The organism is Labrenzia sp. ATLA3 (assembly GCF_057180185.1).
Window position 1 is genome coordinate 167984 of record NZ_JBXUKV010000004.1, and the last position, 113950, is coordinate 281933.

Here is a 113950-nt window from a genome sequence, read left to right on the forward strand (position 1 = left end):
CAGGGCTGGCACCAGCGTCAGATGCCCCGCCGCCAACGATGACACGCCGACCACATGCACATCGTTTTCAACGGCCTGCCTTGCAGCTTCTTCCGGGGTCTGGAACAGCGGTCCGATATCGACGTCGAAACCGAGATCGGCAAATGCGGAGGCAATCACCTTCTGGCCGCGGTCGTGCCCGTCCTGACCCATCTTGGCCACCAGGATACGCGGACGGCGGCCGTCGTTTTCCTCGAAGGCTTCCACCAGCTTCTGGACTTTCTCGATCGTCCCGGACATGGCCCCGGCCTCCCGTTTGTAGACCCCGGCAATCGACTTGATCTCAGCCTTGTGCCGGTCGAACACCTTTTCCATTGCCAGCGAAATCTCGCCCACGGTTGCTTTCGCCCGTGCGGCCTTGACGGACAGATCCAGCAGATTGCCCTCGCCCGAAGCCGCACATTGCGTCAAGGCTTCCAGAGCGGCCTGGGTCTCTGCTTCATTGCGTTCCTCGCGCAGGCGCTTGAGCTTGTCGATCTGGGCAGCACGCACCTGAGCATTGTCGACCTTGAGAACGTCGATCGCCTGCTCGCTGTCCGGTTTGAACTTGTTGACGCCCACCACCGTCTGCGCACCGCTGTCGATCCGCGCCTGGGTCTTGGCGGCGGCCTCCTCAATGCGCAGCTTCGGAATGCCCTTCTCGATGGCTTTCGCCATACCGCCGAGTTCTTCCACTTCGCGGATATGCGCCATGGCCTTCTCGGCAAGGTCGGCCGTCAGTTTCTCGACGTAATAGGACCCGCCCCAGGGATCGATCACCTGCGTCGTGCCGCTTTCCTGCTGCAGGAAGAGCTGGGTGTTGCGGGCGATACGGGCGGAAAAGTCGGTCGGCAAAGCCAGCGCCTCGTCCAGCGCGTTTGTGTGCAGCGACTGGGTGTGGCCTTGTGTGGCCGCCATGGCTTCCACACAGGTGCGGATGACGTTGTTGAAGACATCCTGTGCCGTCAGCGACCAACCCGATGTCTGTGAATGGGTACGGAGCGACAGGGATTTCGGGTTCTTCGGCTGGAAGTTCTCTTCCATCAACGTTGCCCAGATCAGGCGTGCGGCACGCAGCTTGGCAACTTCCATGAAGAAGTTCATTCCGATGGCCCAGAAGAAGGACAACCTTGGTGCGAACTGGTCGATGTCCATGCCGGCAGCGACACCGGCGCGGGCATATTCGATGCCGTCGGCAATCGTATAGGCCAGTTCCAGATCCGCCGTCGCCCCGGCTTCCTGCATGTGGTAGCCGGAAATGGAGATCGAATTGAAACGCGGCATGTTCTGGGACGTATATTTGAAGATGTCCGAGATGATCCGCATGGAGTGCTTGGGCGGATAGATATAGGTGTTGCGGACCATGAACTCCTTGAGAATGTCGTTCTGAATGGTGCCCGACAGATCCTTCTGGTCAACGCCCTGCTCTTCCGCAGCCACGATGTAAAGCGCCAGAACCGGCAGCACGGCGCCGTTCATGGTCATGGAAACGCTCATCTTGTCCAGCGGAATGCCGGAAAAGAGCGTGCGCATGTCATAGATGGAGTCGATTGCGACCCCCGCCATGCCGACATCGCCGGAAACACGCGGATGATCGCTGTCATAACCCCGGTGCGTGGCAAGGTCGAAGGCGACCGACAGGCCCTTTTGACCGGCGGCAAGGTTGCGCCGGTAAAAGGCGTTGGAATCTTCAGCTGTCGAAAACCCGGCATATTGGCGCACGGTCCAGGGCTGCTGAACGTACATGGTCGGGTATGGACCACGCAGGAACGGCGGCAGGCCGGGCCAGGTGTCCAGGTGCTTCAGACCTTCAAGATCCTGCGCGCCGTAGACCGGCGGAACCATGATGTCTTCCGGCGTCTGCCAACTTTCCTGAGTGCCGGCGTCCGCGGCCTTGACGATTTGCCGGAACGGCTTATCGGCGAAATTCGGGATCCTGCTCATGATTGGACCTCCAGATCTGTCAGCTCGAGCCCTTCACGGGTCTCCAGCCGGTCGAATGCATCCTTCAGCAGGGCCAGCAGATCGCACCCGGCGAAGACGAAGGCATCCACACCGGCCTTACGATAGGCATCTTCCCGCTCTCCCGGGCGGCCTGCAAGGTAAAGATAACCGGCACCTGCCGATTTCAGCGCGCGAGCCGCAGCTTCCGCTTCGGCCTCGTAAACATCGTCGGAGGATACCAGGCAGGCAAGCGCGGCGCCGCTTTTGCGGAAATCCGCAACAAGGTCTTCAACCGAGGCATAGACAGCAGGCCCCACGGAGGTCACCCCGCCAGCCGCAAAAGCATTTGCCGTCCAGGTGGCGCGGGCGGAAAACTGCGCAAGGCTGCCCAGAGAGGCCAGAAACACCGCCGGTGCATCCGACACGGCTTTCTCGAACGCATCGGCCCTGGCGCGCAACTGCTCGAAAGGTTCCGCTATCCGCGCCGTATCCAGCTTCGGCAAAGAATAGTCGCGCGGCAGAAGGTCCAGCCGCATTCCCAGCTCATTCAACGGTACGCCCTCAAGTGCAAGCTGGCGGAGAACGGCGAAGCGCTCGCCATCGTCGGGCTCCGGCAGGTCTTTGCGCGGCCCGCTCACACCGGCAATGTTCTCTTCGCTCGACTTCAGAACGGCGACCTTCTTTTCCGCAAGATCCGGAAACTCGCTCACGCCGGTGATCGGGCGTTTTCTGGTCGCAATCTTTTTGGCAACGCTGGTTCTGGCGACCGCGATACGCTCATGCACCAATCCGGTGCGCACCGCCTCGAACAGCCCGCCAGCCGCTTCGATTTCCTGGAAGAGACCCCAGGCAGCCTCGCAAACAGTGTTCGTTCGCTCCTCAATGGCGCCCGAGCCTGCCGCCGGATCAATGACCTTGGCAAGATTGCTTTCTTCCAGAAGGATCGTCTGCGTATTGCGGGCAAGCCTGCGGGCAAATCCGTCGGGAAGTCCGACAGCCTGCGTATGTGGCAGGACGCAGACACTGTCTGCCCCCCCGACACCCGCCGCGAAGGTCGCCACCGTGTTGCGCAGCAGATTGACCCAGGGATCCCGACGCGTCAGCATTCTGTAGGACGTTGACATATGAAGCTGCAGGCCCGCCTGCGGCAGCCCTGCCCCGTCCAGAACAGCCGCCCAGAGCGAACGCATGGCACGCGCCTTGGCAATCGTTCCGATCTGATCGGCTTCCGCGATCAGGCTGAATGAAATTTTGTCAGCCCATTGCTCGGGTGCAAGCCTCGTTCCCTCCAGCAACCGCAAATGCGCTGTCGCAGACGCCAACACCAGGGCAAGCTCCTGTGCGGGCGTTGCGCCTGCCTCATGCCAGATGCGACCGTCGGCCTTCAGGACCCGCGCCGGGCTGCCGTAATCATGAGTGGAGACCACCATGTCGCGGAAATGTCTGTAGGCCATTTCCATGTCGGCCAATGCGATGCCATTGAGTGCAACCCAGCCGTGGGGATCAACACCGGCCGTCAGGCGAACGTTCGCTGGATCGATCTTGCGTTTTTCTAGCAAAGCCAGAAGGGAGGCGAATACCTCGACGTTTTCCCGCCCTGCTTCGAAGCGCACATCAATGAGATCGAGTTCGACCCCTTTCAGCAGGCAATCGAGACCGGAAAGATCTTCGACCCGGATGCCATTCCCGTAGGAAGCAGCTGCCCCCCGGAAAATCAGATCGAGGCCGCTGGCGCCTCCTTCCAGATCTTCCAGAATTTGGGCATTTGCCTCGCTGGGGTCGGGAATATCGACCCGCTGAACCACGGACCAGTCACCGGCAGATGACCTCAGCGCCCGGGCGGGACTGTCCGTGCTGCGCTCATAAAGCGGAGCTATGTCCAGTCCGTCGTCCGTCTTTCCATAGAGCTTCTGTCGGGAACCGCCTTTCAGGGCCTTGTCCACGGCCGCCCACCAGGCCTCCGCGTCGGCAGAATAGAAACTGTCAGGTCCGGTAAAGCTGTTTGTCATGGCACTTACTCCCTGGCCCCGTTTTAGTCCCTGGCCCTGAAGCTTGGCAACTCAGCAGAATGGGTAAGGTTTGGGAGCTCCCCCAGTCACCGCAGGGTGAAGCCAGAACAACCATGAATTGCGAATCCCTGTCAGAATTAATTAGACGTATAAAAAATAAAATTCTCTACGAAATACGCTTTTCAACATACGCTTACGAAGACGTTAAACAGCACGCCAAAAGACTTTCGGGCTTCTTCTAGGCGGCATCTTGTCAATTTTTTGGCGGAATAAGCTAAGTTTGCCATTTTTCCCTATTGGTACGATCATCAATTGTATTGTAGCGTGTATCTGCTGACGCATGGGAATTTCTACCCTCATAACAAATGCGCGGCACCGGGGTCTGACACTTACCTGAATGGGTTTGGCGGTCACGGTTATCACCCATCAGCGGATGATCCGGCACGCGTCCGGACGCCCGCAAAGAAGCGGCCTCACAAGCCGCAAAGGATGTGCACAATGCTTGATCAAACGGAATTGAAGAGCAAGCTGAGAGCAATCTCGGAAGCAAATGCCGCCCATCATGTGCTCGATATCTTGGAATCGAACCTTCGCCGCATGGGGGCCACGCATATTCTGATTACTGGCTTGCCAATGCCGAACCGTCCGATCGACAATCTCGTTCAAAGGTTCCGGTGGCCCGATCAACGCAACGATGGAATTGAAAGCACTTCGCTTTCCGCAAATGACAGCGCTTTGATGCTCGGACTCGGCTCCAACCGGGCGCGCGTCTGGACAATCTCCGCCGGTGACATGGAGCATTCCGACCTTCTGGCATCCGCCGGAGAAGGAAGCCAGGTCCTCGTCATCCCCGTGACGGAACTCTATCCCTTCCAGGCCTTCGTATTCGCGAGCGGCCCGGCTCTCCAGGTCAATAAATACGATCTGTCCAACCTGGAAGCCCTCGCCGCTGCCGCCTTCTCGCGCCTGCGCGAACTCGGTGTGATCTCCGGACAGCGGCCGGGCGCCTTGTCGACCCGGGAACGCAGAGTTCTGGAGCTGACAGCCTACGGCAAGACCGCCGGCGAAATTGCAGACGTGCTCGACATCTCGCAGCGGACCGTCCACGCTCATCTGCAGAATGCCAGCGTCAAGCTGAACGCTTCGAACAAGACCCACACAGTGGTTGAAGCGCTTCGCTACGGCCAGATCAGCGTCTGACGTCGCATTCCGAGCCGACCTCTTTTCGCAGCTAACAACAGGCGCACTTCGGTGCGCCTGTTTTGTTTCAGCGCACAACCCGACAATCAATCCCCTCAGATCAGACCGTGTCCGGTTCGCGCTTCAGGCGGCAGATTCAACTGGCCAAACACCAAATGAAAAAGGCGCGCTCACCGCACGCCTTTATTGTCGCTCTGTAATGATGCTCGCCGACCTCAGTAGGTCATCATCGGCGGCAATTCCTTGGCCTGCTCGACCCATTTAGTGACCTGGCTTTCGCTCGGTACCTGGCGAACAAGCTTTTTCGCCTCATTCACTTCCTGCATCTTCTCCGCAAGATTTGCGGCATTGCGATGCTTCAGTTCCTTCACCGTGTCGACCCCGGCCGCTTCCAGAAGTTCTGAATATTCTTCACCGACACCGCTGATGCGCATCAGATCCGCCATGTTGGCCCATTTCAGTATCCGCTTGCCCTCAATGCCGGTTGCTTCTTCAAGTGCCTTGCGACCCTTCGGGTCCTTCGCACGTTCCAGATAGGCTTCCGTCGTCTTGATGCCTGCTTCGCCAAGCTTTGCAGCATAGGCCGGGCCGATACCTTCGATTTCATCGATGGAATAAGACATGTGCTCAGAACTCCCTAATCAACCGGTGACCGAACCTTGGGACAGTCAAACGATCTGGCTCAGCCCCGGAATTTGTGAAACCACTTCATTCACAACGTCGTCCCCTGCTTTTTCCTTAGCATAGGAAACGAGTTCTTTGACAACACTTTGCACGCCATCCATATCGAGGCCGGCATTGGTCAATTCATTCAGCGCGGCCATGGCGCCCATGCCACCGCCCATCATGCTTCCAAGGCCGCTCAGAAAGCCACCGCCGGATGCGGCTGCAGCCCGTGCCTCGACCAGTTCCTGCGCACCCGGAAGAGCATCGAAGATGAGCTGCATCTTGTCTTCCGGACCTTCCTTGTTCAGAAAGCCCAAGATAATGCCGATGGCGTTCTTGGCGACATCTTCATCAATGTCTGCTGCCGCCATGATCCGCTTGATGAGCTCTTCCATGAAAATCTCCTGATCAAATGACCGGCGCCACGTCATCCGGCGCCTGTTTGGCTTCTCTATACAAGCCCCAAGGTGTCCGCGTCGATGGTCAATTCCCTTTCTGCTCGACTATGCCGCATCCACCTTGCGTGCTTGCCCACCTGCACGTGGCAACAGAATGTTTCAATCTCGTCGCGAAAGGCTCTACGCTGCGGCAAGATAAAGGGATTCGGGGGAAACTCGTGACGGCGAAAGACAGTATTTTCATTGGGTCCAGCACCAGGGACGAAACCCTCACGCTCAAGCTTGCCAACCGCCACGGCTTGATTGCGGGCGCCACCGGTACGGGCAAGACCGTGTCGCTGCAGATCCTTGCCGAAGGCTTTTCAAAGGCCGGTGTTCCCGTCTTCTGCGCTGATATCAAGGGCGACCTGTCAGGTCTCGCGACAGCAGGCGTTTCCAAGGACTTTCTTGAAAAGCGGGCCAGCGATGTCGGCATTGCCGCCGACTATACTTATGAAGCCTTTCCCTCAGTGTTCTGGGACCTACTTGGCGAACAAGGCCACCCGATCCGCACCACAGTCTCCGAAATTGGCCCCCTGCTTCTGGCGCGCCTTCTGGAACTCAACGACACCCAGGAAGGCGTTTTGAACGTTCTGTTCGAATTGGCTGACGATGAGGGCCTTCTGCTGCTGGACCTGAAGGACCTCAGGGCCATGCTCGCCCATGTCGCGGAGCGTGCGTCGGAGCTGTCGAGCATTTACGGCAACGTCTCCAAGGCCTCGGTCGGGGCCATTCAGCGCCGGCTTCTGGTGCTGGAGCGCCAGGGCGGTGAGCACTTTTTCGGTGAACCGGCACTGGACATCCGGGACTTCATGCGCACAGCGCCGGACGGACGGGGCGTTGTCAATATTCTTGCAGCAGACAAACTCATGTCCGCTCCGCGCCTCTACGGTGTGTTTCTGCTCTGGATGCTGTCTGAACTCTTTGAGGAACTGCCGGAAGTCGGCGATCCGGAGAAGCCGAAACTGGTGTTCTTCTTCGATGAAGCCCATCTTCTGTTCTCCGGTGCGCCCAAGGCACTGATCGAAAAGGTGGAACAGGTCGTCCGGTTGATCCGCTCCAAGGGGGTCGGTGTCTATTTCGTCACCCAGAACCCGTTGGACGTGCCGGAGACCGTGCTTTCCCAGCTTGGCAACCGCATCCAGCACGCCCTGCGCGCCTTCACCCCGCGCGACCAGAAGGCCGTGCGGGCAGCGGCCGAAACCTTCCGCCCCAATCCGGACCTCAACACCGAACGGGTGATCACCGAGCTTGGCGTCGGTGAAGCCCTGGTCTCCACCCTGGAAGGCAAAGGCATTCCATCGGTTGTTCAGCGCACCCTGATCCGTCCTCCCTGTTCGCGGCTCGGCCCGGTTACCCAGGCAGAACGGCGCGCGCTGATCCAGTCCAGCCCGGTCTTCGGCACGTACGAGCGCACCCGTGACCGCACGTCGGCTTACGAGGTGCTGATGGGCCGCGCGGAAGAAGCCCAGCAACAGGAGCAGCGGCGCCAGGAAAAGGAAGACAGCTATGCCAAAAAGCATGGCGAGCCCCGCCGCTCCCGCTCCGGCTTCCAGCTCCCTGACTTTGGACGCGACGACAGACCCCGCCAGGAAAGCAGGAAGCGGCGCAGCAATCGCCGTAGCCAGCGTGACACGGCTCTGGAAGCGGGGCTCAAATCCGCTGCCAGAAGCATAGGCTCTTCACTTGGCCGGGCGCTGGTGCGCGGCTTGCTCGGATCCCTGAAACGAGGCAACTAGATCAAGCGATGTCGGCAAATGCGGCGCAGAACCTGGCAACCGAACGCAAAGCGCTTGTCGTCGGCAAATGGGCCAACCTGTTCATGGCCGCTGCCGGCCTCCTGACCGCATGGGCGTCCAGGTCAGATGCCATGCTGGTGGACGGCCTTTATTCGGCGGTCAACTTCATTTCCGCCATTGCGGCGGCACGCATCGGTGCAAGGGTCGGCCTGCCACCGACACGCTCCAGGCCCTGGGGACACGATTTCGACGAGGTGCTCTACGTCACCTTCCGAAGCCTTATCCTGATCGGCGTTCTCGTCTTTGCAGCCTTCGTCTCGATTTCGAAAATCTGGACCTTTTTTTCCGGAGGCGCGGTACCGCAACTGGCGTACGGGCCAATTGCGATATACGCGGTTGTCATCGTCAGCATCTGCCTTGGCCTTGCAGCCAATTTTCACCGTGCCTACAAAATCACCGGTCAGCGCAGCGCTATCCTGAAGACCGAGGCCCGCGCAGCACTCATCGACGGTGCGCTCAGTGTCGGTTCGGGCGCTGCCCTGCTCTCTCTGCCCTATCTGGAAGGCACGATCCTCGGACCTTTTGTTCCCATTGGTGATGCGGTCATCGTTCTGGTCCTGATCCTGGCAATCATCTGGCAGCCGCTGTCAACGTTCCGCACGACACTGGCCGATCTTGCCGGCGTCAGCGCCCCCAGCGGGACTTACGCCAAGGTCGCCCGCGCAGCCCGCAACCTTGCCCGCGAAAAAGGCTATCGACTTCATCGCGCTGCCGTTCTGCAGGCTGGACGCATGCATTGGGTGGTTGTCTATCTCGACCCAAAGAAACCGGTTCTTGCCGAGGAAATAGACCAGTTCAGAGACCTGCTCTCAGCCAGGCTCGAGGATGCGATCGGACCGGCACGGGTGGAAGTTGTCCTCACGGCGAGCGATTACACCAAACAAGGTCATCAATAATGCGGGTTGCCTGATTTCCCCCCGGGGTAACAGGATAGTTACCCCTTCCCGTTATGGCTGTAGTCGAAACAACGGGTAGATAGGCGCCATGCAATACCGAGTAATCCGGCCACAACCGCACCTGAAAGCTGAGCGCTTGCACCAGCGCCCTGTCATGCCACTGTTGCATCTGCTTTTTCTGCTGTCTCTGATCACCGCTGTCTTGAGCGGGGCTTCAGGAGCCTGGGCACAGGCACCCGACCCTGCGGCCGTCGTAACGCAGGAGCAGGCGAGAAAGCTGGATCAGGAACGAGTTGCCCTCGCCCGTGAATATCTGCGTGACAACCCGATCTCGCCTCCAGACACGTCCAGCCCGCGCGCGACCCTGGAAAGCTTCGTCTACATCATGCACGAGGTGAACACGCTCTGGATGTCGGTCCGGGACAGCTATGACGAAAGCAACCGGTTGTTCCTGTCCAGCGACGAAAAGGAAAAACTGGTCCTGGTCCAGGCGCTCCTCTCAAAGGCTGCGCAGACCTTCGATTTGAGCGACATCCCCGTAACGTCGCGGGAAAAGGCCAGCGTCGAAATAGCGTTGCAGCTTCAGGAGATCCTGGACAGGATCCCTCCGCTCCATTTCGAGGATATTCCCGGCTCGCCCGCCGGCGGCTTTTCCAAGAGAGGCGATCAGGGCAGCCTGCCCGATCATTGGACGATCCCTGGCACCAGCATCTCTTTGATGCGTCAGGGCACCGGGGAACAACACGGGCAATACTTGTTTTCGAAAGCCTCCGTCGAGCGTATTCCCGAAGATTATGCAGTCGTTCGGGTGCTGCCCATCAAGGCGGACAAGGGGGAAGACCTCTTTGAGTATTACATCTACACACCAGGCAACCTGGTTGCACCGCTCTGGTACGATGTGATCGAAGCCGGCCCAGCCTTCCTGCATCGGCACTTTGCAGACCAGGCCTATTGGCAATGGCTCGCCCTGATTGGACTGTTCGCCCTTACTGCACTCGTGCTTGGGTATTACGTAAGATGGCGCAGGATGCGCGCGGTCTCGGTGCACGAGGGCACCCGCATCGCCCATGCGATCTTCAATCCAATTCTCGTGATCCTTGCCGCAAGCCTTTTCCGATATCTGTGCGAAGACCAGATCAACATCACAGGCATGCCTCTTGTGGCCATCGGCACGTCGACCACTGCCATCATCTGGTCGGCCACGGCCTGGATGGTCTACCAGATCCTGCAGCTCTTCTACGTCTGGTTTTCCAGCAGCTCCGGTGCTGCGAGAGACGGTCTCGACGTCAGCTTGCTGCGCACGGGTTTCCGGGTTTTCTCCCTTGGCATCGCGCTGATCGTGCTGGGCTACGGCGCAACGCAGATCGGCATTCCGATCTACGGCGTCATCGCGGGTCTCGGCGTCGGCGGCCTTGCAATTGCCCTTGCCGCCCAGCCGACGATTGAAAACCTGATCGGCGGCATCATTCTTTATGCCGACCGGATGGTGCGGGTCGGGGAGTTCTGCCAGTTTGACGATCTGGCCGGCACAGTGGAATCCATCGGCATCCGGTCCACCCGTATCAGGGCGCTGGACCGGACGCTCATTACCGTTGCCAATGCCGACCTCGCCAAACGGAAAATCATAAATTACAGCTACCGCGACCAGTTTCATTTCCGGCACAAGCTCGGCCTGCGCTACGAGACCAGCCAGGAAGCGTTGAAGCGTGTTCTGGCGGGGATCCATGATTACCTCAAGGCCCATGAAAAAGTGGCCGAGGATCCAATGCGCGTGCGTCTTATCGGCTTTGACGACTATGCCGTCACGGTCGACGTCTACGCCTATGTACAGGCATCGGACATGGCCGGCTTCCTCGAAATTCAGGAAGAGTTGCTTTTCGGCATTCGGGAAATCGTCGAGTCCAACGGGTCGGAAATCGCCTATCCGTCTTCGACCGTCTATCTGTCGCAAGACGGGGGCGTTCAGGATGGAGAGGCTGCCGGCAACGGCAGTCCTGTCAGCGACGACGAAAAGCCACAAGCCGCCTGACGCTTCTGCGTCCGGCGTGCCGCTGGCTGGCTTCGACTTCAAGAATAAGCAATTGCGCTAAGCGCGCCGATATGGCCTGTTAGGACCTTCTCACAAGGCCCGAGTCCATCGGGCCTCTGCACCTATTTGTTAAAAATTCAAGGATCCGTCATGAGTTCCATCGACAAGGTCTTGGCGCGCATCGATGCCAATCTCGACAATAGCCTCGACCGTCTGTTCGACCTCCTCAAGATCAAGAGCATTTCAACCGACCCGGCCTTCAAGGCGCCTTGCCGCGAGGCCGCGGAATGGCTGGCGAAAGAACTGAACGACATCGGTTTCGAGGCCTCCGTGCGCGACACGACCGGCCATCCAATGGTTGTTGGCAAGCGCAAGTCCGGCAAGCCGGGTCCACACGTGCTGTTTTATGGCCACTATGACGTTCAGCCGGTGGATCCGCTGAACCTGTGGAAGCGTGACCCGTTTGACCCGGCCATCGAAACCAGGCCGGACGGCAGCAAGGTCATCGTCGCCCGAGGCTCTGCCGACGACAAGGGCCAGTTGATGACCTTCGTGGAAGCTGCACGTGCCTATCTGGAGGAAACCGGCGATCTGCCGCTGGATGTGACGATCCTGTTCGAGGGTGAGGAAGAATCCGGCTCTCCATCGCTTCATCCCTTCCTCGAGGCCAACAAGGACGAACTGACCTGCGATCTCGCCCTCGTGTGCGACACCGGCATGTGGGATGCGGAAACTCCGGCAATCTCCATCATGCTGCGTGGCATGGTCGGGGACGAGGTCATCGTCAAGGCGGCCAGCCGTGATCTGCACTCTGGTTCCTATGGAGGCTCGGCTCAAAACCCGAACCACATCGTCGCCTCGATCATTGCGGGTCTGCACGATGAAAACGGCAAGGTAACCCTGCCCGGCTTCTATGACGGCGTCATCGACATGCCGGAAGAAGTCACCAGGATGTGGGACGAGCTCGGCTTCTCGGTTGAGGAATTCCTCGGCGACGTGGGCCTGAAATATCCGCGCGGTGAAAAGGACCGCATGCCGCTTGAACACCTGTGGACCCGCCCGACCGTTGAAGTGAACGGCATGTGGGGTGGTTACCAGGGAGCCGGGTCCAAAACGGTGATCCCGTCCGAAGCCCACGCTAAGTTCACCTTCCGTCTTGTCGGCGATCAGGATCCGGACAAGATCCAGGAGGCGTTCCGCGCCTACGTACGCTCGAAAATCCCGGCGGATTGTTCAGTGGATTTCATTGCCAAGGACGGCAGCCCGGCCCTGCGGCTCGACTTTGCGATGCCGGCTCTGGAAAAGGGCAAGACAGCCCTCGAGGCCGAGTGGGGCAAAGAGGTTGCCCTTACCGGAATGGGGGGCTCGATCCCGATCGTCGGTGATTTCAAGCGCATGCTGGGTATGGACTCGCTCCTGATCGGCTTTGGTCTGGAAGACGACCAGATCCACTCGCCGAACGAAAAGTACAATCTGACCAGCTTCCACAAGGGCATCCGGTCCTGGGCCCGCGTCCTTGACGAGTTGGCCAAGGACTAACCCTGAAATCGGCACGCGGACGGAAAGGTCCGCGTGCCTCGCGATCACCCCCGATCAAATTGCCCTGATGGCATTCGATTCAGCATCAGCAGCCGGAGAACAGGTATGAAATCCATTTGCGTCTTTTGTGGCTCCAGTTACGGCGCGCTTGAGGCATACGCAGATGTTGCGCGTGACACGGGACGCGTCATCGCCGAACAGGGCTATACGCTTGTCTATGGCGGCGCCAAGGTTGGCCTGATGGGCACCGTCGCCAACGCGGCGCTTGAAGCCGGCGGCAAGGTGATCGGTGTGCTGCCGAGATCCCTGATGGACAAGGAAATCGGCCACGAAGGCTTGAGCGAGCTGCACCTTGTCGATTCAATGCATGAACGCAAGGCAATGATGGCCGACCTCTCCGACGCCTTTATTGCACTGCCTGGCGGCGTTGGCACGCTGGAAGAAATTTTCGAAGTCTGGACCTGGGGTCAGCTCGGCTATCACAAGAAACCCTGTGGCTTCCTGAATGTCGAAGGCTATTACGATCACCTGATCACCTTCCTTGACCACCAGACGCAGCAGGGTTTCACCAAACAGGTGATGCGCGACATGGCACAGCTTGCCAGTTCACCGCTGGAAATGATCCGCCTGTTCGAGAACTATGCGCCACCTTCCGCGCCCAAATGGATCAAACGGGACGAAACCTGACAGGCGAGGAAATGCGCAGGCTTTGCAGCCGCTGCGGCATCTGACGGGACAAGCAGGTAACTGTCCACAGGGGGCATCGCTCTCTTTGCAAACAAGACGTTAGTTGGTAAGTCCCGTATCGCGTCTGCGCACTTCGGCGCAGCCAAATCAGCCTGAGTATTCTTATGCGTCTAACTGCCATCGGTTTTGCCTGCGTTTTCGCTCTTATGGGAGCGGCCTGCGCCCCGACGTCGGATCTGGACGGCACATCCGGACGGCTGGCACGGACCTCCGACATCACCCTGGTGCAGATCACCGAAGATCGTGTCGGCGGAATAACCGGTGAGACCCCATACGGTCAGAAAGCCATCGAGGCCGCCCTGCCCGGCTTCACCACCGAGGGCATCCAGACCGCCAACGAAAACTCAACGGAGTGGGCTCTTGCCGCCTTCAACAGTGACGGGTTTCAGGTGTTGCAGGTGTTCAAGGGCAAGAACGGCAAGGTCCGCACCGTCCACGGCGTGACCCATCATCTTCAGGGCCCGAACGGCGAGCGGATCGGCATGACCTTTTCCGAAATCGGCTCGTCACGGGCCGATTGCCGCGTTGGCAAGAACCTGTGGCGCGGCATGGCCATTTGCCATTCCGACGGCCACCGGAACGTGGAACTGGTCTACGCAATTCCAGGCTACGACGGCCCGTTCGACCGCCTGCCGGCCGAAAACGACCTGTTCGATGCCCAGCTCCAGCGGATCCTCTGGACGCCGAAGAGCTGACGCCGAGGCCAGTTAGACGCCATCCAAGAGGCAAGCTCCAAAATCAACCTCATCCTGAGGAAGCGCGCGAGCGCTGTCTCGAAGGATGGGCGGCACACGCTTGAGCAGGTGGCCTCCCCTTGAGACGGACCTGACGGCCCTCCTCGGTGTCTGGCACGAAAGTGGTGCCCGGGGCGACTGCTTCGACCACATGTGTCAATTCCGCAAAAGCGGGAAACCAGGTCTCCGCAAGGTAAGAATTAAGTTTTTAGAGCAAACTCATCAGGTTACTGGATCCCCGCTTTCGCGGGGATGACAATGGAGAAGGACGCAAAGTCGTGACAGGATCCACGACAACTGCAGCCTTTTACATTTTCAAACCAGGCTCTCAGGATGAGGTTGGCTGTGAAAAATTGACCGGCGATTGTCTGGAACAAAGAATGCAAAAACGACCTCAGCCCTCACACATGTGGCTGTGAGCGCACCATGACTTCGCCCACCTTGCGCCAGACGTTGCGCTGTTTCAGGGTCTTTTCCGCAACATCGGCGAGATCCATCAAGACCGGCATACCGCGATCCTTGAGACCCGGCAGTGATTTGATATCGCCGCCGGTCCATGGCAGGAACGGGTTGCGGCGCATGTGCCAGTGAATTTCCGAGCGGACCGTCGGCTTGTCGGAGGGCGTGCGGCCGTGGAAGGCAAATGTATCGGCCACGATCAGCGTGTTTTCCGGCACGGCCATCTTCTTGGGCTGCGGCAGGCCCAGAGAGGCAAGCTCATCCGCCTTGATGCGGAACGAGCCGCTGGCATGATGGGACCTCAGGTCCTTGGCTGCGCTCAGGGAGCATTCATACTCCCATTCCAGCCGCTCCTTCGTGAGCTTGTGCGAGCCCGGTACAAAGAAGAACGGACCGTCCTCCTCACCCACATCCTGCAGGAACAGCCAGGCCTTCGACGTAGCATGGAACGTGTCAGCGTGGGCGTCGGACTGCGGATCTTTCTTCTTCACCTTCAGCGGTTCAACCAGAACCGTCTGGATGAAGTTGAGTGGTTGCCCGCCCTGTGAGGCGGCGTAGCGGATCATGTTGTTCGCACGCGGGTCACGCACAGCTTCTGCCAGGGCAGCGTTTTTGCGCAGCACCTCCGGCGGCAGAAGGGTCATCCGCGTAACCGCCTGTCCCTGGCGCATCTCCCGCGATTCGAACGGCTGGTTGAACACCTCTTCCTTGAGCTGGCGGAATGTCTCCTCTGGCAGGAAATCCTTGACCAGGAAATAGCCGTTCTCATCGAAGAAAGCCTGCTGCTCCCGATCCACCAGATGCGCCAGCTTCGCGCGTCTATACGCGGCGAGATCAGCGGCGAGCTTCACCCGTTTCTTGTGCAAACCCCAGGTATTCAGCCGTTCGCTGCCTAGCAACGGGTTCTTGCGCGGTGACTTGTCGGTTCCGGCGAGACCCAGAACCCAGAACGGGGCTTTCAGATAGGACAAGGGTGTCATGCAGCACCAAAAATGAATTTCATCGAAGCGGCGTGTATCTAACACGTTTTTACCTGCCCGTTTCAATGTTTCCATGTCTTTCGGCGCGGTTGGAGGGCGTCCAGATGCGTCACGAATGCGTCTTCACCCTTTGGCGGCAGTGACCTTTGCCGAATCCTGCGCTAACACCTTTAGTCATGACGACAACGGCACGAAATATCGACCCCGCAAAGCTGGCGGACGAACTCAAGGCGGGCCGGCGCGCTGCACTGGCCCGCGCCATCACGCTCGTGGAGTCGCGCAAGCGCGAGCACCGGCGCCTTGCCCAGCACCTGATTCAAGAATTGCTGCCTATGACAGGCAAAGCTCTCCGGGTCGGGATTACCGGGGTGCCGGGTGTCGGCAAGTCGACCACCATCGATACGCTTGGGTCCAACCTGACGGCGACAGGGCACAAGGTTGCCGTTCTGGCCGTCGACCCCTCCTCCACCCGCACCGGAGGATCGATCCTCGGCGACAAGACGCGCATGGCGCAGCTTGCGGTGGATACCAATGCCTTTATTCGTCCCTCGCCCTCGGCCGGCACACTTGGTGGGGTCGCCGCAAAGACACGGGAAACCATGCTGTTGTGCGAGGCAGCCGGCTACGACGTGATTCTGGTGGAGACTGTCGGTATTGGCCAATCGGAAACGACCGTTGCCGACATGGTGGACTTTTTCTTGGTACTGATGTTGCCCGGCGCCGGTGACGAGCTTCAGGGCATCAAGAAGGGCGTGCTTGAAATCGCCGATATGATCGCCGTCAACAAGGCCGACGGCGACGGCGCAACTCGTGCCCGGACCGCTGCCTCGGACTACCGCGCCGCCTTGCATATTCTGGCGCCCAAGTCGCCTACATGGACCCCGCCCGTCATCACGGTGTCCGGCCTTGCCAACGAAGGTCTCGATCATCTTTGGGAGCAGATCACCGTGTTCCGCGAGCGCATGCAGGCAAGTGGTGAATGGCATCAAAAGCGCAGCAGCCAACAGGTCGCCTGGATGTGGGACATGCTTCAACAGCGCATGATGGAAGCCCTGACCACGAACACCCGCACGGCCGAGCGTCTCAAATCCCTGGAAGAAGAAGTGCGGGGCGGAAAGACCGCCGTCTCACTCGCTGTCGATGAATTGGCCACCTTGATGGGCTTGGCGAATGACGACGTCTAATCGCAAGACCGTTCTGGTCACCGGCTTTTCGCCATTCCCCGGGGCCCCCATCAATCCGACGGAACGGCTGATGCGGCGGCTGGCGAAGCGCATGGGTGCACATCAATCAGGCGTCGACTTCGTCTTTCATGTTCTGCCGACCACCTGGGCGGGGCGTGAAGAGGTCACCGACCGGCTGCGCAAAACGATTTTGCCGGACGCCATCGTGCATTTCGGCGTCGATGGCACGCGGAGAACCATCAACATAGAAACAAGGGCCGTCAACAAGGCCGTCCGCGTGCGTCCGGATGCCCTGGGCAAAGCACCGGCCAGACCTGAACTCGCGGTCTCGCAAGAACGCTCCCGGATATCGACCCTGCCCGCCGCAGCCTTGCGCGATGCCGCCCTTGCCGCTGGCGCCCCGGCGCGGCTTTCCACCAATGCCGGAACCTATCTTTGCAACGCCACACTGTGGGATTCCATCGGCTCGGGCATCGCCAGCATTTTCGTTCATGTTCCGGCTTTGCCGAAAGGCCCGCGCGACACAAGACCGGCCTATCCCGTCATCGAGGAAGCCGCCGTCCGCATCCTGCGCGAACTGGCAAGACGCCTGCGATAGGTCAACGCGGCTGTACTCTACTGAGCAATTGTCCCCCTTTCCCTAATCCTGAGGAGGGCTGAAAGCCCGTCTCGAAGGATGGGCCGCTTGCTCCGGAATGTGTGGCCCATCCTTCGAGACAGCACTTCGTGCTTCCTCAGGATGAGGTAGTGTTTATGTGCAGGTAGTTCTGTATCCGGGCTTCCCAGTTTCCAGAACCCGAGACTGCCGCCCCTTCAATGCACACGCCCCAGCATTCTCTCGACCGGACGAATGCAGTCCGTCGCCATATCGGCGGAAAGCCCCGCCCGGCCCAGAACCCGCAGGCCGAAATAGGCCGTCAGAATGCCGCGTGCGGTGCCGCGTGCTTCGGTTACTTCCAGCCCATCGTCCTGTAGCGCGCGGTGAAAACCGTTTTCCAGACGCCTGGTCATGGCCTGCAGCTTTGCTTCCGCCTCGGGGCCACCTGCCTTGTCGACCAGGGCATTGCACAAAAAGCAACCGAGCCTGTCTCCCTCTTTCTGGGCGAGATCAGCGACGCGGCCGAAGAGGGCGAGGATACGTTCCCTACCCGTGCCTTCAGCCGGGTCGCCCAGAAACGCAACGGTGTTGCTGATCACCTGATCGTTATACCTGTCGAGCGCCGCCAGATAGACCGACTGCTTGTCCTGGAACGCCTTGTAGAAAGAGCCCTTGGTAATCGCCATGGCACCGAGCAGCTCGGACAGAGAGGCTTCGTCATAGCCAACGTCCCAGAACAGGTCCATGGCCTTTTCCAGTGCCTCATCGGCATCGAATTCCCGAGGTCTTGCCATTTATTCTCCAGTCAAGCCGCTTCACGAAACACTCAAGCACGTGTCACGCGCTTGTGTTTTGTACCATTCGGTTCCTAACTCTATTTAGGAACCACCGGCAAGGTTGGTCAAGTACGGACCATTAGGAACCGATTGGTTCCCTTTTCACCATCGCTTGAGCACATCTGTGCCGGACAAATTCAACCCCTGGGGAGTGATTCCAAATGTTCGCAAATTTCGTTCGTGGCTCCGTCGCAGCCTTCGTGGTCGTCTTTGGCCTCGTTTCCAGCGCGTTCGGCGCCGGTTTCGATGTCAACGCCACCATCACCGGCCTGGCCCTGCGCGGTGTCGATCCGGTCTCCTATTTCGTCAATGGCGCTCCGCAAGACGGTGATATCGCCATCACCGAGGTTCATAACGGTGCCACCTACCGCTTCGCGTCCGAAGAAAACCGCAAGCTCTTCAAGCAGAACCCGGAAAAATATCTGCCGCAATATGGCGGTTTCTGTGCCTTTGGCGCTGCCATGGGTGTGAAGGTCGATGGTGACCCGGACCTGTGGAAGATCGTCGACAACAAGCTTTACCTCAACCTCGCGCCGTCGATCCAGGAACGCTGGAACAAGGACATCCCGGGTTTCGTCAGCAAGGCCGATGAAAACTGGGTTGGTCTGGAAAACGTCGACCCGAACAGCCTCTGACCGGTCTCTTCTGCCCCTGTAGACCGGTTAACTGACCGGCCAGGCCCTGCCGCCTGGCCGGTTTTTTTGTGCGTCCAACGGCCACCGAACGCCGATCCGGCACGGCTCTTGCGTTTTCAGCCAAAGAGACTTGAGACGCATCCCAATCCGGGACGCAAGCGAGCAATTGGCCGGACCGATGACACGTAACCTTTCGAAACTGAACCGCCGCGCGTTTCTAGCCGGGACAGCTTTGTGTCTTTCCGGGACAGTCGCCGCAGCCCAGATGAAGGTGGCCGACCTGCGCGGTTCCATCGATTCACAGGAGTTGGGCCTTCTGCCCAATGCCGCTGACGATCAGAGCGCCCAATTTCAAAATGCCGTCAATCGGGCGGTGGAGCGTGGCCGCGCCCTCTTCCTTCCCGCCGGCACCTATCCGGTTGCCAACCTGCGCCTGCCTTCCGGCACGTTGATTGTTGGCGTTCCCGGCAGAACACGGCTCGTCTATCAGGGCGGTGGCGGCCAATTGATCCGCGCTGAAGGTGTTTCCAACGTCGGCCTGACCGGCATTACCTTCGACGGCGCCAACCGCTCCATCGGCGATTTCACCGAAGGACTGTTGCATTTCATCGGCGTCAGGAACGTCGCGCTGGACAACTGCGAGATCGCCGGATCTTCCAAGATGGGCCTGTTGCTGGACCGTTGCTCGGGCCGCGTCGAAAATTGCCGGATCTCGGGAGCAGCCGAAGCCGGCCTGCGCTCGAACGAAGCCACGGGCCTCGCCATCACCGGCAATTCGGTGACCGACTGTGCAAATGGCGGCATCTGGGTGCACCGCTGGCGGGAGGGCGAAGACGGCACCATCGTCTCCGGCAACCGGGTTGAGCGCATCGGCGCCCGCTACGGCGGCACCGGTCAGTTCGGGAATGGCATCAATGTCTTCCGCGCCCATGGTGTCATGGTGTCCAACAATCGCGTTGCCGACTGCGCCTTCTCTGCAATCCGGTCCAATGCTGGCTCCAACGTCCAGATTATCGGCAATTCCTGCCTTCGCTCTGGCGAAACGGCGATCTATTCCGAATTCGGTTTCCAGGGGGCGATCATTGCCAACAATATCGTGGACGGCGGCACGATCGGCATTTCCATCGCCAACTTCATGGATGGTGGCCGCCTGGCGGTCTGTTCCGGCAATCTGATCCGCAACATCAAGAAGGAAGGCCCCTATCCACCGGAAGTCGCCGGCTTCGGCATCGGTATCGCTGTTGAAGCGGACACGACACTCACCGGCAACGTGGTCGAAGGCGCACCGAAATTCGGCCTGTTGCTCGGCTGGGGCCCCTACATGCGCAACATCGCCGCCTCCCAGAACGTGATCCGGGACTGCGGCACCGGCATTGCGGTGACCGTGGTCGATGGCGCGGGATCCGCCATCATCACCAACAACATCGTCCAGGGCTCCAAAGAGGGCGGCATCAACGGCTTCCGGTGGCTCGAAAAGTCCACCGGCGAGCTGAACAACGTTTCGGAATTCAGCAACCTGACTGTTAATGGCAATCAGGTGGCGGCCTGACCAGTGTGCCCACCCGGCGCAAAACGCGCTCATCCTCCGAGACATCCTGTCGTCGACCTCCCGTCATGACCAAGCCTCAGGTGCAAGCCGTGCGAGTGGCACCGGAACGGCGTGGATGCCATGGTCCAGCCATGGCAAGAGGGTGGAGGTCGATAGCCTGATGCATCCTGACAACCTCATCCAGAGGAGGCCGACAGGGCGTTCCGAAGGACGGACGGCTTGCGCAACACTTCCCGCCCATCCAGAGAAGGCGCTTCCACACATTCCCTGGATCGAACCGAACAGGCCCTCAGCACCACAAAACCTGCGAGCACCTAGTCCAGTGCAAACCGCAGCGACAGGCAGGACAGTCCGCCATCGACCTTGCGGGCTTCGTGGGTCGGCAGCACTACTGTCGAGAAACCGGCGGCCTCGATGGCAGCCAAGGTCTTCGGATATCCTTCCGGCACCATCACCACATCGTTCACGCGGATGACATTGGCTGCGTAGTCTTCGCCTTCCGGCACCACCACAATCTCGCGGTCGCCAAAAAAGCCGCTGTCGGCCATGACCTTGGTTGCCAGAATGACGCCGTCGCCAAGCGTTGAGCAGGCCGTCTTGAAATGCAGCACGCCTTCCGGTGTCTCGCAGACCTCGGCATTGTAGCCCCACTCTCCCAGCAATCCGGCGAAAGCTTCTGCGCCTTCACGGTCGGTGCGGGCGGACAGGCCAATGAGGATGACATCATCCAGCATCAGCACATCACCGCCGTCGACGTGACCGGTTCCCGGCAGTTCGACAACCTTTTTGAACCGGCTTTTCAGTGCGGCACGGATCTCCGCACCTTCCCCTTCACGGCTGGCCGCGCCCGGACGAAGTTGGATGGCCCCTTCCGGCAGGCAAAAAGCGGGATCTTCGACAAAACAGCTGTCCGGGAACTCTTCAAGCGGCGGCAAAACGTCAACAGTAAGCCCTGCCTCCCGCAATGCCGATACATACCGCCCGTGTTCCGACCGAAACGTCGCACCGCTCGGATTGCCCGTGTCCACTGCCCGGATACCGTCAGCCACGCTATCGGCGGGCGTGCGGGTGATCGCGTGGGTGAAACGGAAAGACAGATCGGGACGATGTGCCATGAGACAACTCCTGTGACAGAAACAAGCGGCCAACCAGCCACCCGCATACCAAAATTGCAAGGCGCCGAAACGCCGAAACCTTCTGTCCGCCAGGTCTGTTCACCGGTAATATCCGGTCTGCCACCGGGCAGGCTAGCAGGGCTTGGGTGATATTCTTGGTAGATTTCCTAAATTACCACCTTAAGAAAACAAGGTAATAAATTGGAATCATGGACCTTACCCAGAAAAAACAGAGCTCCAAACCCTGTCTCTACTTCTTGAGAATCGTTTCGAAACCATGCGCTTCAAAAGACGGACTGCAAGCTCGGAAGTATGCAGCAGCCCCGAAACCGGAACACAATCGTCCTTACGGTAGCGCTGCCTTCAGCTCGGTCAGGAACGCCTCGCGCGGTTTGATATGACCGGCCTGGATACCCTGTCGGGTCAGGATCGGCGGATTGACCAGTCTGTCGAGCAGAGCTGCCTCGTCGTCATTGAGCTCCAGCATTGCCTCCAGGACAGTCGCCATCATCACTTCGGACGCCCGGGTTGCGCCGTCGTCGCACTTCAGCGAGACGCCGAAACCAAGCTCGGGAATGGACGCGCAAAAAACGCCTTCAGCGCCGGTCTTTACAAAGACACGGCCCCGGAAAGCTTCCATCACCTGCGTGCAGAAACGGTCCGTTCCGGCGACCATGTAAGGCTCGTTGATGCAGGCATCGAACAGCCGTTCCGCCGCGTCTGCCCGCAGCGGCTCAAGCCCCTCGCCGGTTCCAAAGGCCGCGAAGGCGCGGGCAAAGCTGCGCAACGGCGAAGCGTATGTCGGGATCGAACACCCGTCCGTGCCGCAGACATCTTCCGACAGGGTGTCACCGGTCATCTGTTCCATCACGTTCCGGACTTCGCGCTGCACGGGATGGTCCGCATTCACATAGCCGCGTGTCTCGACACCCATAACCTTGGCAAGACCAAGGAAACCGGCATGTTTTCCCGAACAGTTGTTGTGCAGGCCGCAGGGTGTTTCGTTTGCAAGGATCAGTTTGGCGGCATCTTCCATGCGCTGCGGCCACTGCGGACCGCATTCCAGATGGTCTTCGGCAAGTCCCGCTTTCATCAGCATGACCCGTGCGGAATTGGCATGAACTTCTTCGCCATTGTGCGAGGCGCAGGCAAGCGCCAGTTCCGCGTCGGAATAGTCCAGCGCTTCCGCCGCCCCCGATTCCACCAGAGGCAACCCCTGAAGCGCCTTGATGGCAGAGCGCGGAAACACGCGGGCATCCACATTGCCGATACCGAATACGAGCTTTCCGGCGCTATCGACAATCGCGATGCTGCCCCGATGCAGGCTTTCGATCACGGAGCCGCGGGTAACGTCGACCAGAGCCGGATTGTCCATGAAGTTTCTCATTTCCAAGGTTACACAGTGTCAGGCTAAGCGGATTCGGCACGAGCCGCAGTCAAAAATACAGCGAGGCGGGCAAGCGCCTCGTCAATCACGGTGTCCTGCTTGCAGAAACAGAACCGGATGTAGCCTTCAGGGGCATCTGACCCGTAGAAGGCCGAGACAGGAACAGCCGCGACCCCGGCAGCCGTCACAAGCGTCTCACAGGCTTCCACATCCGTCTGACCAAGGCCAAGTCCTTGAAACCCGCAGGTGAGGAAGTAGGTTGCCTCGCAGGGCAGAACGGAAAAACCAAGGTCCGCGAGACCTGCCGCCATGCGGTCCCGCTTTGCGGCCAGGTCTTGCGACAGGCCTTCGTAATAGCTGTCGTCCTTGCGCAACCCGTAGGCAACGGCCTTCTGCAGATGTGGCGGCGTGGTGAAGGTCAGCCATTGGTGCGCCTTGGCAATCGGATCCATCAACGCGGCCGGCCCCGTGACATAGCCAACCTTCCAGCCAGTCAGCGAAAAGGTCTTGCCCGCAGAACCGATCCTCACCGTGCGCTCGCGCATCCCCTCCAGCGTCATCAACGGCCTGTGGCGGCGCCCGTCAAAGACGAGATGCTCGTAGACTTCGTCACAGATCGCATAGGCGTTGTACTGCCGGCAGAGAGAAGCGACCAGTTCAAGTTCGTCGTCCGAAAACACCTTGGCCGTCGGGTTCATCGGGTTGTTGATGAGAACCGCCTTCGTCTTGTCGGAGAAAGCTGCCCGGAGGGCATCTTCATCCAGGGACCAGTGGGGCGGGGTCACCCTGACGCGCACGGGAATGCCGCCGGCCTGCTTCACCAGCGGCAGGTAGCAATCGTAGAGCGGTTCGATCAGAACGACTTCGTCCCCCGGCGACACCAGCGCGAAAATACAATCCGCCAGCGCTTCGGTGGCTCCTGACGTCACCATGACTTCGGTCTGCGGATCGACCTCCAGACCGTAGAAACGGCGATTGGCCTCCGCAACGGCCTGGCGCAAGTCCGGTATGCCCAGCATGGGCGGATACTGGTTCGGCCCCTGCAGCAGCGCATCGGCCGCAGCCTGCCGGATGTCCGCAGGCCCGTCGACATCGGGAAACCCCTGTCCGAGGTTCACTGCGCCATGCGCCATCGCAAGCCGCGACATCGTCTCGAACACAGTGGTGGCAATGCCGGTGAAGACCGGATTGGTCGGCTTCATGGTTCCTCCCGAGCGTCTTTTTCCCGGTTCTAATCCCAGCCGCGTTTGCCGTCGAGCTTTTTCATTTGATCCGGGTTCCGGGGCAATCCTTGCCTGGATCTGATATGTGTGTCGTCGACACGATCCTCCAGCCTCATCGTCCACATGGTACCCCTCCCGGCGTGGTTGTTGGCTGCGAAATCCGCTTGGCAAGCGACCCTATAGATGAAGACAAAATGACGTGAGGCGGATGTGTCTCCCCGAATGGGCCGACATCCCTGGTTTCTCAGCTCAAGCTGGTCTTGTGCAGAACTTCTTCATCTTGCCCCGGGGCGGTGTCCCCCGCTCCATCGGGTTCCTCACCTGCAATCACTGAAAGCATTCTTCGCAAAACAGCTTCGATCCTTGGCACCAGATCGACATGTCTTTCATGCAGATAGTGATAGAACGCGACCTCCCGCAGAGACGGCCTTAACGGAAAGACACCTTCAAGCTTTTTGTCCCGAATGACCCGACGCCCTGTGCCTTCCCCGGCAATAACGAGATCGACATGGTCGCGCCGAAGCATCTCGAACAATTGTTCAGGAGTTTCGGCAGTCCAGATCTCGGCGAAGCCGTCTGCCAGCTTCGCGGCGAAACGCGCACCGGAGACGTGTCCGATCCGCAAATGTCTGAGTTGCTTGAAGGACTTGCCGCGAAGCTCACGCTTGTTCGCATAGGCAAACGTACGCGCCACAATCACCGGAACATCGACGCGCAAGAGGCTGTTATGGTCGGCTTCGATGGCCCTGACGCGAACCAGCACACCATCGGTCCTGCCGGCAGCCGCATCCATCAACGCCCTTTGCGGGTTGTTAATGACTGTTTCAACGCGGATGCCCAGCTCTGAATACGCCCTGGCGAGGATTTTCTCGGCGGCAGGGGTCAGATTGGGCGCCTCAAAACCGGATAATCTCAGAACCTCCTGAGCCCGGGCGCCGGACATAAAAAGAAAAACACTCAATATGAAGCAGACAATGAGCCGTCGCATCGCGCCTTCCCTAAGCTGCGGCCATGACAAGTTCATACAAATCTGTTGTTCGAGTGCGGCCACGTCCTCAGCAATCCGTTATCTGGTGGAATAACACTATGGGACAATTCGCGGGGTCTGCAACCTGATTGCATTGCGGTGGTAAATTCTAATCAGAATACTGAATATCGGGCCTTTGATTGGTACATCCGTCGGTCTTTTGGAGCTAGCCCTCCCACCTCTCGACAGGCCCACCCACGTGGCCCTTGCCGAGGAAGCAGCAGAAAAACGGCACCACGAACCAAACCGGCAGATATCCGAACGATAAAACGAGAAGTTATTTTCCTGACTTCACGCGTTCGCAAAGCAGATTAAAATTTTTCTGCTGACCTGCAGAATAGAATGGATCGATGTAGGCATTTCACCTGCGGAAAGTATCGAAACCACATCCATTTTCCCCTGCTCTACTGTCTCAAGGCGCCGGACATTTGCCGTTCATGTCACAAGAACGCGGAAAAACGCGTGGCAGATCCTCATTAGTCTACCTTGCTGCATTGCAAAAAATCGATTAAAAGATGGCCACTTGATCTAGGTCAAAAAGCGGAAATCCGGGCAGGGATTGGCGCTGACCTGAAAAACCACACCAAATATCCGGAGCAGCTCGTGTCAGCACGCGCGGAGGCCGTTGCGCCTGAACAACCATTGAAAATGGATGCGTCCCGCATCAAAACCGAACTCCTCGCCGGGTTGACCGTCGCCCTGGCGCTGGTCCCCGAAGCCGTGGCTTTCGCCTTCGTTGCCGGCGTCAATCCGCTGGTAGGGCTCTATGCGGCGTTCTTCGTCGGCCTGATCACCGCCTGTATCGGCGGCCGCCCCGGCATGATCTCGGGCGCAACCGGCGCCCTGGCCGTGGTGATGGTCTCCCTCGTCAGCCTGCACGGCGTGGAGTATCTCTTCGCCACCGTGGTGCTGATGGGATTGATCCAGATCGTCGTGGGGCTGCTGAAGTGGGGCAAGTTCATTCGCATGGTCCCTCACCCGGTCATGCTCGGCTTCGTCAATGGTCTGGCAATCGTGATCTTCCTGGCGCAACTCGGCCAGTTCAAGGTTCCCGATGGAACCGGCGGACTGACCTGGATGACGGGCTCGCAGCTGTATCTGATGCTTGGCCTGATCGTGCTCACCATGGCCGTCATCTGGTTACTGCCCAAGATCACATCGGCCTTTCCCGCACCGCTGGCGGGTATTCTCGTTGTCTCGGCTCTCGTGCTCGGCTTCAATCTCGACACTCGCGCGGTCGGCGATCTTTCCTCGATTTCCGGCGGTCTGCCCGAGTTCCACATTCCCATGGTGCCGCTGACGTTCGAGACACTGCAGATCATCCTGCCCTATGCCGTGATCCTGGCTGCCATCGGCTTGATTGAATCCCTGCTGACGCTGAACCTGGTGGCCGACCTGACCGGCACCAAGGGCGGAGCCTCCAAGGAATGCCTTGCACAGGGCACGGCAAACGTGGTGACCGGCTTCTTCGGCGGCATGGGTGGCTGCGCCATGATCGGCCAATCCATGATCAACGTGAAATCCGGTGCACGCACCCGGATCTCCGGCATTTCCGCAGCTCTTTTCCTGCTGTCCTTCATCGTCATCGCGTCTCCGCTGATCGAACGGATTCCGGTCGCGGCGCTGGTCGGTGTGATGTTCATGGTTGTGATCGGCACCTTCGCCTGGACCAGCCTGAAGATCATGCACAAGATCCCGCCGATCGATGCGATCGTGATGGTGATTGTCACCTGCGTTACCGTCTACTCGGATCTCGCGGTCGCCGTCGTTGTCGGCGTGATCATCTCCGCGCTCGCCTATGCCTGGAATGCGGCCAGCCGCATCCGGGCCCGGACAGGCACCAGCAAGGAAGGCTGGAAGGTCTACCGGCTGAGCGGGCCGCTGTTTTTCGGATCCACCACCGGCTTTACCGATCTGTTTGATCCGCTGAACGACCCTGACGACATTGTTGTCGACTTCATCGACAGCCGCGTGGTCGATCATTCCGGCCTGGAAGCAATCGATGCACTGGCCTCGAAATATCTAGCGGCCGGCAAGCGTCTGCACCTGCGCCATCTGTCGCCGGACTGCAAGAAGCTTCTGGCCAAGGCAGGCGACCTTGTCGAAGTTTCGGTTCTTGAAGACCCGGACTACGAAATCGCGGTGGACTACGGTCACAGGTTCGAGCCGAAGGAAAAAACCACCTGACGCGCCTTTCGACGCATTCACCTTCAAGACCCGCACGGCCTCGGCCTTGCGGGTCTTTTTGCATTCAGGGCAGGTTTATGGCCTTCGATGCGGTTCCCTGATTGCTCCGCGGCGCGTAATTTGAAACAGATACCGGCCTAACGACGAAAAAGCTCACGATCAGGACGTCACGGTGGCAGCACGCAGGAAACTCTTCATCACGCCGACCCTTGCAACCGTCATCGGCAGCTTCGTGCTGATGACTGCGGCTGCCATCCTGTTCATCCAGGCTGTCACCTCATCGCAAGTCGTCAGGAGAATGGGCGGTGAACTGGTGGACATCGGCATGGATGCGGCTCAAACCGCGTTTGTCGAGCAATTGAACGCCATCACCGAAACGGCCGAATTCACCAGGCTGACCTATGAGCGCAAGGAGCTGCCGCTCGACGATCCGGACCTCGTCCTGTCCTATCTTTACGGTGCGCTTGCCCCGATGGACCAGGTGTCCTTTCTCGTGCTGGTCGATGAGAACGGCAAGGGCATTGATGTCGACAGGGGCGATGCGGACGGCAAGCTGCTTGGCGGCGACGTCAACCTGGCGAAGGATATCCCGATCCTCGTTCCCCTGTCGGAACGCGCAAAGACACAGACGGGCGCTTTCTGGAGCGAGCCGTTCTATATGCCGAACCGGGAACACACCTACTATGTCTTCGTGCGCCCGCTCCATGAAGGCAAGACCTACCGCGGCAGCCTGATGATCGGCATGTCACTGGACCGGATGTCGGAAATCACCTGGCATGTTTCCACGGACGACATAACCGTGTTCCTGATGAAGGAGGGATCAGACGAAATTGTCGCCCATCCCGACCTTTACAAGTCCTTTGGCAAGCTGACCAAGGAAACGCCACTGCTCAAGGTCAGCCAGCTCCCCGATGTCTTTCTGGCCGGCTTTGAGGATATGCCCAAAGTGGACAATGCGTCCTTCGACATTTCCGAAGACCTGGATATCTATTCCGGCACCGATTCAGACGGCGCCAAGCGGTTCGTGATCCTGGAGCAGAAGAATGAAAACCTGATGGGGCTTCCGGTCAGGATCGGCATGCATTTTCCAGCCGAGTACCTGGACCAGCCGCTCAAACAACTGCTGGCGGCGCTTATCGTGGGCGGCGCACTGCTTGCCCTGTCCCTGCTCGGCGCCGTTTTGCTGGCAAGACGGATCGCAAGGCCGGTGCAACGCGCTTCGGTCGCAGCCAGAGAAGTGGCAGACCTGAACCTTGAAGCCGTAACACCGCTGCCCGCAAGCATCATCCGGGAGCTCGACGATCTGTCCAAGGGCTTCAATGCCATGGTGGGTGGTTTGAAAGCCTTCAATCGCTACGTTCCTAAAACGCTCGTCCAGAAGCTTCTGCGCGAAGGCAGGGCCGATGCTCCGCCGGAGGAACGCGAGGTCGCGGTGCTGTTCACCGACATTGCCGGTTTTACCTCGGCGTCCGAAGGCATGACAGCAACCGAAACCGCCGCTTTCGTAAACCATCACCTTTCCCTGCTCGGTGCGGAAATTACCCGGGAAGGCGGCACCATCGACAAGTACATCGGCGACAGCGTCATGGCCTTCTGGGGCGCTCCGGAGCGGCTGGAAAATCCGGCAGAGCCTGCTGCTCGCGCCGCCATCGCAATGGCGCGGGCGATTAGGGCGGATAATCAGGCCCGCATCGCGCGCGGCGAAGCACCGGTGCGCATCCGCATCGGTCTTCACATGGGACCGCTTGTCGTCGGCGACATCGGCGCGCCGGAGCGGGTGAACTACACGGTGATCGGCGACACGGTGAATGCCGCCTCCCGTCTGGAAAGTCTCGGCAAGGAGATCGACGAGACTGCCGATGTGGTGATCCTCGTTTCAGAGGAAATCGCCAGATGCCTCGACAGCACGTTTGATCAGGAGGTCATCGGTGCGCACATGGTCAAGGGCAAATCGGAAGCGGTCGACGTTGTTCGATTGCGCAGCTGATTTGCCATTGGCCACGAGCTTCGTAGTCGCCTGTTTGGCCGACACACCCACACTTTGCCTCAAGACGTTATCGGGGTATGGGTAGGGAATTGAAATTCAGTCCGCGGGCCAAACACTTGCCACTCAACAGGCGCCTTCACATCACGCCGACGCTTACGACGGTTATCGGCGGTTTTGTCTTCGTAACAGCAGCGCTTGTTCTGATCGTTCAGGCATCAACATCTGAAAAGGTGGTGCGCAACCTGGGTGGATCGCTGATCAACTCGGGCATGCACTCCCTCGACCAGGCTTTTAGCGCCCAGATCGAAGCCGTAGAGGAAGCCAGTTCCTATACCGTGGATGCCCTGGCCTCCGGCAGCATTCTGATGAGCCGCCCGCAGGAGGTCGCCGACTATATGTTCGGCGCGCTTTCGGCCATGGAACATGTTTCCTTTATCATTGTTGTCGACAGGAACGGCAATTTCATCCAGGTCGACCGGGGCCGCGCCGACGGCATTCTCGTGCCGCAATTTGTGCCCAAAACCGATGAAACCCACGCGCTCGCAGGTCTGGTAGCGTCTTCGAGCACAAAGACCGCACCCTTCTGGTCCGGGCCGTCCTTCTACCCCCAGCGCCAGCACACATACATCGCCCACGTTCAGCCGATCCTCTCCGAAAGCCCTGAAGGCCGCACATACGAGGGTCTGGTTCTCATGGCCATGTCCATGGAGCGCTTGTCCGAAGTCACAAGCGACATTTCCACCGGACTGGTTCAGGTCTTCATGATCAATCCGCAGACTTACGGCGTGATCGCGCATCCGGCGCTGCCGGAAGTTTTCAACCTTCTGTCGCCCACCCATCCTGTCATTGATCTGGAGAACGTCCCGGACTCCTTTCTGAAAACCTTGCGATCGACCGAGCCGGTCGATGCATCGACGTATGGCATTCGCCCCGGGCACGAAATGCGTGCCGGATATGATGTATTTGGCAACAAGAGATTTGTCGTCATTCAGAGCCCGGACCTCGGCCCGACGGGGCTGCCGATTTCGATTGGCGCCCATTTTCCGGCAGAAATTCTGGAGCAGCCGCTTGAACAGTTGAGCGATGCCATCCTGATCGGCATTGCACTGCTTGGCCTGTCTCTGGTCGGTGCCGGTTTCCTGGCCCACCGCATCGGTCAGCCGATCCGCCGGGCAGCTCTCGGCGCACGGGCTGTTGCCGATCTGGAACTGGATGCTGCGGAGCACTTGCCCGGGAGCTTCGTCCGCGAACTGGATGATCTGGCCAACGGCTTCAACTCGATGGTCGGTGGCCTGACCGCTTTCAGTCGCTATGTACCGAAAACACTCGTCCGGAAACTTCTGCGCGAAGGCAGGGCCGATGCTCCGCCGGAAGAACGCGAGGTCGCGGTGTTGTTCACCGACATTGCCGGGTTCACCTCGGCGTCCGAAGGCATGACGGCAACCGAAACCGCTGCCTTCGTGAACCATCACCTTTCCCTGCTCGGTGCGGAAATCACCCGGGAAGGCGGCACCATCGACAAGTACATCGGCGACAGCGTCATGGCCTTCTGGGGCGCTCCGGAGCGTCTGGAAAATCCGGCAGAACCCGCTGCACGTGCCGCCATCGCAATGGCAAAGGCCATAAGGGCAGACAATCAGGCCCGCATCACGCGCGGCGAAGCACCGGTGCGCATCCGCATCGGCCTTCACATGGGACCGCTGGTCGTCGGCGACATCGGCGCGCCTGAGCGGGTGAACTATACGGTGATCGGCGACACGGTGAATGCCGCCTCTCGTCTGGAAAGCCTCGGCAAGGAGATCGATGAGACTGCCGACGTGGTAATCCTCGTTTCAGACGAAATCGCCAGACGCCTCGACAGGACCTTTGAACGCGAGCCGATTGGCTCGCACCAGGTCAAAGGCAGGGTCGAAGCGCTGGAAGTCGTTCGGCTGATTGGCTGACATCTCTGATCTGTCGGGCGTCAACCAATCCACTCCACCGTTGGGTCCGTTACAGGATCTTGTAGAGTGTCGGGTCACGCCTCAGAACGTGGTGGAACACCACCGCCCCAATGTGAAGGGCGAACAAAACCAGCAGGACCCAGGCGCTCCAGGAATGAATAGCCGAGAGCGTTCCGGCAATGTCCGGCGATTTGCCGATCGGGCTCCAGACGGGAATGACGCCGAACCAGCTCAGCGGGAAACCATGCGCATTGGTCGCCAGGAACCCACTCACGGGCATGATGATCAGGAACAGGTAGAGCAGACCGTGCACGGTGGCAGCAGCCATCCGTTCCAGCGCTGGCCCCTCCTCTGCCGGCTTGTGAGCGAGAAGCTTGTTGCCCACACGGACGAGCATCAGCCAGAGCAACAGAAAGCCGAAGCTTTCGTGCAGCAGGTAGAAATCCAGGGACACGTCGCTCTTCACGAACTTGATGACATAGCCCAATGGCCATGTCGCCAGAACCAGAGCAGCAATTATCCAATGCAGGATCCTTGTCGTTCCGGCATGACGGCTCTCCGGTGCAAGCGGATGCGCGAAAGTTTGTGAGGTCGTTTCCGGGGAAGTCGGCACTGTTATTGTCCTTTTTATGATGTCAGCAGCTGGCTGTCGGTCATGGGGTGCCCGGTCCTTTCACGATCGGTCACCCCCGGTCGGAGGTGCGCTAAACGGCTACCGTTATCATCAGTGTTTGAAGCAGTCCGAAGCACAGATACTGACACATCTTACCTGCGGCCTTGTCCAAGCCCCTGTGACGGGAGACACAGCAAAAACAAACCGAACACGTCCGGCGCGACAAAACCGGTAAATCTGCACAATAACAACCTGCAGAGGTCGCATACCCACCGGATATGACGGTTAATCTACAGATTAGAGCGCCTTTTGTCAGTGACAAGCGTTTCCGATGAAACGCTATTTACCCAATATCGACTTCAACTATGTCGCGTTGATCAGAAGATCTCGAAAATCGAAAACGTCCCGAAACCCCGGAACACAGTAAAAAGCCGCCGGAGCTACCCGGCGGCTGATATTGATCAGGAAGTGCGTTTAACGTCACCGCACCAAAACGTTCCGGAACTGCCAGGGATCCTTGGTGTCGATATCTTCCTTGTAGAAGCCGGGCCGCCCTTCTAGCGGTGTCCAGTCCGTGTAATAGCCCTTTACAGGACCAAGATAGGGCGACTGGATTTCAAGGCAGCGCTTGTAGTCCATCTCGTCCGTCTCGACGATCCCGGCCTCCGGGTTTTCCAGCGCCCAGACCATGCCAGCCAGAACAGCCGAGGTCACCTGAAGACCCGTTGCGTTCTGATACGGCGCCAGTTCCCGTGTTTCCTCTACGGACAACTGCGAGCCGTACCAGTAGGCGTTTTTCTTGTGGCCGTAGAGCAGAACGCCGAGTTCATCGATGCCATCCTGCAGTTCACTCTCGTCGAGAACGTGCAGCGTCTCCTGAACCTTGCCCGCAGAGCCGAACAATTCGTGCAGGGAGAGTACCGCAACGTTTGCCGGATGATAGGCATAGTGGCAGGTCGGGCGATAGCTTGTCTTCTTGCCGTCCCGCACAGAGAAATAGTCTGCGATCGAAATCGCCTCATTGTGCGTGACCAGGAAGCCATATTGCGCGCCAGGTGTCGGGCACCATGTCCGGACACGGGTGTTGGCGCCCGGCTGTTCGAGATAGATCGCGGCCTTGCAGCCCTTCTTGTGCTTCTTGGCGTTTGCGGGCTTCCAGGTTTCATGCGTGCCCCAGCCAAGTTCGGCAGGCTGGAAGCCTTCGGACAGGAAACCTTCCACTGACCAGGTGTTCCAGAATTCACCGGAAGGCTTCGGTTCCTTGGCCCGCTGGGTATCGCGTTCGGCAATGTGAATGCCTTTGACACCCACCTTCTTCATCAGCTTCGCCCAGCCTTTCTGACTGGTCGGCTCCTTGAATTTGACGCCGGTATCGGTCGCAATATCGACCAGAGCCTTCTTCACGAACCAGGACACCATGCCCGGGTTGGCCCCGCAACAGGAGACCGCCGTGGTACCACCGGGGTTCTTCTTCTTTTCCCGGCGTACGGTTTCACGCAGCGCGTAGTTGGTCCGGTCGGCTGCCGTGGCGGTGTCGTCGAAGTAGAATCCTGGCCAGGGCTCGACCACCGTGTCGATGTAAAGCACGCCCAACTTGCGGCAGAGCTTCATCAGGTCCAGCGATGAGGTATCGACAGACAGGTTGACCACAAAGCCCTGCCCCTCGCCCTCGGTGAGCAGAGGCGTGAGAACGTCCTTGTAGTTTTCAGGTGTCAGCGACACCTTCTCGAACCTGTAGCCCCGGTCCGTGACAAGCTTGGCATCGGCATCGACCGGGTCGATCACGGTGAACCGGTTTTTGTCGAAGTTGAAATGACGCTCGATCAGCGGCAGCGTTCCCTTGCCGATGGAACCGAGCCCGATCATCACGAGAGGGCCGGTGATGGTGCCGTGAACAGCGCCCTTGCCGGCAACGGTTGCGGCCTTGGAGGCCGGGGCTTTCGAAGTTGTGGACTTCACCGGAGCTGCTTTGGCGGAACCAGACTTACCGGAAGCAGGTTTCACCGCTCGCCTTGCAGGAGCTTTCGCTTCGCTTGCCTTGGCAAGTGCTGCTTTGGCGACCGATGCGGCTGGTTTCTTCGCCGCGGATTTGGCTGGAGCAGTCTTTGAAGGACCGGAAGTCTTGGCCGGCTCTTTTTGGGGAGCCTTGGTGGCAGCCGCCTTTCCCGTCGAAGTCCTCCGGGCTGCAGCTTTGGCTGCGGCCGGTTTGGCCGAGGCGGTTTTAGCGGGTGCGGCTTTCCCAGATGAGGCTGTGGCAGACGCAGCTTTGCCAGACGTCGAATTTGCAGATGTCGATTTGGAGCTTGCAGGCTTCCGGGCCGCAGGTTTGGACGCAGCGGTGCGCGGTGTGGTCTTGCGCCGCGTGGCCGGCTTTGCAGCGGCCTTTGCCGCCGGTTTCTTCGGCGCACCGTCGTTGGTGTCGTCGGTCATATGCGTAACTCCAATCCTATCCGATATGCCGCCCTCACCGTGTCCGGAGGGTCCGGCCCATTGGGGTATCCTTCATACAGAAAAGCGCACTTATTGCGCCATTGTAACGTGTGGCTGGTTTCTGCAGGAAATTCAAGTCTTCCCGAAAAAGCTTAATCAAGGAAAGACAAACGAACTTCTCCGGACCTTCTAGGCAAAAGACAGGCCCCGGCTTGAAAAAACAAGAGACGGCGGCGAAAAAGATCGCCGCCGTCCTCTTCAATGTCCTGACGTTCAGACTGCTTGCGACGCCGGGAAAACCTCGTCCCGCGCCGTTGGCGCCGCCATCGGGTCCAGCACGCCGGCCGCTGACAGAACGCCTTCCAGCCCGGCTATATGCCCCGGAGCGAACTCCAGTCCGAGAAACCGGTGATAGTCCACCGGGCCTGGCAGCGCGACCTTGTCGAGAAGGCCGGCTGCAAATCCGAAGCGCGTGTAATACGGCTGGTCGCCGACCAGGATCACGGATCCATGGCCAAGCATGGCTGTCTGGTTGAGGGCGTGCCGCATGAGGCGGTCCCCGACCTTCAGTCCCCGGCAGCCCGGATCGACGGCAAGGGGTCCAAGCAACAGGCTTTGCGAGCCGTTGCGGTCCGCCACAGACCAGAGCCTTACCGTTCCCACGAGCTTGCCAGATTCGTCGATCGCGGAAAATGCGAAGACCGGAAGCCGGCCTTCACGCAGACGCTCGGAGGTTTTCCTGAAGCGGTCCTCACCGAAGCAAAGGTCAAGCAGACCCTCGCGGGCGCCGGTGTGATCCGGCGCCTCGTCCACAATATCAATCATGGCACTTGCCTCAGATGACGAAGGACGCCAGCGGCGCGAAGCCGTTGAAACCGACCGTGGAATAGGTCGTGGTGTACGCACCACAAGCCTCGATCAGCACCTTGTCGCCAATGGACAGGCTCACCGGCAGTTCATACGGCGTCTTTTCGTATAGAACGTCGACGCTGTCGCAGGTCGGGCCAGCCAGCACGCAAGGTGCAGTGGCGTCACCATCGCGCGGGGTGCGGATCGGATAACGGATTGCCTCGTCCATGGTTTCGGCAAGGCCGTGGAACTTGCCGATATCGAGATAGACCCAGCGCACGTCATCGCTCGCGGATTTGCGCGAAATCAGAACGACTTCCGCTTCGATCATGCCGGCGTTACCCACCATGCCGCGGCCCGGCTCAATGATGGTGGACGGCAGACGGTTGCCGAAATGCTTGCACAGCGCCTGGAAGATCGCTTCGCCGTAGGTCGAAACGCCCGGGACGTCTTTCACGTAACGGGTCGGGAAGCCCCCACCCATGTTGACCATTTTCAGTTCGATGCCGCGGAGCGCCATTTCCTGGAAAACGCCTGCTGCCATGGCGAGAGCGAGATCCCATGCGGTGAGGTTCGCTTGCTGGGAGCCGACGTGGAACGAAACTCCGTGGGCGACAAGGCCGAGCCGGTGCGCATGCTCGAGGACGTCGGGCGCCATTTCGGGGTCGCAGCCGAACTTGCGGGAGAGCGGCCATTCTGCGCCGACGCCGTCGCACAGGACGCGGCAGAAGACTTTGGAGCCAGGGGCAACGCGGCTGATTTTTTCGACTTCTTCGACGCAGTCGACGGCGAAGAGGCGGACGCCATACTGATAGGCACGCGCAATGTCCTTCTCCTTCTTGATGGTGTTGCCGTAGGAAATGCGGTCTGCGGATGCACCGGTTGCCAGCACCATTTCGATTTCGCCGACGGAGGCGCAATCGAAGGAGGAACCAAGGCTTTCCAGGAGCGACAGGATTTCAGGTGCCGGGTTGGCTTTCACCGCGTAGTAAACGGAAGTGTCCGGCAAGGACTTGGCAAATGCTTCGAAATTGTCGCGCACGATGTCGAGGTCGACAACAACGCACGGCCCATCTTCGTCACGTCGGCGGAGGAAATCGCGGATACGGTCGCTCATGAGGGTGCCCCTCTTTCTCAATCTCAGCCGCAGGCGCGCTTCTTCTTGGCGTGCGCGCTGCGTTCACGTCGCAGGGTGCTGCAAAGCGCACCGGGCCTCCCCCGGGATGGAACCGGAGGCCGGGTTGACTGCAGCGACGGTTGGGCAATGCGACTGACAAAACAGTACAAAGCCGTCCCGCGTCGGGAAATGCCGTTGATTGGATCGGGAAAACCGAACCGCACGTCGGGCAATGATGTAACAAGTGCCTCTTTAGTGACCCCGGAGGTTGGAAACCCCGGCAGAGACCAAAAAAGCCCTCTTACGTCGTTGCTTTAAGCCGTCCGGATCTCAGCTGCCCCGCCCCTTGGCGGATTGTCTGGCAGCAGCCCCTTAAGAGATGTCTGGAACGACACCCCATGAACGACCACGGGCACGTGCGAATTTGGGCAAGGCGTATATGCGCGCGTTCGCCCCTCGATGCAATAGGAAATTTTGGGTTGCAGCCAATTTTTTTCACGAGAAAGCCGTCAGGCCACTTTTCGTCCGAAAGCCTTGCCCTGCTTTAACTATTTCGCAAAAAATGTGACAGTTCCGGCTGACGTTTCATCGTGTTTTGCTCATCCGTACAACCACCCCGCCGCATTGACACGTGAAGCACGAAAAGTCAGACAAACTGTCCATCACCCACCAGATCCACCCAGCCTGTCGGGAAAGGCACTTGCATGAAGATCGGGAAGCTCGACCACGTCAATCTGCGTACCACGCGGCTCGACGAGCTGATTGCCTGGTATGGCGACGTTCTGGGGATGAAACCTGGCCCGCGCCCGGACTTCGCTTTTCCTGGAGCCTGGCTTTACGCCGGAGAAGCAGCGGCCATTCATCTGGTCGGCATAGAAGGGCCGGTAGCCACCGGATCCGAGACCAAGCTGAAACTGGAACATTTCGCGTTCACCGCTTCAGGCCTTGAAGCGTTCGAAGCCAGGTTGACCGAACGCGGCGAACATTACCGCCGTTCTGTTCAGCCCGGCACGGGAACGGTTGCCATCAATGTCTGGGACCCTGACGGCAACCATATCCATGTCGACTTCGCCCCAGAGAACTGAGGTTTCAGCCGCCCCTAAAACGACTCGAAACGGATTTGCTCCTGCGGGACACCCGCGCGCTCCAGCCCCTCCTCCAGCTCCGCCAGAAAGGCCGCGGGTCCACAAAGGAGGTATTGCGTATCCGCGCTGCCTGAAAGCGCCACCAGACTGGCTGCCGATATCCGGCCAGCGTGATCGAAATCATGCCCGGGACTGTCCGACGGCAGCGGCCGGGTATAGTGGGTGACGATCTGAATGTTCGCCTTGCCCTTGACCAGCGCCCGCACTTCCTCGCGGAAGGCATGATGATCACCATCGCGAGCGCTATGCACGAACCACACCGGCCTGTCCTCCTCCTCACCCACCAGCTGATGCAACATGCTCAACACGGGCGTGATCCCGATACCTGCGCTCACCAGCACTAGCGGGCTTTTCGTGTCAGGCAGGGCAAAATCACCGGAGGGCCTTCCAGCATCCAGAAAACCGCCAACCTGAAAGACATCGTGCAGGATGCGCGAGACCAGCCCTTGCGGCTCGCGCTTCACGGATATCCGGTAGCGACCGTCAGACGGATCGCCGGAGAGTGAATAGCTCCGTTGTACCTTGCCGAGACCAGCTGGCAAATGAAGCTCCAGTGGCAAATGTTGCCCCGCCCGAAACGGCGCCAACGCCCCTCCGTCGCGCGCCTCGAACACGAGTGATGTCACATCGGCGCTTTCCCTGTGCCTGGACGCCAGCCGCAAGGAACGGATCGCGTCAGCGTCTTTCTGCCAGCGCAGATGAAGCGCGGACGTCAACTCGACAATGCTCTCGATTTCGAACGAGACCAGTTGACGTGCGCCCGGAACCTTTGCCGCTTCCGCCTTGTCCCAGATTATCGTCGCCCGGCCCGTCATCTGCAGCAAGCTGCCGGTGCTGAAATCCAGAAACAGCAGACCGGTGCGCGGATCGCCAAGGATGTTGCCCAGTGTGTTGTAGAACTGGTTGCCCGCGTAATCCGGAAACCGCAGGGTACGATCGTCAAGCACCTCGACGAAACCACGCTCGCCGCCGCGATGGCTGACGTCCATGCCATACGCCGGATCGTCCCCCTCGCCCCGGTATCCGGTTGCGATGAAGAACGTATCGGCCGACCTGACCCATTGCTGTTGCGAGGGGCTCAGGACGGCGCTGCGAACGACCTGGGCCGTGGTTTGCTCCGTACTCCAGCGGACATCTCGCGCCCGGATATATTGCGGGCAGTTGCCAAAGGACTGGCCAACCGAGAACCCGAACCCTTCTGTCCCCGCACGCGAGACTTTTCCGTTCACCCTGTTACGCCGCCGGGTCGTAAGTTCGATGCCGATAAACCCCACATCGGCTCCTTCGGAAAAGGCGCCTTCCAGCGCGTCGCCCTCGACCGGCAGCGCAGACACCGTCAACGAGCGCGCGTCGGGCGAGCGCACGAACCCCGGCCAACCTTCCAGGACTGTCGCCCAGGGGCGGCCATCGGCATCTCTTGCCGATGCGACCATGAACATCTGCGCCTCAAAAAAGGCCCGGTGCTGATCGGGCATGGCCTCGCGGATAGCACCGCGCGCCCAGAGTTCGACATCCCGCTCGCCAAGGCGTTCCTGCACACGGCGCTCGCCGTCATGAAACGGAGAAGGGAAGACCGGCCTGTTGGCGGTGTCATCGATCTCGGCCATCGTTAAATCCTCTCGGTGCATCCAGGATCGTCAGATGCAGGCCCTTGCTAGCAAGGACCCGCAATGCGGGAAAACGTCAGGCGGCAAGGCCTGCCTTGCTCGACGGCATGGCCACAAAACCCGGCAAGGCCTCGATGCGCTTCAACAGTCCGCGAATGCGCGGATAGGGTTCCAGCGAGACGTTGCCTTCCGGTGCATGGGCCGTGTAGCTGTAGATGGCGATGTCGGCGATCGTCGGACGGTCTCCAACGAGCCATTCGCGACCATCGAGATGGGCTTCCAGATTATCAAAAGCCACCTTGGCAACAGACTTCGCGCGTTCCGGATCGAGCGGCGCTCCGAAGACGGCAATCAAACGTGCCGCGCCCGGGCCGCTGGCAAGTTCACCGGCGGCAAAGGCCAGGAAGCGATGCACTTCCGCTTCCAGATACGGATCTGTCGGCAGCCAGTCCGGCGCATATTTGCGAGCCAAGTAGACGAGGATCGCGTTGGAGTCCGCGAGAACGGTCGTACCATCTTCAATGACCGGAACGAGGCCGACCGGATTGAGCTTCAGGAACGGGTCGCGTTTGTGCTCACCGTTGACCAGGTCGACCTCGACCAGCTCGTAGTTGATGCCGGTGAGGCTGGAAAAGAGTTCCACCCGGTGGCAGTGACCGGAGAGCGGAAAACGGTGGATCTTGATTGCGTTGGACATCGCCAGCTTCCTCTTGCCTTTAAGGATCTTTCCGCGGCCGAAGCCTCTTGGTTCGGTCCGCTGCCCGCAATATGTCACTCGCCCTGATTGGAAATAATCTTCGAATTCATTCAATGATTATGTACAATTCAGGGATAATAACCTGACGCACCGGCTCCACCGAGGACAAGAGTGATGGACAAGATCGAAACCATGCGGGCTTTTGTTGCGGTTGCGCAGGAGCACTCCTTCACTGCCGCCGGGCGACGGCTCGGCCTGTCGACCAAGCTTGTCAGCAAATATGTCCAGCACCTCGAAAGCCAGTTGAAGACACAGCTCTTCAACAGAACCACGCGCAGCGTTTCCCTGACCGATGTCGGCACCGCCTATCTGGAGCATTGCCGACCGATCCTGGAGCAACTCGACGATCTGGATTCGCTCGTGCGCGAGCGACAGGGGGCTCTGGCAGGCCAGATCAGACTGACTGCCCCGACAGGCTTCGGCAGCACACGGCTGAGCGAGGCCCTGGTGCCCTTCCTGCGCGAGCATCCCGATGTCGAAGTCGACATGCGCCTGTCAGACCACCGGCTTGCCTTGGTGGAAGAAGGTCTCGACCTGGCGATCCGCATCGGCGCCCTGCGGGACTCCACCCTGATCGCCCGAAAACTTGCCGGCATGCCGCTGGTTCTGTGCGCCTCGCCGGATTATCTCCAGCGTCACGGCAGACCGCAGGACCCAAGTGCCTTGTCGACCCATGTCTGCCTTGTCGACAACAACCAGACGGACCTCAACATCTGGCGGTTCCATTCCGGCGGCAAAGAGCATGTCGTGCGGCTGAACAGCGCCGTGCGCTCGAACTCGCCGGGTGCTCTGGCCCGTATGGCAATGGGCGGTCTCGGCATCACCATCGCGCCGCTTTACGCCATAGAGGACGCCCTGGAAGCCGGACGACTGGAGCGCGTGCTTCCCGATTTTGAGACAGCCACCTTTGGCCTTTACGCGCTCTATCCACCCAACAGGCATCTGACCCGACGCGTGCGCGCGCTGATCGAGCATCTGGCGGCTGAATTCAGCTCCCGCTGGCCGGACTGACCGGCGACGGCCTCACAGGAAAGAACAGTTCGAAGCTGGCGCCATCGTCACCCGGAAGCAGGCTGATCGATGCCCCATGGGCCTTCAGAAGCGCCTGCACGATGCCAAGCCCCATGCCGGTGCCGCCGCTCTCCCGCCGGGTGGTAAAAAACAGATCAAAGATCTGGCCCTGATTTCCCTCGGAAATGCCCTCACCATTGTCATTTACCTGAACCGTGAGGCCTTTCCCGGATTGCTCGGGACGCATCGCGACCCTCGTGGCGCCGTGCCGACGGGAATTGTCGATCAGGTTGTCAAACACGATCCGGGCATTTTCCGACGACATCGGCAGGTCGGCCTCTCTGGTCAGGTCGATTTCCAGCCCCTCGAAACGGCCTTTGAGCGCGGCAAGGACGTCGCTGAGCCGGCAACTCCCGCCAATCTCGACACTGTCGGCCCGCGCAAGATCGCGAAGCCGGTTCAGCAGCTTCGACGCCCGCTCCGTGTCGCGCAGGATGTTGCCGAGAAATTTCTCACGTTCCGCAGGGCTGAGATCCCCGCCCGCATCCTGCAGCAATTCCGCCGCGCCCTGTATAGCGGTCAGCGGCGTCTTCAGTTCATGGGTCACATGATTGGCGAAGGTGGAAATATAATCGTTGCGCTCGAACAGCTTGCGGGACATGCCGAGCATGCTTTCCGACAGCGCATGGATCTCGCGGTTGCCGTGAATGGCCAGCGGCTTCAACGCCTCCCGTTCGCCATTACCGATGGCGAGCGAGCGGCGGGTGAGCGCCCTGATCGGCCCGGTAATCGCGCGGGCAAAAATGAAGCCGACAACGAAGGTCGCGGCCAGCACGAAGACCACCATCCAGAAGATGGCCTCCCGTTTCAGGAACATTTCCTTGAGGATATTGCTGGGTGTCCGGGAAGCGTAAACGACGCCTGCGATCCTGTCGTTCACGATAATCGGCATCGCGACAAAAACGCGAACGCTGGTTCCCCGGCTGATGGAGTAGATCGGCTGCGGATTATCGACGATGCGTTCGCGCAGGGCACTGGCATAGCGCCCGGTGAGCGCCTTTTTGACCTCCTCCACATGCGCGAGCGACAGGCCGAGATCCTCACGCCCGGCAATGATCACCCCATTGAAATCAAGCACCCGGAACCCGGCCAGAGTTTTTTTCTGGGTGTCCTGCAGGATGCGTTCCACCGCTTGTCCGGCCCACAGATAAGCCGGATGCGGTGGTTCGGCAGCTGGGCGTGGCGCACCTCTCCCGGGCAGAACCTTTGTGCGCGTCAGATCCAGTTCCGGAAGTTGCGGCGCCCAGCTTCCGCCCGGCTGGCGCAAATAGATGCTGCGGCTGCCCGGAACCTCAGCCGCCTTGGCGACTTCGGGCCCAAGCGGCAGGCCGTCCTTCCCGACCTCTTCAAGACGCTGTGCCGTTGCCGCTGCAATTGCGGCGGACTGGCCAATCAGCTCCGCTTCCGTGGTCTCGATAAGCTGATTTTCATAGACGCGGAAAAAGGCGATCCCGGCAAGCGGCACCAGCAGCATGATGCTGAGAACTCCCGCCACCACAAGGGAGAGCGGCGGCCGCCATTTGTCACGGAAAGTGCGGGACAGGATCATCCGCTGGTTCCTGTCTCCACCCGGCAGGGCCCGAGCCGGAAGCCGACACCATGAACGGTCTCGATGGCATCGCCGCAGCCGGCAGCGCCGAGCTTGGCGCGGATGTTGCGGATGTGGCTGTCGATGGTTCTGTCCGAAACGTGGATATTGTCTCGGTAGGCGCTCTGCAGGATCTGCTCGCGGGTAAACACGATCTTGGGCCGGGCCAGCAGGGTGGCGAGGATATCGAACTCGATGGCCGTCAGCGTCACCGGCGTTTCGCCGACACTCACATGGCGCTGCGACCGGTCGAGCTCAACCGCTCCGAAGCGAAGCGCCGGCAGATCCTCAACCGTTTCGGCAACAGCGGGGGCGCCATAGCGTTTCAGGATCGCGCCGACCCGTGCAATCAGCTCGCGCGGGCTGAAAGGCTTGGTGACATAATCGTCCGCGCCCAGTTCCAGCCCGACGATCTTGTCGATCTCATCGTCCCGGGCCGACAGAAACAGGATCGGCACCTCGGTCGTCCGGCGCAAATGCCGGCAGACGTCCAGCCCGTCCATCTCCGGCAGGCCGATATCCAGTACGATCAGGGACGGATTGCACAGAAGCGCCTTGTCGAGCGCTTCCTTGCCGTCAACGGCAACTTCAAAAACGTAAGACGCCTTTTGAAGCGCGAAACAGATGACGTCCCGAATGTGCGGGTCGTCATCAACTACAAGAATGGTTTGACCTGGCAATTGTCTCTTCCTGAAAAACAGCTCCCGCAGTCACCTGCGGAAGCGTTACCAATAGCGAAGCGCGGATCAGGTTTCCAGCCACCAGCCATCCCGGCGCAAAGTACGGGGCAAGGCAAGGTCCTGCTCATCGCGCAGCTCTGCCTGACCGCGGAACCGGGAAAGCTGTACCTTGTCCCGCAATCTGCGGAAGCTATTCGCCAGTTGAAGCCGGAACCGGGCAGCCACAGCCAGAAGGACCAGCATCAGGCCAAAAATGCCTTCGGGCTCCGGCGCCGAACTGCCGGACAGGTTGAGGGAGGGATAGGCATTGGTGGAAACGCCTGCAACTTGCGGCAAGGGCACGTTCTTGTGAGACGCTGTGGCGGGTGCGCCATTCACCACCTTTTCGGACACGGCCACAAAGGACGTGAACCGGGTCTGGAGCGAATAGGTCAGTCCAAGATCCACGATTTCCTGCTTCAGTTGCGTGTCGGTGCTGCCGCCGATGGTGTAGGCGCGTTCCTTGTCGAAGATCTGCTCGCGCGCCCAGATCAGCGGCAAGGCTCGACTGGAAACCGCGTCGCCGTCGACAGAAGGCTTCAGGTCGATTTCAAGCGGCAATCTGGCGGCATGCCCATTGACGAGGCCATTGATGAAGATCGTGTGCCTTCCACCGGCAGTGTAACGCCCCATCACGCGCACCGATCCGCCTTCGAACAGATCGGGGATCCGGGCCGGGCTCTGGCCCTCGACCTTGAGCCCGTTCCAGTCGATGGAAATATCTGTCAGAAGCGGTGTCTTCAGGTTTGCGGCAAGACTTTCGGCAGCATCACCGGCGTCTTCTCCCAAAGCGACATAACGGGCATACCCCCGGCCCTCGGTCGCCATCGCATCCAGCAGGAACCGGTTGACGGAGTTGCCGACGCCGAAGGCATAGATGCGTGCCTTGCCGATACGCTTCGCGACACTTGAGATCACAGTCGCCTCATCGCCGATATAGCCGTCGGTCAGGAAGACAACGATGCGGGTGGTGTTGTCCGGCTGCGCCTGATCGAAGGCCGTGTTGACGGCCCGGTCGATCTCCGTTCCACCGCCAGCCTCCAGAGAGGACACGAACTTGAGAGCCTGCCGCTTGTTCCGTTCGGTTGCCAGCACTGCATCTCCGGCAAATTGGGATGTGTTGCTGGAAAAGCGAAGGATGCGGAAATAGTCGTCCGGGCGCAAAGCCTTGATCGCTGCGCTCATGAAGGTCTTGCTGGCTTCCATCGGCTGCCCGGTCATGGATCCGGACGTATCCAGCACGAAGACAAGCTCACGCTGGCCGATCATGTCTTCAGCCGGAAGTTTCGGCGGCTCGATCAGGAGCGAGAAATAGCCTCCACCGTCCGCTTCGTACCGAGACGAGGCGCCAGCGGCGACATCGCTTTGTGCGGCAAGCTCATAACGCAGCACGAAATCCCGGTTGTCGATGGCCCTGCCGGACTTGAATCGGACTGTCTGCATGTCCCCCTGGCTGGAAACCTCCAGCGCATGGGTATCGCTCGACAGCCTCGAGACAGGCATCGGTGCCTTCAGAGCAAGCTCCAGCGACACGCGCATGGGGTCGATTTCCTTCGGAGCGTTCTGCCCGATGACCTTGGGATAGGCCGGAAGCTTGTCGATCTGCCAGCCGGAGACCGTCTCGCTGTGCTTGAACGAGGCCTGTTTTGCGGAGACAGACCCGTCCCCCGCAATTTGAGGGTCTCCATATCCGGGACCATCATCCTCCGGAGCAGACTTGCCGTCTTTTCCCTGTAATGCCTGCACGGGGACTTGCGCCCCCAGGCCCTCGTAACGAGGCCCAACCACCATTGGCATCACCAGTTCATAGGCGCCGTCGATCTTGGGAACGGTCTGGGCGTATTCCAGCGTCACCTTCACCGGACGGCCGGGCATGAGATGGGCAATATCCTGGGTGAACATGTTCGGCCGGTGCTGGGTCAACAGGGCAGCGGCCTTACCCTCCCGTTTCGCCTTCTCGAAGGTTGCCTTGGCCTCCTCCTTCTTCTTGATCCGGGCCACGATGGTCTCACCGTCGAGATCCATTCGCATGGCGTGGATGGCCGCCTTCTGGTTCAGCGGAAACAGGTAGGTCGCATTCAGCGGCAGCTTGGTCGGATTCAGGAACGTCTGCGTCAGCTCAACGTGGGCGACATCGCCGTCAACCTCGACCCTGTAGTCGGCCTTCAGCAGGGGCAGATGGATCTCCTTGCCGCCTGAAGTGGCGACCACGGTTCCGGACAGATCATCGAGATCAGGCTCAGCAGCAGCGGGCAGCACCGAAAGCGTGCTGAAAACAGCGGCCAGTGAGGCTGCCAGAGAGCTGACAGACACGTATTTGGTTAGGAACATCATATGCGTTTCTCCTTTCGGTCGGGGGCAATGCGGGAAGTACGGGTGTTGAGATCGAGAGCGGCCCCGGCGGCTGCCTCGAAGGTGGCGCGCTGCGGTTCGTCCAGCGACCAGGGCGTGATCCGCTGAATGCTGGTCCAGGTGGTGCCGGGCCGCTTCAGCCACAGCCAGATCGCTTCGGCGATGTTGTGGGTCGACTGGCCGGCGCTGGAGACAAAGGTGACGGCAACCCGCCAGTCGCCTCCGGTTTCCGAACGGGCGCGGTAGAGCGCTGTCGGAACCGGTTCAAACCGGGAGCCGAGAAAGGTCACGTCAAAGCCGAGTCCGCGCAGGCAATCGTCCGGGGCATGAAGGTGACGCAGCGGCGAGGACGTATGCACCAGCGTCAGCGCCATCGGGCCATAGCGCCGCTTCTGCGCGTGGCCGCCATATTGCTGGAAGTACCGCTCCTCAATGGGCAGCAGGGCTTCGTCTATCCCGACCTCGCCTGCCAGCGTCGACGGCAGCGGCTGGGGCCGGGTGGAAGACGACACATCAAGGGCCTGCCTTGGCAGGCTGACGATGAAAAAGGCAAGGCTCAGGAACACCAGTGCGGACATGTTCCGCATGGGCCGCGACAGAACCGGCAAGTTGAAGAAAGCCCGGGTTCCCCTCAGCTCGGTGGACCGCGGCTTGTAGAAGACCAGCACAGGTGCCATCGACAGGGCGAGCGTCAGATAACCGATGATGTCGTGCAGCGGCTGCGCCATGACATCGGCACCAAAGACCTGTCCCGGATAGGCTATACCAACCGCGAGCAACGCAATGCGCAGGGAATTGCCGATGAGGCTCAGCCCCAGCGCAATGAAGGCCCAGAGCGTCGCCGTCAGCAGGTTCGGCCGATAAAGCGCATTCAGGATGACCAGAAACGCCATGGCCAGCATCAGGCCTGATGTACCCGAACAGGGCAGGTCCACCAGAACGTCCTTGCCGGCAAGGCCGATCCGAATGCCGGAACAGGAGAGGTCTGAAAAGAAAAGGCCAAGGCCGCCGCAGGAGAGCTTTGCCGACAGTTCCTGAAGCGGATAGCCAAGCAGCCTTTGGAAAATGCGCTCGACCGGCAAGGTGAACAGAAACAGGACCGACAGCCAGAACGGCGAGAGGGCCCGCTGTCTCTCGCCTGTCCGAAACAGGGTCGCCAGCGCAAAGACATCAATTGCCAGCGCCAGTCCGCCGATCACGTTGATCGCCAGAACTTGGCTCGCCAGCCGGATCAGCGCGGAAACCAGCAGAAGCAGAACCGCCATCTGCCTGTGGCCAATCGAATTCTGCCGGACCGGGCTCGTCAGAGACCAGAACGCCAAAGCCGCCAGCGCGGCCAGATAGAGCGCGCCGGTCGACGGATAAGACGGATCGGTCCAGGTGCCGATCAGCCAGCGCAATGGCTCATAAGCAAGGATCAGCGAGGCCAGGAGAAAGGCCAGAGACGTTGGGGAAGTGTTTGCCAGACGGGTCATGGCACCTGTTGTGCCAAGCCCGCTTGCAGGCCCTAGTCAGCCTATGTGCAGATTTTGCGCATTTTGCCGGGCCCTACGCGGAAACGCCCGTGTTGGAGGCTTTGCCCCAGGAAACAATGACCGGTCGTTCCAGACCGTCCAGGGGCAAGATCCGGCAGTCGATGCCGAAGACGGAAGAGATGATCTCCTGCGTCAGAACCTCCGTCGTCGGCCCGTTAGCTGCAATCCGTCCCCGCTCGAACAGAACGACATGATCGGCATAGCGCATGGCCATGTTGAGATCGTGCAGGACGATGACGAAACTGCGGTTCTCGGAACGGCTCAGGCGCTTGACGAGATCCAGCAGTTCAAACGCATGGGCAATGTCCAGGTGGTTGGTCGGCTCATCCAGAAAGATGCGCGGAGCGTCCTGCGCCAGCGTCATGGCGACCCAGGCCCGTTGCAGCTGCCCGCCGGAGAGTTGCGCCAGCGCACGGTCTTTCAGCTCTGCCATTTCGGTGATGCCCAGCGCCCGGTCGCAGGCTGCCCTGTCGTCCGCCGACGGTCCACCGAACCGGCTGCGATGGGCGAACCGCCCCATCAGGACCAGATCCTCAACCGAAAGATCGGACGGAGCGTCCGGCGATTGCGACAACATGGCGACCTGGCGCGCCAGATCCTTCTGTGTCCAGTCGCCAAGCGCCCTGCCCGCAATTTCCACCCTGCCGTCATCCAGCCGGTGCAGTCCGCGCATCACTTTTAGGGCAGTCGACTTGCCACTGCCGTTCGGCCCGCAAAAGGCAATGATCCTGCCGTCGGGCAGATCGAGACTGACCTCGTTCAGCGCGGGAGCACCATCATAAGCGGCACTGACACGGTCGAGACTGGCCAGAATGTCAGGCATGGGATTGCCGTCCTTTTACAAGCAGATAGAGAAACAGCGGCGCACCGACGAGCGCGGTCAAGGCGCCCGCGGGCAGTTCCAGCGGCGGCGCAATGATCCGGGCCAGCGTGTCGGCTGCCAGCACCAGGAAACTCCCGGTCAGAGCCACGGAGACCAGATATCCGGACCGGAACTGACCGTGAAATATCCGCGCCACATGCGGTGCGACCAGACCAACGAATCCGATGGCTCCGACATGGGCTGTCGCGATCGCCGTCAGGAAAACCGCAATCGCCAGAAGGCACACCTGAGCCCTATCCAGCGACAGTCCGGTTACGGCAGCGCTCTGCGGATCCAGCACGAGCTGCCGAATGGTGAGACGCTGCAGCAGCAAAACGGGAACGACTGCCAGAAGTCCGAGGCCCACCGCCAGAACATCCTGCCAATGGGCCGCACCGACGGACCCCGTCAACCAGGTCAGGGCCTGACTTGCTCTGTAGACTGGCCCCAGAATAATCAACAGCGTGACCGCTGCCTTGGCGAGTGCGGCCAGGGCAATCCCGTACAGGATGATCTTCAACGGCTTGCTGCTGCCCTGATCAAGAGAAGCAAGCGCAATCACCAGGGCCCCAAAAACGGCCGCCCCGGCAATGGCAGCCAGAGGCTGCCAATGGATGGAAACGGTCAGATTGTTCGCCTGGTCGGAAAACAGCCACAGGAACAGCACCACACCGACCGCCGCACCGTCCGTGATGCCCAGAACCGACGGCGAGGCCATCGGATTGCGAACGACCCTCTGCAGCAAGGCCCCGGCAAGGGCAAGCGCGGCTCCCGCCAGTATGGCAAGGGCAACGCGGGGCAAGCGAAGGGTCCAGACGATCACCTCGTCCATGCGGCTGCCCTGCCCGGCAAGGGCTGCCACGACGCGTTCGGGCGGCATGAAGCTGGAGCCAATGCCAGTTGCCGCCAGCGTCAGCGCAAACACAAGCAACATGACCGGCAGCAGCCGAACCAGGGGAAAGACGCCTGCCGTCACGCCGCAAGCCCTTTCCGCCTGTGCAGCAGATGTATCAGCATCGGCACACCCACAAGCGCAAGAACGGCACTCATCGGCGCTTCACCCGGCGCAACGATGATACGGGCCAGAATATCGGCAAGAACTGCAATCAGCGCTCCGGTCAGAAGCGAGAGCACGATCAATTGCCGCGTCGATGGCAGAGCGCCATCGGTCAGGCGGCGTGCCAGCTGCGGGGCAACCAGCCCCAGAAACAGCACCGGCCCGGCCATGGCCACCGCACCTGCCGCCAGCAGAGCCGCAAGCCCGAGCGCGACAAGCCTGACCAAGCCGACGTTGACACCGACCGAGCGGGCGCTGGCATCATCCAGACGCAGAACGTCAAGCGGCGTTGCCAGAAGAAAACTACCCACCGCCCCGACAAGAAGCAGCGGCAACCCAAGTTGCAACAGACCGATTGGTCGGTCGGAAAAACTGCCTGACAGCCAGAACAAAAGCGTTTCAAGCGCGGTTTCATCGATCAGGAGCAAGGTCTGCGTGAAGGATGCCAGCAAAGCAGCGACAGTAAAGCCGGCCAGCAGTGTGGTTGCCGGATTGCCCGCCCCGCCGGTGGACGCGGAAATCGAAAACACCAGCGCTGTTGCTGCAAGTGCCCCCAGCACCGCCGCAATGCCGATACCGGCCAGGTTCGCCACGCCGAAAACCGTCACCCCCAGGATCACGAACAGCGCTGCGCCCGCATTGACGCCAAGCAGGCCGGGTTCGGCCAGCGGATTGCGGGTAACCGATTGCATCAAAAGGCCGGAAAGGCCGAGCGAAGCCCCGCAAACCACACCGATTGCCGTCCTTGGTAGACGCAAGGTGGTCACGATCAGCGCATCAGCGCCCTCGCCCCCCATAAGCGCGGCGAAGACCGTGTGAGGCGTATAAAACGTCAGACCGGCATGCAGGCTGAAGATGACAGCCGCGCACAGCGCCAGAAACAAGGCAATTGCCGTCCGCTTCATGCGCGCTCCTCTCTCCTCCGATTGACAAAACTTCGGCCCGTCCATACACGGATTTAATTCTGGAGGCAATTATTCAACTTTTCGAGGAAGTCTAATAAAGACCTGATCGCGCCTGCAGTGTGTCCTGCCCCCGGTTCGCGCTGCTCGCGGCAAGCCCAGCTCTTGCCCGCGATGTCACAGACAGCCATGGCAACCGGATCTTCTATTTCACCTATGACAATGGCGATGGCAAAGGCACGTCTCTTGAAGAACATGTGCTTGCCGACCCGTTGTGGCAGTCCCTTTCCGCTGTCGATGCCGGCAAGGTTCACCGGGTCAGCGATGCGATCTGGAACACGGCCGGCGGCATCCTGGCTGCAAAGCTGATGCTTCAGGACATTGCCGGCATTTACGCTCTCGATTGAGGCACGCCGCCGGCGTGTGACCGGGCATTCGACCTTTATTCGGCAGCCTGCTGGTGGGCGGCGAATTCGCCCATCAGCTTCATGAAGTCTTCCGGTGGCGGAAAGCCTTCGTAGCGGTGCCTTGCGGGCGTTTCGACCCAGGGCAACCTGTTGGCCGTCATGGTTTCCATGAAAGGTTCGGTCCAGCGAAGGTCGTCTAGCAGGATCGAGCGGACATTGACGATCTCGTCGTAGCCCGGAATGCGCGTGAACATCCAGGTCTTGCAGTCCGGGCAGAAATAATGATCCGCCTCTGGTCCCTGCAATCCGCCCTTCACCGGTGTTCCCTCTGTCACCTTGAAGGACGGTGCCGGCATGACCGCGGTCAGGGAATAGGCGCTGGAACTCATCTGCTGGCAGCCTCTGCAATGGCAGGCACAGGTGATCAGCGGCGGCGCCGAGACTTCAAAGCTCGTATGACCGCAACGGCATGTTCCCTTGAGTGAAAAAGTCTGTTGTGTCATCTCCCGCTCCATCTTGTTCGGTCGGCCGCCTGGCCGGCAGCCACCGCAACCTGTACGGCAACGGGCTCGTTTTCAAGAGCCTTTCAACCCGCTGCCCGGGCCTCGCCCGCACGCCTCATGGAACAGAAAAGGCAAGCCCCGGCTCAAGGCCGGGGCAAAATGTGGAGGTTATCTGATTTCGGCCAGCTCTCCTGTCAGACCTTTTCCAGAAGCGGTCGGAGGGATGCATGAATGTTCGGGCTTTCCTCCCGGATGAACCGCAGGAGAGCCTTCTCGTTTTCATGCAATACGCCGTCACGGCCGATGCGGTCCACTAGCCAGGCCGCTTCGTCTTCCGTCACCACCTCATTGGTGGCAATCTCCGCAAGCATATCGTTTCCACGGGCAGCAAATGGGTCCGGCTTGTCCTCATAGGCATCCCGGATGCCACCGATACCGCCGCTGAACATCTTCTTGAAAAACCCACCGAGGCCACCGTCAAATCCGCCCGGTTGCTCCAGCCAGTTTTCCCGTTCAAGCGCAATCTTGCGGGGTGGTGGCGTGAAGCCGGACATGGCCATTACGAAATTTGCCACCGCCTTGGCAAAGAGCTCCGACCAGGCAGGGGCGTTTTCCGCTTCCACCGTGGCATCGTTCAGATCGAACAGGACTTCGGCTTCGGCCTTGGAAATGGCAACACCCCGGCTGCCGGCGCTCGCGTAAAGCACACGGCGAAGCAGCTCCACCTCGGCATCGGCGATGACGCCCGGCTTCAGGTGCGTTCCCGAGCGCGTCGGGCCCTCGCCGGATATGACACTGTCCGCTACAGCCCTCAGGGCAAACTGCTCCAGTTTCTCCGGCACGTCGCGGGCTTTCTCCAGCACATGCAACACCGCGTCCAGTTCGGTTTTGCCGCAGATGTGGCCATCGGCCAGGATCTGGTCGATCAGCCAGGTGGCCTTGTCTTCGGAGACGTAGCCTTCAGGCTTTGCCTGATGCACCAGAATATCGAGGATCGCTTCGGGAAAGAGCTCAAACCAGGTGTCATGATAGGTGATGTTGGCGTTGTTCAGCCGGAACAGGGCCTCGCCCTCTTCCAGAGACACTGCCATGTCGCCATAAACGTAGCGGCGCACGTTGATGACATCGTCTTCGCTGAGATGTCCCGTTGCAATTCGGGCAGTCACGAAATCGTTCAATGTCGGTTTGGCCATGATGTTCCCTTTGAAAAACCGGAACGACTATTACCGACATTTCTTGAAGTTCTTCTAACCCAGAACGAAAAAGGGAGCCGTGAGGGACGGCTCCCTTCTCTGTTGCCGCCTGCGAGGTGGGCCGCTGGCGGTCAACTGCTCCGGCCGGGTTAAAGAGCCGGAGAACCAAATGACTTCAGTAAAGGATCAGCCCCGGCGGTTTTGACCCCAACCCTGACCTTGACCCTGACCCCGGCCTTCACCATGTCCCCGGCCATCCTTCCAGCCGTCACCTCGTCCCATGCCTCTGCCCTTGCCATGGCCGCCCTTTCGGCCACCTCGGAAGTCGGCCTTGGTGATCACGCCGTCGTTGTTGCGGTCAGCGCGCTCCAGCATGCGGTCCTGATGCTGCTTCTGTTCCTCGGCGGTGATTCCAAGGCTGCCATCGGCATCGGCACGCTGGAACATGTCGACGACACGGTTCTCGTTGATCGCGAGCCACAGCGGACCGAAGTCCTGAAGGGTGAAGGAACCGCTTTGATCCGTATCGGCCAGTGCGAACAACGCAGCGCGCCTGGTATCGAATTCCTCACGGCTCACCTTGCCGTCGGCATCGGTGTCGAACATGCCCAGGAACATGGCTCCCCGGCCGCCATGGCCGCCGCGTCCCATATGGTGCCCTCTTGGCCCCATTTGCGGGCCACCGCGCCTGCCCTGTTCGCCACGGCCACCCCACTCGGCACGTTCACCGCGCTTCCCCGGCTCACCGCGCTCTGCTCTTTCGCCGCGCGGACCGCGGTCGTCATCGTCGGCAGCAGGCCCACGCGGGCCACGGACACGTTCCACCGTGCCGTTGCCGTCACGGTCCAGCATGTTGAACATGCGGTTGGCCAGAATATCCGTTTCTTCCTGGGTCACCGAGCCATCGCCGTCACGGTCCATGAACTGGAACGCCCTGACCATGCGGTCGTTGGACCGGTTGAGAAATTCGGCCTTGAATTCCTCCAGGCTGATTTCGCCATTACCGTCTGTATCGGCGGATGCGAATTCCTGCGTCCGGATTTCCTCGATTTCCACCTTGGTAATGACACCGTCTTCATTGACGTCGAAACGTTCGAACAGACGCTCGGCGCGCTGCTGACCGCCGCGCATACCATGACCCCGACCGAAGCCGTGTCCGGGACCACCGCGCCCATCCATAAGGGCGACGCGCGGCCCGTCGTTCTGCCGAATTTGTTGCCCCCCGTCCTGGTTTGCAGTCGCGTTCTGGGCGGAAGCGGACAGGCCGGCCGTCAGCGCGGTTCCCGCGACGCTCGCGGCCAGGGCGGCAATTGCAATCTTCTTGAACGGTTTCATTCCAACAACTCCTTGGTACGTTGATGAGCTGAAGGTAGGCATCAATTGTCGCAGGAATACCGTGCGAATGGGCCGGAAGTGTCGCCATCTGTCCCGGACAGGCACTGCGACACACTTTGTTACAAGTTCCGGTCGCACAAGCGCGTTGCGGAGACTATTTTTACCGTAGAAACAGAAGGATCACAGCGCCCGGCCGGTTTGCACAAACACCTGGCCGGCCAGATTGGAGAGACCCTTGAGCGATCCGAGCCCGCATATCCTGGTGGTGGACGATCACCGCGACATCCGCGAAACGCTTGCCCGCTACCTGGTCAAGAACGGCCTGCGTGCGACCGTGGCGGAAAATGCCGCGCAGGCGCGCAAGACCCTGAAGGCGGCATCCATCGATCTTGTCGTACTGGATATCATGATGCCGGGCGAAGACGGGCTGTCCCTGTGCCGCCATCTGGTGGAGGCCGGCTCCATGCCCGTTATCCTTTTGACCGCGATGGCGGACGACACCGACCGGGTGATCGGGCTGGAAATCGGTGCCGACGACTACGTGACGAAACCCTTCAACCCCCGCGAATTGCTGGCACGCATTCGCGCGGTCCTGCGCCGCACCTCACTTGCACCGAAAGAGCGCGATCCGATCGAACACGACAGGCTGCATTTCGACGGTTGGTCGTTGAATGTCTCGCGGCGCGAACTGCTGGATCCCGAAGGCACATCCGTGGCCCTTTCCAGCGGCGAATTCCAGCTTCTGTGTGCTTTTCTCAAACGTCCGAAGATGGTGCTCAACCGGGACCAGCTCATGGATCTGACCACCGGCAGAACCCCCGCTGTTTTCGACAGATCCATCGACAACCAGGTGTCCCGTCTGCGTCGGAAGATCGAGATCGATCCGAAAGACCCCAAGCTGATCAAGACCGTCTGGGGTGGTGGCTACATGTTCACCGCCGACGTGAAAGATCCAGCTGAATGACGACGCCTCCAACGTCCCGTCCCATACTTGCCCGCCTGTGGCCGAGCACCCTTGCCTCGCAGCTCATCATCCTGCTGCTGGCTGCAATCATTGCGGCGCAGGCGTTCAGCATCTGGATCTTCCAGGACGAGCGGCGCATCGCGCTCGTGGCCGCGGCCCGCGACAACCTTCTGTCGCGCGCGGTCTCCCTCGCGGAGTTGATGGAAGACACGCCTGCAAATCTGCAGGACCGGATTCTGGTGGCAAGCAGCAGCCGTTTCGCGGTTTTCTGGCTCGGCGACACACCCCTTGCCCCCGCCCCCGGCAAATCGCGTTTCGAAAGACGCCTGCAGAACTACATGGCCGACCGGCTGGAACATGGCCAGGCCGTGCATCTCAACATCCTTGCCGACGAAAGACGCGGACCGCGCGGCCGTGAGGCGGAGGACGACGATCGGCCGAGATGGCGCGATGTGCCGCGGCACGAGCGCCCCTCGAACATGCGCAAGATCATGAACAAGCCGGAAGACCTGTCGCTGTCTATCCGGATGAGCGACGGACGCTGGCTGAATGTCGCCACCAGCTACCGCCCGCCTGCCGGGGCTTTTGTGCCCCTGATGGTGCAACTGTCGATAACGGCCCTGCTGATGGTGTTGATTATTGGCTTTGCTGTCCGCCGCGTAACGCGCCCCCTGAAAGAGCTGTCCGTTGCGGCCGAAAAATTCGGCCGTGGCGAGCAGCAGCCGCCATTGACGCCCAGTGGACCGCGCGAAGTCCGCTCCCTGACAAGCGCTTTCAACGACATGCAGGACCGCCTGACACGTTTTGTGAGGGACCGGACCCGGATGCTGGCAGCCATCAGCCACGACCTGAGAACCCCGATCACCTCTCTGCGCCTTCGGGCCGAATTCATCGAGGACGAGGAAAACCGGGACAAGATGATCGAAACCCTGGAAGAAATGGCTGCGATGACGGAAGCCGCGCTGCGTTTCGCCCGGGACGACGCCCAGGCTGAAACCGGCGAAAACGCAGATCTCGGCGCAATTCTGGAGGCGCTTGCGGGCGACCAGCAGGACCTTGGCCACCAGTGCAGCGTGGAAACGGAAGGCCGCATCGTGCTGCCGTGCCGTCCGGTGGCACTCAAACGGGCGCTGAGGAACCTGATCGAAAACGGCATCCGCTACGGTGACCGTGTTTCGGTTCATGCGGCCAGATCCGACGGTGAAGCGCTCATCCGCATCACGGACGATGGCCCGGGCATTCCCGAGGAAAAGTTGAAGGACGTCTTCGAACCGTTTGTCCGGCTTGAAGAATCCCGCAGCGAAGAAACCGGCGGCATCGGACTGGGGCTTGCGATCACCCGGTCGATCATCCATGCCCATGGCGGGCGGATCGACTTGAAGAACCGCCCGGAAGGCGGCCTCCAGGCCGAGGTCCGGTTGCCGCTTGGGGCCGGCAAATAGGCTGTTTCACAGCCCGCTTGGCACAAGCCGTCCCGAGATCAGCTGCGACAGCACGGAGGGAAAGGGCGGAATGCGGCTGAGCGGAAACAACACATTGTCGCGCACGACTGGCAGCAACCGGCTGTCGCTTTGATAGGCGGGCGTGAACACCGCGCTAAAGGCCTGATAGACCCCGACGTGCCAGCGTCTGGACTTGCCATAGGCAGGCAAGGCCTGCTCTAGCGGCAGAGTTTCCAACGCCTTTGCCAGGGCCGCCGCATCCAGAAGTGCCATATTGGCCCCCTGCCCGAGCTGCGGACTTGCACGGTGGGCGGAATCGCCGATGTAGGCAATCTTGTCTCCCCAGGGCTGGCGCAAGGTGCCATGGCCATACCGCGCCATCGTCATTTGCTCCGGGTCGGTGATCTGCTCCAGAAACGGACCGGCCTCGGGCCAGATCGATAGGGCCTCATCCTTCCAGGCTGAAAGCCCCCCTTTGAGCCAGTCTTCATAGGCTTCCTGGCGAAGAGACCAGAAGAACGCCGCCTTCCGCCGGCCCTGCGCCGGAATGAGCCCCACGGGCAACACCCCGATCATGCAGTCGGCCCGGCGATAGCGCTGGGAAAGGTGATCCTCCGGCAAACCACCGGGAACCCAGTCGACCGTTCCCCAGATCGCTCCGAACGCCAGGGGCCGGGCCTTGAGCGGCGACAGAACCGAATTGGCGCCGGACGCATCGATGACCAGGTCGAAGGGGTCGGAGAAGCTGCCGTCGTCAAAGCGGAGCTTGCCGTCTTCATGACCGGTTATGCGGCAGTCCGTGCGCCAGTAAAGCGCGCGCGTCAGCACTTTTTCATAAAGCGCGGAAAACAGCGCGGCCCTGTGAATGCCAAGCCCCGGCACGGCGCCATAGTCGACATCGAGAACGCGGCGTCCTGTCTGCGCCGACTTGCCGAGCACACGCTTCACCGGTGCTGCGTGTTTCAGAACCGCATCCGCGACACCTGCCATTTTCAACACCTCCAGCCCGACGGGCTGGAGCATCAGGCCTGACCCGATGGGAACAGGTTTGCGGAACTGTTCGAAGATGGAAATCCGGTGACCGAGACGCTCCAGAAGAATGGCTGCGGCCAGTCCTCCGATCCCGGCACCGACGATGGCTATGTTCATCCGGCAATCACTTCACGAAAACAAGGATCCTTTTTGACCCGAGTCTGTCCGCGAGTACAATATGCGCCGTGGCTTGCAGGCCCCGCATTACGCGGCGTCGGCTTCAAGGCAAAAACGACGGAGAGACCAAGGGAAAGCGCTGTATCAGCCTAATTGCTGGCAAAAATAAGGGGGCCATTGGCGGCAGCGCAAAAAACCTGCCGCGTTTTCCTCACCGCCGGGCCTGGATGCCGCCGGCATAGGTCGCCTCGTCAACCGGCTCAAGCCACTCTGCCGTTGCACCATCCAGCTCCTCCTGAATGGCCAGATGGACAAGCGACGTGTTCGGCCCTGCTCCATGCCAATGCTTGACGCCCGGCGGAATCCAGATGACATCGCCCGGCAGGATCGACAGTTTTTCCTGTCCCCACAGATGCACGAAGCCTGCCCCTTGCAGCACCTGAAGGGTCTGCCCCAGCGGATGGGTGTGCCAATGGGTGCGGGCGCCAGGTTCGAATGTCACCTGCAGAGCACGTACCCGCGCCGGCGCGGGTGCCTCGATCACCGGATCCTGCCAGACAGTTCCGGTAAAATAGTCCGGGCTTGCACGTCGTGACGGCCGGGATCCGGCCTCGAAAACGGTCAGGACACTCATGACACCTCCTCCCAAATCTCTGCCATCATATGTGCGGGCTCAGCCGTCCAGTTTCCTGCCGGCCGGATGCCCAAGTCACTTGGTGGCAGGTACTGGAGCCGAAACGTCGTGCCGTTTCACCGCACGCGGCCAGTTGATCAGAACAACCCCGAAAATGGCAAGGCATATTCCAGCAAAGGTTTCCAGAACCAGCGTCTCGGAAAGAAAAACCACGCCGAGGAAGACGCCAACACCGGAGCGCAGATAGGCCTGACTGGCTGTTCCCATCGCCCCGAGCGTGTTCAACAGGCGAAAGTAGATCAGGAAGGCCAGTGCCGTGCACACGATGGAGAGCATCAGAGCGGCGACAATACCCGTTAAATCCGGCGTCAGCTGCCACGGCCGATCGATGACGAGGCTCGCCGGTACAAGCACCACAGACGCGCAGATGAGCGTTCCGGCGGCCGTCACGATAGGCGGCACCCCGGCGAAAACCGGGCCACGCAGCGCGGCAATGCCATAGAGTGCAGCCCCGAACAGGACAACGAGTTGGGGCACAAGGTTCCTGCCGATATCCTCCAGCGCCCCGACACCGACGATCAGCACGATGCCGGCGAAACCGAACAAGGCGCCGGTCAGTTGCCGGGCGCCGGGCCTTTCGCCCTTGTTCACCAGCAGGAACGAAAAGACGAAGACCCAGAGCGGCGAAGTGGAATTCAGAACACTGGAGACCGCCGTTCCGGCATATTGCTGCCCCCAGGCCAGCATCAGCCAGGGGCCCGTGCTGTTGACCAGAGACTGGATGAAGAATTGCTTCCAGCTTCCTTTGTCCAGAGGCATGCGCATGCCTCTGGCGACCATGATGGCCAGAAGCACCAGCGCCGCAAGCGATACACGGATAGCAATCAGCGTCGCCGGAGGAAACGATGGCAGTGCCAGGCTGATCCACATGTAGGACGAGCCCCACAGCAGCGCGAGCACGCCCAAAAGCGCCAGTTCGATCGATCTGTTGTGCATGGCTGATTGCCTAGCCGTTCACGTCGCGGCTGTCGGCCGGAGCCTCGTCGCGCTCGTCCATGCCGTAGTCGCGCAGCACCTGCGCCACCCGCAACCGGTAGTCTTTGAAGTAGCTGTTGCGCCCGGCACGCTGTGCCTTGCGATGCTGGGTCAGTTGACGCCACTCGTTCAGCGCGGCCTCGTCCCGGAAAAAGGAGACCGACAGCAGCTTTTCCGGATTGGTGAGGCTCTGGAAGCGCTCGACGGACAGGAACCCGTCGATCTGTTCGACCAGGGGCTTCATCTCGGCGGCCATATCCAGATAGGCCTGTTTCTTGTCCGCATGCGGGATCACTTCGAAGATGACGGCAATCATTTGAGTTTCTCTCCCAAGGCATGCGGTGCGGAGGCCAGTTTCAAAAACGTTCGGTCTTCCCGCAAGATGAATTTTTCCTTCATGGCGAATGCATAGTTTTCCTGCCCCAGCGGGTCTTCGGCGAGCCGTGCACGGTAAGCTTCATATTCGACAAGATTTTCGATGGAATAGACGCCATACGCGAGCGTCGTTGACCCTTCATGGGGGGCGAAATAACCGATCAGGTCCGCACCGCAACGCGGGATCGCCTGCCCCCAGTTCCGGGCATATTGCTCAAAGGCTGCTTTTTTCGTCGGGTCGATGTGATAGCGGATGAAACAGGTAATCATCGAACTCTCCTTCAGGGCTGTGTCGATGGCCCTTGTGTGACACGGCCCATGTCTGCAATGCTTCGACGCAGATCGAACCATGGAGATAAGCCAATGAAGGATGGACCGGACATTGCGCGCATCGGCGCCTTGATGGGCGATCCGGCCCGCGCCAACATCCTGAGCGCGCTTCTGAGCGGCAAGGCTTTGACGGCGACGGAACTGGCAGCGGAAGCCGGCATCACCGGCCAGACGGCAAGCTCCCACCTGAAGAAGCTGATGGAAGGCGGCCTGTTGACCCAGGCCAAACAGGGCCGCCATCGCTATTTCACCCTCGCCGGTCCGGAAGTTGGCACCGTTCTGGAGGCCGTGATGGGCCTTGCCGCCCGCAAGGGTCACCTGCGCACCCGCACCGGCCCCAAGGATCCGCAGATGCGTGCCGCCCGCGTGTGCTACGACCATCTGGCCGGTGATATGGCGGTGCGCATCTTCGACAGCATGCAGAAGCGCGGATTTCTCACTGTCTCTTCGGACACTGGCGGCCTTGCCCTGACCGCAGACGGAACCGGTTTCGTCTCGAGTATCGGCATCGACCTGGATGCCCTCACCGCAAGCCGCCGCCCGCTGTGCCGCGCATGCCTGGACTGGAGCGAACGGCGCAACCACCTCGCCGGAGGTCTGGGCGCAGCGCTTCTCACCCGCTTCACCGACAGTGGCTGGCTGCGCCGGGAACCCTCCGGTCGGATCGTGCATGTTTCGCCCAAAGGCGAGGCTGAGCTGAAGAAGCTGTTTCAGGTTTAGGGAGCGGCTACGGGCAACTCAAGAAACTCAGGCAGAGGGTGGTGCCTTCTGACAGACATAGTTCGACCGTCACCGAAGCAATCACCTCCATTCGCTCCCTAAGATCGCCGTGAACGTTCATGGAGACTGCAATGGATCAGCTTTCGACCTATCTACCCGGTATTCTGTTCGCCTATTCAGCCTTTCTGCTGGGGATACTCAGCCCGGGCCCGAATGTTCTCGCGGTAATGGGAACGTCGATGAGTGTTGGGCGGACTTCCGGACTGGCACTGGCTTTCGGTGTAGCCTTCGGATCGCTGACCTGGGCAACACTCACGGTGCTCGGGCTATCAGCGCTGCTTGCCGCCTATGCGTCGGCACTGACCGCAATCAAGATCGCTGGCGGTTTCTATCTGCTGTGGCTTGCCCTCACGTCGTTCCGGGCAGCCCGCTCCCCTCAGGATACGAGTGCTCGGGAACTTGCCGGACGCAGGCGCTCGCCATTGGGCTACATGGTCCGCGGCTACACTATTCAGATGACCAACCCGAAGGCTGCACTTGCCTGGATCGCCATAATATCGCTCGGCCTGCAGCCAGGGGCACCGGGATGGGTTGCCACGGTCATCGTCCTGGGCACCTTTGTTCTTTCTGCCGCCATCCATATGCTCTACGCGCTCGCGTTCTCCACTCCGCTCATGGTGAAGATCTATGGCAAGTCGCGACGCGGCATCCAGGCCCTCCTCGGCTGCGTCTTTGGCTTTGTCGGCATGAAGTTGCTCCTCAGCCGCAGTTGATCCCCCGGCAACAAAACAAAAAGCCCGGCCAAGGCCGGGCTTTTTTAGTATGTGGCAGACGTCAGGGGCTACGAGACGTCCGGTGATCTTGTTCTTCTTCTTGGGGCCAAATTCGGGGTGCGGCCCAGCTCAAAGAGACCGTATGGTCTCCTGAACCTTCGGCAGCGCTTCGCGCCAGGAGCGGTAAAGCCGCGACGGCAACCACGCAAGGCGGTCCCGGTTGTAGTCTTGGCGATGCTGAACCAGCATTATTTTAGCAATTTGCACATTCATGTTTTTCTCCTTTGGTGCGCGCAGAACCTTGATCGGCACTCACCTGATAGAGCTTATGTTAGCGCACTACGTGCACATTACAAGGGTGCACACTGTGCATATTTTCAAAAATTTATTTTATTTCTCTTACGTCACTTAATTCGCAGCAGAAAATAAATAGCCTCCCGCGTGTGACACGCGGGAGGCTATCGTTTTCAAACCGGAAACGAACTCTGATATTACTCGGCGGCGACCATCCGGGCCGGGTCGTAATTGAGAATCGGAGCCAGCCAGCGTTCCGCATAGGCCAGATCCCAACCTTTGCGTGCAGCGTAATCCTCCACCTGGTCCTTTTCGATCTTGCCGACACCGAAATAGTGGCTGTCCGCATGGCCGAAGTAGAGCCCGGAAACGGAAGATCCCGGCAGCATCGCCCGGCTCTCGGTCAGCTGAATGCCGGTCAGGCGTTCGGCGTCGAGCAGCTGGAACAGCGTATCCTTCTCGGTATGGTCCGGCTGGGCCGGATAGCCCGGAGCCGGACGGATGCCCTGGTATTTCTCCGCGATGACGTCCTCGTTGGAGAGGTTTTCATCAGCCGCATAGCCCCAGAGGTCCATCCGCACGATCTGGTGCAGCTTCTCGGCAAAGGCTTCGGCCAGACGGTCCGCCAGAGCCTGGGAGAGGATCTTGTTGTAGTCATCCGACTCCCTGGCGTATCGCGCCGCCAACTCGTCCTCGCCATGACCGGCTGTCACCGCAAAACCGCCGATCCAGTCGGCGATACCGCTGTCCTGGGGCGCAACGAAATCGCTGAGGGCGATGTTGGCGCGGCCACCCGCAGTCCTCGTCATCTGCTGGCGCAGCGTGTGGAAGGTCGCCAGCGTCTCGCTGCGGCTTTCGTCGGTGAAGACCCGCACATCGTCGCCAACCGCATTGGCTGGCCACAGGCTCGCGACACCGCGTGCCGTCAGCAGCTTCTTCTCCACGATTTCGTCAAGCATCCGCCGAGCGTCGTCGAAAAGCGCCTTGGCTGCCGGGCCATAGCGATTGTCGGTCAGCACCGCCGGGTACCGGCCCTTGATCTCCCAGGTGGAGAAGAACGGTGTCCAGTCGATGAGCGGAACCAGCTCTTCCAGCGGGAACGCGTCGAAGACAGTCGTCCCCGGCTTATTCGGCGCAACCGGCTGCTTGCCCGTGAAGTCCACCTTGAAGGCATTGTCCCGCGCAACCTTCAGCGACGTACGCTTTTGCGCACCCCGCCCGGCCGCATGTTTTTCAGCAATGTCGGCATATTCGGCACGTACATCAGCAAAATACGGCGCACGGCCGCCTTCGCTCATCAGCTTGGAAGCGACGCCGACAGCCCGGCCCGCATCGGTGACATAGATCGCCTGGCCGCGAGCATAGTTCGGGTGGATCTTCACCGCGGTATGGATCTTGGACGTCGTCGCCCCGCCGATCAGAAGCGGCACATCGAGTCCCTCCCGTTCCAGCTCGGCGGCAACATGGCACATTTCATCCAGCGACGGCGTGATCAGCCCGGAAAGCCCGATCATGTCGACCTTTTCCTGACGCGCGGTATCGAGGATCTTCGCTGTCGGCACCATGACGCCAAGATCGATCACCTCGAAGTTGTTGCACTGGAGCACGACGCCGACGATGTTCTTGCCGATGTCATGCACATCGCCCTTGACCGTCGCCATCAGGATCTTGCCGGCGGAAGACTGTCCGGTCTGGCCGAGCTCTTCCTTTTCCTTCTCCATGAAAGGCATCAGATAGGCGACCGCCTTCTTCATGACGCGGGCGGACTTGACCACCTGCGGCAGGAACATCTGCCCCGATCCGAACAGATCGCCGACGACATTCATGCCGTCCATCAGCGGGCCTTCGATCACATGCAAGGGCCGGTCGAAAGCCTGGCGGGCTTCCTCGGTGTCTTCTTCCACGTAATCGGCAATGCCGTGAACGAGCGCGTGTTCCAGGCGCTTGGCAACACCCCACGTGCGCCAGGTGAGATCGGCTTCCCTCTTCTTGCCGCCCTCGCCTTTCCAGCGCTCGGCCGCTTCCAGCATCCTGTCGGTGCTGTCCTGCCGCCGGTTGAGGACAACGTCCTCACAAAGCTCGCGCAGCTCGGTTTCCAGATCATTGTAGACCGCAAGCTGACCGGCGTTGACGATGCCCATGTCCATGCCGCGCTTGATCGCGTGGTAGAGGAACACAGAGTGCATCGCCTCACGCACGGCTTCATTGCCGCGGAACGAGAACGAGAGGTTCGACACGCCGCCCGACACATGGGCATGCGGCAGGTTCTCACGGATCCAGCCGGTCGCTTCGATGAAATCGACACCGTAATTGTTATGTTCCTCGATGCCGGTCGCAACCGCGAAGATGTTCGGGTCGAAAATGATGTCTTCCGGCGGGAAGCCAACCTTTTCGGTCAGGATCTTGTAGGACCGCGCACAGATCTCGGTCTTGCGCTCGAAAGTGTCCGCCTGTCCCTTCTCGTCGAAGGCCATGACGACAACGGCGGCGCCATAGCGGCGGACTTTCTTCGCCTGCTCGATAAAGGCTTCTTCACCTTCCTTCATCGAGATGGAGTTCACGACACCCTTGCCCTGAATGCACTTGAGACCCGCTTCGATCACCGTCCACTTGGAACTGTCGATCATGATCGGCACTTTGGCGATATCCGGCTCGGCAGCCACCAGGTTCAGGAACGTGACCATGGCTTCCTCGGAATCGAGCAGGCCTTCGTCCATGTTGATGTCGATGATCTGCGCACCGTTTTCCACCTGCTGGCGGGCAACGTCGAGCGCGGTGGCATAATCGCCTTCCTTGATCAGCTTGCGGAACCTGGCCGAGCCGGTCACGTTGGTCCGTTCGCCGACGTTGACGAAGTTTGTCTCCTTCGTCACGACGAAGGGCTCCAGGCCGGATAGACGCATGTGAACGTCGATTTCCGGAATCTCGCGCGGCTTCTTGTCCGCAACAGCCTCGGCAATCGCCTTGATGTGCGCAGGCGTCGTACCGCAGCAGCCGCCGACCACGTTGACGAGACCGGCGGAGGCGAATTCCTCGATCAGGCCGGCCATGTGTTCCGGGCTCTCGTCGTATTCGCCGAATTCGTTCGGCAGGCCCGCGTTCGGGTAGGCGCACACAAGCGTGTCGGCAACACGGCCGAGTTCATCCACGTGAGCCCGCATTTCCTTCGCGCCAAGTGCGCAGTTGAGGCCGATCGTCAGCGGGTTCGTATGCCGAACGGAGTTCCAGAAGGCTTCCGGTGTCTGTCCGGACAGGGTGCGGCCCGAAAGATCGGTGATCGTGCCGGAAATCATCACCGGCAACATCTTGCCGGTTTCCTCGAAGACTTCTTCAATGGCAAACAGCGCCGCCTTTGCATTGAGCGTGTCGAAGATGGTTTCGACCAGGATGATATCCGCACCGCCCGCAATGAGCCCGCGTGTGGCTTCGGCATAGGCGATACGAAGATCATCAAAGGAAACAGCGCGGTAGCCCGGATTGTTCACATCCGGCGAGATCGATGCCGTCCGGTTGGTCGGGCCGAGGGCTCCGGCCACGAAACGCGGCCGGGAAGGCTCCTGCGCCATGACCTTGTCGCAAGCTTCGCGCGCGAGTTTCGCGCTTTCGAAATTCAGCTCATAAGCCAGCTCTTCCATGCCGTAATCGGCCTGGGCAATCGTTGTCGAGGAAAAGGTGTTGGTCTCGACGATGTCGGCACCGGCCTCCAGATAGTCGACATGGATCTTCCGGATCGCATCCGGCTGGGTGAGGCTCAGAAGATCGTTGTTGCCCTTGATGTCGCTCGGCCAGTCCTTGAAACGGTCGCCGCGATAGGCCGCTTCGTCCAGTTTCAGAAGCTGGATTTCCGTGCCCATGGCACCGTCAAGGACGAGAATACGGGTCTTGGCGAGGTCACGGAGGCGCTCGAAGGCGTCTGACTTGATCACGGGGTTTCCTTCCGGAAATGTCTGTTGGTTTGGCCGGCTCAGGCCGGCGCGATTTTGAATTGGCAACCGGACAGCGCGTCAGCTGTTCCGGTCGGTTTCGTTGTAGGAGGCGTCCCAGAACTTGGTGCGGCTGTGAACGTCGTCTTCCGTCGGATGCCAGTCGTCGCCGCGGGCCTGATAGACGGCCAGCAGCCCCAGAATTTCGAGGGCCGAATGGCCGTGGAACTCATGGTCCTTGTCGCTGGCGACGATCAGCCGGTTTTTGTCCGCGCCCATGTCGACGACACGAAGCTCGAAGCCCTTTTCACGCAGCACCGCAAAAGCGGTCGTTTCAATGGCATCGGCAGTGCTTAACTTGATCATCTCGCTCCGCTTCCCGCTTTGTTTCCGCTGTTCCTGCTCCAGGGACAGAGAGGACCTTCAGCTTCGTCAACTCCCCCCCATCCCGAACCCTTCCCCACACGGGAGAAGGAAAGTCTGGAGTTCCTTGCCCCTGGCGCCGGTTTCACATTGCGCTCTTTACGACGCAAAAGCCCGGCACTTGCCCTCTTCCATCGCCACTGATGCACCAGGCTTTTTGCCTCTTACCCTTCCACTTGTGTGGAGGGGTTAGGGCTGGGGGTCCCCACGTCGCATCGGTGCTCAGTTCGTTTCAGTGCCCGATCAGGCCTCCCCGAACAGATCTCTTCAGGCAGCCAGATCTTCTTTGGTTTCCGGCTTGCCCATGCCCAGCATGTGGCAGATGGCGAACGTCAGGTCGGCCCGGTTCATGGTGTAGAAGTGGAAGTCGTTGATGCCACGGTCGACCAGGTCCATGACCTGTTCGCAGGCAACGGAAACGCCGACCAGCTTCCGGGTTTCCGGATCGTTGGACAGGCCGGCAAAACGCCGGGCCAGCCACTGCGGAATGGACGTTCCGCATTTGGCGGAAAACACCATCGTCTGTTCGAAATTGTGGATCGGCAGAATGCCCGGGATCACCGGAATGTTGATGCCGGCAGCCGCAATCCGGTCCAGGTAATCGTCAAACATGTCATTATCGAAGAAATACTGGGTGATGATCCGGTCCGCCCCCGCATCGACCTTCCGTTTCAGATTGTCGATCTCAGTCTGCCAGTTGCTGCTTTCCGGGTGTCTTTCCGGATATCCGGAAACGGAAATATCGAAATTGGCGATCTTCTTGACGCCTTCCACCAGATCGGAAGCGTAGGCATAGCCTTCCGGATGCGCCACGTAGCGCGAGCCGATACCGTCCAGCGGGTCGCCGCGCAGCGCCACCAGATGACGCACGCCCATATCCCAGTAATCTTTGACGATCGTATCGATCTCGCTGCGCGCTGCCCCGACACATGTCAGGTGCGCAGCCGGTGCAAGATCTGTTTCCTTGAGGATACGTTCGACAGTACGGTGCGTGCGTTCGCGAGTGGAGCCGCCAGCACCATAGGTGACGGACACGAAGGACGGGCTGAGCGGCGCCAGCCGCTGCACCGTCTGCCACAGCGTCTCGCCCATCTTGTCCGACTTCGGCGGGAAAAACTCGAACGAAGCCGTGATCGGGGACGGTGCGGCCTGGTGAGACCGGCGGTTGGAAATGGCTGTCATGTTAGGCGACCTCTCGGGACGTGTCTCGGGCAGGCAGGTCGGTGACAATTCGGCGGTCACGCGCAAGCCAAAGGGTTACGGTAAGGTTTGAGTCGTTGCCGTCACCCGGAACAAGATCAGTGACCTGTTCCAGGTCGAGTTCGAGCGTTTCAAGCCAACGCTCCATCTGATCATGGGCAAAACCCAGGCGGCGGTGCGCGTGTTTCTCGCGCAGGAACTCCAGCTGATGCGGAGCGAAATCGATGATCAGCAGGCGGCCACCGGGACGCAGCGCGCGGGCGGCCTCGTTGAGGGCCCTTGCCGGCTCGTCCAGGAAATGCAGCACCTGGTGGATCGCCACGACATCGAAGGACCGTGGCGGAACATTCAGCGCATAAACGTCGCCATGGCGCACCTGGGCGTTCGAGAGCCCGGCCTTGGCGAGATTTGCGCGGGCGACAGCGAGCATGTCATGCGAGGCATCAACACCAAGCGCCGTGACATACTGGTCGGCAAACACTTCCAGCAGTCGGCCCGTGCCTGTACCCAGATCGAGGAACGACTGAAACGGCTTGTCGCCGAGGGCCTTGCGCATCGCCGTCTCGACAGCGTCTTCGGAGACATGCAGCGAGCGCTCCCTGTCCCAGGTCAGCGCGCGGGCAGCAAAGTAAGCCGCAGCCTCATCCGCTTTCGCCCTGCGAATTGCCTGGAACCGCTCCTGATCCGCTGCCAGCACCGGGTCTTCCAGGGAAATACGGGCAACAAGATCACGGGCAAGCTGGCCTTCCGGGCCATCCGCCAGCCGATAATAGACCCACGCTCCTTCCGGGAACCGCTGAATGAGATCGGCTTCGGCAAGCAGCTTCAGGTGACGCGAAATGCGTGGCTGGCTCTGACCGAGGATCGCCGTGGCATCCTTCACGGTCAGTTCGCTTTCCGCCAGAAGCGCAATCAGTCTCAGACGCGTTGCTTCACCAACCGCCCTCAGGGCAGCCAGGGTATCGTCAACGGACAGGGTCTGTTCTTCGGTCATTAGCTTCGCCATCAATGTCGATATAAAGATATCTTTATATGAAATCGACGCACCGTGCAAGCGATCAAAACAAATGCGACACCGATTGGCTCGTATTCGTCGAATTTGAGACAGGATGTCGGAATAGAGGCACAGCCCGCCTCCCCGCTTTCAGCAGCCAGGCAGACGCATTGGATCAAGTGGAGCGGAGCGGGTTCACGAAATCGGAACAAGCCGGACGGATCTGCAAAGCTTGCACCCTCCAGCACACCCTAATCATCTCAGCTTTCCGCAGGCTTGGCACCCTGCTCGAGCATGTGCTCGAAAAGCCCCTCACGCACACAGCCCGGCAGGCCGTCGCGCTGGACAAGCGTGGTGCCGACGAGCTCCCTAGCGTAGAGCTTCTCGATGTCGCTTGTATCGACGGTCTGGCCGTGGACGACGGAATTCAGCTTGGTCCGGAACGCTTCCAGGCCGCCCATCGAGGAAAAATGCCAGCCTGCGTCAGGCAGGATTGTCACCGGGCGGCTGATGCCTGAAAGATTGTTGTTCCGGATCCTGAGAAGCGGTTGGGTGACAAACCCTGGCACGTAGGACTTTTTCGTCATCCTCGCCTTGGTCCGCCGCAGTTGTTGCGGGGTTGTCAGGTATTTCTTTTCGATCATCCGCGAACCGAGTAGCCAGGTCTTGCCCGGAACAACGCGGTTGAGATGATGTTTGTGCAGGCTTTGCTCGAACACAAGCAAGCGCCCCTTGTAGAGCTTGTCGTCCAGCACCTTCTGCAGAACGTCCGCCCGCACGATCTCGTCCACATCCGACAGCAGAATCAAGTCGTCCGGCGCACATCCTTCAAGCGCCTGCGCAATACAGTTGCGCTGATAGTTTTCCCGTTCCCAGTCCGCCTTGCGTCTGTTCTTGTAAACGCCAAGCGCCGGCGGCAACTCGTCTGGAAACGCGATCTGAAGATCGATGATCTTGTCTGCCCAAGGGGCGAAACGCGCGCGATTTTCCGCGAAATAGAACGGCTTGGGACCGCCCCGCTGCGTCTGGTTTGCCTCCACCAGTACAAAATAATCGACTTGGTCACCCATTTCCCGCAGGCGGATTTCCAGAAGGTCGAATTCGTTATGGAAGACAAAACAGTCGTAGAGCTTCATGCGTGCGCCCGGTTTCCTAAATCAGCAAACGTCAGCAAGGCCGTACTGCCGGATCGCAGCTCAAGACGTCGCCGGCCCGTTCTGGTGCCTGCCGGGACCGATATCGGATTTCACTCAAGAGGTCCACGCACTTGGCACAGAAATGCGCCGCGCCCTGACCCGCCTTCCTTATTTGATCGAGAAAGGCATCCGGACCATGGCTGTCTTGCCGCTGTATTCGTCGTTCACGGTCAGCTCCAGCACATAGTCGCCCGAGGGTGCACCACTGACATTCAGTGTCAGGTTGGCCATATATTCGGTGTTGGGCACGTGGCTCTTGAAGTCGAACCGGCCAAACTCCTTTTGTCCGGCAAGCACCTTTCCATCCGGTGACGCCAGATCGAAATCGACCGTCAGAAGCGATGTGAACAGGCCATCCTGCTCTTTCCAGTCAAAACCGACCGGCTCCAGATAGATGCGCAGCGTCTCGTCCTTCGCAAATGCTGCATCGGCTCTGGGCGTGTAGATACCGTAGCCATCGGCCGGAGCCTTCACGAACAAGGCAGTGGGAATGGAGAGTGACGCCTTGGACCAGACGTCGAACAGCGCCTGCCGCATCAGGGCAATCGCCTGTCCACCGTTGCCGGCTTCCAACGCCGCCTCGGCCTCGCCCGCCTTTTCCTGCAAGGGGCCCGCCAGCACCTGACACGACAGACCCGCTGCAAGCGCGCCTCCAAGAAGCATTTGTTTCAGCATCCTTCCCCCCGTCACAATTGCAATCCGACACATGCAGCAAACCATTATGACGGTCTTGCCGCAAATGTCATATGCCGGTCTGCGAAACACCAAGGGCAAGGCACAGCGCTTCGATGTCCTGCCGGGCGGGCAAGTGAGGCCGTTCCTGTCGGCAGAGCACCTCCGGCAGACGTGCTTCCGTCTTTTGGTACGTTCCCGCAGGCGCGCCGAAAGCCGAAAGCTTGCTTCCGTTAAGTGAAGCCGCTTAAATCCGGATGCTGGCCCTTCAGCTTTCCATTTCCGGAAGTCGGCAGGACTTATTTCCACCAGCGCACATGTTTGATGAAATGATTGACGCAGCCTTTGCCAGGGAGTGGTCAGGTGTTTTTTGAGCGCGGCCTCGTGACGAGATCCATTTACCTCTTTGTTTGCGTCCTGCTTTTCACGGTGTCGGCACATGCAGAAAAGCGCGTCGCGCTGATCGTGGGAAACGGGGACTATACCTCGGCCGGCACACTCGAAAATCCGGTCAATGACGCCAGGAAACTCGGAGAAGCCCTGAGGAGCCTGGATTTTGAGGTCCTGCAAAAGGGAAATCTGGGGCGCGCCTCTTTTCTGGAAGCGATCCGGACGTTTTCCAAATCCCTGGACGGGGCTGACGTCGCGCTGTTTTTTTACGCCGGGCACGGAATTCAGGTCGCTGGCGAAAACTATCTGGTGCCCGCCGACGCCCATCTGCAGGAAGAGAGCGATATCAATTCCGAACTGATCGCCGTCAAATCGCTTCTGCACCAGATGGACGGCTCGGCAAAAACCAGGATCATTCTGCTCGACGCCTGCCGGGACAATCCATTCGCACCCGGCCTTGCCCGCTCCATGGACACAAGAGCGGTCGAAGTGGGCCAGGGTCTTGCCCGGGTCGATGCCGGTCCAGGCACGCTGATCGCCTATGCAACGGAGCCGGGCAATGTCGCCCTTGACGGAACCGAGGGAAACAGCCCCTTCACAAAGGCGCTGCTGACGCACATTTCCACTCCTGATCTCGACGTTGCCCGCATGCTGCGGCGGGTGAGAACGGATGTGATTGAAACCACGGAAGGCGCGCAGATCCCCTGGGAAAACTCCTCCCTGGTTCTGGATTTCACTTTCAACCCCGCCGAACAGGGCAAAGTGGAACTTGCGTCGAGCGAAGAAGCCTTGTGGGAAGCCGTCCGGTACGGCGACAGTCCGGAGGAAGTCCGGCTTTATCTGGACCGCTATCCGGACGGGCAATTCGCCGAGGATGCCTTGAAGCTGCTGAACAAAACCCTCGGACACAGGCATCCCTCGATTTCGGACAACCAGAATGCCAAGGCCCGGCAGTCAGGCTCACCACAGGTGAAAACGTGCCTGGCGATCGAAAACACGGATCTCGGCGCCGGTGTTCCAGAAGGTGCCGTGCAGGCCTGTTATGATGCGGTCGCGCTCTTTCCCAACGCCGCTGTACTCCGGCTGCTTTACGGCCAGGTCCTCGACCGTTCGGGCAACGAGGCCGAGGCATCCCGCCAGTACCGCCAGTCGGCGGAACTCAACAACACCGACGCCATGGTCGAACTGGCCATCGCCTATGAGCTTGGCAAAGGCGTCGAATGGCAACCGGAAGAAACGCTGCGGCTCCTGCAAAAAGCCGCCCGTCTGGGCAACGCCGGCGCCATGACCCTGCTCGCCCATTCCTATAACGAAGGCAACCTCGTCGACTATGACGAGGCGAAGGCGTTCGAGTGGTTTCAGAAGGCCGCTGAAGCGGGCAATCCGGAAGCCGCGTTTTACGTCGCCGGAGCCTTTGACAGGGGTGAAGGCGTTGAGCAAAACGATTTCAAGGCCCGCCACTGGTACCAGCGCGCGCTGGAATCGGACGACGAAGCCCTGGCGGCAACCAACCTCGCCTGGATGTATCTCCAAGGGCGCGGCGGCGACACAAACACCGAGAGGGCCCGGGAGCTGCTGGAACAGGCTGCGGCGGCTGACGACCCGATTGCAATGCGGGAACTCGCCCTTCAATACCTGAAGGGCACCTTCAAGAGCGATCGGAAGGAGATCGCCGTCGACTGGCTCATGAAAGCGCTGAGATCCGGCGGAAGGATCGAGGCGGAATTCTGGTTCTTGACCAGGTCCGACACCTACCCACTCTCCTTCAACAAGGAGGTGCAACGCCGTTTGAAGGAAGCCGGAACCTATCATGGCAAGATTGACGGCCAGATCGGTGACAAATCCCTGCAGGCGCTCTTTCAATATGCGGATGAGTAGAAACGTTCAGACTGTTTCCAACCGCTAAAACAAGTATGCATCATATGGGTTTCACTCAATTGAGGTTGGTATAAGTGATGGTGTGGGGACTAAAACTGCCAAGCGGCTTTGGCGACTATTTCCCTGATGCGGACTTTGTTGGGTACAGCGAGCGGCTCAAAGCCTACTTCGAAAATGAAATGTCGCCCGAGGAACAGGCGAAATTCGGGGAATTCCGCGGCGCCGGATACGTTGGCCACGTCGTCGATAATTTCAAATACGAACCCGGTACGGTTCATGGAGACAGAATTCCCTATCGACCGGTCGCAGAGCACGAGTGGCCTGAAAAATACGAGCTTCACAAGGCCTACAAAACACTCGGCTCCCTTTTCATGATGAACAGTCAGCTGCTTGCGGTCGATACGGATTTCAAGAATGCGGTCGAGCGACTTGAGCCGGGGACTCATGAGTTCCGCCCGATCGAGGTCGTGACGCGCAAAAGGCAAGCCTATCCCAAACAATACTACACGATGCTGATCGGTCAGTTTCTGGACAGTTTCGATCCAGGAAAAAGTGTTGAAGGTTCCTGGGAGAAACCTAGTGAAAAATATGAGCAATACTTTGTGTTCAGCAATGCTAAAAAGTACTTTTCCGGGCTGGCCTTCTCCAAGAACGTAATCGACGGCGCTCACCTGTGGCGCGAACGCAGACTGCCCCATCCTGAGATCCTATTTTCTGATGCACTGAAAGCAGAATTCGACAAGGCGAATTTGCGTCTGCCCAAGCATGTTCAAATGAAGGAAGTCTAGCTTGAGTAGCCAAGGGCTCCTGGGGCATGAAGCGGCTCCAAAAGGCCCGCATACCAGATCAAAGATCAGGAGCGCCTTCGGAACCGAAGCTGGAATGGCATGAGAAATCGCAGAGCTGCGTCAGCAATAGCGCAGGGAGCGGGCTTGTGCCCGGTCCAGCGCACTGACGCCGCCCGGTGAAGCCTTTTTCAGGTCTTTCGGATATGACCGGATTGATGCGCCTCGAACCAATTGATCTTCATTGTGGGCCACACTTTAAAGCTGGTCCTCGGCAGCGCCGCTGCTTTCTCCGTCCACCTCCTCGCCCAGAAGCCCGGCGGCAGCAGCACCCGCTGCGGCAGCTTCCTTGGCAGCAGGCGACAGTGCCTCTTCCTCTTCATCAGACCCGGCAACGCGGACGGTCACCTGTCGATGCGCAAAGCGGATGCCGTTTTTTTCGAACAGATCGCGCAGGCCCGCATAAACGACCTTGCGAAGCTCGAACTGCTTGCCGGGCCGAGTGGTGAACTTGACACGCGCGATCATGGCGCTGTCTTCCATCGACATGATGCCTTGAGACTTCAGCGGCGCCAGGAACATGGGGCCGTAATACTCGTCTTCCAGCAGTTCCTTGCCGAAGTTCTTGATGATCTTGCGCATCTTCTCCACGTCTGTGTCGTAGGTGACGCGGAACGCGAGTTTCATCACGGCCCAGTCGCGCGAAAAATTCTCGATCTTCTGAATCTCGCCGAAGGGAACCGTTGTCAGTGCACCACGGTGGTGCCGCAGCTGCATGGACCGGATCGAGATTTTTTCAACGACGCCCTTGGCACTACCGATATCGATATATTCCCCTTTGCGGAAGGCATCGTCGATCAGAAAAAATGCGCCTGAAAAGATATCCCGGATCAGGGTTTGCGCCCCGAAGCCGACCGCCAGACCGACGACACCGGCACCGGCGAACAACGGGGCGATGTTCACGCCGAGCTGCGATAGCACCACCATGGAGGCGATGACGACAATCGTGATCAGCAGGAAGTTGCGGAAGATCGGCAGCAAGGTCGAAATCCGGCTTTCGCCGGTTCCGCCGACTTCCGCCTCCTCGTCCTTTTCCGCCGGCGCTTCCTTGGCGATTTCCCGATCAATGACGATCTTGACGGCTTCATAGGCCATGTAGCCGAGGAACATGACCAGCAGCACCTCGACGAAGGAACCGATCAGTGAGCCGCTTCCTGCCAGTGGCAGCCCCCATTTGGAAGCCAGCATGTCCAGCGAAGTGAACACGACCAGGATTGTGGCACCCCGGTCGAACAGGTCGCGGAAGGGAGAGCGCCGCGCTTCCCGTTCGGCAGCTTCCGCACGTGCCTGTGCCAATGCGCTGGCAACGTCCTGTTCGTCGGCCTCGCCCGTTTCGGTGCTCTGGATGTCCTGAGCGATTTTTTCCTGTGCGGCGACCGTGTCCAGCCGTGGCAGCAGAACCCTGTCGATAATCAGGATCAAGACGCCATAGGCAACTGCGGCCATCAACAGCACTTCCAGCGGAGCGCCTACAAGACCGATGGCGTCCGGCAGGTCGAGCAGGATGCGCACGGCCGAAATGCCCCAGGCCAGGAAGAAATAGGCAACAGCGAGGAAGTGCCAGACACCGGCCAGCGCCCTGCGCCAGATCGGCGCGTCCATTCCTCTCTTGCCCCGGATCAACCGTGCAATCACCCGGCGATAGACAATCGCAATGCCGGACAAGATCACCATCGACAGCGCGGACGCTGCGATCAACGCAAGTTTATGAATGTCCGGCGACAGCCCCAGCCGCTCCATCCACAGGCAGAAGGCAACCGCCATCAGCGACACACCGGTGCCGGCCAGCAGTGTCCGGTAGAGCCCGGTTGCTTCCTGGTTGGAAAGCGCCACCAGCCGGTGGGTTTCGGCGTCCGGCGCCAGAATATTCAACCAGACGACACGCATCGCCAGAAACGCCGTCAGGGTGCCGACGACCACCAGGGCCGTCTTGTTGGACGCATCGATACCGGTTCCGATCAGAAGAAAAACAGCGGCCGAAACGGCAAAAAACAGCCCGACGCCGACAAACATCAAAATCGCCCGGGAATAAAGATAGATGATCTTGTCGGCACGTGTCGTCGCATCCGGCCGGTACCACGACGCGAATTGCCGCCGGCCCCATCGGCTCAACAAGGTGTATGCAGTCATACCCAGAACCACCGCGATCAGAATGTCCAGAAACGTCGCCGGCATCCAGCCAAGTCCCTGCTCGCCTCCTTGAGCGCGCAAGGTCTTCACCATCACCTGCCGGATCTCCGGGATCTTCTGGACGATGGACTTCAGAACGTCGCGGGACTTCACGGCATTGTCCGCGAACTCATCCATTGTCTGAAGCGCGCTTTCTCCCGCCCCGGCGTCGTCCTCTGGTGTCGCACCACTGACCGCTTCCGGCTGCGCTTCTCCGCCTGCCCTTTCACCGGCAGCCGCACTGCCGGTGCCTGTCTCTGCCTTGGAGGAAGTTGCGCCGGAAAACAGCCCGGGAATGCCCTGCGCCTGCACCCCGGAGGGGAGACCGCCCAGACACAGGAAAAGCGCAAGGAGACCGGACAGAAGAAAGATCGCCCTGCCAGGGCCCCGACGGCCACCGATGGTCAGGCAGGATCGGCGAATGGTTTGGTGTGAAAAGCGCATATCAGCCCCGGACGAGTCGCGAAAAAGATCCCGATCTTTTGTGGCACGTATCCGTGCCTTTTGAAAGAAAACCGGCTCGTCGGGAAAGGCTGCAAAAAGAAAGGCCCGATCCATTCGAACCGGGCCTTAGCAGGCAGGAGGCGCCTTGCAGAAATGTGTCAGTTGAGAACGTTGTTGTTCCAATGGGCCATCTTGCGCTTGGCCTCGGCGATGGTCATGCGTTCGAACATGGACATGGCGTCGCTGCGCACTTCCGGTGTCAGGCGGTGACGCCAGGGGCCGATGGACAACAGCGAACCAACGGTGATGGAGGAGAAGCCGGAGGACTTGGCAAGAATAACGAAGGGCTCCGGATCGGGCCGTACCATCCAGTGGCTGACTTCCTCGACTCCGCATCTCACCAGCCAGGCAAATGTGGCAACCGCTTCTGCAAAGCGGTCTTCCGAGGCGAACCGGCGCAAGGCCGCTTCGTTGACCATTCCACGCTTTGCCAGCAACAGCACACGGCTGCGGGCGGTCTCGAAATCATAGCGGCCAAGCCAATACTGGTTGGACATGCGCTGCGCGGCGATATCGGCGGCTTCGTCGACCCGGTGCGCTTCATGGCTTCGACCGGCCGCATGCAGCTTCCGACGAACCTCTTCGCTGGCAACCGAGATCAGGCTGGCGATATGAGCCTCGGCCAGATCCGCGCGTTCGCTTAAGGAAAGCTGCAGCGTCGCATCTGAAGCCGCATCGCTGATCAGGGACATGATCGATGCATCCGACAGGCAGGCACCATCGTTGCTGGCCACCTTGCGCTTGACCTTCAGGTCACCGCGGCGCACCAGAACGTCGGTCAGTTCTTCGGACAGGACCTCCCGCTGCGCAATCGCGAAGCGGTGGGCGTTGCCGCGCTTTTCGGCGATCTTGATCAGGTCGGCTTCCCGCAGAACGGTCGAGCGCAAAAGGATCGGCTCGGAGACTTCGATCTCGTCATCAGCCAGACGGCGGATCGTCTCTTCCGGGCCGCGCCTCAGGCTGGACATCTGGTCGGCGACATAGCGGCGGACTTCATCTTCCACCATGTCGACAAGCCGCAGCAGAACGGAATCATAGATATCGACCTGCTCGTCGGAGCAGCGGTCGGATGTCAGGGCAAACAGGGTGGCGACATGCCGGGCCAGTTCGGCCCTCCGGGCGCTGCCAGCTTCACCGGTCAGCTCCGAGAAGTTTACCAGTTCTGTTTTCAACGCTTCAGTCATGTTTCATTACCAATTTTCGCAAATGTGCCGGTTTGGCGTTGGTACAGAAAATGACGATGAGTTTTAAAGAAGGTCGAAACGCGCTTTTCCAGAATGTAATCGTCTTTTTGTAAAACTTGAGATCAATTCTAACTATATCGTACACATCATCCATATCACTCTGAAAAATATAATCTTTTGTCAAAACCAACTTCGTAAGATCCGCTTTTTCCGGAGCCCCGAAATCTGGATATTTTTAGCGGAAAACCATTTCGCGAGCCGATATGAACGGGTCTGACAGTCAGGGTTTACGACTTGCTGAAACACCTGCGCCACTCCGCAGGAGACCTGGACTGGTTCGCGGTGAGAGGCGATCACTCGATAAAGAAATAACTACCTTTTCTTATTGACGCCCCTCCAAATCCACACAATAAAGAAAGAACAATATTTCTTTATTGGAAACCACAATGTCCTCCGTCGTCCGTTTTCCCCGCACTGCCACTACGCCGCCCACGAAAGCCCGGGGTCTTTCCCGACTGATCGCCTTCCTGCGGCGGAAACTCGGCACCTCGGGGTCCTTGCCATCCGGTCACCACCGCATTCCGGACGATTTGCTCAAGGATGTTCTCAGCGACAACGGCCTGCGAGCCAGAGAGGAAAACAGGCGCAGGCCTGTCGTAAGCGGTCCCTGGAGTTAAGTGTCCTGGAACAAGGACGGTCTCAACACACGCACAGCGTCCCGAACCGCACCTTCGGGAAATTGACGTGCGCAACAAAAAACCGGCACCTTTCGGCGCCGGTTTTTGGTGTTCTCACTGGTTAATCGTTACTCGGCCGCTGCCAGAAATTCCTTGGAAGCGGTCTTGTTGTCCGAGCCGCCATCGTTGCTCTTGTCGAGCTGCTCCAGCAGAACACGGCGCTTTTCGGCAGCCGCTTCGATATTGGCATCCTTTACCGGACCGAAGCCGCGGACGAGGTCCGGAACCCGCGCAAGCTCTACCAGAAGCCCGTATTGGCCTTCCGGCAGCCGCTGGAGAATTGCGGCAATATCAGCTTCATATTGACCGACAAGCGCGCGCTCTGCCTTGCGTTCCGCCGTCCGGCCGAACGGGTCATACCATTTGCCGCGCAGACCCTTGAACTTCGCCAGCAAGCTGAAGGCCTTAAAGATCCAGGGACCGAAGGCAATCTTCTGCGGACGGCCGGTCTTGGGGTCCGTGCGATGCGCAAGGAACGGCGGAGCCAGATGAACCTTCAGCTTTTTCGGATCTTCGAAGCGCTGTGCAACCTTCGTTTTGAAGGCCGGATCGCTGTAAAGCCGCGCGACTTCATATTCGTCCTTGTAGGCCATCAGCTTGAAGAGCATGTTGCAGACCGTCTGCGTCAGGCGCATCGTGCCTGTGCCATACGCTTCGTCAGCTGCCTTAACCTTGCCGACCAGATCCAGATAGCGCTGCGCATAGGCCGCGTTCTGATAGGACGTCAGCTCCTGCGCGTTGAAGGCGATCTTCTCGTCAACGGTAAAGACACGCGGCTTGGCTTCGCTAGGCAGCGTCTTCAGAAGCTTCTCCGGATCGGCAGCCAGCACACGGCCTGCCCGGAACGCCTTGATGTTGTTCTTCACCGCCGCACCGTTCAGCTCAAGTGCGGTTTCGATGGCATAGTCCGACACCGGCAGCGCGCCGCTCTGGAACGCCATACCGACCAGCAGCATGTTGGCGTAAATGGCATCGCCCAGAAGTTTTTCGGCAATATCAGCCGCGTTGACCGGCAGATACGTGCCGGACGCCTTGCGCAGGGAGCTGTCCATCTGCTTTTCGTCGAAGGAAAGTGTCTGCTTCAGCACGAATTCCGCAGTCGGGGCCACCTTGGTGTTGGCAACCGTCATCGTGTGGCCACGATGGGCAAGTGCGAGCTGATCCGCATTTGCGGCCACCACCATGTCGCTGGCGATCAGAAGATCGAGGCTGGCAGCGGGAACCCGCGGCCCCTCGATGGACTTGTTGCCGGCGGCAAATCGCACGTGAGACGTCACCGGGCCGCCTTTCTGGGCAAGGCCGGTCATGTCCAGCGTGGAAGCCTGCTTGCCGTCCACATGGGCCGCCATCGCCAGGACCGCGCTGATCGTGGTCACGCCCATGCCGCCGATACCGGCCACCAGCGTATTCCAGGTGCGATCGAGCGAGGCCAGTGTCGGCAGCGGCAGGGCTTCCACCAGCGCGTCAATGTCGACCTCGGCCTTCTTCGGCTTCTTCAGCGCGGCGCCATTGATCTCAACAAAGGACGGGCAGAACCCCTTGATGCAGGAAAAGTCCTTGTTGCAGCTCGATTGGTTGATGACGCGCTTTTCGCCAAAGGGCGTTGCCAGAGGCTCGACCGACAGACAGTTGGACTGCACTGAACAGTCGCCGCAGCCTTCGCAAACCCGGTCGTTGATGAAGAGGCGCATGTCCGGATCGGGAAACTGCCCGCGCTTGCGCCGGCGGCGTTTTTCCGCGGCACAGGTCTGGTCGTAAACGATCACCGAGACGCCCTTGAAAGTCTGCATCTCTTCCTGAACGTCCATCAGTTCGTCGCGGTGGTAAACCTTGGTGCCGGGTGCAAGCGGTGTCCAGGAACCGTAGCTGTCGGGATTTTCCGAAACGACCGCGATCCGCTCGACGCCTTCGGCCTCCAGCTGGCGGGTGATTTGCGGCACACTGAGCTGGCCGTCCACCTTCTGACCGCCGGTCATGGCGACCGCATCATTATACAGGATCTTGTAGGTGATAGGCACATTGGAGGCGAGCGCCTGACGGATCGCCAATATGCCGGAATGGAAATAGGTGCCGTCCCCCACGTTGGCAAAGACGTGGCTATCGCCGGAGAAGGGCTGCTGCCCGACCCACAGAACACCCTCGCCGCCCATGGCAATCTGGCCTTCCGTCGTCCGCCCGGCCATTTCGGTCATGGCGTGGCAGCCGATGCCCGGCAGCGAGCGAGAGCCTTCCGGCGTTCTGGTGGACGTTGAATGCGGACAGCCGGAACAGAAATAGGGAATGCGGGCTGCGCGTTCCGCGTGGCCCTGTGCCCACATGGCCTGCTTGGTCATGCGGTCGGCAACGGCGCGCATTTCTTCCGAGACCACCTCTCCCGGCAGCCAGCTCATCAGGCCTTCGATCAGTTCGGCGACAGACAGTTCCAGGACATCCGACAGGAACGGCTTTCCGTCCGGACGGCGCTTGCCCCAGATTTCCGGCCGGCTCATTTCCGGCCAGTGGTAGGAAATCTCCTTGATCTGGCTTTCCATGAAGGCGCGCTTGTGTTCGACCACCAGCAGGCGCTCAACGCCACGGGCAAAATCGCGAAGGCCCAGCGGCTCCAGAGGCCAGCTCATCGCCACCTTGTAGACCCCAAGGCCCAGCGCCTTGGCAAAATCCTCGGTAATTCCCATCAGGTCGAGTGCCTGCAGCAAATCCCGGTAGGCCTTGCCGGAAGCAACGATCCCGTATTTCGGATGGGTCCTTGCACCGAAGGTGACGCGGTCGAGACCATTGGTGCGCACATAGGCCTGAGCCGCCGGAATGCGAAGGTCACGCACCAGGCGCTCGGTTTCAAGGCGGTTGCCTAGAAGAAGGTCACGGTTCTGGTGATAGTCCTTGCGCGGGTCGCCTTCCAGCGGACGCATCATGCGCAGTCTGTTCGGAGAAATGTTGATCGTCGCCGATGCGTCCATCGTGTCAGCCACACAGATCAGCGCCGTCCAGAGGCTGGTGAAGCGGGACATTTCCAGGCCGTGCAGGCCATAGTCGAGAACGTCCTGAATGTCGGCCGGGTTCAGAACCGGAATTTCGGCATGCTCGAAATAAAACTCGCTCTGCGCCGGAAGGATGGAGGATTTTGCAAGGTGGTCGTCGCCGGCAAGCGCGAGAACGCCGCCGTTGCGGTCTGTGCCCGAAGCATTCGCCTGGCGCAATGCGTCGCCTGCACGGTCGACCCCCGGCGCCTTGCCGTACCAGATACCGAAGACGCCATCGTAAGCAGTCGCCCGTCCGACACCGCCCTCGCCGCGCAGCTTCTGGCTTCCCCACACGGCGGTTGCGCCAAGCTCTTCGTTGACGCCCGGCTTGAAGACGACGTCATATCCCTTGAGGTGGCGGTGGGCGCGCATCAGCTCGGTGTCGTACCCGGCAAGTGGTGACCCGCGATATCCGGAAATGAAGCCGCCCGTCTTCAGGCCAGCCAACTGATCCAGACGCGCCCGATCGAGCGCCAGCCGGACAAGCGCCTGTATGCCTGTCAGATAGACCCGTCCCTCCGTGGCGACATATTTGTCCTCCAGGGTTACGGTTGGCATATGCACATTCATCCGAATTCCTCCTCAACCGACATCTGGGGTGGTCTCCCCGACGGTAACCTCAGTTAGTAGGTAATATCATCCTTTTCTCAGGCAATTTCTGTGCTATCGTTACCGCTAATAACCCAGAGGCAGAATAAAAATTCCTAAAACATCCAATGACAGATAAATATCTTCTCGACCCGTCGGACATACGTGTTCTGCGAGTGCTGCAACGGGATGCATCGCTCTCCATTGCCGAAGTGGCAAAGGAAGCGGGCATGAGCCAAACGCCTTGCTGGCGCCGCATTAAGCGCCTGAAGGAACAGGGAATCATCCGCCAGATCACTGCCATTATCGACCGCGAATCCGTGGGTCTCGGCTTCGTGGCCTATTCCTTCGTCAAGCTTGCCGTTCCCAGCCGCGAGAACATGGAAACCTTCGACAAGCTGGTTCATCACTGGCCCGAGGTCGTTACCTGCGAGCGTATCACCGGTGCCGTCGACTATCTTATCAAGGTTGTGACCGATGATATCAAAACTTACGATAATTTTCTCCGGCTGAAGCTTTTGGACAATACGCTCGTCTCCGATGTGCAGTCACGCATCGTCGTGAATACGGTGAAGGATACCGTTGCCCTTCCCTTACGGGAAAGCTGACCCCTGATCGATTAAATCGCGCGCCGCTCAGGTGGCAAAGCGCAACGGAGACAGTCCCGCCGGGTCCAGGAAGGGCTGCTTGCCCGCAATCATGCTGGCCAGCAGACGTCCCGTCACCGGCCCAAGGGTAAACCCGTCGTGGCCGTGCCCGAAGTTCAGCCACAGCCCCGGAAACTTTACTGACGGCCCGACCACAGGCAGCGAATCCGGCAGACACGGCCTGCTGCCCATCCACGGCTGGTCCTGCAAGGCGCGCCCAAGCGGAATGAGTTCCTCCGCCCGGCGTTTCGCCAGCTTGATGATTGCCGGATTTGGCGGAGCATCGCGCTCGGCCAGTTCCACGCCCGTCGTCAGCCGAATGCCGTTGTCGGTCGGGGTCAGGGCAAAGCCATTTTCGACATCCACCACCGGACGGGACAACGAAGCCCCCGAAAGCGGACGGTAATGCATGTGGTAACCGCGCTTGACCGCAAGCGGATAGCTTTCCCCCAGACGCTCCAGCAGATCCGTCGACCAGGCCCCGAGAGCGACCACGGCCTGCCGGGCGAACACCGTTCCAAGTTCCCCCTCGACTTGCCAGCCACCGCTTTCCTGTTTCACCTTCCGGGCATCGGCACGAAAATACCCACCACCTTCATAGATAAAGTGCCGCCAGAACGTATCGATCACGGCACCGGGATTGGAGACAGAGCAACTCTCCGGCCAATGCACACCTCTCAGTCCCTGTGCTGACAGGGCCGGCTCAAGCGACCCTATGTCCCCTGCCGAAAGTTCCCGGTAGGCAACGCCGAACACCCTTGCATATTGCCGCTCGAAATCGCCTTCCTGAAACGCCGTCTCCGAACGGTAGAGATGCAGCCAGCCACCGTGGCGATAAAAGCGCTCCGCATTGGTCGCATGCGCCAGATCCAGATGTTCCTCGACTGCGAAGGCCCGGAACGGTGCGACCGCCCGTGAATAGGTTTCAACCCCCCGTGCGCTGCCGGCGGCATGGAACTGGCGCAGCCAGGGCAGCAGACGAAAAACGGTCGCAATGTCCAGGGAAACGGCGCTCGAACGACCGAACAGGATCCCCAGAAGCTTCAGCGGTTGCGTCGGCACCGCGTGCGGCACGAAACCATTGCGCTGGACAATGCCGGCATTTCCGAAGGAAGCTTCCTCGCCCGGGTGCTTGCGGTCGATCAAAGCAACCGAAAGGCCCAGCCGCTGCAGATGCAGTGCCGTCGATACGCCGACGATACCGGCGCCGAGCACCATCACGTCAAAGGATTGCATTTGCCTGTTTTTTGCTGTCATGCCTGTTCCGGACCGTGCCGTATCTCTGGCGTCCAGGGTCCGGATCCTTTAAGAGGCGAAAGTGCCTGCCACAACTCGCGGTCAAAGGACAACTTAAGATGATTCGATGGTGCGGTGCAGGCTTGGCATGGATCGGACGCAACGGAACGGCCGCTCTTGCTGTGAGTATTTTCATCGGCATGGCCTTGCCGTCCCTGTCCGCCTATCTGCGTCCCTATTTGAGCGTTGCCGTCTTCAGCCTGCTGACCCTGGCCTTTCTGCGCGTCGACACATTCGCCGTAAGAATGCGTCTGCGCCGGCCTGCGCTTCTGATTGCCGCTCTCCTGTGGATGATGATCGGCACGCCCTTGTTGACCTGGCTCCTGATCGATCTGTCGGGCCTGCGGGCTCTCGGCGCAGACGTCATGCTGGCCCTGTTCATCGCGACCGCCGCTCCGCCGGTGATGGCGGCCCCGGCCTTTATCTATCTGCTCGGCCTTGACGGCACCCTCAGCCTTGCGCTTTCCGTTGCCGGACTGATCATCACCCCGCTGACCGCCCCGTTCATCGGCAAATTGATACTGGGGCCTTCGCTGCCCCTCAGCGTCGGCGGACTTGCTCTTCAGCTTTCGGTTCTTCTCAGCGGCGCCTTTGTTGTCTCGATGGCCTTCCGCAAACTCGCCGGCGAGGAGCGCCTGGCCCGTTCGTCCCACCATATCAGCGGTCTCAATGTGCTCCTGTTGCTGGTCTTCGCGATTGCCGCGATGGATGGTGTCGCGGCGAGTTTTGCTGCAAAGCCGCTGTTCACGCTGGGCCTCACCGCCCTCACCTTCTGCCTCGCGCTGGTGCAGATTGCTCTCAGCCTGCTTGTGTTTTCGCCGTCGACCCGGGAAGATGCCTATGCGATCGCCCACACCTGCGGCACCCGCAACATGGGGCTGATGGTTGCCGCCTTCGGTGGCACGCTTCCGGAGTTCACCTGGCTCTGGTTCGCGATCGGCCAGTTTCCGATCTATATCCTGCCGCTGTTGCTGACGCCCTTTGTGCGCGTTTTCTGCCGTCTGAACGTCAAAACTGTGACGTAGCCCACCTGACAGGCAAACCTGCTAGGCTTACCTCTTGCCAGACCAGTCATCTCGCATGAGGAAAACGCCGTGCCCGTTCTGTCATCCACCGTCAAAAGCCTGACCGCTTCCGCAGGCCGCGGTCTGCTGTGTGCCGCAACGCTCCTTCTGGCCAGTGCAGGCCTCGCCCCGGCAGCCCTTGCCGGAGACACTGCCGAGCTTCAGCTTCTCGGGTTTTCCCGAAACGGCGACTTCTTCGCCTTCGAACAATACGGCGTGCAGGACGGCTCGGGCTTTCCCTATTCGGAAATCTTCATTGTCGACGTGATTGGCGATACCTGGGTGCCGCCCGCGCCCTTCCGCCTGCGCAGGGATGTCGACCCGGGCCCGGGTGATTCAGCCGACAACGCCCTCTCCGAGACCCGTGCGGAGAACCGTCTTGCCGCGCAGCCGCTGCTGCAGCAAAAAGCCATTGCCGGAAAAGGTCAGACCGTCGGCTTCAACCCGCGCACGGAATTGACCTCAGATCCTCACAAGATGCTTGTCGCCCCGCGCGTCACCTTCCTGTCGGGTGACGATCCAATCGACCTCACGCTGTCGGAATACCCCATGCCGAATGCCCAGTGCCAGAGCTACGGCGCCGAGACCAAGGGTTTCCGTTTGACCATGGTGCACAACGGCGTGACCCGCATCCTGAACGAGGACAGCAGCTTGCCCGAAAGCCGGCGCTGCCCGCTGGCCTACCGTATCGAGCGCATCGTTACGCATTTTCCGGATGAAGCCCCGCCTGTCTTTGCCGTGATCATCCAGATGGACAGTCACGGTTTCGAGGGGCCGGACCGCAGATATCTGGCGATAACAGGACGGCTTTAAGCGCATAAACCGTTTGAGGGCGGCACGGACATCTTGCCCGGCCGCACCAGAAGTGCTAGCGCGGCGGCACCATCAGAAACGGAACGATAACGGCCCGTCTGGCCTGTCCGGGAGTTTGCCATGCCGCGCGACATCAAGATTGCCCCCTCCATCCTCGCCTCCGATTTTTCCAAGCTTGGCCAGGAAGTCCGCGACGTCGTGGAAGCGGGCGCCGACTGGATCCATCTCGACGTTATGGACGGCCATTTTGTGCCGAACATCACCTTTGGCCCGGATGTCATCGCCAAGCTGCGCCCGCACACGGACAAGATCTTCGACACGCACCTGATGATCGCCCCTTGCGATCCTTATCTGGAAGCTTTCGCCAAGGCCGGGTCCGACATCATCACCGTTCATGCCGAGGCCGGCCCGCACCTCGACCGCTCGCTACAGGCCATCCGCAATCTGGGCAAGAAGGCCGGTGTCTCGCTGAACCCGTCGACCCCCGAAAGCGTCCTTGAATATGTGCTCGACCGGCTGGACCTCATTCTAGTGATGACGGTCAACCCCGGTTTTGGTGGTCAGAAGTTCATTCAGTCCCAGGTCGAAAAGACCCGCCGCATCCGCCAGATGATCGGTGACCGCCCGATCGATCTGGAAATCGACGGCGGCGTCACCCCCGAAACCGCCCCCCTCGTCGCCGCAGCCGGCGCCAACGTTCTGGTGGCAGGTTCGGCGGTCTTCAAGGGCGGCACGGTGGAAAGCTATGCCGGCAACATCTCGGCGATCCGGAAGGCTGCAGAAGAAGCTTGAAGCCGGCGTTCAGCGTGAAAACGCACTTTGGTCGACGGGAAATCTTCAGGTAACAACCTGAGCAAGCGGCCCATCCTTCGAGACAGGCTTTCAGCCTTCCTCAGGATGAGGTGGTGGGGACTGTGAGGCAACTTGCACGTCAGACTTTCCACACACTCCCCCTCATCCTGAGGAGGACCTTTAGGTCCGTCTCGAAGGATGGGCCACGAGCTCATTTCTTCGCCGCCGCTCCTCCTCGTCTCGAAAGCGCAGGAAGAAGATCGAACTCGCCTTTGATCAAGGCTTCTTTTTTTGTCGCGCCTCCAGCCTTTCACCTGTCGCTCACAGGTAATTGCGTCCGTGAGCTGCTCGAACTCGCAATTGAACACGAGTTCAACAGGTCGATACCGAGCTCTGTAACCATCATATATTCCCTGTTGATGTTCGCTGATCCGGCTCGCGAGATCCTTACGCGTGATGCCCGTGTAGTAGCTGCCGTTCGAACATCTGAGGATATAGAAAGTTACCTGCATTCAGATGGCATATCATGGCGTTAGCAGCTTGTGACTGATATTATGGCGCAAGCGGCCCATCCTTCGAGACAGCGCTTTGCGCTTCCTCAGGATGAGGTGGTGGGGGCTGTGTGGCTGTGGGGCTCTGAGACAACTTTCAATTCAGACGTCCAACAAGCACACCCTCATCTTGAGGAGGACCGCCCGGTCCGTCTCGAAAGATGGGCCCCAGGCACCGGCTTCACCCCCGACTGCCGGACACACGCCAAATACTTCCGCAACGCGTCTTTCCGTTGAGACGATCCCTCGGTTAAGCTCTCTCCGTTAAAGACTGGGGGGATTCGTCTTGGCGCATATGCAACGCAGTATCGGTCTGCTGGGCCTCACCTTCGTGGCGATCAGCGGAATTCTTGGATCTGGCTGGCTGTTTGCGCCCTTGATGGCCGCCCAGGCGGCAGGGCCATCGGCCCTCATAGCCTGGGTGATCGGTGGCTTTGCCATGCTGCTTCTGGCCGCGACTTTTGCGGAGATCGCGACGATCCTGCCGGTGGCCGGCGGCATCGGGCGCGTACCGCATTTCTCCCACGGCTCGGTTGTCTCCATGACGATGAGCTGGACAGCCTGGGTCGGCTACAACACCACGGCCACCATCGAGGTGGAGGCCGTGCTGCGGTACTCCAAGAGCCTTGCCCCCTGGCTTTACGGATCGGACGGGCTTCTCACCCCCCCTGGGCTGGCCGTTGCCTGCGTTCTGCTGGCCCTGTTTACCGTGCTCAACGCCTTTGGCGTCCGTTTCTTTGCCCGTATCAACACCGCACTGACCTGGGTGAAGATCCTTGTGCCGGCGCTGCTTGCCGCCGTCATTCTGACGTCCGAGTTCCGGTACGCCAATTTCAGCGAATACGGCGGTTTTGCCCCGGAAGGGCTGAAAGGCATTCTGTCGGCGATTTCCACCGGCGGTGTGATCTTCGCCCTGATCGGCTTCCGGCACGTGATCGATATGGCGGGCGAGGCTCGTAATCCGAAAGTCAATGTGCCTCTGGCGCTGGTGATCAGCCTTGTGGTCTGCCTCTTGATCTACGGCGGTCTGCAGCTTGCCTTTCTTGGCGCGCTTGACCCGTCACAGCTCAAGCAAGGCTGGGCAGCGCTCAGCTTCCCGGGTGAGCTCGGCCCCATGGCGGCCCTCGCCACCGCCGTCGGCGCGCTCTGGATCGTCAGCATTCTGGACAGCAGCGCCCGCATTTCCAGTTTTGCCTCGGCGCTCGTTTCCGTCAGCTCGAATGCGCGTCTCGGCCTGGCGATGGCACAGAACGGCTTGTTTCCGAAGTTCATGGAAACCCTGTCTGCCCGCGGTGTGCCGCTGTTCGCTCTGCTGATCAATTTCGCCGTGTCGGCGCTGTTCTTCTTCATCCTGCCGTTCAAGGAAGTGCTCGCCCTCAACACGTCCTCCATCGTGCTGTCCTTCGTTGTCGGCCCGGTCGCCGTGCTGGCCTTCCGGGAGCTGATGTCCGATGTGCCGCGTGCCTTCGTGCTGCCGGCTGCCCCTGTCACCGGGTGCTTTGCCTTCGTGGTCGCAAGCCTGATCATCTACTGGAGCGGCTGGGACACCATGCTGCACCTGGGCATCTGCCTGCTCATCGGTTTCCTGCTGATGATCTACCGCAACAGCCAGGGGGGCTTCCACAGTCTGGACTGGCGCGAAGCGGCCTGGCTTGCGCCCTATCTCGCAGGCCTGGTGCTGCTCTCCTGGCTCGGGTCCTTTGGTGGTGGTGCCGGATACCTGCCGGTCGGCCCGGATATTGCCGTGGTCTCCGCGCTGGCAGTGGCGATCTACATCCTGGCGGTGCGTCTGCACCTGCGCCAGGAGAAGTTCGATCAATACATGGCTGAGGAGAAAGCCGACGAGCAGATGGAATACGGCGATACCGAGTGACGGCTTGCGAACGCCGGATCAGCTGAACCGGCGGCCTGGAACTGGTTTTCCGGTCCGCCCAGGCAGTCTGTCCTTCAATCCAGAGGGATAGAGTTCAAGTCCCTTGGCAGCCAGTTCTTCCAACGTGATCCACCGCGCTGTACCGACGGTTTCGTCATTCACCTCGTAAATGATCGTATCCATCCGGTAATAGCTGTTGTCGGTGAAATGGGCGTGGCACAGGAAAACCACCTCATGGCCCGGGACGCCGTGATGATCGTAGATGTTCTCCATCACGATATAATCGTCGAGCAAGATGATCCTTGCTCCCAGTTCTTCCAGAAACTCTCGCTGAAGCGTATCGCGCCAGGGCTCGCCGAATTCCACCGTTCCGCCCAGCGGCCGCATACCGGTGATACGGCCCGTGTCGTCTCGGACATCGGCCAGAAGCAACGCATCGTCCTGCCAGATCAAGGCAAGCGCCTTCACCGAAATCGTGTTAGCCGGCCGCCAGATCGTCATCCGTGTCTCCTCAAAGACAGTCGCATCGCCTATGTGTGCACCGTAAAATTCACATTCAGGCACCCTGCTGCAAGTAAAAACCGCCTCTCCTCATTGAAGGGGCCGCGCCCCTCTGCTATTCCGCAGCCAGAATTTCCACATATGAGGTCCATTCGCAGATGATCCCGCGCTATTCCCGCCCCGATATGGTTGCCATCTGGTCGCCGGAATCGAAGTTCCGTATCTGGTTCGAGATCGAGGCGCATGCCTGCGACGCCCTGGCCGAGCGCGGTGTTATCCCGAAGGAAGCGGCCAAGACCATCTGGGAAAAGGGCGGCAATGCCACGTTCGACATCGACCGTATCGACGAGATCGAGCGCGAAACCAAACACGATGTCATCGCCTTCCTGACCCATCTGGCGGAAATCGTCGGCCCGGACGCCCGTTTCGTGCACCAGGGCATGACCTCTTCCGACGTGCTCGACACCTGCTTCAACGTCCAGCTGGTCAAGGCGACCGACTTGCTGCTGGCCGATATGGACGCCCTGCTTGAGGCGACCAAGCGCCGGGCGATGGAGCACAAGGACACGGTCTGCATCGGCCGCTCCCACGGCATCCATGCCGAGCCGGTGACCTTCGGCCTGAAGATGGCCGAAGCCTACGCCGAGTTCGACCGCTGCAAGAAGCGCCTGCTGGCCGCTCGTGAGGAAATCGCCACCTGCGCCATTTCCGGTGCGGTCGGCACCTTCGCCAACATCGACCCGGCTGTGGAAGAACACGTCGCCAAGGCAATGGGCCTCCAGGCCGAGCCGGTCTCCACCCAGGTGATCCCGCGCGACCGTCACGCCATGTATTTCGCGACCCTCGGCGTGATCGCCTCCTCCATCGAGCGCGTGGCAACCGAAATCCGCCACCTGCAGCGCACCGAGGTTCTGGAAGCGGAAGAATTCTTCTCCAAGGGCCAGAAGGGCTCGTCGGCAATGCCGCACAAGCGCAACCCGGTCCTGACTGAAAACCTGACCGGTCTTGCCCGTATCGTCCGCGGCTTCTCTATCCCGGCAATGGAAAACGTGGCTCTCTGGCACGAGCGCGACATTTCGCATTCCTCCGTCGAGCGTATGATCGGCCCGGACGCGACCATCACCCTGGATTTCGCATTGGCCCGTCTGACCGGCGTCATCGACAAGCTGCTGATCTATCCGGAGCGCATGATCGGCAACATGGACCGTCTCGGCGGTCTCGTGCACTCCCAGCGCATCCTGCTTGCCCTCACCCAGGCGGGCTCCTCTCGCGAGGATGCCTACCGTCTGGTTCAGCGCAATGCCATGAAGGTATGGGACAGCTACCAGGTGGCAGGCGCTGCCTCCGTCGACTTCCTGACCGAGCTTCTGAACGACCAGGATGTGCGCAAGTATCTGTCCGAAGAAGAAATCCGCGACCGCTTCGACCTTGGCTATCACACCAAGAACGTCGACGTGATCTTCGAACGGGTGTTCGGCAAGGCGTAAACCGCCACTGGAAACCCTGCCGGCTCGTCATCCCGGACGCAGCAAAGCGAAGATCCGGGATCGGAAGGCCAAGGCATAACCAAAAGTGGGAGAGCCACGGCAAACACCGTGGCTCTCCGGTCCCGGCTCGCACTTCGTTTGGCCTGGATGACAACGGATAGTAAAACGAAGTCGGGAATGGCCGAAGGTAGTCGCCTCCCTTTCTCATTCGGTAAAGGTAGAAGCGATGTCCGGCGAAAAGTCCCTTGTTGCCTGGCAGCGCATCGAGGCGCTCCTTGTCCTGTTTGCCTCGCTGGTCCTCTATTTCTGGACCGGGGCCCCCTGGTTGACCTTCGTCATCCTCTTTCTGGTGCCGGACCTGTCGATGCTTGGCTATTTCGCCAATCCACGCATCGGTGCCGTAATCTACAATCTCTTTCACACCTACATCGGCCCCGCCTTTCTGATGGGGCTCGGCGTGATCCTCACCGACTATGATCTCGACGCCTACGCCTTCTGGGACTTTGTCCCGATTGCAATCATCTGGACGGCTCACATTGCCTTCAACCGGGTTCTGGGCTACGGCCTTAAGAGCCCGGAAGGATTCAAGATCACTCATCTAGGCCGGATCGGCCGACAGGATAGCTGACCCATGAAAATTGCCATTGTTTCTGACATTCACGGCAATGTCCTGGCTCTCGAGGCCGTGCTGGCAGACCTGAAGCTGGAAGCGCCGGACGTGATCGTCAATCTGGGTGATTGTGTCTCCGGCCCGCTCTGGCCGGAGGAAACCGCTGCCATCCTGCGCGAAACCGCCTGGCCGACCGTACGCGGCAATCACGATCGCTTCGTCCTGGACCACCCGATCGACAAGCTGGGACCGACAGACGTCTTTGCCGCCGAGCGTCTTTCGCAGGCCAGCCGCGACTGGCTGGCAACCAGCCAGCCGACCATCCGTCTGACCGACGAGATTTTTCTGTGCCATGGCACGCCGGACAATGACGACCGCTACCTGACTGAAAAGGTGGAAGGCCCCAAAGGTCACCTGCCGGACGAACAGGCTTTGCTGGACGAACTGAAGGGCGAAACGGCGCCGGTCGTCTGCTGCGGTCACACGCACATTCCAAGGCTCATCCGGCTGCAGAAAACCGGGCAGATCCTGCTCAATCCCGGCAGCGTCGGCCTGCCGTCCTACGAGGATGACCACCCGAATCGCCATGTGATGGAAGCCGGCAGCCCCCATGCCCGCTATGCCCTGATGACCGACAACCACGGTGCGTGGAACTTTCAGGAAAAGATCCTGACATATGACTGGGACGCAGCCTCAGCCGAAGCGGAAAAGAACGGTCGCCCGGGCTGGGCACGTGCTCTCAAACACGGATTTTACGGCCCGCTTTCCTGATCGCCTGCCGATCACAAATGACTGAGCGAGGCAATTTCGCGGAACGAAGCCAGCTGATCCACGTTTTATATCCATGATGATCATGGAGTACGTCATGCCGGTCTGGAAATCCGTTCTAAGTCACGTAGCCATCGGCGGCCTCGCGCTCGGCTTGGCTTCACCCGCATTCGCTGCACCCCTGCCTCTGCATACGCTCTTGCCAGTACGCGTACAGGCACAGACGCAGGAGGCGCCGGCAAACGTTCTGAAAGTCGACCACAGGCGCGGGCACAATCCACATCGTGGCTACAACAAGCACAAAGGTCGCCATTATTACAATGGGCACCGGGGCTACCGGAACTATCGCCAGGGCTATCGCCGCTATAACGGCTGGTGGTTCCCGCCGGCAGCCTTTGGGTTCGGCTTCGGCGTTGCTCCTCCACCCCGCTACGCGGCCCCACCCGTCTATGCAGCTCCGCCCCGCTACGCTGCGCCCCCACGATACGCCGCTCCGCCGCGGTACCGCCGAGGCTACAGCCCCGCTCACTATCAATGGTGCGACCAGCGCTACCGCTCCTACCGCCCGGTGGACAACAGCTTCCAGCCCTATCACGGACCGCGCCGTGCGTGTGTCTCGCCCTATGGGCCGTGAATGTGAGCGAAGCTTGCCAAACAAAGAGCCGGTCCATGGACCGGCTCTTTTGCATTCCCTTCAATCCCCACCCCTCCTCTTGCCTGACGCGATTGACAAGCGCACGGAAAAACTGCGAGACAGCGGCACATCTTGGATAGCCACTCAAAAGGTGTAGCCCGTGAAAATTTCTGACACCGATATTCTGCTTGTTCCCGGCTACGGCAAGACCCTGCCGGGCCATTGGATGCTGCGCTGGCGCGACAAGATGGCGAACGCCCGTGTAGTGAAACAGGCCGAATTGCACAGCCCGAGCAAGAAGGAATGGCTGGAAACGCTCGTCGAGGCAGTCGACGCCGCCGAGCGGCCCGTCGTGCTTGTCGCCCATTCGCTTGGTTGCATCCTGGTTGCCCATGGCGCACATGCGCTGAAGGGCAAGATCGCCGGCGCCTATCTGGTCGCTCCGTCCGATTGGGACCGCGAAGGACTGGTGGCCGAATTTGACGGCGGTGATTTCAAGCCCATTCCGGAGCAGCCGCTGCCCTTTCCGGCGCATCTTGTGGCCAGCCGGGACGATCCCTATTGCGACTACGCGCGCGCCGAACACTTTGCCAAGGTCTGGGGCACCACCTTTCAGGACGCCGGGGCCGCAGGCCACATCAACCTGGAAAGCGGCCACGGCCCCTGGCCGGAAGGCATGATGTCCTTCGCGCATTTCATGAAAAAGCTGGGCTGATTTTGGTCAGGTCCGCGCTGAGGATGCATCCATCAGCACACCGATCCGCGTCGCCACCCAGTAGCTCACCGGAGCGGCAATCGCGGCGCCTGCAGCCGCGCCGCCAATCAGCAGCAAGGCGTTGAAGTCGCCGACGCCGTAAATGGAGAGCGGAACAAGAGCACCAAGTCCGGCCAATGTCGGTCCGATGATGATGAACAGTATCAATGCCAGTTTCCACATGAGGGTCTCCCATCGGGAAAGCGGCGGTTCTCCGTCCTGAGCAGCGCCGTTAGCAAGGGTTGATTATGGCACATAATCAACTTGCAGACAGAGGCTCAGAACCGTCGCGGTTTCGATACTTCAATACTTGCGCAATTTAGAAACTTTCAGCATTGACCCAGGTCAAGCCTTGCCACAGGCCGGGATCAGTATCCGCCGGCCGGCCCGGTTTCCGGTCCTGACAGCCAGGCAACTTCCTTGAGCGCCGCTCTTGCGGAATGATCGAGGAAAAGCGTGTCGACGCCATGGGACATCAGCCGGAAGCCCTGGTTGTAAGCTTCCTCGACCTTGTCGGCGTTGAGGCAGAAAATCCCGGCAAGTTTGCCCGCAGCAACCGCTCGTTCCGCAATCTCACCGGCGACTTTTCCTGTGTGAGCACCGTTCGGATCAAGCGACGCGCCCTTCGACAGTGCCAGGGAAAGATCGCTCGGGCCGACGAACACGCCGTCGAGACAATCGACACTCAGGATCTCGTCCAATGCATCGATGGCATCCTGGGTTTCGATCATGGCAAAGGCAAGGGTCTGGGCGTTGGCGTTTTCAAGATATTCGTCACGGGTCTGCCCGCTCAGCATGGCTGCGCGGAACGGCGACCAGCTTCGCTCGCCTATCGGCGGGTACTTGACGGCGCGCGCAAAGATTTCTGCGTCCCGGAAGGAATTGATCATCGGCGCGATGATGCAATCGGCCCCCATGTCGATCAGCCGCCCTGCAAGGGCGTTATCGCCGACGGGAATACGGACGATGCGGTGGGCGCCTGCCAGGGCAATGGCAGCCATCGCCTCACAGGCGGACGCAAAATCATACATGCCGTGCTGCAGGTCCAGCGTCACCGCCTCGTAACCCGAGCGCGCAAACAACTCCGGAACCATTGGGGCGGACAATTGCGACCAGCCGGTAATGACAGCTTTTCCGGAACGAAGCTTGTCGGCAAGAAAGGCATTATCTGACACGGGACATCTCCTCCGTAAGTGGAGGTATCAAATCCGCCGGCCGGCACAACCGCAAGCGCTCTTTTTGCATTTCCGCAAGCTTGGTTGACGCAAAGAGAGAAGGCATTTTTCTTGTTCACATCCGAAAGCGGACCGAATTTTCTTGCGCCTGTGCCGGAAGACCTGCCTGACAATGCAAAACGCCCGCCGTTTCCGGCGGGCGTTTGAAGCGTCAAATCTAAGAAAGCCTGGATCAGCCTTCTTTCTGCAACTGGTCAACTGCCGTGTGCATCAGTTCGTCCATCGTGCGGCGAATCTGATGATCGGACTGGTCGACGTTGTTGGCGTCGAAATCTTCGCGAAGCTTGCGGAACACGTCTTCCTCGCCCGGCTCCTCGAAATCGGACCGGACGACTTCCTTGGCGTATTCGTCGGCTTTTTCGCCTTCAAAGCCCAGAAGACCGGCCGCCCACAACCCCAGCAACTTGTTGCGACGTGCGGTTGCTTTGAACCGCAGCTCCTCGTCATGCACGAACTTGTTTTCAAACCCCTGCTCGCGCTTGTCGAATGTGCTCATACTCATCGTCTCCTGAACTGCGCTGATGCATTTCTCCCCATATGGGGCTGATTTGGTGTCTTGCATATCCCCGCGCGACGATCAAATCAACGCAGTACCTGCACGCATGCGTCAAAAGCATAACCGTCCTGCGCACTCTCCGGAAACATAAGATTGTACTTTTGCCCGGCTTCGGTTAAGTTCCGCGCCGCAAAACAGGGCCATCTGCCTCTAAGCATCGGCCGGTCGACGGACATCGTCCCGGTGGATTTCCAGACAAGGTTAGCATGTCCCGTCAAAGTTTTCTCTAAAAGACACGGTATAGCCAATGAACCGCCGTCGGCGCATTTATGAAGGTAAGGGCAAGATCCTTTACGAAGGTCCGGAACCGGGAACCCTGGTTCAGCATTTCAAAGACGACGCGACCGCCTTCAACAACAAGAAACACGAGATTGTTGACGGCAAAGGCGTGCTCAACAACCGGATTTCCGAATATATCTTCAATCATCTGAATGCCATCGGCATCCCGACTCACTTCATTCGTCGCCTCAACATGCGCGAACAGTTGATCCGGGAAGTCGAGATCATTCCGCTGGAAGTGGTCGTGCGCAACGTCGCCGCCGGTTCCATCGCAACCCGTCTGGGTCTGGAAGAAGGCACGCAGTTGCCGCGTTCCATCATCGAGTTCTACTACAAGAACGATGAGCTCAACGACCCGATGGTCGCGGAAGAACACATCACCGCATTCGGTTGGGCAACCCCGCAGGAACTGGACGACATGATGGCGCTTGCCATCCGCGTCAACGATTTCCTGTGCGGCCTGTTCCTGGGTGTCGGCATTCGCCTTGTCGACTTCAAGATCGAATGCGGCCGCCTGTTCGAAGGCGACATGATGCGCATCGTCGTGGCCGACGAGATTTCCCCGGACAGCTGCCGTCTGTGGGACATCGAGACCAACGACAAGATGGACAAGGACCGCTTCCGCCGCGACTTGGGCGGCATGCTGGAAGCCTATCAGGAAGTTGCCAAGCGGCTTGGGATCATGATGGCCAACGAGCGCCCGGCAGGTTCCGGACCGACCCTGGTCAAGTAAGACGCGCCACTGATGCAGTATTGACACAGGCCGGGGCAATCGCCTTGCATGGCCTCTACGTCAGGATTGCGACCAGAGGCATTGTCAATTATGACGCCCCCTCGTTTAACAAGGGGGCGTCATGTCATTTAGATTTTCTTCCATTTTCAAAGCTGCATCGATTGTACTTCTGTGCGGTCTTCTCGCTGCCTGTCAGACCTCCGGCCTGAAGCCCGGCAGCATTTCCTCCAGCTTTGCTCCCAAGGGTTGGGCCAGCAAGCAAAGCGGCAACAAGACCGTCTATGTTTGCCTTCCACCCAGGTGCAAGTCGCCTGAAGTTGTCGTGGTGGGCCCGATCAAGGTCAAAGGCGATGCCGAAACGGCCATCCGGCAAAACCTGCTTTCTGCCGAATTGATGAATGCCGTCGGCAACATCGCCAATGTGGCCTCAAAGGGCGAAGTGCGCTTCAAGACCAAGCGCCGCGTCGTCACCAAAACCTATACCGGCTTCGACATGACCGCCCGGTACCGGACGGACAAGGGCAACCTTTACGTGTCCGGACGCGTCATCTTTCAAAACGACCGCGGCAGTGCCATTGCCTCCTTTGCAAAATCAAGCTCCAGGGCAAACGCCAATCTGAGCCGCTTCCTGAAGCAGACGACGATCAGGCGCGTGCCGTAATTCGCAGGTTTTCTGCTCACAGGCCTTTCGCAAATGGGGCTCCTCGTGTATGGGGAGCCCCAAAGTCATTCAACTGCAGAATCTGCAGTCTGCTGCGGAGATCCCAATCATGAAAGCACGTGTGATCGTCACCCTGAAAAATGGTGTTCTCGATCCTCAGGGAAAAGCCATCGAAGGTGCGCTCGGCGGCCTCGGCTTCGGCGACGTCGGCTCCGTTCGTCAGGGCAAGGTGTTCGATGTCGAACTGACCGGCTCCGACAAGGCAGCCGCCAAGGCTGAACTGGAGCAGATGTGCGAAAAGCTGCTCGCCAACACCGTTATCGAGAACTACGCGATCGAAATCGCCTGACCGAGACTTCGACACCGGGGCACCGCCAATGGATGACGATACCCGCAAGGCCCTGATCTTCATGGCCACCAAAGCGGCGATATTCATTCTGGTGCCCGCAATCGCGGCCCTGATAGCCGTACTTGTTCTGCTCTGAACCGACTGGATTGCCCACATGAAAACCGCAGTCATCGTTTTCCCAGGCTCCAACCGCGACCGTGACATGTTCCACGCCCTGGAACTGATCACCGGCACCAGGCCGCAAAGCGTCTGGCACACGGAAAGCACCTTGCCGGATGTGGATCTCGTGGTTGTGCCGGGCGGCTTTTCCTACGGCGACTATCTGCGCTCCGGCGCGATTGCGGCCCGCTCCCCGATCCTCAAGGATCTCGTGGCCAAGGCCGACAGCGGCGTTGCCGTACTGGGTGTTTGTAACGGCTTCCAGATCCTGACCGAGGCAGGCCTGCTGCCGGGCGCCCTGATGCGCAACGCCGGTCTCACCTTCGTCTGCCGCGAAGTCCTGATGGAAACGGTCACCAATGCCACAAGGTTCTCGTCGAAATTCGAGAAAGGCCAGGTCTGGCGCTGCCCGGTGGCCCATCATGACGGCAACTACTTTGCCGATGCCGACACGCTGAAGCAGATCGAGGACAACGGCCAGGTCGTGTTCCGTTACGCGGGCGACACCAACCCGAACGGCTCCATCAACGACATTGCCGGCATCATGAATGCCAAAGGCAATGTGCTCGGCATGATGCCGCACCCGGAAAACCTGATCGAGCCGCTCAACGGTGGCCTCGACGGACGCCTCCTGTTCGAAAGCCTGCTGGAAGCAGCCTGAAAACCATCCGGGAGGCGGGCATGACGGAGCTGACACTCGACAAGGATGCCAGAACCCGCCTCGCCTCCGAGATCAAGCATTATCTCGAAACCGATCTGGATATCGACATCGGCAACATGGACGCCGAATTGCTGATCGATTTCCTGACGCCGTCTCTGGGGGCCAGGTTCTACAACCTCGGCCTCAACGATGCCCAGGCACTCCTCGCCCGCAAGGTCGACGACATCAACGACGAACTCTATGCCCTGGAAAAACCGGTTCAGGATCGCGGCTGACCTGAACGGCATGTAGCGGCGCGAATACTCCGCCGCAGTTCAAGTATGCTTACCTCTCGCGAACCCAAACCGCCCTCTCTCTTGTCATCCCCGCGCAGGCGGGGATCCAGTAACCTGCGGTCTCGGCCGCTTCGCATCATCCCGTCAGCTCCGGCGGCTACTGGATCCCGGTCTTGGCGCTGCGCACCAAACCGGGATGACAAACGGGGTTGGGGAAGACGCAGTAGCGCGCACCGCCTCTCAGCGAAAGCAGCCCCCTAGCGCTCCAATCAGCAAGCCCCCCCCCACGAACCCAAACCGCCCCCCTCCTTGTCATCCCCGCGAAGGCGGGGATCCAGTAACCGGCGGTCTCGGCCGCTTCGCATCCCCACGTCAGCTCCGGCGGCTACTGGGTCCCGGTCCTGGCGCTGCGCACCAAACCGGGATGACAAAAGCAGGGGCTAGTGAAGCTACTGAAGCTCAGCCGACAGGCGGTTCAGGCCGCCTGGCTGCGCTTTTGCTTGGGGGAGTAGCCGAACCGGCGGGAGAAGGCTCGGGAAAAGGCTGCGGGGCTTGCGAAGCCGCAGAGGCTTGCAACCGCCTTGACCTGCCGGCCGGTTTCCAGTTCGGAGCGGGCAATGTCCAGACGCCAGTTGGAGAGATAGCCCATGGGGGTTGTCCCGACGAGTTCCTTGAAAGTCACCGCGAACTGGGTGCGCGACATTCCCGCCGTTTCGGCCAGCCTCTCCAGCGTCCAGTGTTCTCCGGGCACCTCGTGGATCGCCACCAGGGCAGCAGCGAGGCGCGGGTTTGCCAGACCGTTCAAAAGGCCCGTATCGGCCTTGCCTTCCTCGATGGCGTGACGCAGCAACCGGATCACGACAACTTCGCACAAACGCTGGAACGCTGCCTGCCCGCCACATCTGGGCATGGTGGCTTCCTCGATCAGCGGTGTCACCACCGCGGACAGATAGGGGTCTTCCTCCATCGGCACGGAAATACAGTCCGGCAGGGCACTGATGAGCTGCCTGCCAACGCCGGAGATCGTAATCCGGGCCGCGACAAGCAACGTCTCGTCATCGGCAGGCTCCATTCCGGAAAGCGTGTGCTTTCCGTCCCGGACCGGACAGAAGACCAGTCTCTGCCCTCTCACCGGGCTTTCGTAGATCCTCAGATTGGGGTCGTTGGCGCCATCACCTGCGGTCAACGAGATGTCCACCTGCACGCGAAGCCGGTCGATGAGTGAAGACAGCCGGTCCAACCTGCCATTGAAGGACGTTCGATATGGGACCGGCATTTCCGTACTCCTGAGCACTTTTTTAGAATGTTTATGGCGCTTTCGTTCACTACCTTACAGCTATTCGCAGGAAAATGGAAATCCTGCCCAGCCAAATGAGGAAAACATGCTTGTTCCACGCCAAAAAGTGCCCGGCCTGACGGTCGAGACACTGACCTCCGGTTCCTTCGATCTGTCCAAGGACAATGCCGACTTCGCAACGCTCGTCGTTTTCTACCGTGGTCTGCACTGCCCGATCTGTGCCAACTACCTGAAAGAGCTGGGCCGCCTGACTGCCGATTTCGCCGAAAAGGGCGTGAAGACTATCGCAATTTCGTCGGACGACAAGGATCGCGCGGAAAAAATGGCCGAAAAAGTCGGCCACGCAGACCTGCGTTTCGGCTACGGCCTGCCGCTCAGTGTCGCAAAGGAATGGGGGCTTTACATTTCCACCAGCCGCGGCACCACGTCGATCGGCATCGACGAGCCGGCGCTGTTTTCCGAACCGGGCGTCTTTCTGGTGAAATCCGACGGCACACTCTACTTCGCGGCCGTCCAGACCATGCCGTTCGTGCGTCCGCACTTCCAGGAAATGGTCGGTGCGCTCGACTTCGTTCAGAAGAACGACTATCCGGCACGCGGTGAATATACCGGCGCAGTCTGACAGCACCTGCAACGAGACGTTAAAAAAGGATGCCGGACACGGGCTGCATCGTGTCCGGCATCAACAAAGACTTGCCGGGGGCAGCAGGTCCTTGTCCAGGGGGATCTGGAGCGATCTCCGCATCAATACCGGCCCTTGTGCCGGCTTTCCGTATCCCAGAAGGGGCGCATTGCCTCGGCAAGCGCTGCTTCCCGAGTCAATCCAAGGTCTTCAAGGGCAGCATCTGACAATTCCAGAAGCTCCAGGCGGGTGCGGCGTCTCACAAACCAGGCCTTCAGATACCTGAAAGTCGTTTTGGCAAGACCGCCGGGGATCCGGAGCCGCGATATCGGGCGCCCGGACATTGTTTCGATTGAACTCATTTGAACCATCTCCAGGGTGACAATCATATCAATTGGATGCATTGTAGCGCAACAATCATATGAATTGACTCTGTTTGGGATGCAATATATTAAATTGTCACCATGACAAATTGGCACCCAGAGATTCCCGAGGGGCAAGGCCCGCTCTACATCCGGTTGGCGGACCGCATCGCCGAGGATATTGCCACTGGCGCGCTGTCGGCCGGTACCAAACTGCCGCCACAACGCGACCTTGCGTACGATCTGGGTGTCACCGTCGGCACCATCGGCCGCGCCTATGCCCTGATCCGCCAGCGTGGTCTGGTGAGCGGAGAAGTCGGACGCGGCACATTCGTTCTCGGCAGCACGTTTGAACCTGCCCTCGAAGAAGACTCCAAACCCGATCTCGACCGGCCAGCACATCAGGCAAACGGCTCCGTACCGCAAGAGGCATCCGCCTCTTCCTGGACCCAGGGCGCGATGCATATGCCCAAGGACGTCGCGTTTGGCGGCACACGGGTGATGGTGCCCTCTCCTGAAGCAATCCGCTTCGACAGCACCTCAGCACCCGAGATCGGTCAGGCTGCTGCTATCGGACGGCTGACAACCGATATTACCCGCGAAGCACCCTACGAGATTGCCAGCTACACCCGTTCCGTGCCCGAAAGCTGGCGCCAGGCAGGACGCATCTGGCTGTCCCGCGCCGGATGGGAGCCGCCGGAAGGCAGCATCGTACCGACGACAGGTGCCCAGGCGGCGATCATGGCCATCATTGCGGCGACGACCGCCCCTGGCGATCAGGTGGCCTTCGAGGAACTGACCTACAGCTCGATTGCCCGTGGGGCAGCTCTTTCCGGCCGTCGCCCGGTCCAGATCGCACGCGATGACGAAGGCCCCCTGCCCGAGGACCTCGCCCGGGTCTGCGCTCAAAAGCACCCGAAGGTGCTGTTCGTGATGCCGACCATGCATAACCCGACCCTTGGCATGATGGGCGAACAACGCCGTGCAGACATTGTGACCATCGCCCGCCAGTACAATCTGTGGATCATCGAAGACGAGGTCTACGGATCCCTGCGCGACCTCTCACCGCCCCCGTTAGCTGCGCTGGCGCCCGAGCGCACGTTTCATGTCGGCTCCCTGTCCAAGTCCGTCACCGCAGGCGTACGCGGTGGCTGGGTCTCCAGCCCGTTGTCTCATGCACAGCGGATCTACACCGCCCACAAGATGCTGACCGGCGGCATCTCCTTTCTGCTGTCGGAGCTGTCCGCCCGGCTGGTTCTGTCCGGCGTTGCCGAGGAAATCCGCGGGAAAATTCTTGCCGAAGTCTCGGCCCGGCATGAGCTGGTGCAGAAGTATCTCGGCTCCTACGACATATGCGCCGCCGCAGATGCACCGTTTCTGTGGTTGAAAGTACCCGAACCCTGGCTCTCCGGCACCTTCAAGGCGGCGGCCGCTGCCGCCAATGTGCTGGTCGACGACGAGGACGAATTCAAGACCGGCAGGTCCGGCAAGGTCTATCACCGTGTGCGCATTGGCATCACCAATCCAATGACCCGGGACGAAACCGCCAAGGGCCTGCTGATCCTGCAAAATTTGCTGGAAGACAGCGGAGCCTGCTACGACAGTTTCGAATAGCTCCCCTCAAGGCGGAAAAACATGCCGGAAAACAGCCTGCCCTTCGTCATCATTCCGGTCTTCGCCGTCGTCTTCGGCCTGTTCTGGTCGTTCATAGTTTTCGTTGTTGCGCATATCGGTGGCTGGGCCGGACTGGCGAAAGCCTATCCCGCCACCGGGAAACCGGAAGGCCGAAGCTGGAACTGGCGATCAATGAGGATCGGGCTCTTCTTCAATTACCGCAACAGCGTGAATGTGACCCTTTCCGATGCCGGCCTTTACATGCGCCCGATCTTGCTGTTCAGGATCGGCCACAAACCGATCCTCATTCCCTGGAAGGCAATCTCGGACGCTCAACGCCGCGACCTGTGGTTTGCGACGACAATCACGCTCGCGGTACCGCTGACAGGAAACGGCAACGAAAGACGGTTGTCCTTCTACGGCAAAACATTCGTCGAGGCGATGGAGGATCATCTGAAGCGCAACGGCAACGCTCTTCACCGTTGAGAGGCGCCTGGCACCATCAGCTCCGCCAATCACATCAATCCGAATGTCCTTCCGGCACAGAAGCGCTGGACCTGCGCGTCTATGGGTTTTGCGCCAATGCGCAAAATGCCGGTACCGATCCAAAGAGCCTTTCACGGATTTGAACTTCCGAAAATCCGGCGACGCAAAGGTCTTCCGCAAAAGAGCTGATCCACGCCCGGCCTTCTTCTGCACCTGCGCAGGAGCCGCGCGGCTGAAAGGTGGTGGCAAAACAACCGCCCGGTTTCAATCTGGATTGCACCTCTTCCAACAAAGCGCTGCGGTTCCTGATGAACTGTAGAACGTTGCTGCTGAAGACCGCATCGAAACGCTCCGCCTCCGGCAGACCGACAAGGTCGCCTTGCCAAAGCTCCAGCCGGTCTGATTTCAATGCGTGCGCATTTCGCGCGGCCGCCTGCGAAATCATCAGTGCAGAATGATCAAGACCGGTCACGCGGCAATCAGGAACCCCTGACAGGACTGCTTCGATACCGATACCCGGTCCACAGCCGATTTCCAGAATGCGCGCTCCCGCATCAAGCCCCATCAGTTCCACGGTCCAGTGATTGCGATCGATATTGGACGCCCGATTGGCCATGATCCAGCCAGCCAGAGACCCGAGCATGCCGTGCGGTCGCCTGAACTGACCGACAATAACATCCGAAAGCCAGCCACCGGTCTCACGATGACAGGCTGGCTCAAAGCCCTCTTCAACAGTGCTCACGATCACGCCCCAATCTGAAACCAAGCCCACAGCCATAGAACAGGCCGGTTAGCGCCAGGGTACCGGCAATGGCGTCGGTGAAACCCAGGCCCGGCGCGTGGAACAACTCCACAGCAATGGTCGACCAGCTCCACGTGATAGCCAGGCTCGTCAGCAGAACGGCCAGGGCGAACTTCGCCAGCAAACGACCTTTGAAGTGTTGGTCTTCACCGCCGTCATTCCGGTTTTTCAAGGTGTGCGACATCTTCCGTTCTCCCCAGTTCGGCAAGCTTCGTTTGAAAGTCTCTCAGTGTGCTGTTCGCCTGCGCGAGCGCTCGCTCCGGCCAGCCGTCGCAAATTTTCACGAGCAGCTCTCCTTCTTCGGCGAGAATTTCCCGGAAGGTGGCCGCGCCTTTGTCCGTCAGTGAAATCAGAACAGAGCGCTTGTGCTCCGGGTTCGGCAAACTCACCACCAGAGCCAGTCCCTCCAGCCTGTCCACCAGCGCCTGAACGGATTGCCGGGTCATGGACTTGGCACTTGCCATTTTCGGCACCGGACTTGGCCCCTCCTCCGCAAGAAACTCCAGAATGGCCCGCAGCGATGCGGTCAGCCCTCTCGCTTCCAGCATTCCGTCCGATATGCCGGCGAGCTGGCGAAACGTCCTGCGGACATTCACGATAAGATCCCGCATTTCCGAGATGCTCAGGGTTTTCTTCTCAGGCATACGAACCTCTATATGACAGTCTACCTGTCAATATAGACTTTGACAGTCCGACTGTCAATTTAGGCTTGTGTCTCGTTCCGCAGTTCACCCAGTGAACATTTTTTGCGGCCAGACCAGCACTGCCATTGCAGCAATCATGCAGCCACACCATCTGCCAGCGACGTGTCTGTGAGGTCCCTGAAATGACTGTCTTTGAAATTGCGCTCGGCCTGGTTTTTCTGGTTGCCGGCGGTGATGTGCTGGTGCGCGGATCCGTTGGACTTGCAAAGCGCTTCGGGATCTCCGAACTGCTGATTGGCCTTGTGCTCGTCGGCTTCGGCACCTCGACCCCGGAACTGATGACCAGCATGCTTGCGGCCCTCAACGGCTCTGCGGGTATTGCTGTCGGCAATGTCGCCGGCTCGAACATCGCCAACATTCTGCTCATTCTGGGTTTGACCGCCGTGATCTGTCCCTTGCGGGTGGAACCCGCCGCGCTGATGCGCGATGGACCGGCAAACCTGCTGGCGGCTCTTGCCTTTACCGGACTCGCTATATCCGGCTTTGTCGGACGCGAAGCAGGGCTGGCGCTGGTGCTTTCCCTCGCAGCCTATCTCGTCCTCACCTACCGGATGGAAAAGGGCACCCGCACGCCCTCGGCCGAGTTGCACAGGAGCGAAGTCCAGCTGGTGGCCCCACCGGCTCCGAAAACCGGGTTGCTGCTCAGTCTCGCCATGGCATTCGGCGGGCTTGCCATGATCCTGGGCGGTGCGCATTTTCTGGTGGCGGGCGCCACCCAGCTGGCGCAGGCGGCAGGCATCAGCGATGCCGTTATCGGCGTCACCATTGTTGCGGTCGGCACGTCCCTGCCAGAACTGGTAACGTCGGTCGTTGCCGCCCTGAAGCGGCAGACGGATATCGCCCTGGGCAATATCCTGGGATCGAACCTTTTCAACATCCTCGGCATCCTGGGTGTGACCGCGCTTGTCTCGCCCTTACAGGTGCCGCAGGAAATCATGCAGCTCGACATCTGGGTATTGCTCGGAGCCACGGCGATTCTCCTGGTTTTTTCCATGAGCGGATGGCGGATTTGCCGCCGCGAAGGGGCGGTCATGCTGGTCGCTTATGGGGTTTACACCGCCGTCGTCCTGGCAAAGGCCCTTGGATGAGGCCAATTTATCGGATTTTCTTGGCACTCCGAGGCTCCCCATTTCGCAGACAATCTGCTAAACGGCGGCATCATCGTCTGCCCGTGCCGTCGCGGCCCCACCCATTGGTCAAAAACACTGGCCAAAAACAGTGAAACGTCATGATCCCGAACGACATCAAGATCACGCCCGACCTGATTGCTTCCCACGGCCTTAAGCCGGATGAATATGAGCGCATCCTGGAACTGATCGGCCGCGAGCCGACCTTCACCGAACTGGGCATCTTTTCCGCCATGTGGAACGAGCACTGCTCGTACAAGTCCTCCAAGAAATGGCTGAAGACCTTGCCGACCAAGGGACCGCGCGTGCTGCAGGGCCCAGGCGAGAATGCCGGTGTGGTCGATATCGGCGACGGCCAGGCCGTGGTCTTCAAGATGGAAAGCCACAACCACCCGTCCTACATCGAGCCCTACCAGGGCGCGGCAACCGGTGTCGGCGGCATCCTGCGCGACGTCTTCACCATGGGGGCCCGTCCGGTTGCGGCCATGAACGCCCTGCGCTTCGGCGAACCGGATCATCCGCGCACCCGGCACCTCGTTTCCGGCGTCGTCTCCGGTGTTGGTGGCTACGGTAACTCCTTCGGCGTCCCGACGGTCGGCGGCGAAGTCGAGTTCCACGCCCGCTACAACGGCAACTGCCTGGTCAACGCCTTCGCGGCGGGCCTGGCAAAGTCCGATGCCATCTTCCTGGCCAAGGCCGAAGGCGTCGGCCTGCCGGTCGTCTATCTGGGCGCCAAGACCGGCCGCGACGGTGTCGGCGGCGCGACCATGGCCTCCGCGGAATTCGACGACACGATCGAGGAAAAGCGCCCCACCGTTCAGGTCGGCGACCCGTTCACCGAAAAGTGCCTGCTGGAAGCCTGCCTTGAACTGATGGAAACCGGCGCGGTGATCGCCATCCAGGACATGGGTGCTGCCGGTCTCACCTGTTCGGCCGTTGAAATGGGCGCCAGCGGCGACCTCGGCATCGAACTTGACCTGGACAAGGTGCCGGTACGCGAAGAGCGCATGAGTGCCTATGAGATGATGCTCTCGGAAAGCCAGGAGCGCATGCTCATGGTGCTGCGTCCGGAAAAGGAACATGAAGCCGAAGCCATCTTCAAGAAATGGGGCCTCGACTTCGCCATCGTCGGCAAGACCACCGACACGCTGCGCTTCATCGTCAAGCACCAGGGCGAAGTGGTTGCCGATCTGCCGATCAAGGAACTAGGCGACGAAGCCCCCGAATATGACCGTCCCTGGGTCGAACCGAAGAAACGCCCCGTTCTGCCGGCATCCGAAATCGAGGAACCGGCCGACTATGCCGAAGCTCTCAAGACCCTGGTCGGAAATGCCAACGGCGCGTCCCGCCGCTGGGTCTACGAACAGTACGACACGCTGATCCAGGGCAACTCGGCTGCAACGCCGGGCGGTGATGCCGGTGTCATTCGCGTGGAAGGCACCCGCAAGGGCCTGTCCTTCTCCGTTGACGTAACCCCGCGCTACTGCGAGGCAGATGCGTTCGAAGGTGGCAAGCAGGCAGTCGCCGAAGTGTGGCGCAACCTGACCGCCGTCGGATCCGAACCGCTGGCGGCGACAGACAACCTCAATTTCGGCAATCCGGAAAAGCCGGAAATCATGGGGCAGTTCGTCGGGTGCATCAAAGGTATCGGCGAAGCCTGCCGTGAACTCGACTTCCCGATCGTTTCCGGCAACGTCTCGCTGTACAACGAGACCCATGGCGAAGCGATCCTGCCGACCCCGGCCATTGGCGGCGTCGGCCTCTTGCCGGACGTCACGGTGCGTGCCGGTGCGGCCTTCGTAAACGAAGGCGACGCCATCCTGCTCATCGGTGGCAACGGAACTCATCTGGGCGCTTCCCAGTATCTCGCCGACATTCTCGGCCGTGAGGAAGGCGCTCCGCCGCCGGTCGATCTGGCTGCAGAAAAGCGCCGCGGCACGCTGGTTCGCCAGTTGATCGGCGCCGCCCGCCTGACAGCCGTGCATGACATTTCCTCAGGTGGCCTTGGTGTCGCACTCGCCGAAATGGCGATGGCAAGCGGCATCGGTGCGACCGTCAAGATCAATGGCCCGGCGCATGCCGCGCTCTTCGGGGAAGACCAGGGGCGCTACGTCGTCACTGTTGCCCCGGACAAGCTGGAAAGCGTTCTTGAAGACATTCTGGACGGCGGAGTCGATGTTCAACAAATCGGCACGACCGGGGGCACGGATTTGACTGTTGAGGGCATCCTCACCATATCCGTTGCAAACTTGAAGAAAGCACACGAAGATTGGTTCCCGAATTACATGGCGACGGCATAAGCCATTTCCACTTCAGGAACTTAACAACAGGACGGACGCACGATGCCGATGAACGCAAATGAGATCGAGACCCTGATCAAGGCAGCCCTGCCGGATGCTGAGGTCGAGATCCGGGATTTGGCTGGAGATGGTGATCACTATGCTGCGAATGTTGTCTCGGAATCGTTCCGAGGCATCAGTCGCGTGCAACAGCACCAGCTGGTTTACGAGGCGCTGAAAGGTAACATGGGCGGCGCACTGCACGCCCTCGCCCTTCAGACCAAGGCACCCGACTGAATTGAAACACATTGCCGCGCACTCAAGCGCGCGCCCTTGAAGACGCCGCCTTATTTCGCCAGATAAGCGGCAAAGAGACAAAGGACGGACATCATGAGCATCCAGGACTGGATCAAGAACGAAGTCGCCACCAACGACGTTGTGCTTTTCATGAAAGGCACGCCGAACTTTCCGCAGTGTGGCTTTTCCGGCCAGATCGTACAGATTCTCGACTATGTCGGTGCCCCGTACAAAGGCATCAACGTTCTGGAAGACGACGACCTGCGCCAGGGCATCAAGGAATTCACCAACTGGCCGACCATTCCGCAGCTTTACGTGAAGGGTGAATTCGTCGGCGGCTGCGACATCATCCGCGAAATGTTCCAGAACCAGGAACTGCAGAGCCTCCTGACGGAAAAAGGCATCGAGACCACTCAGCAGACCGCCTGAGCCTGAATCGATTTCTGAAGACAGCTTTCCAAGGGGCGGTTCTACCGCCCCTTTTTCGTGTCTTTAGGGTCTTCCGCAATGGGAATAACCCGAAATTGGAGGGCCAGGCTTCGGGTTGAGCCTACCAGCATCCGTGACCGCTGGCGGCTCCCCGGCCCCGGCTCGCGCTTCGCTTGGCCAGGATGACGATGGAAGAGGAGAGATTCGGGCGACGGTTCAAGGATCGCTGCTCCATCGTATCGAGCTACGTCGCCTGGCCCTCCCGTCATTCCGCACAAGTAAGGCAACGCCGAACGCCGATGCGGAATCCAGACATATTTCGCGTCGGAGGCGCGGCCTTGCTGCGAAATAAAGAATTCGCTCTGCTCACGATGACATCTGGTTGCCGGACCAGCGCACAGCTTCGCTGCACTTGTCCGGAATGACGGGAGGTAGATGACGGGCGCCATACGGCACCCCAAATCCTCCAACGGAAGAACCAGAACGTGATCAATCAGCCGCAGACCCCTGACAAAACCACCGAGATTTGCGCGTTATCCAGTGGTAAGCGGAATCGATTGCGGTTGAATTTAGGCAGTAACTCGGCAAATTTTGCCGAATCACCTAAGCTGAACGCAAGGTGAATGCGGATTTCAGGGTGAGTACAGGTGCGTTCCGCCATTCTCCGACCATACCGCAGGGCTCCAGCAAACAACGGAGCCGGGAAATGGGACCGGGGACAATGAACAAGATTGCAGTTGCAGCCACCTCTACTTTCGTTCTGGCGCTTGTCGGAGCCGGCGTCGTCTTTTCTGACGGCATCAGGACAGATAGCGAGCTGCGCCGGGTTGAATGCCAGGCTCTCACCATGTTCACACCTGCCAGAAGCAAGAGCGCCGAAGAGCTTTGCGCCAACTATGGCGGGGTTGCGCTGAAGGATGCCGAGCCCAGCAAGGAAGGCTTGGTGATACTCGTGCGCAACCAGCCGATGGGCGGGTTCCATGGTGAAAACGCCGTCCGCTGACGGCTGCCGATAAACCTTTCCTTGATGAGGGCAGACGCAGGGTGAAGCTGGCTACCTTGGACAAATGCCACGCTCTGCTCAGTCGCCCCGCACCGTAATTGCATGCGCCGTCACTGGCTCTGCGACATTGTGCAGGTCAACCGGCCCGAGCGGCTTTGATGGCAATCCTGATCCCTCCGCCACATCTGCCGTCGCCACGATGTCCTGTCCGACGATCTTGCCATAGTCGCCGAGGCGCGCCGCGATGTTGGCAGCATGGCCGGTCACCGTAAAATCGAGCCGTTCCCTTGATCCGACATTGCCGTAAGTGACCTCGCCAAAGGCAATGCCGATGGCACAGCGCAACGGTATGTGCCCGGTGTCCGGGTCCGGCGATTGCAAAAGGCTTACGATGTCCCCCGCGCTTTCCACCGCTTGCCGGCAAGCTTCCTCCACTCCGACACCGGCGGGGAAGATCGCCAGCACCGCATCGCCGATGAACTTCAGCACTTCACCATCATGCGCGTTGACGATGTCCGTCGTGACCTCGAAGAAGCGGTTGAGCTCGCCGACATAGGCGTTGTGACCAAGGTCTGTCTCCAGCTTGGTGGAATGCCTGAGATCGCAAAACAGGATCGCCGCATCAATCACATCGCCGTCGCCCCGCCGGATATCGCCTCCCAGCACGCGCGCGCCTGTCCGCTTGCCCAGATAGGTTTCCAGCAGGGAAGTTGCGTTGGTCGTCAGTGCGAAAACCTCATAGAGGCGGCTGATGAGGGCCGAGCATTCAAACACCAGACCCAGGTTGGCCGTGGTGAAGCCCGCGGGATGATCCGACGCAAGGGTCAACACGTTGATCCGTCCGCCGGAAAACGGCAGCGGCATGGCGACATAATCTGTTACGCCCTGCTGCCTCAGGTCTTCCATGATCGGAAACTCGAACTCGTCCGGATTCGAATCGATCTTCTGCCGAATACCGCCCAGACCATCCGCCACATGCTGCAGAGGGCTCTGGCGAAAGGCCGGGCTTTCCAGCGTCTCGTAGGATGGAGCAAAGCTTTGCAGCTTGTCGTCATCACGCGTCCACACGTAATGGCGCCCCGCGATCATCGGATGCAGCGACCAGATCAGAATGCCGATGCGGCTGACCGCAATCCCGTCCTCAACGAGTTTCCGACCAAGGGCGGCTGTCAGCTCCTCGGGCGTCTTTGCGGTCCAGGCTTCGCGCAGCAGCCAGTCAACCGTCGGCCCTGCGATGTTTCCAGCGGCCAAGGGATCAGCCGGGGGTCCTGGCGGATCGATGTGACTTGCCACACCCGGCATGAAGGCGACGAAGCCATCGACCGCCCGGCCCTCCGGCATGGCGTTGGCATAGCTCCAGGCACCGTTTTCCAGCGTCTCTCCCCCAATACGGACATGGCTGTAGCTGGCCGTCCCCTTGAAAGGACAGAAGGTGCGGCGATCTGGAGCAGGTTCCAGGTCCGCCAGAATGTCGCCCCTCGGAAAATAGATCACGGGTGACAGCCGGGTTTCATACATGATCCGCGCTTCGCAGGTCCGCGCCAGAACATGCTCCCCCCGATAGGCCGTCACTTCTCCGGCAAGCGGCTCCACAAGGATTCCGTAATCGTTCGACGTTTTCTGTGCCCGTACGGTCATGCAAAAGAGATATGGAACGCGTGACACACTGTCCAGTGAACATCCACGCGCCTCGCCCACGCATGCTTGCAAACGGAACTTGCGAGAAACGCATGGGTGCTCCCCGGCGCAGACACCAAGGCAAGCCACGGTTTGACCTCAATTCGCGATTACGCGCTTGTGACCAGCCAGAGTATGGAAATTGATAACCCTGTCGGGTACTGAAACTATATGCGCACCATCTTGATCACATTGCTGGTCTGTTTCTTTGCCGGGGTCACCGCCGCCGGCGCCTATACGCATGTTCCAAAGAGCATCCAGGCTCTGGAACTATCGATGGTGCAAGAGATGCGCGCGCCCGTGAAGACGGTGCAGTTTGCCGAGCAGGACGCCCAATGTTGCCAGCTGGACGACCAGTCCAGCCCGCCCAACAAAACCTTTGGGTGCGGACCGGATTGTGTCTCTCATTTTTCCGTCGTGGCTTTGCAATTCCTGGCGGCTGAAACCGGCCCGGAAACCACCTCTCCTCCCGTCCTGACGGACGGACTGCCCTCCACGGAAGATCAACCTCCCATAACAGGCTGAAAGCATCACCGGAATGCGAAGTTCCAGCTTGGCCAGAATTATTGGAAGGTTGAACGACATCTTGCCGGGGGGTGATTGCCCGGCGGGACAACAGTTCGCCTGAAAGACAGGAATAAATCATGAGTCTTCAGGAAAACGGCACACAGGCATCCTATGCTGCCCCAGGATTTCGAACACGGAAGTATCTCAACAGGACCACGTTCTCCATGGCTGGTTGCTGCCTGCTTATGGCGCTTGTGACAGGTCTGTTGATCGTCTCCGCCCCGGCCGGACTGACCGCGGGTGAAGCTTTGCTGCTGGCCGCCCCTCTGTTCGGCTGCGTTGCCATCCATGCTTTTGTTCGTCGTGTCATGGGCAAGCCCTGCCACACGCAGGTACGAAATGAGGCAGACCGTGTCTAAGAGACCTCTCGCTTTCGCTGTTGCCGGCATGCCTCAGGGCTCGCTCGGCATGGTCGACGACCCGACAGCGCAATACACCGTGTACACCCTTGGCCGGACTCCGGCCGATCTTCCCATCCCCTATCCAGAGACAGGCCAGTAGCCTTCACATGACGAACCTTACAAGAAGATCCTTTCTTGCCGGGTCGGCGAGCCTTACGGGGCTCGCCGTCAGCGGCTGCATGACAACCGCCCCCCAGCAGCCGCTCGCGCCATGGCAGGACCCGGCTGTCCTGGCCATGTACCGTGCGATGCCGGAAGAACGGTTTCCGATCCCCGCTCCCGACCTGAAGAAGGTGCCGGAACGCTATTACCGCAAGCAGGTGGACTATCCGACCAATGAGAAGGTCGGCACGCTGGTGGTCGATACCAACAACTACTACCTCTACCTCGTTCAGGAAAACGGCAAGGCAATGCGCTATGGCGTCGGCCTTGGCCGGGCAGGTTTCGAATGGTCCGGACGGGCACGGATTGCCCGCAAGGCCGCCTGGCCCAAATGGACTCCGCCGGAAGAAATGATCCAGCGGCAACCCGAACTGGAAAAGTGGAGCTGGCGCAATGGCGGCATGCCCCCCGGCCTCCAGAACCCGCTGGGCGCAAGAGCGCTCTACATCTTCCAGGGCAACAAGGATACGCTCTATCGCATCCACGGCACGGCCGAATACTGGACCATCGGTTCCGCTGTCTCCAGTGGCTGTGTCCGCCTGATCAATCAGGATGTCATCGACCTTTATGGCCGCGTACCGGACGGATCCCAGATCGTCGTTCTGTAGGGCCTTGCCAAAACAAAGGAAAAGGGGCCGGCCAGCCGGTCCCTTCGCCACCTCCGGGCATCATCGATGCCGCGTAAGATCAACCGGCTTGCCTTAGCCAGTGATCGCCTTCAGTTCCAGGAAATCTTCCAGGCCGAATTCGCCGAACTCGCGGCCATTGCCGGACTGTTTGTAGCCGCCGAAGGGCACATCGTAATCCGGGCTGGCACCGTTGATATAGACGCTGCCTGCGCGAAGCTTGCGGGCAACGCGCTTGGCCCGTTCCGGATCGCCGGTCTGGATATAGGCCGCAAGGCCATAAGGCGTATCGTTGGCGATTGCGATGGCGTCCTCTTCCGTTTCGAACGGGATCATCACCAGCACCGGACCGAAGATCTCGTTGCGGGCAATCGACATCTGGTTGGTGACATCTGCAAAGACCGTCGGTTGGACGAAATACCCGGTCTCGAACCCTTTCGGCTTGCCCGGGCCACCGGCAACAAGGCGCGCTCCGTCGGCCAGACCGCGCTCGATATGCCCCTGGATCTTCTCGTATTGCAGGTCGCTGATCACCGGGCCGATGTGATCGCCCTCCTCCGCCGGATCACCGACCTTGGTTTCCGCGGCGATCTTTCCGGCAAGCGCAACGGCATCGTCATAGACGCTCCGCTCCACCAACAGACGGGTCGGTGCATCGCAGGACTGGCCAGTGTTGGAAAAGCAGCCCGTCAGCGACGTGCGCAGGGCGGTTTCCAGGTCCGCATCGGCAAAAAGCAGGTTGGCCGACTTGCCGCCAAGTTCCTGCGCGACACGCTTGACGGTCGTCGCGGCGTTCTGGCTGACGGAAATGCCCGCCCGGGTCGAGCCGGTAAAGGACATCATGTCGATATCCGGATGGGAGGACATCGCCACGCCCACGCCCGGGCCATCCCCATTCACCAGGTTGAAGACGCCAGCCGGGCAACCGGCCTCCTCCAGGATCTCGGCGAAGAGAAGCCCGGAGAGCGGTGCGATTTCGCTTGGTTTCAACACCATTGTGCAACCGGCAGCAAGCGCCGGGGCCACCTTGGCCGCGATCTGGTTGATGGGCCAGTTCCAGGGCGTGATCAACCCGCAGACGCCTATCGGTTCGTGCCGAAGCACGCTGCCGCCACGAGGGCTTGGCCGTTCGAACACATGATGCTTCAGGGCTTCCAGTGTGGCTTCCAGATGGCCGGCGCCGGTTGGTGTCTGGCTGTCGCGTGCAAAGCTGCGCGGGGCGCCCATTTCCAGCCGGATCGCCTCCTCCATATCCCCGGACCGGCGCGCATAGATCGCAATGATCCGCTCCAGCAGCGCGGCGCGTTCATCAACGCTGGTTTCCGACCAGCCGGCAAATGCAGCCTTGGCTGCGGCCACTGCCTTGTCCACGTCGGCGGCACTGCCAAGGGAAATCACGGCAATCGGTTTTTCCGTTGCCGGGTTAATCACCTCAAGCGTTTTTGCCTCAACCGGATCGACCCAGGATCCACCGATATAGAACTGCCGCTTTTCAATCATCAGCCTGCTGCTTCCCAACTGTTCAGTTTCATGTCGTCGCCGCGTTTGGGCGTCACCTCATATCCGGGTTCTTCGGGCTCGACGTCAACCATCTCCTCCGAAAAACCCGGTGCACGGATGTCGAGACCTGTCGCTTCTTCCAGGCGCTTGATGATGTTGGGCGACAGTTCCCGCGGGCCGTAACGGTCAATGCCGTCGGCGAAAATCCGGTTGATAAGCGGCGACACCTCCAGCGGCACCTGATGATCGTCCGCGATTTTCTGGAAAAGGCCGACATCCTTTGCGACCAGATCCATGGTGAAGGAAATGTCTCGCGAACCGTTGAGGATCACCTGGCTCTCCGTTTCATGAACGAAAGAGGTTCCGGAGGAAATCCGGATGGCCTCATAGGCGGTTCCCAGATCCATCCCTGCTGCCTTGCAGGTGGTCAGGGCCTCGGCAACCGACACCAGATTGACCGTTGCCAGGTAGTTGGTGACAACCTTAAGAACAGACGCAGAGCCGATCTCCCCCGTATGCAGCACCCGGCGGCCCAGAACGGTCAGCAGCGGAAGCATCCGCTCGAAGGTCTGCCGCGTGCCCCCGGCAAAGATCGAGATGTTCCCTGTGGCCGCCCGATGGCAGCCGCCGGACACCGGACACTCAATTGCCTCAGCACCTCTGGCGATGACGAGCCCGGCAAGACGCC

At 59.9% G+C, this 113950-nt stretch carries 108 protein-coding genes (2 of these 108 cut by a window edge); 53 read left to right on the plus strand and 55 right to left on the minus strand.

Going from position 1 to position 113950, the window contains the following annotated elements:
- Positions 1-1962, minus strand: partial view of a methylmalonyl-CoA mutase gene (scpA, locus tag AC2A6O_RS12240; protein WP_148586440.1) — the 5' portion only. The gene continues 204 nt to the left of window position 1, outside the view; only the first 1962 of its 2166 coding nucleotides appear in the window; it begins with the start codon at positions 1960-1962; its stop codon lies off the left edge, out of view.
- Positions 1959-3971 (minus strand): methylmalonyl-CoA mutase family protein, encoded by a 2013-nt coding sequence (locus AC2A6O_RS12245; RefSeq protein ID WP_498927334.1) that lies wholly within the window; start codon positions 3969-3971, stop codon positions 1959-1961. The genes scpA and AC2A6O_RS12245 overlap by 4 nt, the downstream gene beginning before the upstream one ends.
- Positions 3972-4469: 498 nt before the next feature.
- Between AC2A6O_RS12245 and AC2A6O_RS12250 the strand changes: the two genes are divergently transcribed.
- The gene (locus tag AC2A6O_RS12250; protein ID WP_148586438.1) at positions 4470-5171 is read left to right on the plus strand and encodes a helix-turn-helix domain-containing protein; all 702 of its coding nucleotides are present in this window, start codon (positions 4470-4472) and stop codon (positions 5169-5171) included.
- Between the two features lie 215 nt (positions 5172-5386).
- Here the strand turns inward: AC2A6O_RS12250 and AC2A6O_RS12255 are convergent, their stop codons facing one another.
- Both AC2A6O_RS12255 and AC2A6O_RS12260 read right to left on the minus strand, forming a co-directional pair.
- Positions 5387-5794 carry a DUF4332 domain-containing protein gene (locus tag AC2A6O_RS12255; protein WP_148586437.1) on the minus strand — a complete coding sequence of 136 codons (408 nt, stop codon included), beginning with the start codon at positions 5792-5794 and terminating at the stop codon, positions 5387-5389.
- A gap of 45 nt (positions 5795-5839) precedes the next feature.
- The gene (locus AC2A6O_RS12260) at positions 5840-6232 is read right to left on the minus strand and encodes a DUF2267 domain-containing protein (RefSeq protein ID WP_498927337.1); all 393 of its coding nucleotides are present in this window, start codon (positions 6230-6232) and stop codon (positions 5840-5842) included.
- 221 nt (positions 6233-6453) lie between these two features.
- Between AC2A6O_RS12260 and AC2A6O_RS12265 the strand changes: the two genes are divergently transcribed.
- The 6 genes from AC2A6O_RS12265 (at position 6454) to AC2A6O_RS12290 (ending at position 13979) form a co-directional block, all read left to right on the plus strand.
- On the plus strand, positions 6454-8013 hold the full coding sequence (locus AC2A6O_RS12265; protein ID WP_498927339.1) for a helicase HerA-like domain-containing protein: 1560 nt from the start codon (positions 6454-6456) through the stop codon (positions 8011-8013).
- Positions 8014-8021: 8 nt separating this feature from the next.
- Positions 8022-8969 carry a cation efflux transmembrane domain-containing protein gene (locus AC2A6O_RS12270; RefSeq protein WP_498927341.1) on the plus strand — a complete coding sequence of 316 codons (948 nt, stop codon included), beginning with the start codon at positions 8022-8024 and terminating at the stop codon, positions 8967-8969.
- Between the two features lie 154 nt (positions 8970-9123).
- Positions 9124-10998, plus strand: a complete 1875-nt coding sequence (locus tag AC2A6O_RS12275) for a mechanosensitive ion channel family protein (protein ID WP_498927343.1) — start codon at positions 9124-9126, stop codon at positions 10996-10998.
- A gap of 150 nt (positions 10999-11148) precedes the next feature.
- Positions 11149-12537 carry a dipeptidase gene (locus AC2A6O_RS12280; protein WP_148586433.1) on the plus strand — a complete coding sequence of 463 codons (1389 nt, stop codon included), beginning with the start codon at positions 11149-11151 and terminating at the stop codon, positions 12535-12537.
- Positions 12538-12642: 105 nt separating this feature from the next.
- Positions 12643-13224, plus strand: a complete 582-nt coding sequence (locus AC2A6O_RS12285) for an LOG family protein (RefSeq protein ID WP_148586432.1) — start codon at positions 12643-12645, stop codon at positions 13222-13224.
- 164 nt (positions 13225-13388) lie between these two features.
- Positions 13389-13979 carry a DUF1131 family protein gene (locus AC2A6O_RS12290; protein ID WP_148586431.1) on the plus strand — a complete coding sequence of 197 codons (591 nt, stop codon included), beginning with the start codon at positions 13389-13391 and terminating at the stop codon, positions 13977-13979.
- A gap of 440 nt (positions 13980-14419) precedes the next feature.
- Here AC2A6O_RS12290 and AC2A6O_RS12295 read toward each other — a convergent pair whose 3' ends face one another.
- Positions 14420-15457: a phytanoyl-CoA dioxygenase family protein gene (locus AC2A6O_RS12295; protein WP_498927346.1), complete on the minus strand. Its 1038-nt coding sequence runs from the start codon at positions 15455-15457 to the stop codon at positions 14420-14422.
- A gap of 176 nt (positions 15458-15633) precedes the next feature.
- On the opposite strand from AC2A6O_RS12295, the gene meaB reads away from it, so the two are divergent.
- Positions 15634-16641 (plus strand): methylmalonyl Co-A mutase-associated GTPase MeaB, encoded by a 1008-nt coding sequence (gene meaB, locus AC2A6O_RS12300; RefSeq protein WP_498927348.1) that lies wholly within the window; start codon positions 15634-15636, stop codon positions 16639-16641.
- Positions 16628-17239, plus strand: coding sequence for a pyroglutamyl-peptidase I (locus tag AC2A6O_RS12305; RefSeq protein WP_498927350.1), 612 nt, complete (start codon positions 16628-16630; stop codon positions 17237-17239). Before meaB ends, AC2A6O_RS12305 begins: the two co-directional genes overlap by 14 nt.
- Before the next feature lie 215 nt (positions 17240-17454).
- Here AC2A6O_RS12305 and AC2A6O_RS12310 read toward each other — a convergent pair whose 3' ends face one another.
- Complete coding sequence (locus tag AC2A6O_RS12310; RefSeq protein ID WP_498927352.1) at positions 17455-18033, minus strand: TetR/AcrR family transcriptional regulator; 579 nt, start codon at positions 18031-18033, stop codon at positions 17455-17457.
- Positions 18034-18236: 203 nt separating this feature from the next.
- Here AC2A6O_RS12310 and AC2A6O_RS12315 point away from each other — a divergent pair, with 203 nt between their 5' ends.
- Positions 18237-18710 (plus strand): YHS domain-containing (seleno)protein, encoded by a 474-nt coding sequence (locus tag AC2A6O_RS12315; RefSeq protein ID WP_498927354.1) that lies wholly within the window; start codon positions 18237-18239, stop codon positions 18708-18710.
- 178 nt (positions 18711-18888) lie between these two features.
- Positions 18889-20259, plus strand: a complete 1371-nt coding sequence (locus AC2A6O_RS12320; RefSeq protein WP_498927356.1) for a TIGR03808 family TAT-translocated repetitive protein — start codon at positions 18889-18891, stop codon at positions 20257-20259.
- Between the two features lie 314 nt (positions 20260-20573).
- Here AC2A6O_RS12320 and AC2A6O_RS12325 read toward each other — a convergent pair whose 3' ends face one another.
- The 4 genes from AC2A6O_RS12325 to AC2A6O_RS12340 form a co-directional block, all read right to left on the minus strand.
- The gene (locus tag AC2A6O_RS12325) at positions 20574-21374 is read right to left on the minus strand and encodes a dimethylarginine dimethylaminohydrolase family protein (protein WP_498927358.1); all 801 of its coding nucleotides are present in this window, start codon (positions 21372-21374) and stop codon (positions 20574-20576) included.
- A 346-nt stretch (positions 21375-21720) separates the two neighbouring features.
- Positions 21721-22749, minus strand: a complete 1029-nt coding sequence (locus AC2A6O_RS12330; protein ID WP_148586424.1) for an asparaginase — start codon at positions 22747-22749, stop codon at positions 21721-21723.
- A 35-nt stretch (positions 22750-22784) separates the two neighbouring features.
- Positions 22785-23963, minus strand: a complete 1179-nt coding sequence (locus tag AC2A6O_RS12335; protein WP_498927360.1) for an aminotransferase — start codon at positions 23961-23963, stop codon at positions 22785-22787.
- Between the two features lie 265 nt (positions 23964-24228).
- Positions 24229-24972, minus strand: a complete 744-nt coding sequence (locus AC2A6O_RS12340; protein WP_498927362.1) for a transporter substrate-binding domain-containing protein — start codon at positions 24970-24972, stop codon at positions 24229-24231.
- Positions 24973-25659: 687 nt separating this feature from the next.
- Between AC2A6O_RS12340 and AC2A6O_RS12345 the strand changes: the two genes are divergently transcribed.
- The 3 genes from AC2A6O_RS12345 (at position 25660) to AC2A6O_RS12355 (ending at position 31128) form a co-directional block, all read left to right on the plus strand.
- Complete coding sequence (locus tag AC2A6O_RS12345; RefSeq protein ID WP_498927986.1) at positions 25660-27198, plus strand: SulP family inorganic anion transporter; 1539 nt, start codon at positions 25660-25662, stop codon at positions 27196-27198.
- A 172-nt stretch (positions 27199-27370) separates the two neighbouring features.
- Complete coding sequence (locus AC2A6O_RS12350) at positions 27371-29185, plus strand: adenylate/guanylate cyclase domain-containing protein (RefSeq protein ID WP_498927364.1); 1815 nt, start codon at positions 27371-27373, stop codon at positions 29183-29185.
- A gap of 89 nt (positions 29186-29274) precedes the next feature.
- A complete protein-coding gene (locus AC2A6O_RS12355) occupies positions 29275-31128 on the plus strand; it encodes an adenylate/guanylate cyclase domain-containing protein (RefSeq protein ID WP_498927366.1) in 1854 nt (617 codons plus the stop codon).
- Between the two features lie 49 nt (positions 31129-31177).
- Here the strand turns inward: AC2A6O_RS12355 and AC2A6O_RS12360 are convergent, their stop codons facing one another.
- Positions 31178-31741: a cytochrome b gene (locus tag AC2A6O_RS12360; RefSeq protein WP_148586419.1), complete on the minus strand. Its 564-nt coding sequence runs from the start codon at positions 31739-31741 to the stop codon at positions 31178-31180.
- 480 nt (positions 31742-32221) lie between these two features.
- Positions 32222-33607 carry a homospermidine synthase gene (locus AC2A6O_RS12365; RefSeq protein WP_148587314.1) on the minus strand — a complete coding sequence of 462 codons (1386 nt, stop codon included), beginning with the start codon at positions 33605-33607 and terminating at the stop codon, positions 32222-32224.
- Positions 33608-33710: 103 nt separating this feature from the next.
- Here AC2A6O_RS12365 and AC2A6O_RS12370 point away from each other — a divergent pair, with 103 nt between their 5' ends.
- Entirely contained in the window at positions 33711-34364 is a 654-nt protein-coding gene (locus AC2A6O_RS12370) for a hypothetical protein (RefSeq protein ID WP_498927368.1), read from the plus strand.
- A gap of 80 nt (positions 34365-34444) precedes the next feature.
- On the opposite strand, the gene AC2A6O_RS12375 is transcribed toward AC2A6O_RS12370, so the two are convergent.
- Positions 34445-34996 carry a GNAT family N-acetyltransferase gene (locus AC2A6O_RS12375; RefSeq protein WP_148586417.1) on the minus strand — a complete coding sequence of 184 codons (552 nt, stop codon included), beginning with the start codon at positions 34994-34996 and terminating at the stop codon, positions 34445-34447.
- A 10-nt stretch (positions 34997-35006) separates the two neighbouring features.
- Positions 35007-36137, minus strand: a complete 1131-nt coding sequence (locus AC2A6O_RS12380) for a type III PLP-dependent enzyme (RefSeq protein WP_148586416.1) — start codon at positions 36135-36137, stop codon at positions 35007-35009.
- A gap of 704 nt (positions 36138-36841) precedes the next feature.
- Here AC2A6O_RS12380 and AC2A6O_RS12385 point away from each other — a divergent pair.
- Positions 36842-37222: a VOC family protein gene (locus AC2A6O_RS12385; RefSeq protein WP_148586415.1), complete on the plus strand. Its 381-nt coding sequence runs from the start codon at positions 36842-36844 to the stop codon at positions 37220-37222.
- A gap of 14 nt (positions 37223-37236) precedes the next feature.
- Here the strand turns inward: AC2A6O_RS12385 and AC2A6O_RS12390 are convergent, their stop codons facing one another.
- Positions 37237-38889 (minus strand): pyridoxamine 5'-phosphate oxidase family protein, encoded by a 1653-nt coding sequence (locus AC2A6O_RS12390; protein ID WP_498927371.1) that lies wholly within the window; start codon positions 38887-38889, stop codon positions 37237-37239.
- A gap of 76 nt (positions 38890-38965) precedes the next feature.
- Positions 38966-39586, minus strand: coding sequence for a glutathione S-transferase family protein (locus AC2A6O_RS12395; RefSeq protein ID WP_498927373.1), 621 nt, complete (start codon positions 39584-39586; stop codon positions 38966-38968).
- A gap of 174 nt (positions 39587-39760) precedes the next feature.
- On the opposite strand from AC2A6O_RS12395, the gene AC2A6O_RS12400 reads away from it, so the two are divergent.
- Positions 39761-40657: a LysR family transcriptional regulator gene (locus AC2A6O_RS12400; RefSeq protein WP_498927375.1), complete on the plus strand. Its 897-nt coding sequence runs from the start codon at positions 39761-39763 to the stop codon at positions 40655-40657.
- On the opposite strand, the gene AC2A6O_RS12405 is transcribed toward AC2A6O_RS12400, so the two are convergent.
- The 7 genes from AC2A6O_RS12405 to AC2A6O_RS12435 all read right to left on the minus strand — a co-directional run bounded on the left by AC2A6O_RS12405 (position 40635) and on the right by AC2A6O_RS12435 (position 49735).
- Positions 40635-42266 (minus strand): sensor histidine kinase, encoded by a 1632-nt coding sequence (locus AC2A6O_RS12405; RefSeq protein ID WP_498927377.1) that lies wholly within the window; start codon positions 42264-42266, stop codon positions 40635-40637. The two genes, AC2A6O_RS12400 and AC2A6O_RS12405, sit on opposite strands and share 23 nt — an antisense overlap.
- On the minus strand, positions 42263-42985 hold the full coding sequence (locus tag AC2A6O_RS12410) for a response regulator (protein ID WP_498927379.1): 723 nt from the start codon (positions 42983-42985) through the stop codon (positions 42263-42265). The genes AC2A6O_RS12405 and AC2A6O_RS12410 overlap by 4 nt, the downstream gene beginning before the upstream one ends.
- 66 nt (positions 42986-43051) lie before the next feature.
- Entirely contained in the window at positions 43052-45358 is a 2307-nt protein-coding gene (locus AC2A6O_RS12415; protein WP_498927381.1) for a VIT and vWA domain-containing protein, read from the minus strand.
- Positions 45355-46851: an exosortase T gene (gene xrtT / locus AC2A6O_RS12420; RefSeq protein ID WP_498927383.1), complete on the minus strand. Its 1497-nt coding sequence runs from the start codon at positions 46849-46851 to the stop codon at positions 45355-45357. The genes AC2A6O_RS12415 and xrtT overlap by 4 nt, the downstream gene beginning before the upstream one ends.
- A 73-nt stretch (positions 46852-46924) precedes the next feature.
- Positions 46925-47734 carry an ABC transporter ATP-binding protein gene (locus AC2A6O_RS12425; RefSeq protein WP_148586407.1) on the minus strand — a complete coding sequence of 270 codons (810 nt, stop codon included), beginning with the start codon at positions 47732-47734 and terminating at the stop codon, positions 46925-46927.
- Positions 47727-48749: a FecCD family ABC transporter permease gene (locus tag AC2A6O_RS12430; RefSeq protein ID WP_498927385.1), complete on the minus strand. Its 1023-nt coding sequence runs from the start codon at positions 48747-48749 to the stop codon at positions 47727-47729. The genes AC2A6O_RS12425 and AC2A6O_RS12430 overlap by 8 nt, the downstream gene beginning before the upstream one ends.
- The gene (locus tag AC2A6O_RS12435) at positions 48746-49735 is read right to left on the minus strand and encodes a FecCD family ABC transporter permease (protein ID WP_498927387.1); all 990 of its coding nucleotides are present in this window, start codon (positions 49733-49735) and stop codon (positions 48746-48748) included. The genes AC2A6O_RS12430 and AC2A6O_RS12435 overlap by 4 nt, the downstream gene beginning before the upstream one ends.
- 119 nt (positions 49736-49854) lie before the next feature.
- Here AC2A6O_RS12435 and AC2A6O_RS12440 point away from each other — a divergent pair, with 119 nt between their 5' ends.
- Entirely contained in the window at positions 49855-50139 is a 285-nt protein-coding gene (locus tag AC2A6O_RS12440; protein WP_498927389.1) for a hypothetical protein, read from the plus strand.
- A 35-nt stretch (positions 50140-50174) separates the two neighbouring features.
- Here the strand turns inward: AC2A6O_RS12440 and AC2A6O_RS12445 are convergent, their stop codons facing one another.
- The 3 genes from AC2A6O_RS12445 to AC2A6O_RS12455 all read right to left on the minus strand — a co-directional run bounded on the left by AC2A6O_RS12445 (position 50175) and on the right by AC2A6O_RS12455 (position 53170).
- Positions 50175-50642, minus strand: coding sequence for a GFA family protein (locus AC2A6O_RS12445; RefSeq protein ID WP_148586403.1), 468 nt, complete (start codon positions 50640-50642; stop codon positions 50175-50177).
- Positions 50643-50836: 194 nt separating this feature from the next.
- Positions 50837-51835, minus strand: coding sequence for a hypothetical protein (locus AC2A6O_RS12450; protein WP_498927391.1), 999 nt, complete (start codon positions 51833-51835; stop codon positions 50837-50839).
- Between the two features lie 186 nt (positions 51836-52021).
- Positions 52022-53170 (minus strand): EF-hand domain-containing protein, encoded by a 1149-nt coding sequence (locus AC2A6O_RS12455; protein ID WP_498927393.1) that lies wholly within the window; start codon positions 53168-53170, stop codon positions 52022-52024.
- A 235-nt stretch (positions 53171-53405) separates the two neighbouring features.
- On the opposite strand from AC2A6O_RS12455, the gene AC2A6O_RS12460 reads away from it, so the two are divergent.
- Both AC2A6O_RS12460 and AC2A6O_RS12465 read left to right on the plus strand, forming a co-directional pair.
- Positions 53406-54134 (plus strand): response regulator, encoded by a 729-nt coding sequence (locus AC2A6O_RS12460; protein WP_498927395.1) that lies wholly within the window; start codon positions 53406-53408, stop codon positions 54132-54134.
- Positions 54131-55576 (plus strand): ATP-binding protein, encoded by a 1446-nt coding sequence (locus tag AC2A6O_RS12465; RefSeq protein WP_498927397.1) that lies wholly within the window; start codon positions 54131-54133, stop codon positions 55574-55576. The genes AC2A6O_RS12460 and AC2A6O_RS12465 overlap by 4 nt, the downstream gene beginning before the upstream one ends.
- A gap of 6 nt (positions 55577-55582) precedes the next feature.
- Here AC2A6O_RS12465 and AC2A6O_RS12470 read toward each other — a convergent pair whose 3' ends face one another.
- The 5 genes from AC2A6O_RS12470 to AC2A6O_RS12490 form a co-directional block, all read right to left on the minus strand.
- Positions 55583-56725 carry an FAD-dependent oxidoreductase gene (locus tag AC2A6O_RS12470; RefSeq protein WP_498927399.1) on the minus strand — a complete coding sequence of 381 codons (1143 nt, stop codon included), beginning with the start codon at positions 56723-56725 and terminating at the stop codon, positions 55583-55585.
- A 211-nt stretch (positions 56726-56936) separates the two neighbouring features.
- Positions 56937-57359 carry a (R)-mandelonitrile lyase gene (locus tag AC2A6O_RS12475; protein ID WP_148586397.1) on the minus strand — a complete coding sequence of 141 codons (423 nt, stop codon included), beginning with the start codon at positions 57357-57359 and terminating at the stop codon, positions 56937-56939.
- 75 nt (positions 57360-57434) lie between these two features.
- The gene (locus AC2A6O_RS12480; protein ID WP_498927401.1) at positions 57435-58355 is read right to left on the minus strand and encodes a DMT family transporter; all 921 of its coding nucleotides are present in this window, start codon (positions 58353-58355) and stop codon (positions 57435-57437) included.
- Between the two features lie 10 nt (positions 58356-58365).
- A complete protein-coding gene (locus AC2A6O_RS12485; RefSeq protein ID WP_023000915.1) occupies positions 58366-58710 on the minus strand; it encodes an antibiotic biosynthesis monooxygenase family protein in 345 nt (114 codons plus the stop codon).
- Complete coding sequence (locus AC2A6O_RS12490) at positions 58707-59039, minus strand: NIPSNAP family protein (RefSeq protein ID WP_498927404.1); 333 nt, start codon at positions 59037-59039, stop codon at positions 58707-58709. Before AC2A6O_RS12490 ends, AC2A6O_RS12485 begins: the two co-directional genes overlap by 4 nt.
- A gap of 93 nt (positions 59040-59132) precedes the next feature.
- Here AC2A6O_RS12490 and AC2A6O_RS12495 point away from each other — a divergent pair, with 93 nt between their 5' ends.
- Positions 59133-59819, plus strand: coding sequence for an ArsR/SmtB family transcription factor (locus tag AC2A6O_RS12495; RefSeq protein ID WP_498927406.1), 687 nt, complete (start codon positions 59133-59135; stop codon positions 59817-59819).
- Positions 59820-59950: 131 nt separating this feature from the next.
- Entirely contained in the window at positions 59951-60592 is a 642-nt protein-coding gene (locus AC2A6O_RS12500; RefSeq protein WP_498927408.1) for a LysE family translocator, read from the plus strand.
- Between the two features lie 129 nt (positions 60593-60721).
- Here AC2A6O_RS12500 and AC2A6O_RS12505 read toward each other — a convergent pair whose 3' ends face one another.
- The 7 genes from AC2A6O_RS12505 to AC2A6O_RS12535 all read right to left on the minus strand — a co-directional run bounded on the left by AC2A6O_RS12505 (position 60722) and on the right by AC2A6O_RS12535 (position 69297).
- Complete coding sequence (locus AC2A6O_RS12505) at positions 60722-60865, minus strand: hypothetical protein (RefSeq protein WP_153297108.1); 144 nt, start codon at positions 60863-60865, stop codon at positions 60722-60724.
- Between the two features lie 218 nt (positions 60866-61083).
- Complete coding sequence (gene metH, locus AC2A6O_RS12510; protein ID WP_498927410.1) at positions 61084-64812, minus strand: methionine synthase; 3729 nt, start codon at positions 64810-64812, stop codon at positions 61084-61086.
- Positions 64813-64890: 78 nt separating this feature from the next.
- Positions 64891-65175: a hypothetical protein gene (locus tag AC2A6O_RS12515; RefSeq protein WP_498927412.1), complete on the minus strand. Its 285-nt coding sequence runs from the start codon at positions 65173-65175 to the stop codon at positions 64891-64893.
- Between the two features lie 324 nt (positions 65176-65499).
- Positions 65500-66414 (minus strand): methylenetetrahydrofolate reductase [NAD(P)H], encoded by a 915-nt coding sequence (gene metF / locus AC2A6O_RS12520; RefSeq protein WP_148586390.1) that lies wholly within the window; start codon positions 66412-66414, stop codon positions 65500-65502.
- Position 66415: 1 nt separating this feature from the next.
- Positions 66416-67426 (minus strand): ArsR/SmtB family transcription factor, encoded by a 1011-nt coding sequence (locus AC2A6O_RS12525; protein WP_148586389.1) that lies wholly within the window; start codon positions 67424-67426, stop codon positions 66416-66418.
- Between the two features lie 260 nt (positions 67427-67686).
- The gene (locus tag AC2A6O_RS12530) at positions 67687-68562 is read right to left on the minus strand and encodes a hypothetical protein (protein ID WP_498927415.1); all 876 of its coding nucleotides are present in this window, start codon (positions 68560-68562) and stop codon (positions 67687-67689) included.
- Positions 68563-68730: 168 nt separating this feature from the next.
- Entirely contained in the window at positions 68731-69297 is a 567-nt protein-coding gene (locus tag AC2A6O_RS12535) for a hypothetical protein (RefSeq protein WP_498927417.1), read from the minus strand.
- A gap of 381 nt (positions 69298-69678) precedes the next feature.
- Here AC2A6O_RS12535 and AC2A6O_RS12540 point away from each other — a divergent pair, with 381 nt between their 5' ends.
- Together AC2A6O_RS12540 and AC2A6O_RS12545 are read left to right on the plus strand one after the other, a co-directional pair.
- The gene (locus AC2A6O_RS12540) at positions 69679-71562 is read left to right on the plus strand and encodes a caspase family protein (protein ID WP_498927419.1); all 1884 of its coding nucleotides are present in this window, start codon (positions 69679-69681) and stop codon (positions 71560-71562) included.
- A 77-nt stretch (positions 71563-71639) separates the two neighbouring features.
- Complete coding sequence (locus tag AC2A6O_RS12545; RefSeq protein WP_498927421.1) at positions 71640-72350, plus strand: imm11 family protein; 711 nt, start codon at positions 71640-71642, stop codon at positions 72348-72350.
- Between the two features lie 255 nt (positions 72351-72605).
- Here the strand turns inward: AC2A6O_RS12545 and AC2A6O_RS12550 are convergent, their stop codons facing one another.
- Both AC2A6O_RS12550 and AC2A6O_RS12555 read right to left on the minus strand, forming a co-directional pair.
- On the minus strand, positions 72606-75020 hold the full coding sequence (locus tag AC2A6O_RS12550; RefSeq protein ID WP_498927423.1) for a mechanosensitive ion channel family protein: 2415 nt from the start codon (positions 75018-75020) through the stop codon (positions 72606-72608).
- Positions 75021-75178: 158 nt separating this feature from the next.
- A complete protein-coding gene (locus AC2A6O_RS12555; protein WP_498927425.1) occupies positions 75179-76264 on the minus strand; it encodes a DUF2336 domain-containing protein in 1086 nt (361 codons plus the stop codon).
- Between the two features lie 446 nt (positions 76265-76710).
- Between AC2A6O_RS12555 and AC2A6O_RS12560 the strand changes: the two genes are divergently transcribed.
- The gene (locus AC2A6O_RS12560; protein ID WP_498927427.1) at positions 76711-76941 is read left to right on the plus strand and encodes a hypothetical protein; all 231 of its coding nucleotides are present in this window, start codon (positions 76711-76713) and stop codon (positions 76939-76941) included.
- A gap of 128 nt (positions 76942-77069) precedes the next feature.
- Here AC2A6O_RS12560 and AC2A6O_RS12565 read toward each other — a convergent pair whose 3' ends face one another.
- Positions 77070-80591, minus strand: coding sequence for an indolepyruvate ferredoxin oxidoreductase family protein (locus tag AC2A6O_RS12565; RefSeq protein ID WP_498927429.1), 3522 nt, complete (start codon positions 80589-80591; stop codon positions 77070-77072).
- A gap of 146 nt (positions 80592-80737) precedes the next feature.
- Between AC2A6O_RS12565 and AC2A6O_RS12570 the strand changes: the two genes are divergently transcribed.
- Positions 80738-81217 (plus strand): Lrp/AsnC family transcriptional regulator, encoded by a 480-nt coding sequence (locus AC2A6O_RS12570; protein WP_006939550.1) that lies wholly within the window; start codon positions 80738-80740, stop codon positions 81215-81217.
- A gap of 27 nt (positions 81218-81244) precedes the next feature.
- On the opposite strand, the gene AC2A6O_RS12575 is transcribed toward AC2A6O_RS12570, so the two are convergent.
- Complete coding sequence (locus AC2A6O_RS12575) at positions 81245-82513, minus strand: NAD(P)/FAD-dependent oxidoreductase (protein WP_498927432.1); 1269 nt, start codon at positions 82511-82513, stop codon at positions 81245-81247.
- Between the two features lie 98 nt (positions 82514-82611).
- On the opposite strand from AC2A6O_RS12575, the gene AC2A6O_RS12580 reads away from it, so the two are divergent.
- The 3 genes from AC2A6O_RS12580 to rpe all read left to right on the plus strand — a co-directional run bounded on the left by AC2A6O_RS12580 (position 82612) and on the right by rpe (position 85221).
- The gene (locus AC2A6O_RS12580) at positions 82612-83577 is read left to right on the plus strand and encodes a sodium:proton symporter (RefSeq protein ID WP_498927434.1); all 966 of its coding nucleotides are present in this window, start codon (positions 82612-82614) and stop codon (positions 83575-83577) included.
- A gap of 69 nt (positions 83578-83646) precedes the next feature.
- Entirely contained in the window at positions 83647-84429 is a 783-nt protein-coding gene (locus AC2A6O_RS12585; protein WP_498927436.1) for a DUF2259 domain-containing protein, read from the plus strand.
- Positions 84430-84549: 120 nt separating this feature from the next.
- Positions 84550-85221, plus strand: a complete 672-nt coding sequence (rpe, locus tag AC2A6O_RS12590) for a ribulose-phosphate 3-epimerase (protein WP_148586379.1) — start codon at positions 84550-84552, stop codon at positions 85219-85221.
- Here the strand turns inward: rpe and AC2A6O_RS12595 are convergent.
- Entirely contained in the window at positions 85173-85733 is a 561-nt protein-coding gene (locus AC2A6O_RS12595) for a GIY-YIG nuclease family protein (RefSeq protein WP_498927438.1), read from the minus strand. The two genes, rpe and AC2A6O_RS12595, sit on opposite strands and share 49 nt — an antisense overlap.
- A 334-nt stretch (positions 85734-86067) precedes the next feature.
- On the opposite strand from AC2A6O_RS12595, the gene AC2A6O_RS12600 reads away from it, so the two are divergent.
- Entirely contained in the window at positions 86068-87645 is a 1578-nt protein-coding gene (locus AC2A6O_RS12600) for an APC family permease (RefSeq protein WP_148587312.1), read from the plus strand.
- An 18-nt stretch (positions 87646-87663) separates the two neighbouring features.
- Here the strand turns inward: AC2A6O_RS12600 and AC2A6O_RS12605 are convergent, their stop codons facing one another.
- Entirely contained in the window at positions 87664-88146 is a 483-nt protein-coding gene (locus tag AC2A6O_RS12605; protein WP_148586377.1) for an NUDIX hydrolase, read from the minus strand.
- Between the two features lie 158 nt (positions 88147-88304).
- On the opposite strand from AC2A6O_RS12605, the gene purB reads away from it, so the two are divergent.
- The 5 genes from purB (at position 88305) to AC2A6O_RS12630 (ending at position 92360) form a co-directional block, all read left to right on the plus strand.
- Entirely contained in the window at positions 88305-89633 is a 1329-nt protein-coding gene (purB, locus tag AC2A6O_RS12610; protein WP_148586376.1) for an adenylosuccinate lyase, read from the plus strand.
- Between the two features lie 226 nt (positions 89634-89859).
- Complete coding sequence (locus AC2A6O_RS12615; RefSeq protein WP_498927441.1) at positions 89860-90261, plus strand: DUF4260 domain-containing protein; 402 nt, start codon at positions 89860-89862, stop codon at positions 90259-90261.
- A 3-nt stretch (positions 90262-90264) separates the two neighbouring features.
- Positions 90265-91014: a metallophosphoesterase family protein gene (locus tag AC2A6O_RS12620; protein WP_498927443.1), complete on the plus strand. Its 750-nt coding sequence runs from the start codon at positions 90265-90267 to the stop codon at positions 91012-91014.
- Positions 91015-91108: 94 nt separating this feature from the next.
- Entirely contained in the window at positions 91109-91645 is a 537-nt protein-coding gene (locus AC2A6O_RS12625) for a BA14K family protein (protein WP_498927445.1), read from the plus strand.
- A gap of 160 nt (positions 91646-91805) precedes the next feature.
- On the plus strand, positions 91806-92360 hold the full coding sequence (locus tag AC2A6O_RS12630) for an RBBP9/YdeN family alpha/beta hydrolase (protein WP_498927447.1): 555 nt from the start codon (positions 91806-91808) through the stop codon (positions 92358-92360).
- Positions 92361-92366: 6 nt separating this feature from the next.
- On the opposite strand, the gene AC2A6O_RS12635 is transcribed toward AC2A6O_RS12630, so the two are convergent.
- From AC2A6O_RS12635 to AC2A6O_RS12645, 3 genes are all read right to left on the minus strand, one after another.
- Positions 92367-92582, minus strand: a complete 216-nt coding sequence (locus AC2A6O_RS12635) for a hypothetical protein (RefSeq protein WP_498927449.1) — start codon at positions 92580-92582, stop codon at positions 92367-92369.
- A 185-nt stretch (positions 92583-92767) separates the two neighbouring features.
- Positions 92768-93574 (minus strand): HpcH/HpaI aldolase family protein, encoded by an 807-nt coding sequence (locus tag AC2A6O_RS12640; RefSeq protein ID WP_498927451.1) that lies wholly within the window; start codon positions 93572-93574, stop codon positions 92768-92770.
- Between the two features lie 232 nt (positions 93575-93806).
- Positions 93807-94130 (minus strand): DUF1476 domain-containing protein, encoded by a 324-nt coding sequence (locus AC2A6O_RS12645; protein ID WP_148586371.1) that lies wholly within the window; start codon positions 94128-94130, stop codon positions 93807-93809.
- A 307-nt stretch (positions 94131-94437) separates the two neighbouring features.
- Between AC2A6O_RS12645 and purC the strand changes: the two genes are divergently transcribed.
- The 6 genes from purC to AC2A6O_RS12675 all read left to right on the plus strand — a co-directional run bounded on the left by purC (position 94438) and on the right by AC2A6O_RS12675 (position 97307).
- Positions 94438-95202 (plus strand): phosphoribosylaminoimidazolesuccinocarboxamide synthase, encoded by a 765-nt coding sequence (gene purC, locus AC2A6O_RS12650; protein WP_148586370.1) that lies wholly within the window; start codon positions 94438-94440, stop codon positions 95200-95202.
- A gap of 121 nt (positions 95203-95323) precedes the next feature.
- Positions 95324-95863 (plus strand): hypothetical protein, encoded by a 540-nt coding sequence (locus AC2A6O_RS12655; protein WP_498927453.1) that lies wholly within the window; start codon positions 95324-95326, stop codon positions 95861-95863.
- Between the two features lie 106 nt (positions 95864-95969).
- On the plus strand, positions 95970-96212 hold the full coding sequence (purS, locus tag AC2A6O_RS12660) for a phosphoribosylformylglycinamidine synthase subunit PurS (protein ID WP_148587309.1): 243 nt from the start codon (positions 95970-95972) through the stop codon (positions 96210-96212).
- 28 nt (positions 96213-96240) lie between these two features.
- Positions 96241-96348 (plus strand): phosphoribosylformylglycinamidine synthase-associated small membrane protein, encoded by a 108-nt coding sequence (locus AC2A6O_RS12665; RefSeq protein WP_006932457.1) that lies wholly within the window; start codon positions 96241-96243, stop codon positions 96346-96348.
- Between the two features lie 18 nt (positions 96349-96366).
- Entirely contained in the window at positions 96367-97032 is a 666-nt protein-coding gene (gene purQ, locus AC2A6O_RS12670) for a phosphoribosylformylglycinamidine synthase subunit PurQ (RefSeq protein WP_148586368.1), read from the plus strand.
- A gap of 20 nt (positions 97033-97052) precedes the next feature.
- Complete coding sequence (locus AC2A6O_RS12675; RefSeq protein ID WP_498927456.1) at positions 97053-97307, plus strand: DUF2164 domain-containing protein; 255 nt, start codon at positions 97053-97055, stop codon at positions 97305-97307.
- A 475-nt stretch (positions 97308-97782) separates the two neighbouring features.
- Here AC2A6O_RS12675 and AC2A6O_RS12680 read toward each other — a convergent pair whose 3' ends face one another.
- On the minus strand, positions 97783-98583 hold the full coding sequence (locus AC2A6O_RS12680) for a helix-turn-helix transcriptional regulator (RefSeq protein ID WP_498927458.1): 801 nt from the start codon (positions 98581-98583) through the stop codon (positions 97783-97785).
- Between the two features lie 106 nt (positions 98584-98689).
- On the opposite strand from AC2A6O_RS12680, the gene AC2A6O_RS12685 reads away from it, so the two are divergent.
- Positions 98690-99226: a peroxiredoxin-like family protein gene (locus AC2A6O_RS12685; protein ID WP_148586365.1), complete on the plus strand. Its 537-nt coding sequence runs from the start codon at positions 98690-98692 to the stop codon at positions 99224-99226.
- A 122-nt stretch (positions 99227-99348) separates the two neighbouring features.
- Here AC2A6O_RS12685 and AC2A6O_RS12690 read toward each other — a convergent pair whose 3' ends face one another.
- Positions 99349-99588, minus strand: coding sequence for a DUF1127 domain-containing protein (locus AC2A6O_RS12690; RefSeq protein WP_498927460.1), 240 nt, complete (start codon positions 99586-99588; stop codon positions 99349-99351).
- 102 nt (positions 99589-99690) lie between these two features.
- Here AC2A6O_RS12690 and AC2A6O_RS12695 point away from each other — a divergent pair, with 102 nt between their 5' ends.
- Both AC2A6O_RS12695 and AC2A6O_RS12700 read left to right on the plus strand, forming a co-directional pair.
- Positions 99691-101202 (plus strand): aminotransferase-like domain-containing protein, encoded by a 1512-nt coding sequence (locus AC2A6O_RS12695; RefSeq protein ID WP_498927463.1) that lies wholly within the window; start codon positions 99691-99693, stop codon positions 101200-101202.
- Positions 101203-101223: 21 nt separating this feature from the next.
- A complete protein-coding gene (locus tag AC2A6O_RS12700; RefSeq protein WP_498927464.1) occupies positions 101224-101688 on the plus strand; it encodes a hypothetical protein in 465 nt (154 codons plus the stop codon).
- Between the two features lie 79 nt (positions 101689-101767).
- On the opposite strand, the gene AC2A6O_RS12705 is transcribed toward AC2A6O_RS12700, so the two are convergent.
- Genes AC2A6O_RS12705 through AC2A6O_RS12715 form a run of 3 tightly spaced genes read right to left on the minus strand, consistent with a single transcriptional unit; the run spans position 101768 to position 103134 of the window.
- Positions 101768-102430 carry a class I SAM-dependent methyltransferase gene (locus tag AC2A6O_RS12705; protein WP_498927466.1) on the minus strand — a complete coding sequence of 221 codons (663 nt, stop codon included), beginning with the start codon at positions 102428-102430 and terminating at the stop codon, positions 101768-101770.
- Positions 102417-102674, minus strand: coding sequence for a hypothetical protein (locus AC2A6O_RS12710; RefSeq protein WP_498927468.1), 258 nt, complete (start codon positions 102672-102674; stop codon positions 102417-102419). The genes AC2A6O_RS12705 and AC2A6O_RS12710 overlap by 14 nt, the downstream gene beginning before the upstream one ends.
- On the minus strand, positions 102646-103134 hold the full coding sequence (locus AC2A6O_RS12715; protein ID WP_498927470.1) for a MarR family winged helix-turn-helix transcriptional regulator: 489 nt from the start codon (positions 103132-103134) through the stop codon (positions 102646-102648). Before AC2A6O_RS12715 ends, AC2A6O_RS12710 begins: the two co-directional genes overlap by 29 nt.
- A gap of 182 nt (positions 103135-103316) precedes the next feature.
- Here AC2A6O_RS12715 and AC2A6O_RS12720 point away from each other — a divergent pair, with 182 nt between their 5' ends.
- The 5 genes from AC2A6O_RS12720 to AC2A6O_RS12740 all read left to right on the plus strand — a co-directional run bounded on the left by AC2A6O_RS12720 (position 103317) and on the right by AC2A6O_RS12740 (position 108329).
- Positions 103317-104282 (plus strand): calcium/sodium antiporter, encoded by a 966-nt coding sequence (locus tag AC2A6O_RS12720; RefSeq protein WP_498927472.1) that lies wholly within the window; start codon positions 103317-103319, stop codon positions 104280-104282.
- A gap of 140 nt (positions 104283-104422) precedes the next feature.
- Positions 104423-106621 carry a phosphoribosylformylglycinamidine synthase subunit PurL gene (gene purL, locus AC2A6O_RS12725; RefSeq protein ID WP_498927474.1) on the plus strand — a complete coding sequence of 733 codons (2199 nt, stop codon included), beginning with the start codon at positions 104423-104425 and terminating at the stop codon, positions 106619-106621.
- 42 nt (positions 106622-106663) lie between these two features.
- Positions 106664-106897: a BolA family protein gene (locus AC2A6O_RS12730; RefSeq protein ID WP_148586357.1), complete on the plus strand. Its 234-nt coding sequence runs from the start codon at positions 106664-106666 to the stop codon at positions 106895-106897.
- A 93-nt stretch (positions 106898-106990) separates the two neighbouring features.
- Positions 106991-107326, plus strand: coding sequence for a Grx4 family monothiol glutaredoxin (gene grxD / locus AC2A6O_RS12735; protein WP_498927477.1), 336 nt, complete (start codon positions 106991-106993; stop codon positions 107324-107326).
- A gap of 721 nt (positions 107327-108047) precedes the next feature.
- Positions 108048-108329 (plus strand): antitermination protein, encoded by a 282-nt coding sequence (locus tag AC2A6O_RS12740; RefSeq protein WP_148586355.1) that lies wholly within the window; start codon positions 108048-108050, stop codon positions 108327-108329.
- 78 nt (positions 108330-108407) lie between these two features.
- On the opposite strand, the gene AC2A6O_RS12745 is transcribed toward AC2A6O_RS12740, so the two are convergent.
- A complete protein-coding gene (locus tag AC2A6O_RS12745) occupies positions 108408-109994 on the minus strand; it encodes a DUF427 domain-containing protein (RefSeq protein WP_498927480.1) in 1587 nt (528 codons plus the stop codon).
- 183 nt (positions 109995-110177) lie between these two features.
- Here AC2A6O_RS12745 and AC2A6O_RS12750 point away from each other — a divergent pair, with 183 nt between their 5' ends.
- The 4 genes from AC2A6O_RS12750 (at position 110178) to AC2A6O_RS12765 (ending at position 111744) form a co-directional block, all read left to right on the plus strand.
- On the plus strand, positions 110178-110531 hold the full coding sequence (locus AC2A6O_RS12750; RefSeq protein WP_498927482.1) for a hypothetical protein: 354 nt from the start codon (positions 110178-110180) through the stop codon (positions 110529-110531).
- Positions 110532-110650: 119 nt separating this feature from the next.
- Positions 110651-110932 carry a hypothetical protein gene (locus AC2A6O_RS12755; RefSeq protein WP_498927484.1) on the plus strand — a complete coding sequence of 94 codons (282 nt, stop codon included), beginning with the start codon at positions 110651-110653 and terminating at the stop codon, positions 110930-110932.
- Positions 110925-111074 (plus strand): hypothetical protein, encoded by a 150-nt coding sequence (locus AC2A6O_RS12760; RefSeq protein WP_498927486.1) that lies wholly within the window; start codon positions 110925-110927, stop codon positions 111072-111074. Before AC2A6O_RS12755 ends, AC2A6O_RS12760 begins: the two co-directional genes overlap by 8 nt.
- A gap of 7 nt (positions 111075-111081) precedes the next feature.
- Positions 111082-111744, plus strand: coding sequence for a L,D-transpeptidase (locus AC2A6O_RS12765; RefSeq protein ID WP_148586352.1), 663 nt, complete (start codon positions 111082-111084; stop codon positions 111742-111744).
- 93 nt (positions 111745-111837) lie between these two features.
- Here AC2A6O_RS12765 and AC2A6O_RS12770 read toward each other — a convergent pair whose 3' ends face one another.
- The gene (locus AC2A6O_RS12770; protein WP_498927488.1) at positions 111838-113262 is read right to left on the minus strand and encodes an aldehyde dehydrogenase family protein; all 1425 of its coding nucleotides are present in this window, start codon (positions 113260-113262) and stop codon (positions 111838-111840) included.
- Positions 113262-113950, minus strand: partial view of an NAD(P)-dependent oxidoreductase gene (locus AC2A6O_RS12775; RefSeq protein WP_498927490.1) — the 3' portion only. The gene runs 304 nt beyond the window's last position; the window shows 689 of its 993 coding nt (coding positions 305-993); the start codon falls outside the window, past its right edge; the stop codon is at positions 113262-113264. The genes AC2A6O_RS12770 and AC2A6O_RS12775 overlap by 1 nt, the downstream gene beginning before the upstream one ends.

Coding starts and splice junctions, on each gene's coding strand:
- AC2A6O_RS12285 (WP_148586432.1), top strand. CDS start 12,643: ATGAAATCCATTTGCGTCTTTTGTGGCTCCAGTTACGGCGCGCTTGAG.
- AC2A6O_RS12310 (WP_498927352.1), bottom strand. CDS start 18,033: ATGGCAAGACCTCGGGAATTCGATGCCGATGAGGCACTGGAAAAGGCC.
- xrtT (WP_498927383.1), bottom strand. CDS start 46,851: ATGACCCGTCTGGCAAACACTTCCCCAACGTCTCTGGCCTTTCTCCTG.
- AC2A6O_RS12645 (WP_148586371.1), bottom strand. CDS start 94,130: ATGAGCACATTCGACAAGCGCGAGCAGGGGTTTGAAAACAAGTTCGTG.
- AC2A6O_RS12700 (WP_498927464.1), top strand. CDS start 101,224: ATGCCGGAAAACAGCCTGCCCTTCGTCATCATTCCGGTCTTCGCCGTC.
- AC2A6O_RS12550 (WP_498927423.1), bottom strand. CDS start 75,020: ATGCGCTTTTCACACCAAACCATTCGCCGATCCTGCCTGACCATCGGT.
- AC2A6O_RS12315 (WP_498927354.1), top strand. CDS start 18,237: ATGTTCGCAAATTTCGTTCGTGGCTCCGTCGCAGCCTTCGTGGTCGTC.
- AC2A6O_RS12385 (WP_148586415.1), top strand. CDS start 36,842: ATGAAGATCGGGAAGCTCGACCACGTCAATCTGCGTACCACGCGGCTC.
- AC2A6O_RS12740 (WP_148586355.1), top strand. CDS start 108,048: ATGAACAAGATTGCAGTTGCAGCCACCTCTACTTTCGTTCTGGCGCTT.
- AC2A6O_RS12400 (WP_498927375.1), top strand. CDS start 39,761: ATGGACAAGATCGAAACCATGCGGGCTTTTGTTGCGGTTGCGCAGGAG.
- AC2A6O_RS12515 (WP_498927412.1), bottom strand. CDS start 65,175: ATGATCAAGTTAAGCACTGCCGATGCCATTGAAACGACCGCTTTTGCG.
- AC2A6O_RS12495 (WP_498927406.1), top strand. CDS start 59,133: ATGAAGGATGGACCGGACATTGCGCGCATCGGCGCCTTGATGGGCGAT.
- AC2A6O_RS12470 (WP_498927399.1), bottom strand. CDS start 56,725: ATGAACATAGCCATCGTCGGTGCCGGGATCGGAGGACTGGCCGCAGCC.
- AC2A6O_RS12375 (WP_148586417.1), bottom strand. CDS start 34,996: ATGATTGATATTGTGGACGAGGCGCCGGATCACACCGGCGCCCGCGAG.
- AC2A6O_RS12330 (WP_148586424.1), bottom strand. CDS start 22,749: ATGGACAATCCGGCTCTGGTCGACGTTACCCGCGGCTCCGTGATCGAA.
- AC2A6O_RS12580 (WP_498927434.1), top strand. CDS start 82,612: ATGATTCGATGGTGCGGTGCAGGCTTGGCATGGATCGGACGCAACGGA.
- AC2A6O_RS12480 (WP_498927401.1), bottom strand. CDS start 58,355: ATGCACAACAGATCGATCGAACTGGCGCTTTTGGGCGTGCTCGCGCTG.
- AC2A6O_RS12685 (WP_148586365.1), top strand. CDS start 98,690: ATGCTTGTTCCACGCCAAAAAGTGCCCGGCCTGACGGTCGAGACACTG.
- AC2A6O_RS12595 (WP_498927438.1), bottom strand. CDS start 85,733: ATGCAGGTAACTTTCTATATCCTCAGATGTTCGAACGGCAGCTACTAC.
- rpe (WP_148586379.1), top strand. CDS start 84,550: ATGCCGCGCGACATCAAGATTGCCCCCTCCATCCTCGCCTCCGATTTT.
- AC2A6O_RS12320 (WP_498927356.1), top strand. CDS start 18,889: ATGACACGTAACCTTTCGAAACTGAACCGCCGCGCGTTTCTAGCCGGG.
- AC2A6O_RS12665 (WP_006932457.1), top strand. CDS start 96,241: ATGGATGACGATACCCGCAAGGCCCTGATCTTCATGGCCACCAAAGCG.
- AC2A6O_RS12395 (WP_498927373.1), bottom strand. CDS start 39,586: ATGTCCAACGCAATCAAGATCCACCGTTTTCCGCTCTCCGGTCACTGC.
- purC (WP_148586370.1), top strand. CDS start 94,438: ATGAACCGCCGTCGGCGCATTTATGAAGGTAAGGGCAAGATCCTTTAC.
- AC2A6O_RS12565 (WP_498927429.1), bottom strand. CDS start 80,591: ATGAATGTGCATATGCCAACCGTAACCCTGGAGGACAAATATGTCGCC.
- AC2A6O_RS12525 (WP_148586389.1), bottom strand. CDS start 67,426: ATGACCGAAGAACAGACCCTGTCCGTTGACGATACCCTGGCTGCCCTG.
- grxD (WP_498927477.1), top strand. CDS start 106,991: ATGAGCATCCAGGACTGGATCAAGAACGAAGTCGCCACCAACGACGTT.
- metF (WP_148586390.1), bottom strand. CDS start 66,414: ATGACAGCCATTTCCAACCGCCGGTCTCACCAGGCCGCACCGTCCCCG.
- AC2A6O_RS12345 (WP_498927986.1), top strand. CDS start 25,660: ATGGATGCGTCCCGCATCAAAACCGAACTCCTCGCCGGGTTGACCGTC.
- AC2A6O_RS12405 (WP_498927377.1), bottom strand. CDS start 42,266: ATGATCCTGTCCCGCACTTTCCGTGACAAATGGCGGCCGCCGCTCTCC.
- AC2A6O_RS12325 (WP_498927358.1), bottom strand. CDS start 21,374: ATGGCACATCGTCCCGATCTGTCTTTCCGTTTCACCCACGCGATCACC.
- AC2A6O_RS12305 (WP_498927350.1), top strand. CDS start 16,628: ATGACGACGTCTAATCGCAAGACCGTTCTGGTCACCGGCTTTTCGCCA.
- AC2A6O_RS12455 (WP_498927393.1), bottom strand. CDS start 53,170: ATGAAACCGTTCAAGAAGATTGCAATTGCCGCCCTGGCCGCGAGCGTC.
- AC2A6O_RS12335 (WP_498927360.1), bottom strand. CDS start 23,963: ATGAAGCCGACCAATCCGGTCTTCACCGGCATTGCCACCACTGTGTTC.
- AC2A6O_RS12255 (WP_148586437.1), bottom strand. CDS start 5,794: ATGTCTTATTCCATCGATGAAATCGAAGGTATCGGCCCGGCCTATGCT.
- AC2A6O_RS12575 (WP_498927432.1), bottom strand. CDS start 82,513: ATGACAGCAAAAAACAGGCAAATGCAATCCTTTGACGTGATGGTGCTC.
- meaB (WP_498927348.1), top strand. CDS start 15,634: ATGACGACAACGGCACGAAATATCGACCCCGCAAAGCTGGCGGACGAA.
- AC2A6O_RS12275 (WP_498927343.1), top strand. CDS start 9,124: ATGCCACTGTTGCATCTGCTTTTTCTGCTGTCTCTGATCACCGCTGTC.
- AC2A6O_RS12620 (WP_498927443.1), top strand. CDS start 90,265: ATGAAAATTGCCATTGTTTCTGACATTCACGGCAATGTCCTGGCTCTC.
- AC2A6O_RS12600 (WP_148587312.1), top strand. CDS start 86,068: ATGCAACGCAGTATCGGTCTGCTGGGCCTCACCTTCGTGGCGATCAGC.
- AC2A6O_RS12365 (WP_148587314.1), bottom strand. CDS start 33,607: ATGATCGGGCTCGGTTCCATCGGCAAGGGAACGCTGCCGCTGATCGAG.
- AC2A6O_RS12290 (WP_148586431.1), top strand. CDS start 13,389: ATGCGTCTAACTGCCATCGGTTTTGCCTGCGTTTTCGCTCTTATGGGA.
- AC2A6O_RS12425 (WP_148586407.1), bottom strand. CDS start 47,734: ATGCCTGACATTCTGGCCAGTCTCGACCGTGTCAGTGCCGCTTATGAT.
- AC2A6O_RS12755 (WP_498927484.1), top strand. CDS start 110,651: ATGAGTCTTCAGGAAAACGGCACACAGGCATCCTATGCTGCCCCAGGA.
- AC2A6O_RS12635 (WP_498927449.1), bottom strand. CDS start 92,582: ATGTGGAAACTGGCATTGATACTGTTCATCATCATCGGACCGACATTG.
- AC2A6O_RS12715 (WP_498927470.1), bottom strand. CDS start 103,134: ATGCCTGAGAAGAAAACCCTGAGCATCTCGGAAATGCGGGATCTTATC.
- AC2A6O_RS12750 (WP_498927482.1), top strand. CDS start 110,178: ATGCGCACCATCTTGATCACATTGCTGGTCTGTTTCTTTGCCGGGGTC.
- AC2A6O_RS12500 (WP_498927408.1), top strand. CDS start 59,951: ATGGATCAGCTTTCGACCTATCTACCCGGTATTCTGTTCGCCTATTCA.
- AC2A6O_RS12465 (WP_498927397.1), top strand. CDS start 54,131: ATGACGACGCCTCCAACGTCCCGTCCCATACTTGCCCGCCTGTGGCCG.
- AC2A6O_RS12530 (WP_498927415.1), bottom strand. CDS start 68,562: ATGAAGCTCTACGACTGTTTTGTCTTCCATAACGAATTCGACCTTCTG.
- AC2A6O_RS12245 (WP_498927334.1), bottom strand. CDS start 3,971: ATGACAAACAGCTTTACCGGACCTGACAGTTTCTATTCTGCCGACGCG.
- AC2A6O_RS12295 (WP_498927346.1), bottom strand. CDS start 15,457: ATGACACCCTTGTCCTATCTGAAAGCCCCGTTCTGGGTTCTGGGTCTC.
- AC2A6O_RS12450 (WP_498927391.1), bottom strand. CDS start 51,835: ATGGCCAAACCGACATTGAACGATTTCGTGACTGCCCGAATTGCAACG.
- AC2A6O_RS12445 (WP_148586403.1), bottom strand. CDS start 50,642: ATGACACAACAGACTTTTTCACTCAAGGGAACATGCCGTTGCGGTCAT.
- AC2A6O_RS12625 (WP_498927445.1), top strand. CDS start 91,109: ATGCCGGTCTGGAAATCCGTTCTAAGTCACGTAGCCATCGGCGGCCTC.
- AC2A6O_RS12475 (WP_148586397.1), bottom strand. CDS start 57,359: ATGAGTGTCCTGACCGTTTTCGAGGCCGGATCCCGGCCGTCACGACGT.
- AC2A6O_RS12675 (WP_498927456.1), top strand. CDS start 97,053: ATGACGGAGCTGACACTCGACAAGGATGCCAGAACCCGCCTCGCCTCC.
- AC2A6O_RS12390 (WP_498927371.1), bottom strand. CDS start 38,889: ATGGCCGAGATCGATGACACCGCCAACAGGCCGGTCTTCCCTTCTCCG.
- AC2A6O_RS12280 (WP_148586433.1), top strand. CDS start 11,149: ATGAGTTCCATCGACAAGGTCTTGGCGCGCATCGATGCCAATCTCGAC.
- AC2A6O_RS12615 (WP_498927441.1), top strand. CDS start 89,860: ATGTCCGGCGAAAAGTCCCTTGTTGCCTGGCAGCGCATCGAGGCGCTC.
- AC2A6O_RS12765 (WP_148586352.1), top strand. CDS start 111,082: ATGACGAACCTTACAAGAAGATCCTTTCTTGCCGGGTCGGCGAGCCTT.
- AC2A6O_RS12560 (WP_498927427.1), top strand. CDS start 76,711: ATGTCCTCCGTCGTCCGTTTTCCCCGCACTGCCACTACGCCGCCCACG.
- AC2A6O_RS12655 (WP_498927453.1), top strand. CDS start 95,324: ATGTCATTTAGATTTTCTTCCATTTTCAAAGCTGCATCGATTGTACTT.
- AC2A6O_RS12730 (WP_148586357.1), top strand. CDS start 106,664: ATGCCGATGAACGCAAATGAGATCGAGACCCTGATCAAGGCAGCCCTG.
- AC2A6O_RS12695 (WP_498927463.1), top strand. CDS start 99,691: ATGACAAATTGGCACCCAGAGATTCCCGAGGGGCAAGGCCCGCTCTAC.
- AC2A6O_RS12690 (WP_498927460.1), bottom strand. CDS start 99,588: ATGAGTTCAATCGAAACAATGTCCGGGCGCCCGATATCGCGGCTCCGG.
- AC2A6O_RS12270 (WP_498927341.1), top strand. CDS start 8,022: ATGTCGGCAAATGCGGCGCAGAACCTGGCAACCGAACGCAAAGCGCTT.
- AC2A6O_RS12555 (WP_498927425.1), bottom strand. CDS start 76,264: ATGACTGAAGCGTTGAAAACAGAACTGGTAAACTTCTCGGAGCTGACC.
- AC2A6O_RS12710 (WP_498927468.1), bottom strand. CDS start 102,674: ATGTCGCACACCTTGAAAAACCGGAATGACGGCGGTGAAGACCAACAC.
- AC2A6O_RS12770 (WP_498927488.1), bottom strand. CDS start 113,262: ATGATTGAAAAGCGGCAGTTCTATATCGGTGGATCCTGGGTCGATCCG.
- AC2A6O_RS12720 (WP_498927472.1), top strand. CDS start 103,317: ATGACTGTCTTTGAAATTGCGCTCGGCCTGGTTTTTCTGGTTGCCGGC.
- AC2A6O_RS12505 (WP_153297108.1), bottom strand. CDS start 60,865: ATGAATGTGCAAATTGCTAAAATAATGCTGGTTCAGCATCGCCAAGAC.
- AC2A6O_RS12260 (WP_498927337.1), bottom strand. CDS start 6,232: ATGGAAGAGCTCATCAAGCGGATCATGGCGGCAGCAGACATTGATGAA.
- AC2A6O_RS12605 (WP_148586377.1), bottom strand. CDS start 88,146: ATGACGATCTGGCGGCCGGCTAACACGATTTCGGTGAAGGCGCTTGCC.
- AC2A6O_RS12490 (WP_498927404.1), bottom strand. CDS start 59,039: ATGATTACCTGTTTCATCCGCTATCACATCGACCCGACGAAAAAAGCA.
- purB (WP_148586376.1), top strand. CDS start 88,305: ATGATCCCGCGCTATTCCCGCCCCGATATGGTTGCCATCTGGTCGCCG.
- AC2A6O_RS12570 (WP_006939550.1), top strand. CDS start 80,738: ATGACAGATAAATATCTTCTCGACCCGTCGGACATACGTGTTCTGCGA.
- AC2A6O_RS12380 (WP_148586416.1), bottom strand. CDS start 36,137: ATGAGCGACCGTATCCGCGATTTCCTCCGCCGACGTGACGAAGATGGG.
- AC2A6O_RS12340 (WP_498927362.1), bottom strand. CDS start 24,972: ATGCGACGGCTCATTGTCTGCTTCATATTGAGTGTTTTTCTTTTTATG.
- AC2A6O_RS12415 (WP_498927381.1), bottom strand. CDS start 45,358: ATGATGTTCCTAACCAAATACGTGTCTGTCAGCTCTCTGGCAGCCTCA.
- AC2A6O_RS12545 (WP_498927421.1), top strand. CDS start 71,640: ATGGTGTGGGGACTAAAACTGCCAAGCGGCTTTGGCGACTATTTCCCT.
- AC2A6O_RS12485 (WP_023000915.1), bottom strand. CDS start 58,710: ATGATTGCCGTCATCTTCGAAGTGATCCCGCATGCGGACAAGAAACAG.
- AC2A6O_RS12250 (WP_148586438.1), top strand. CDS start 4,470: ATGCTTGATCAAACGGAATTGAAGAGCAAGCTGAGAGCAATCTCGGAA.
- purL (WP_498927474.1), top strand. CDS start 104,423: ATGATCCCGAACGACATCAAGATCACGCCCGACCTGATTGCTTCCCAC.
- AC2A6O_RS12535 (WP_498927417.1), bottom strand. CDS start 69,297: ATGCTGAAACAAATGCTTCTTGGAGGCGCGCTTGCAGCGGGTCTGTCG.
- purQ (WP_148586368.1), top strand. CDS start 96,367: ATGAAAACCGCAGTCATCGTTTTCCCAGGCTCCAACCGCGACCGTGAC.
- AC2A6O_RS12680 (WP_498927458.1), bottom strand. CDS start 98,583: ATGCCGGTCCCATATCGAACGTCCTTCAATGGCAGGTTGGACCGGCTG.
- AC2A6O_RS12435 (WP_498927387.1), bottom strand. CDS start 49,735: ATGAAGCGGACGGCAATTGCCTTGTTTCTGGCGCTGTGCGCGGCTGTC.